Raw genomic sequence first — 114706 nt, 5'->3', positions numbered from 1 at the left:
GGCAACCTGCTGCTGAACGTCGGCCCCACCGGCCGGGGAGACCTCGACCCGCGCGACACCGCCGCACTCGCCGAGATCGGGCGCTGGACCGACCTGCACGAACGGTCCGTACGCGGCTGCGGCCCCTCCCCGTACACCCCGCCCGCCGACTGCCGGTACACCCAGCGCGGCGACCGGCTCTACGTCCACCTCTTCTCCTGGCCGCTGCGCCATCTGCACCTGCCCGGTCTCGCGGGCCGGGTGCGGTACGCCCAGCTCCTGAACGACGCCTCGGAGATCGTCCAGGAGCCGCTCGACCCCGACCGCCCGGCGATGAACACCCAGATGGGCGGCCAGCCGGCCGGCACCCTCACGCTCCGGCTCCCGGTGCGGCGGCCCGACACACCCGTGCCCGTCATCGAGCTGCACCTGACGGACCCGTCCGGGCCCGGCGCCTCGATGTGACGGGCCGTACGCGTACCACCCATCCGACTCATCCGACCGATCACGGAGGCACCATGCAACGACGCACGTTCCTCACCGGCACCGCGGTAGGGGCGGCAGCCGCCGTCCTGCCCCTCTCCGCCTCCGCGCACGCGGACGCCGCCCGGCGCAAGCCCGCGCGCCCCCTGGGTCCCACCGTCGACGTCGGCTCCCTGGACGACCTCCAGGACGCGATCGACGCGGCGGGACCGGGCACCCGCATCGTCGTCGCGAACGGCACCTACACCGTCCCCGCCGCCAAGCCCCTCACCATCACCGGCAAGCACGGTTCTCGCACCGCGCCGATCACCGTCGTCGCCGCGTCACGGGGCGGCGTCGTGCTGCGCGGCGAGCGGAGCTTCGTCCTCGACGCGTCCAGCAACGTGACCGTGAGCGGTTTCTCCTTCCGCCAGAGCACCACTCTGGAGATCCCGCCGACCTGCACGTACATCCGGCTCACCCGCAACGACTTCCAGCTCGCGGACATCGAGGGCCTGCACTGGGTCATGGTGCGCGGCGACGAGGCCGTGATCGACCGCAACCACTTCCACGGCAAGACCACGCTCGGCATCTTCCTCGGCGTCGAGGGCGCGGGCAGCGAGGCCATGGCCCAGGGTGTGCACATCCACCGCAATCACTTCTCCGACCACAGCTTCACCGGCGCCAACGGCGGCGAACCGATCCGGCTCGGCGTCAGCCCCCGTGCCCTGTCCAGCGCGCACGCCCTCGTCGAGTACAACCTGTTCGAGCGGGCCGACGGCGACCCCGAGGCCATCTCCGTCAAGAGCTCCGACAACGTCATCCGCTACAACACGATCCGCGACAGCCTCGGTGGCATCGTCCTGCGCCACGGCAACGGCACCCGCGTCGACAGCAACTACCTCATCGGCGGCGAGGAGGGCATACGGATCTACGGCAACGACCACGTCATCGTCAACAACTACCTGGCCGGCCTCGGCGGGCGGGCGATGGTCATCGGCAGCGGGACGGAACGCGACCACGTCCCCGGCGAATCGCCCGAGGCCCGCCGGGGCAACGACGCACCCGACCGCGTCCTCATCGCCCACAACACCCTCCTCGACAACGCGGGCGGCGCGCTCTCGGGCGAGAGCCACCGCCCGCACGAACCCCGCGACGTCACCATCGCCGACAACCTCCTTGTCGGCCAGACCGGCAGCCTGGTGGAGATGGCGACCACGGTCCGCTTCACCTGGCAGAGCAACATCCTGTTCGGCGCGGCGGCCGACGGGAACATCCCCGCCGGCGGATTCGTGCGGGCCGATCCCCGCCTGGTACGGGGCTCCGACGGGGTGTACCGCCTGTCGAGCACGAGCCGGGCGATCGGCGCGGCCACGCTCTCCCCGGCGCCCGTCACCCACGACATCGACGGCGACGCGCGGGGCGGTGTGCGCGACGTCGGCGCCGACGAGTACGCGACGGCGGCGCCGATCCGCCGGCCGCTGACCCCGGCGGACGTGGGCCCCCACGCCCGCTGACGGAGAAGGGGGAGCGGAGGAGGGGAGGAGGACCCTGCAGTAGGGTGGCGCCCAGCAGACACATCCGATGTATTTGGCCTTGCACAGGAGGACGCCTTGGCAGTGACGGACGAGGCGATCGGCAAGATCAAGGAGATGATCGTCTCCGGCGCCCTGCGCCCGGGGGACCGGCTGCCCAAGGAGGCCGACCTCGCCGCCGAACTGGGTCTGTCGCGCAACTCCCTGCGCGAGGCCGTGAAGGCGTTGTCCCTGCTGAACATCCTCGACGTACGGCAGGGCGACGGGACGTACGTCTCCAGCCTCGAACCGCCGCTGCTGCTCGAAGCGGTGTCGTTCGTCCTGGACTTCCACCAGGACGACCAGGCGCTCCAGGCCCTGAAGGTACGGGGCATCCTGGAGCCGGCGGCGACCGCGCTGGCGGCGGAGCGCATCCCCGAGGCCGAGATCAGGGAGCTCGGGGAGCTCCTCGACCGGCTCGGCGACGCGCCGAGCCTGGACGAACTCGTCGCCAGCGACCTGGAGTTCCACCGGCGCATCGCGGCGGCCTCCGGGATTCCCCTGCTCTGCTCGCTCCTCGACAGCATCTCCGGGGCCACCGTACGGGCGCGGCTGTGGCGCGGCATCACCGAGGAGACGGCCGTGGCGCGGACCCTGTCGGAGCACCGGGCGATCCTGGACGCGCTCGCGGCACGGGACGCGCGGACGGCGGAGGCCTGGGCGACGATCCACATCTCCAATGTCGTCCGCTGGCTCGACAGCGTGCTCTGACCTGCTGTTACGCCTCCTTCCTCCGCCTCCACCGCCAGTGATGCACGACGAGGGCGGGCGCTCCCCGGGAGCGCCCGCCCTCGTCGTCGTGCCGTGCGCGTCGCCGTTCTCCAGGGCCGAGAAACATCCGATGTCTACTTGCCTCACCTCTCGCGAGCGCCGTATCGTTCTCGCTCAATAGGCCAATCACCCGATCTGTGCTGATGGTTGGGGCTGCTCCGTGTCGGTCGGGCAGACGAAGCCGAACACCGAGCAAGCAGCCCAGGTGTGAAAGGAACCCCGTTGTCCACTGACATCACGCGGGTCATCGCGATGGACACCTACGACATCCGTTTCCCGACCTCCCGCCAACTCGACGGGTCCGACGCGATGAACCCGGACCCCGACTACTCCGCGGCCTACCTCGTCCTGCGCACGAACGAGCCCGACGGCCCCACGGGACACGGCTTCACCTTCACCATCGGGCGTGGCAACGATGTCCAGGTCGCGGCGATCGAAGCGCTGCGCCCCCACGTCATCGGCCGGTCCGTGGAGGACCTCTGCGCCGACCCCGGCCTCGTCAGCCGGGCACTGATCGGCGACAGCCAGCTCCGCTGGCTCGGCCCCGAGAAGGGCGTCATGCACATGGCCGTCGGGGCCGTGGTCAACGCCGTATGGGACCTGGCCGCGAAGCGGCAGCGGAAGCCGCTGTGGAAACTGCTCGCCGACGCCGACCCCGAGTGGCTCGTCTCGCAGGTCGACTTCCGTTACATCACCGACGCCCTCACGCCCGAGGAGGCCCTCGACCTCCTCCGGCACGGCAAGGACGGGCGCGCCGAGCGCGAGAGCGTCCTGCGGACCCGGGGCTACCCCGCGTACACGACATCGCCCGGCTGGCTCGGCTACTCCGACGAGAAGCTGACCCGACTCGCCGAGGAAGCGGTGGCGGCGGGCTTCACCCAGATCAAGCTGAAGGTCGGCGCCGACCTCGCGGACGACGTCCGCCGCTGCCGGGCCGCCCGCGCGGCCGTCGGCACGGACGTCCGCCTGGCCGTCGACGCCAACCAGCGGTGGAACGTCGCCGAGGCCATCGAATGGACCCGGGCGCTCGCCGAGTTCGACCCCTACTGGATCGAGGAGCCGACCAGCCCGGACGACATCCTCGGGCACGCGCGCGTGCGGGCCGCCGTCGCCCCCGTCAAGGTGGCGACGGGCGAGCACGTACAGAACCGCATCGTGTTCAAGCAGCTCCTCCAGGCGAACGCCGTCGACATCGTCCAGCTCGACGCGGCCCGGGTCGGCGGCGTGAACGAGAACCTCGCCATACTGCTCCTCGCCGCCAAGTTCGGGGTACCCGTCTGCCCGCACGCCGGCGGGGTCGGACTGTGCGAACTGGTCCAGCACCTGGCGATGTTCGACTTCGTGGCGCTCAGCGGAACCACCGAGGACCGGGTGATCGAGTTCGTCGACCATCTGCACGAGCACTTCGCCCACCCGGCCGTCATACGCGACGGCGCCTACACGGCGCCCCTCGCCCCCGGATTCTCGGCCGACATGCACCAGGCCTCCCTCGCCACGTTCGTCTACCCCCACGGCACGTTCTGGGCCGCCGACCTGGCGGGACCGCTCGTCGTCGACGTCACCGCGGAGGTGACCGCATGACCGCGTTCCCGCTCGCCGGCCTCCGGGCCGTCGTCACCGGCGGCGCCTCCGGCATCGGACGCGCCGTCGCCCGCCTCCTCGACGCGCAGGGCGCCGCCGTCGCCGTCCTCGACCTCGACCCGGCGGCCGCGCCCGGCACCATCACCGCCCTCCGCGCGGATGTCGCCGACGACACCTCGGTACGCGAGGCCGTCGCGGCGGCCGCCGCGACGCTCGGCGGAATCGACATCCTCGTCAACAACGCGGGCATCGGCGCCGCCGGCACCGTCGAGGACAACCCCGACGACCAGTGGCACGGCGTCCTCGACGTCAATCTCCTCGGTGTCGTCCGCACCACCCGCGCCGCCCTGCCCCACCTGCGCCGCTCGGAACACGCCGCCGTCGTCAACATCTGCTCCATCGCCGCCACCGCGGGCCTCCCGCAGCGAGCCCTGTACTCGGCGAGCAAGGGGGCGGTCCTCTCCCTGACCCTCGCCATGGCCGCCGACCACGTCCGGGAGGGCATCCGGGTCAACTGCGTCAACCCGGGGACCGTGGACACCCCGTGGGTCGCCCGCCTGCTCGACGCGGCGCCGGACCCGGAGGCCGAGCGCGCGGCACTCAGCGCCCGCCAGCCCACCGGCCGACTCGTCGGGGCCGACGAGGTCGCGGCGGCCGTCGTCTACCTCGCGTCCCCGGCGGCGGCCTCGGTGACGGGTACGGCCCTCGCCGTCGACGGCGGCATGGCGGGACTCCGCCTCCGGCCGGCGGCCACATGAGCGCGGAGGAAGTGGCTGCGGGCGAACAGGCTGCGGGCGGACGGGCCACGGGCGAACAGGCCACGGACGAACGGGCCACGGGCGAACAGGCCACGGACGGACGCGCCGCCGACCCCGCAGGCCTCCCCCGTGCCCCGCTCGCCCCTGCCCCCCTCACCCGCGTCCCCCTCGGCCGGACCACCGCCTGGACGACGCGACTCGCCTTCGGCGCCGCCGGCATCGGCAACCTCTACAGCACCGTCACCGACGAGGACGCGAACCGAACCCTCGCGACCGCCTGGGACCGCGGCATCCGCTCCTTCGACACCGCACCCCACTACGGCCTCGGCCTGTCCGAGCGTCGGCTCGGCGCGTTCCTCCGGGACCGGCCCCGTGACACGTACACCGTCTCGACGAAGGTCGGCCGCCTCCTCGTCCCCGACCCCGGCGCGCCCGGCGACGACCTCGCCCACGGCTTCGCGGTACCCGCCGCGTACCGCAGGGTCTGGGACTTCGGGGCGGACGGCGTCCGGCGCGGCCTGGAGGCGAGCCTGGAGCGGCTCGGGCTCGACCGCGTCGACATCGTGTACCTGCACGACCCCGACGACCACGCCGACCAGGCACTGCGCGAGGCCTACCCCGCCCTGGAACGGCTGCGGGCCGAGGGAGTGGTCCGGGCCATCGGTGTGGGCATGAACCAGACCGCGATCCCCACCCGCTTCGTCACCGAGACCGACCTCGACGTCGTCCTGCTCGCCGGCCGCTACACCCTGCTCGACCGGAGCGGCCTCGCCGAACTGCTGCCGGCCGCGCAGCGCCGCGGCGTGTCGATCGTCGCCGGAGGGGTGTTCAACTCCGGTCTCCTCGCGGATCCGCGGCCGGGCGCCACGTACGACTACGCGGCGGCCCCGCCGGAGACCTTGGCGAGGGCCCTCCGGCTGCGGGAGATCTGCGAGCGCCACGGAGTGCCCCTGAGGGCCGCGGCGGCCCGATTCCCGCTCGGGCATCCCGCCGTGGCGGGCGTCCTCCTCGGCCTGCGCAGCGCGGGGGAGGCGGCGGACGCCGCCGACATGCTGGCCCGTGAGATACCCGAGGCCCTCTGGGAAGAGCTGCGCCGCGAACACGACATCCACGGGTCCGGTCCCGCCCCGGTCGGAGGGTGAGACGCCGATGAGGATCGGACCGTTCATCGCCTGCCCCGACGACACCCTCCCCGGCACCGGCCGGGCGGTCGTGACCGTACTCCTGGTCGTCACCGACACCCCTGGAGCGAACCCACGAGAATCGCCCTGCACACCCGGGTCCGCGCGGACCGCGTCGCCGCGTACGAGGAGGCGCACCGCGACGTCCCCGCCGAGCTGACCGACGCGATCCGGGCCGCCGGCTGCACGTCCTGGACGATCTGGCGCAGCGGCACCGACCTCTTCCATCTGCTCGACTGCGAGGACTACGCCCGTCTCCTGGCCGAGCTGGAGACACTGCCGGTCAACGTGGCGTGGCAGGCCCGGATGGCCGACCTCCTCGACGTCGTCCACGACTACTCCGGCGACGGCGCGGACGCGGGGCTGCCCGTGGTGTGGCACCTGTGAGCACTCCCCGCGGCCCCCTCGTCGTCGACGCGCACCACCACCTCTGGGACCTGTCCGTGCGCGACCAGGACTGGATCACCGGACCCGCCCTCGCGCCCCTGCGCCGCACCTTCACGGAACGTGACCTGCGGGCCGAGACCGCCGCCGCGGGGGTGACGGCCACCGTCCTCGTCCAGACGGTCACCGTCGCCGCCGAGACACCCGAGATGCTGGCCACCGCCCGCGACAGCGACCTGATCGCCGGCGTCGTCGGCTGGACGGACCTGACGGCGCCCGGCGTCGCCGACACCCTGGCGGCGCTGCGCGCCCTGCCGGGCGGTGAACACCTCGTGGGCATCCGCCACCAGGTCCAGTCGGAACCGGACCCCGCCTGGCTGCTCCGCGCCGACGTCCGCCGCGGCCTCACCGCGCTGGCCGAGGCCGGGCTCGTGTACGACCTGGTGATCCTCCCGCACCAGCTGCCGGCCGCGACGAGGGCCGCGAGAGAGCTGCCGGAGCTGACCTTCGTCCTCGACCACGCGGCGAAGCCGCCCGTCGCGAGCGGAGAGCTCGACCCCTGGGCGGCCGACCTGCGCGCCTTCGCGGCCCTGCCCCATACCGCCGGCAAGCTCTCCGGCCTGCACACCGAGGCCGACTGGCGGACCTGGACCGTGCGGGACCTGCGACCGTACGCCGACACCCTGCTCGACGCGTTCGGCCCGGGCCGCCTCATGTTCGGTTCCGACTGGCCGGTGTGCACGCTGGCGGCGTCGTACGGGCTGACGCTCGCGACCGCGGGGGAGCTCATGGAGGCGCTGAGCCCCGGCGAGCGGGCGGCGGTCTTCGGCGGCACGGCGGTGGAGACGTACCGACTGGGGGCGCACGTCGCTCACCGGGCGAGCCGACCGCCGGTCACGTAGGGTCGTGATGCCGCTACGACAGTCGCGGTGCTACGGCGAGGGTGAACGCCTCGTCGCCGCAGGCGTGGGCGGGGGCGCCGTTCGACCGATCTGGGGTGCCCCGTGTCAGGACAGTTCGAAGCGACGTTCGAGGTCGACCGGCCGGTGGAGGAGGTGTTCGCCTTTCTCGCCGACGGGCGCAACGACCCGGAGTTCAGCCCCCGCGTCCTGAGGATCGAGCGGGTCCCGGACGCCCCGACCGCCGTGGGCACCGTCTTCCGGAGCACCGTCAAGGACGCCGGGATGAAGACCGCCAGGGAGTTCCGCATCACCGCCCTCGAAGCGCCCGTGAAGATCCGCTGGGCCGAGGTGTCGAAGAACCTCATCACGGCGAGTGAGGGTGGCTACGACCTGGAACCGCTCACCGACGGCCGGACCCAGGTCCGGATCTACAACGTCCTCGAAGGCCACGGCGTGGGCAGGCTCCTCGCCGGCCTGGCGCTCTCGGCCGCCCGCAAGGACGCCCCCGGTTTCGGCGCCCGGATCAAGGCGGCCGCGGAGGCGGGGATCGCCCCGCGCTGAGACCGCGACCGGGTCACCCGACCCCGTGCCTCGGGCGCGGGACCGATACGACCCGCGGCTCCCGCGGCGGGGCGCTGAAGCGGACCGGCACGCCCGGCGAGTAGAGCACGCTCACGGGCGGACCCGGCGGCCGCTCCAGACCGGCCGCGGTGAGCAGCGTCTCGTCGCAGTCCAGCAGCCGGGCCCGGTGCAGCGGCCAGCGCGGGTGGGTGTTCGGGAGATAGAGCGGCCGCCCGCGGAACGAGCTGTGCATGCCCCAGCGGGCGGTCAGGAAGTGTTCGAGCGCGGTGGGCTCCGCCACCGGCTCGCCGACCTCCACGCTGATCGCGCTGCGCGCCCCGCGCGGGCCGGGCCAGCGCCGGCTGCTGGTGTACGTCACGGTGGTGCCGTCGTTCCGGACGCTCATCCTGGACCAGACGTACGGGATGCGGAACGCCCATCGTCCGACGGTCACCGGGATCAGCCGGGACGCGTCGAGGGAGCGGAAGACGACACCCCGGCGCCCGTGGGCGTCCACGGAGTAGAGCCGGACGTTGGTCTCGGGGAAGGTCCCGAGATACGGGATTCCGGGGAGCCGCAGCCAGCCGACCCGGTGCATCCGGAACGCGACCAGGCCCACGTAGGTGATGCCCTCGTGAGTGTCGGGCACGGTGCCGGCGGGCAGGAGCGGGGCCACGTCGGCGGGGTCCACGGCCCAGTGCAGGAACGCCAGATCGAGCCAGGACTGGGTGAGCAGAGTGAGGTCCGGGCGGTGCGGCGGGTCGGCCGATATCGGCTCGGGGAGCGTGGCGCGCGGCGTCTGCGGCATCTCAGCAGTATCGGGCACAGAACGGACGGAGGTGGCCCTCCACGGGTGTGTGGAGGGCCACCTGATCACAGCTCGTCGGGGGCGGGCCCGGCCCCGACGGGTCGTGCACGTGCTGTTACGGCGTCACCTTGAGGAGCTTGTTCGCGGTGCCGGAGGACGGGTTCTTGATGGCGTCCGCGGTGGCCGACCCGGTCAGCGCGGTGGCCGTGTCGGCCGGCGTCGCCGAGGGGTTGGCCGCCAGGTAGAGGGCAGCGGCGCCCGCCACGTGCGGGGTGGCCATCGACGTTCCGGAGATCGTCTTGACGCCGGTGTCGCTGTCGTTCCAGGCCGAGGTGATCTCCGAGCCGGGCGCGTACAGGTCCACCACGGAGCCGAAGTTCGAGAACTCCGACTGCTCGTCGTCCTTGGTGCTGGACGCCACGGTGAGCGCCTCCGGCACCCGGGAGGGCGAGCCCTGTCCGGCGTCGGAGGACTCGTTGCCGGCCGCCACCGCGAAGGTCACACCGGAGGCGATGGCCCGCTGGACCGCCGCGTCCAGGGCCTCGTCGGCGCCGCCGCCGAGGCTCATGTTCGCGACCGAGGGACCCGAGTGGTTCTGGGTCACCCAGTCGATGCCGGCCACGACCTGCTCGGTGGTGCCGGAGCCGCTGTCGTCGAGGACGCGGACGGCCACGACCTTGGCCTTCTTGGCGACTCCGTGGGCGGTGCCGGCGATGGTGCCCGCCACGTGGGTGCCGTGGCCATTGCCGTCGTCGGCGCTGTCGTCGTTGTCCACGGCGTCGAAGCCGTGGGCCGCCCGGCCGCCGAAGTCCTTGTGCGAGATCCGGACGCCGGTGTCGATGACGTACGCGGTCACGCCCTCCCCGCCGTTGTCGGGGTACGTGTACTTCTGGTCCCCGGCCGTGTCGGCCTGGTCGATCCGGTCCAGGCCCCAGGACGGGGGCTGTTCCTGCGTCTCCTTGATGCTGAACCGCTTGTTCTGCACGACGGTCCCGACCGCGGGGTCGGCGGCGAGGCGCTTGGCCTCGTCGACGGTCAGACCGGACGCCGAGAAGCCGTTGACCTCGGAGCCGTAGGAGCGGACGAGCTTGCCGCCGTACTTCTTTGCGAGGTCCCCCTTGTTCGCGGATGCGTCGAGGATGACGATGAAGCTGCCGTCGACGGCACCCGGGGCGCCGAGTCCGTGGACGGTGCCCTCGGCCGGGGTGGCTGCCCCGGCGAGGTTGCCCGCGAACAGCGCTGCGGCGGCCGCCGCAGCGGTACCTGTGGCTATGGCCGCGTTGCGAAGTCCGTGGGATCGCTTGTGAGTTGCCATGAAAGTGGATCTCTCCTCGTGTTGACGTGTGGGGCGTCAAACGTTCGAGAGAACCCTGTTCGGATTGGCAGGAGCAAATCAAGAGCGAACCAGGGGTAAAGGCTTATTCAACAAGGTTTCTTAAACAGCTCTCCGCACCGCCTCCATGTCGGACACAGGCCCTGGCCAACTCCTCCGCCGAATGGTCACGTTCGACCTCCTGCCCGTGGGGGCCCGGCCGGCGTACGGACCCCGGTTGACGTCGACCGTGTGCAGCGGCGACGGTGACCGGCATGGGGAGAGAACACCGACTGCTCGTTCTGCTGGTCTGCCTGGTCCTGGGGGGTGCCCTGACCGCCGCCGTCCTGGGAGCGTCCGAAGGGAAAGGGCCGAACGACCCGGTGACCGGAGCGATGGCCGGCGCCGGGCACGGAGCGCCCACGCCCGGCGACTTCGTCGACATCCGTGACGTACCGCCGACCCGCGAACAGGCGTCGCCCCCAGGCCCCGACGCCTCGACGGGCTCCTTCGCCGTCGACTGCGGCCGCAACGAGGAGGGTCACTACAACCAGGACAACCTGGTGATCTCACCCGGACTCCGCCACGGCGCCCACCACACCCACGCCTACGTCGGCAACCGCTCCACCGACGCGTTCTCCACCGACGAGAGCCTCGCCGCCGCCCCCACCACGTGCCGCGGCGGCGACCGCTCCACCTACTACTGGCCCGTCCTCCGCCGCCCCGACCTCCCCGCGACACGGCCGTACGAGAAGGCGGCCGCCCACGGCAACACGGGACGGATCCTCACGCCCGCCGACGTGCGCCTGACGTTCCACGGCAACCGGGCCGGCCGGGTCGTCCCGATGCCGCGCTTCCTGCGCGCCTTCACCGGCGACGCCGTCGCGTTCACCGCCCGCGGTGACGAGGGCGTGAAGGCCCGCTGGGGCTGCGCGAGCCTGCCCGACCGCTCCACCACCCGCTACCCGCGCTGCCCGGCGGGCGACCGCCTCACCCGCACCCTGGTCTTCCCCAGCTGCTGGAACGGCCTCGACACCGCCAACCCCGAACGCACCCACCTGCTCTTCCCCGCCGCCAACGGCGTCTGCCCCCAGGACACCTTCGCCGTCCCCGAACTGCGCATCACCCTGGCCTACGACGCACCGCCGGCGGACGCGCCGATCGCCCTGGACTCCTTCCCCGAGCAACGCCACAGCCCGAAGACCGACCACGCGATGTTCGTCAACGTGATGACCGACGACCGGATGGCGGAGCTCGTCGCCTGCGTCAACACGGGCCGGCACTGCCGAGGCAGCACACCGGAGTGACCCACCTCACATGAACCAAGGGTGCCGGCGCCACGTGTTGGGCACGGCGCGGACGGCGCCGACAACGCTGGCACCGCAGACGGAGTGGATGGGATGGCCGGACCACGATGGCCCCGCAGCAGGCGGGGATCGACCGACGAAGCACTGATCAGGGCGGTGTACGAGGAACACGGCAACGCCCTCCTCGCGTACGCCACCCGCCTGACCGGCGACCGGGCCACCGCGGAGGACGTCGTACAGGAGACCCTCATCCGCGCCTGGCGCCACTCCGAGGCCCTCGTCAACGGAAAGGGATCGGTACGCGGGTGGCTCCTCACGGTCGCCCGGAACATCATCACCGACCGCTACCGGGCCAAGGCCGCCCGCCCCGCAGAGGTGGCCGAATCCCCCGCGACACCCCCCGTCGAGGAGGACCACGCCGACGCGGTCGTCGACACCATGACCGTCCTGGGCGCCCTCGACCGCCTGTCACCCGAGCACCGCGACGTGCTCACCGAGCTGTACTACCGCGAACGGAGCGTCGCGGAGGCGGCCGACACCCTGGGCATCCCGCCCGGCACAGTGAAATCCCGCTCGCACTACGCGCTGAAGGCGTTGCGTGAGACGTTCAGAGAAGGAAACCGGCCGAGCGCGCCGCAGCAGCCCGCCGGACTCAGGGAGGTGGTCGCATGAACCGGCAGCAGCACGAAGAGGAGGAACTCCTCGGCCCGTACGTGCTCGGCGTACTCGACGAAGCCGACACTCGGCGCCTGGAAGCGCACGTGAACGACTGCGCGGCATGCCGGCAGGAGGTGTCCGCATTGCGTGAGATGGAAGCGGCGCTCGGCGAAGTGCCGCCGGAGGCCTTCCTCGACGGCCCGCCCCAGGGTGGCGACCTGCTCCTCCAGCGCACCCTGCGGCAGATGCGCGGCGAGAGCGCGACCGCGCGGACCCGCCGCGGCGGACTGATCGGCCTCGCGGCGGCGGCGGCACTCGCCGGCGTCTTCTGGGCCGGTACGGCGACCTCGGGCGCCGGCGATCCGGTCGCCCTGCCACCGACCCCGCCGCCGACGTCCACGACAGCCCCCGCCACCCCGCCGCCGGGCACCCGCGTCGCCTCGGCCACCGACGCCACCAGCGGCGCCCGGATGACCGTACGGGTGACACCGGCGGCCGCCTGGGTCCGCGTCCACGCGGCGGTGACCGGACTGCCCCCGGGGGAGCGCTGCAAGCTCGTGGTGGTCGGCCGCGACGGCACCAGGACGACGGCCGGCAGCTGGGTCGTGGGCGAGGCCCCGGGCGGCGGCGAGGGCAAGGGAGCCTCGCTCGACGGCTCGGCGGCGGTCGACCCGGCCGACGTGCGAGCGGTCGTGGTCGAGAACGAGGCGGGAAAGACCTTCGTGACCGTGCCGGTGTAGCGGGCGAAGGCGGAACCGGAACCAGAGCGCCGGTCGGGGGACTGCCCCGGCCGGCGCTCTCGTGCGAGGCCCCGAAAAGAATTTCCGGATTCGTTGAACCGGCCCCCTACGGCCCGCGTGTTTCCGGTGCCGACAGAGACCAACGAAGTACCGGATAAGAGGAGTTCTCATGATGAACCTGCGCAAGCTCACCATCGCCGCAGCCGGGACCGCACTCGCGCTCGGGGCGACGGCCTGCGGAACGCAGGGCACCACGAACGGCTCCCCGCAGCAGCCCCCGGCGCAGACGGCCGCCCCCGCCGCCGACGGGAACAGCGGCGCCGACGCGTACGGCAGCGGCAGCGGCGCGGACTCCGGCACCGAAGGCGCCGCCGCGACCGCGTCCGGCCCGCTGGCGGTCCGCGACGACGCCAAGCTGGGCCCGCTCGTGGCCGACGCGGCCGGCTTCACCCTGTACCGCTTCGACAAGGACACCGCCAACCCCTCCTCGTCCGCCTGCGCCGGTGACTGCGCCAAGGCCTGGCCCCCGGTCCCCGCCTCCGCCACCAAGCCCGGTGGGGTCGACGCCGCCAGGATCGGCTCGGTCGAGCGGGCCGACGGCACCGAGCAGCTGACCATCGCCGGCTGGCCGGTGTACCGCTTCGCCAAGGACACCGCGCCCGGCCAGACGAACGGCCAGGGCGTGGGCGGCACCTGGTTCGCCGTCACCCCGGACGGCAGGAAGGCGGGCGTGAAGGAGGCGGCCGAGCCGCTCCCGGCCCTCTCGCTCGCCGACGACGCGAAGCTCGGCAAGATCATCCGCGACGGCAAGGGCCGCACCCTCTACCGCTTCACCAAGGACACCGCCTGGCCCATGAAGTCCAACTGCGAGGGCGCCTGCCTGGAGAAGTGGCGGCCCGCGAAGCTGGTCGACCTCAACGACGTCGAGGGCATCGACCCGAAGAAGCTCATCACCTTCACCCGCTCGGACGGCACGAAGCAGCTCACGATCGACTGCTGGCCCCTCTACTGGTTCACCGGCGACAAGACCCCCGGCGACACCAACGGCCAGGGAGTCGGCGGCACATGGTTCGCCGTCACGGCGAACGGCAAGCTCGCCAAGTAGGTCCTTCGATTCCCCGCACCGCATGGCTCACCCGCCTTCGACACCACGGAGGCGGGTGAGCCATGCGGTGTGACCACGGACGAGCGCGGGGAGCACGGAGAGAAGGAGAGGAGGGAGCGTGCGACGAGGCAACGACGCCGGTGCCCGACGGGGGAACGCCGTCAGTGCCCGGAGCTAACGTCGACCGCATGGGATTCATCAGCGCGTGGGCGATCTCCGCCCACACCGACGAAGACATCGCGGACCTCGCCCCGCGACTGCTTCCCGCGATGCGCGCGGACCGCGACAGCCCGGATGCTCCCCGCCGCTGGCAGGACTGGCAGCGGGCCCCGCTCCCCGACCACCGGACGTGGTACGAGAACCACGGCCCGGAGATCGAGTCGTTCCACGAACTCACCGCCCCCGGCGCGCACGTCGACGACATGTGCGGAGGCAGAACGGACCCGTCGTTCTACGTCGTGGACGACGTGTGGGACGGGCGGAGCGAGGACCTCATGTTCCTCTCCGTCCACAGCAAGGAGTACGCCGTCTCGTCGCTCCTCCACGCGCTCGGACCCAGCCGGGCGGCGCTCCTGCCCGGCTGGTGCGGCACGTTCCTGCTCACCCCGGCGCAGGTCGCCGCGAGCCTCCCGCACGTCGAGCGCGCGTTCACCTTCACCCCGGACGAACGCGCCGCGGCCGAGGCCCAGGACTGGCTGTCCTACGCGCCCGGCGAGGAGAGCGTCCTCGACGGCCCCCCGCGCCTCTGGCGCACCGCCGCCCGCACCGGCATGGGCCTGTGCGGCCTGTCCGTACACCTCACGTGAGAGCCTCGCCGTGGGGAGGTCAGTCGGAGTGCGTCGCCGCCCTCCAGGCCTCGAAGACGGCGAACGGGACGCGCCCCCGGCCGGGCAGGTCGTAGCCGTTGGCCCCGGCCCAGGCCCGGACGGTGCTCGTGCTGACCGAGGACCTGGTGCTGGGGGGCGGTCACCGGCCCAGTACACCGGGAACCCGCCGCCCCCGGACACCGAGCCGGCCGCAACACCCCCTAGCGGGCTCCGGACGGTCGGGGTGGGAAGCCGTCGAGAGCGTCGTCCTCGGTGGCGACGGTGTGGCCCAGGAGGTGCAGCGGGCCCGCTGCGATGCCCGCCGTTTCCATGCCCCGCCAGTACGCCAGCGCCAGCCGCGCGTCCACCAGGCCGTGGACCAGGGGGAGTTCCGGGTCGGCGGCGTGCAGCAGTGACTCCAGGCGGCAGGAGGCGATCGTGTCAGGGAGCCACGAGCGCGCGGCGTATCCCGCCGCCGCGGCGGGCGGCAGCCCCGGAGCCGTACGCCGCCTCACGGCTCCGCCCGTCCCGGCGGACCCACCCGGTCCGCCCGTACCGAGGGAGAGCAGACCGCCGCCGACGATGAGGACGTCGCGCCGCTCCCGCATCCGGGCCAGTGCCTTCGTCGTGTCGAAGCAGTGGGGGAAGGAGTCGTCGACGACGACCGTGCCCGGTCGGATGCGTGACACGTCGAGCAGCGCGCCGCCCCCGCTGACCGCCGTGACGAGGAGATCGGCCTCGTAGACGGCGGCCGGGAGGACGTACCGGCCGGACTCGTGGATCTCCACGTTCCGGGCAAGACCGCGGGCGATCAAGCCGTCGGCCAGCGTACGCAGCCGTGACGCACTGCCGGCGACATCGCACAGAAGCAGCCGGGCGGGCGGCTCGGGTGCCAGCGTCAGGAGAAGTTCCAGCGACGAACCGCCGATGGACCCCAGGCCGACCACGGCGACGGAGAGGTCACCCAGACCGATGAGCCCGCGGCCCGTCCGGACCAGCGCGGCGTGCACGGTCTTGACCACCGACACCGCCGTCGCCGCGTGCCCGGTCGTCAGCGCCGTCGGCACCTCGGTCTCCCGCAGAACGCCGAAGCCGTACGCCGTCAGGGACGGGATCATCCCCGCGAGCGAGACGGAACGGGCGCCCGACGCCGCCGCGAGCTCAACGGCCCGGGCCGTCCGAGCGGCGAGGTCGGACGTCGACGCGAGCTCGTCCGCGAACAGCGGAAGGCAGACGAATCCCGAGCGACCCAGGGGAGTGTCGATCTCCTCCACGAGTCTCGGGCGCCCGCCCGGGAAGAGCCACTCCCGGAGCTGCTCACGCGATACCGCCGCCTCGGCCGCCGGCGCACCGACCCTGCCTGTGCCGCTGTGACCGCCGTACCCGCCGGCCGCCGCCAGCGCGGCAAGCTGACCCGGCGGCGGGAGGTACCCGACGAGCGCGGAGTCCAGGACGCCGGGCGACGCAGCCTCGACCGAGCGACGTGGTCGCCTCCCCGCCGCCCCGACCGCGGCATCGGTCAGCCCGCTCCGCAAGGCCCCGGTGAACGAAGCGAACGCCGCCTCCTCGGGGAACGCCGTGGTCGCCGCGCGCAGCGTCACCCGCAGCTCTCCGTCCCCGACCGGCCGTACCGCCAGGAACGTGTCCGTGCCCACCGGTGGAGGCGCGAGTTCGGCGTCGGCGTCGTCCCATCGCACGCTCAGCGTCGCGCCGCTCATCGGCCCGAGGGCGGAGAAGTCCAGGAAGGTGAAGAAGAACTGGGCCGCCGGCGGAAGCCCGCCGTCGCTCGTGGGGGGCCGGACCCCGTGGGTACGGGCCGCCTCGACCTCCTCGACGATGGCCCGAAGGTCGTCCGCGAACGTGCGGCCTGCCGCCCTTCGAGCAGCGGACCGGTGGCCCGGTCGGAGCGGCACGGCGGCGGCGTACGGACCGAATACCAGATGGGCGTCCGGATGCGCGTCGTCACGGCCGGACACGGCGAGACCGAGGATCAGATCCTCCTGCCCGGTCGTGGCCGCCAGCGTCCGGTAGTACGCGGTCAGGACCGGGGCGAACAGCGTCGTACCCGCGTCGGTGGCAATCCGGCGGAGCGCGGCGACCTCGTCCGCGGCCAGGGTGAATCCGGTGGAGCGGTACGGAGGTGCCTCGGGGTACCGGGCGGACGTCCGCTCGCCTGCACCGCCTCCGATGACCGGGCGTCGGTACGGCTTGTCGAGTCGGGAGGCCCGATGGGCGTGGGTGCCGGTGCCGGTGTTCGTCTCGGTCCCGTACTCGCCGGACGTGGCCGTACGTTCCTGAAGAACGACGTGATCGCGGAACGTGCCCCGCAGCAGCGGTAGTTCGGCGAACTCACCCCGTACGACACGGTCGTAGACGGCGAGCAACTCCCGGCCGAGCAGCGCCACGCTGTAACCGTCGCCTATCAGGTGGTGGGCATGGACGACGAGCGCGTGCTCGTCGGGCCCGAGGGTCAGCACCCGTAGGCGCAGCAGCGGCCAGGCCCAGGACTCGAAGCGCCGTTCGCGTTCCTCGGCGATCCGCGACGCGAGCAGGTCCGGCTCGGCGAGGGTCTCGAAGTCGACCGGGAGCCGGAGCGTGGGCGGGAGCTCCTGCTGGATCGGCGGCCGTACTCCGGCGGGGAACACGGTCCGCAGCATCGGATGGCGTGCGACGCAGGCGTCGACGGCCTGCTGGAACGCATCGGGTCGTAGGGGCCCGTCGACCCGCAGACACGCGAGCCACGCCGTGGGCGAGCCGGGCGCCATGGCCTCCGCGAGCAGGAACCCGCGCTGGGAGGGGGAGAGCGGGAAGGCGGAGGGGAAGCCGGACGGGGAGGAGGCGGGTGTCGGGATCGGAGAGGGCGAACCTGCCTGCGTGCGCTCGGCGACGCAGGAGTTCACCTGATCGGTCGCCGTCGGCTCGCCCGTCGGGCCGCGGTCGATCGCGGCGGCGAGCGCGGCCAGCGTGCGGTGGGTGTACACCACAGTGGGCCGGGGCAGGGCCGGGATCGTCTCCCGCAGCCGGGCGAACACCTGGAGGATGAGCAGGGAGTCGCCACCGAGGGCGAAGAAGTCGTCCTCGCGCCGGATCGCGTCCGCGTCCGCGTCGAGGAGTTCGGACCAGACGCGGGACAGCAGGATCTCGGTGGGAGTGGTGGGGAACGGCCCTGTCGACCCTCCCTCGGGATTCGCCGGCTCGGTCGCGGGGGGCTTCAGACCGGCGCGGTCGATCTTGCCGGTTCCCGTCATGGGGAGTTCGCCGACGACATGGATACGGGACGGGAGCATGTACTCCGGAAGCGTCCGCGCCAGATGGGTGCGCAGCGCCGTGGAATCCGGAGCCGTAACGCCCGGCAGGCACTGCACGAAGGCGCTCAGCCGTTCCTCACGGTGGACCACCGCGGCGCGGGCGACCGCCGGATGGGTGAGGAGTGCCGACTCGATCTCGCCGAGTTCCACCCGGTGACCGCGGATCTTCACCTGGTCGTCGAGCCGTCCGAGGAACTCGAGGACGCCGTCCTTGTCGCGCCGGACCCGGTCGCCGCTTCGGTACCAGCGACGGCCGTCGCGCTCGGTGAACGCGGCGGCGGTCAGTTCCGGGGCGTGCAGATAGCCGGGGGTGAGTCCCACGCCCGTGATGAGCAGCTCGCCTGGCTCGCCGGGTGCGCAGCGCCGCCCTCCGTCGGCGACGACGTCGACCTCCGTGCCGGAGAGGGGGGTTCCGATCGGGATCGTCCGCACGTCGTCGGCGGGGCGGGTCTCGATGATGTGGAACGTGGCGTTGATGGTGGCTTCGGTGGGCCCGTAGAGGTTGGCGATCCGGTGCCCGGGCCCGAACAGGTCGTACCAGCGGCGTACATGGGCGGGCGGGAGGGCCTCGCCGCCGACGTGGATCCAGCGGAGGGCCGACAGGTCGGGTGCCGGCCCGCCCTCCCGTACGCGCGTCTCCGCGGCTTCGAGCAGCCGGGACCACAAGCTCGGGACCGAACTCCACACCGATATCCGGGCCTGCTCGACCCGGTCGAGCAGCGCCTCGGGGTCCCGCAGGAGCTGCCGGGGCAGGGTGACGACCGTGGCCCCGACGAGGAGGGGTGCGAGGAGCTGGCGTACGGACGCGTCGAAGCACAGCGACGCCGTCTGGGCGAGCCGGTCGCCCTCGCCGTAACCGAAGGTGGCGAGTGCCCAGTCGAGGTAGTTGGTCATCGAACGGCGGGTGATGGGCACTGCTTTGGGGCGCCCGGTGGAGCCGGAGGTGAAGATGACGTAGGCGAGGGAGTCGGGATCGGGGGCGGGGGACGGGGACTCGTCCTCCGGAGCGTGGGAGAGCGGCGCGGGGGAGGGGCCGTCGGCGGTCGTGACCAGCGTGATGTTCGCCGATGAGGCCAGCTCCGTCGCCGAGTCCCGCGTCGCCGCATGGCAGACGAGCGCGCCCGCGCGGGACCGCTCCAGCTGATCGGCCAGGCGTACGGGGGGATGGGCGGCGTCCAGCGGCACCCAGCCCGCACCGGCGCGCAGGATGCCGACCACACCGGTGACGGCGTCGGCGCCGGGCTCGGTCAGAAGGCCCACGAGGTCACCGGGGGCCACGCCGCGGGCGCGCAGGCGGGCGGCGAGCGCGTCGGACGCCCGGTCGAGTTCGGCGTAGGTGAGGGTGGCGCCGTCCGTGTCGACGGCGACCGCGTCGGGCGTCGTCCGGAACTGGGCGCGCAGGCGGGCGACGATGTCGCCGGCCGGGGGAGGGGCGGGGAGGGCCGTCGACGGGCCGGCGGGAGCGGGTGCGGGGGCGGATACGGGGGCGGCGGCCGGGGGTTCGCCCTCGGCGGCCGCCTCGTTCTCGGTGAGCCCGGCCGTCTCGGTGAGTTCGGCCAGGTGCTCGGCGGCAAGGCGCGCGATCGTGGACCGGTCGAAGAGGCGCGCCGGGAAGTTCCACGAGAAGGCCAGCTCCCCGTCGGACTCCCAGCACAGCAGGCTGAGCCGGGTGGCGGCGGAGGCCGTACCGGCCGAGGTCGGACGTACCTCCACAGGGCATTCGGAGTCGAGGGAGACCGGGAAACGAGCGAAGCTGAAGGACGCGGGTGCGGCGGTACGAGGCCCCGCCCCGTCCGCCGGCAGGAGCCGGGCGAGGTCCAGGCTCGTGAGCCGGCCGTGCCGTTCGCTCTCGGGCCACGCGTCGCGGAGCCGTACCGCGAGCGCGTGCACCGAATCGTCCGGTCCGACGTGGACGGGAATCGGGAGGGTGTCGGCCAGCGGTCCCACCAGCCGGTCGATGCCGGGCAGCCGCGTCTCGCGACGAGCCCTGGCGACGTTCACGGACACGTCCTCCCGCCCGCCGCTCCACCGGGACAGGCAGCGCGCGTATGCCGCGAGGAGCAGGTGGAAGAGGGATACGCCGTGGGCGGCGGCCGTCTCCCGGAGCGCGGCCGTCAGGTCGGGGCCGGGGGTCACCTGGTGGGCGAGGAGCGGGGGTTCGGGGAGTCCCAGCGGATCACCGTCGTACGGGAGCGTGAGCGGCTCGCCCTGCCGGCGGAGCACCTCACGCCAGTACGCCCGGTCCTCGGCGAGGGCGGAGCCCGCCCGCTCGGACCGCTCGTGTGCGACGTAGGCGGCGAAGTCGGTGGTGAGCGGGGGGAGTTCCGGTTCGCGCCCCAGCGACAGAGCGGTGTAGAGAGCCCAGAGTTCCTCGCCGAGGACGTTGAGGCTGAAGCCGTCGGCGGCGGCGTGATGTACGACGAGCACGAGACGGGCGAAGCACCCGGAGGCCCCGCCGTCGGCACGGGCGAGCACGGCGCGGATCGGAGCCTCGGCGGTGAGGTCGAACGGCCGGTTGCACAGGGCCTCTTCGAGCTCGCCGAACTCCTCCTCGGCGGTACGGGTACCGGGCAGCTCGCGAATCTCGTACCAGTGGGGCACCGCCGCGCTGTCGTGCGACGCGGACGGTACGGCGGACTGGGCGGGCGCCGATTCCCCCGGGAGGATCCGGATGCGAAGCATCGCGTGACGGGCGGCGAGCAGGCCGAGCGCCTTGCCGAGCAACTCGGGGTCGAGGGGTCCGCGGACCTCCTGGGTCACGTACCCGTAGGCGGGGACGTCCGGGTACAGCCCGCCCTGGGCGTGGAAGGCGAGCTGGACCGGCGTCAGGGAGAAGGGGACGCCGTCGTCGGTCGACGGCGCTGCCGCTGACTCGCCGGGTTCGCGACCGGGGTCGTGTGCGAGTTCGCGGGCGAGTTCGCCCAGCGTCCGGTGCTCGAAGAACAGGGTGATGGGCAGGGAACGGTCCAGTTCCTGCTCCAGCCGCTTGACGAGATCGACGGCCATGAGCGAGTCGAGTCCGAGGCCGAGGAGCGGTACGTCGTCACCGAGGGCGTCGGGGGAGACGTGGAGCGCGTCGCAGAGCAGCTGCCGCAGGACATCCGGCACGCCGTCAGGTCGGGAGGTCGTGGCCTGCGCGGTGGGTGGGGGAGCCGATGGAGGAGTGGAGGGGATCGGGGGTACGCCGAAGCCGGTCGAGCCACGAGGCGCGCCGGCCCTCCGGCCAAGGTCGGCGATCAGGAGCTGGGCGGCGTCGATGCCGCAGGCCGTACGCAGGGCGTCCAGCGCCTCGCCGGTCGCCAGCGGCGCGGGCCCGCGCGCGGCCCCGCCGGCGGCACGGGAGCCGGCGGGGGTACCAGCACCGGCACCGGAACCGGCACTGCGGGCGAACACGCTGGTACCGGCGGCGAGTCCCGTATCGGCGAACGCGGCGAAGTTGACCGCCAGCCACGGCCGACCTGCCGCGCGTTCGGCGGCGGCGAAGGCGTCGAGGTAGGCGTTGGCGGCGGCGTAGTCGCCGATCGCGCCCGCCAGGCCCGGCAGAACCGAGGCGACCGAGGAGAACGCCACGCACAGGGAGGGGCGCAGGTCGTGCTTGACGAGTCCACGGGCGAGCAGGTCGGTGCCCCGCGTCTTGGCGGCCAGGACTTCGGCCATCTCGTCGGGTGTCTTGGCTCGCAGAGTGCCGGGACGCACGACCCCGGCGGCGTGCATCAGCACGTCGAGTCGCGGAAGACCGGCGAGCAGCGCGTCGATGTCGGCCTCGTGGGAGACATCGGCGGCGAAGTAGTCCACGGTGGCGCCGAGCGCCCGGAGTTCGGCGAGCAGCCCGGCGGGCGGCTCGGCCGAGCGACCGGTCAGCAGCAGGCTCGGCCGGCCCCGCCCCGCGAGATCGCGGGCCAACGCCGCGCCGACACCGCCGGTTCCACCGGTGACCAGATACGTGCCGTGCGGCGGCAACGCCGCGACCTCGGCGTGAGGCCCTGTGCCGGGTCCGGCGTGAGGCCCCGTGCCAGGTCCTGTGTCCGGTCCCGTGCCGGGCCCCATGGCGACCGGCTCGGTCGTCCGGCCGAGGCGTCGCCCCGCCCGCCAGGCGACGGCGTGCGCCGAGCGAAGGCGCGTACCGTCGTCCGGTGCGGTGGGCCGAGCGGCGAGCTCGTGGTCGAGCGCGTCGAGCCGCGCGCCCGTCTCGTCGAGGGACGAGAGGTCGACGCTGTGGGCGACCACACCGGGAAACTCCTCCGGCAGCGCCAGGGTCAGCCCGGTCAGGACCGCCTGCGCGGGGCGCGGACGCTCGGGTCCGGCACCGGTGACGTGGACGTCCTCGGTGACGACGAGCACGCGCGGGCGGTGCGGCGCGAGCTCCGGCAGGAGGTTCTGGAGCCCGGTCGCCATGGCGCGGTGGGCGGCGTCGAGGGCGTCCGCGGAGTCCGGCGCCACGGCGGGACCGGCGAGCAGCACGACGACCTCGGGAGCCGGCTCGTCCTCGGTCACCGGCCCACAGCCGACAAGCGCGTCCCCGGCCGCCCGTCGGACCGCGACACCTCGCCCCTTGAGCCGGTCCGCGAACGCACGGGAGAGCGGCGAATCCGGCCCCGCCAGAAGGACGGTACGTGGCCCGGATCCGACGGTCAGCGGGGCGTCGTCCCACCCGAACCGGTGCAGCAACGACGGCGACGGAGGCAGGGGGAGGGGTGTCCGGGGCGGCAGGTGCCGAGGCGCGGCCGCCGGCCAGTAGCGGCGCCGCTGGAAGGGATACGTGGGTGCGTCGAACATCCGGGCCCGGCCGGCGTCCAGCCCGGCACGGTCCAGCGGCACACCCCGCTCCCAGAGCCGGCCGACGGTCTCAAGGAGCCCTCGCGCACCGCCCCGGTGCCCGGCAGCAAGGGCGACCGCCCCGCCTCCGCGCGGGTGGGCGGCCGCGGCCGCACGCACGGAGCCGCCGAGGGCGTCGGCGCCGAGCTCGACGAACGTGTCGTACCCCTCACCGAGCAGCCGCTCCACCGCGGCGCCGAAACGCACCGGCTGCCGGGCCTGGCCCCGCAGATAGGTCGGGTCCAGGACAGGCTGCCAACCGGCCGTGACCGTACTGATCAGCGGTATCGGCAGCGTCGTCGTCGACCTCACCGAGGGCCGGAGCACGAGAGTCCGCGCGGCTTCGGTCAGCGCGTCCAGGGCCGGATCCATCAGGGACGAGTGGAAGGCCCGGGACACGCCGAGCCGACGCGCGGCGAGACCCCGAGCGGACAGGGTGGCGATCGCGTGCTCGACAGCGGCCTCGGTCCCGGCGAGGACGACCTGGTCGGGACCGTTGACGGCGGCGACGCTCAGCGCGCCCCGCGCCCGGGCCACCACGTCGGCGACCGTCTCCTCCCCGCAGCGCACGGCAGCCATGGCGCCGGGGGCGCACGATTCAGCCATCAGGCTGCCACGTTCGGCGGCGAACCGTACGGCGTCGGCGAGCGAGAGAGTCCCCGCGACGCACGCGGCGGCGATCTCGCCGACGCTGTGCCCGGCGACAGCGTCCGGGGTGATGCCCCAGGCCCGTACCTGACGGGCGAGCGCGACTCCGTACGCGACGAGGAGCGGCTGGGCGATCTCGGTACGGGCGAGCGCGTCGGGCCACGACACGTCGTCGTCGAGGCACCAGGCGGCGAGACTGCGCCCGCCGATCACCCCGACGTGGCCGGAGGCCTCGTCGAGCGCCTCACGGAAGGCAGGCGCGTCGGCGTGAAGGGAGCGGGCCTGACCGCGCGGCGGCCGTACGCCCTGCCCGGGAAGGAGAAGGACGAGGCGAGCCCGTGACCGTACGGGGTGACTGGCCGGCGTCACCCCGTCGTGTACGGCGGCTTCCAGCCGCGCGGCGAGATCGCCGTCGGAGACGAGGGAGAGACGATCGGGCCCCTCGTCGCGTGCGGTGGCGACGGCGGCGCAGACGTCCCCCTCGTCGAGACGGGGGTGGGCACGAAGATGGGCGGCGAGCCCGGCGGCGGCGTCACGCAGCCCGTCCTCCCCATGGGCAGACAGGGTGAGCAGCCGGGGCCCGCGCGACGGGGCCCGCTCCGGCCGATGCGGGGCAGGCGGCTCCTCCAGTACGGCATGGGCGTTGGTGCCACCGAAGCCGAAGGCGTTGATCCCCGCCACGAGCGGGCCGGGCGCCTCCCATTCGCGTGCGGCATCCACCAGAGCGAACCCGGAACCGGCCAGGTGGGGCGAAGCAGAAGCCGCAGCAGCAGCCGAGGCCGAGGCAGAAGCCGCGTTCCGGAGCGGCGACGGCGGCAGGCGCCGCTCACCGAGAGCGAGGACCACCTTCACCAGGCTCGGCATTCCGGCGGCGTTGAGCAGATGGCCGATGTTCGTCTTGACCGAGCCGAGCAGCCTGAGCCTTCCATCGGGAAGCGGCGGAAAGGCATGGGCGAGCGAACGCACCTCGACGGGGTCGCCGATGGGCGTGCCGGTGCCGTGCGCCTCCACGTACGACACGCTCTCCGGGGCGACGCCCGCGTCTCGGTAGGCCTGAGTGATGACCTCACGCTGGGTCAGGGGATTGGGTGCCATCAGGCTGAGCGAACGGCCGTCGTTGTTCACGGCGGTGCCGCGGAGCACGGCGAGGACGGGATCCCCGGCCCGCTGCGCCTCGTCGAGCCGGGTCAGAACGAGGGCCGCGCCGCCCTCCCCGGGGACGAACCCGTCGGCCGCCGCGCCGAACGCGTGGCAACGCCCGGTCGGGGACAGCGCCCCCGCCTTCTTCAGGAGCGCGTACCCGGCCGACGTGAGATTGAGATGTACGCCCCCGACCACGGCGATGTCGCACTCACCTGCCTGAAGGCTGCGGCGCGCCAGGTGGAGCGCGACGAGGGCCGAGGAGCAGGCGGTGTCGACCGCGAGCGCCGGACCGGTCAGGTCGAGGCAGTGCGCGACGCGCGCGGCGAGCATGCCGGGAAGGTTCCCGGTGAGGGCGGCGGCGGGCAACTCGCCATCGCCGTACGCCTGTTCAACAACGCCCCGATAGCCGCTGTCGCCGGCGGCGACGAACACCCCCACCCGGCGCCCGCGCCGTCGCGGCCCGGCGTAGCCGGCCCGCTCCAGGGCCTCGTGGGCGAGCTCCAGCAGAATCCGCGCCTGAGGGTCGGTCGCCCGCGCCTCCTCCTCTCCGACCCCGAAGAACCCCGCGTCGAAACCGCCGGGTTCGTCGAGGAACGCACCCCACCGCGTGTGTCCGTCCGCCGGATCGGCCCACCGCCCCTCGGGTACGGGGGTGGCGGCGTCGTAGCCGTCGAGGAGCCGGTCCCAGAAGGCCTCGGGCGTATCGGCCCCGGGGAAACGACAGGCGAGCGCGGAGACGGCGATCACCGGCTCGACGGCCTGTGCCGACTCTTGCGGAGTGGCCTGTGCCGACTCCTGCGAAGTGGGGTGCGCCGAGGCGCCACCCGCACCCGTCGCGCTCGACGTCTCATCCCACCCTTGTCCTTCAGAACCGCCGCCGGCGAGAATCAGCCCGGCGAGGGCAGCCACCGTGGTGTAGTCGCGTACGTCGGACGGGCGCAGCGTCACCCCGAACTCGTCCTCGAGCCCGGCCAGGACTTCCATGGCCTTGAGCGAGGAGCCTCCGAGGGCCCGGAAGTCGTCGTCCAGCCCGATGGCGCTGCCCGGCAGCCCGAGCGCCCGCGCCCAGACACCGCGCACGACGGCCTCGACGTCAGGCCGGGACCGGGGCGCCGACGCCGACGGAAGGACTCCGGAGGGACCGTCGCCGGCACGGGAGGCGTCCGCTCCGCCGGCGGAGCCCACAGCGCGATCGTCGGAAGCGCCGGACGCGTCGGCCGGGCAGGACGCATCGGATGCGCCGGACGGGTAGGACGCATCGGATGCGTCGGCCGGGTAGGACGCATCGGATGCGGTGCCTTGTACACCTGGCCGGTCTTCGACCAGCGCCTGCGACATGCCCCCAGCCCGCTGCTTCGGCAGAGATCCGGACGGCCGGCGTGCGTCGGACTCGGACAGGGTTCCCGTCCCCGCCACCCCCGCGGCCGCCCGCCCCGCGATCTCCGGATACTCCCCGCCCTCGAAGCGCTCGCGGAGCACCCCGCGACGAACCTTCCCGCTGGTCGTGCGCGGGAACCCGCGTACCGGCAGCGCCAACACCCGTACGTCGTCGTGCCCCACGGCCTCGCGGACCCGTCCGCGGACCGCGTGCAGGAGCTCGGCTGTCACGGCGGACAGAGGTGGCGCGGGCGCGAGGAAGACGACCACTCGCTCGCCGCCGTCCCCAGGATCGGTCGATCCCACGACCGCGACGGGGCACAGACCGAGCCCCGGCGTGTTCGCCGCGACCTCCTCCAGGTCCGACGCGTGCAGCGTGCGCCCGTCGACGAAGACGACGTCCTTGGACCGGCCCGTCACACAAAGCCGCCCCTGGCGCAGGAATCCCAGGTCACCCGTGCGCAGCCAGGCGCCACGAAACGCTTCCGCCGTCGCCTCCGGGGCGCCGTGGTAGCCGCGGGCCACCTGGGGGCCACTGACCTCGATGTGGCCGACCCGCCGTTCCCCGACGGGGTGACCCGTGTCGTCGGTGATCCGTACGGCGCACCCGTGCACGGGGCTGCCCACGTCCATCAGCTCCACCGCGTCCGGTCCGGGCGCGGTGTCCACGGCGCGGCCACCCGCGAGCGCGGCCCTGTCCAGGGCCAGCGGCCGGGCGACTTCCCCCGGTGGCGGGAAGGTGACGGCGAGGGTGGACTCCGCGAGGCCGTACACCGGCGTGGGCGCGCTCGCCGGGAGCCCCGTGGTCCGCATCCGCCCGACGAAGGCCCGCCAGACGGCCGGCGAGATCGGCTCGGCGCCGACCGACATCATGCGTACACACGTCAGGTCAAGACGGGCGAGCGCGTCGGCGGGCACGCGCCGTTCGACGAGCGCCAGGGCGAAGTTGGCGGCCGAGAGCAGCGTCGCCCGGTGCCGTGAGGCCGCCTCCAGCCATCGGAGGGGCCGCTTGGCGAACGTCAGCGGTTCGAGCCGTACTTGCTTGATCCCTGCCGACAACGGTACGAGGTGGGTGCCGATCAGCCCCATGTCGTGGAAGTACGGCATCCAGGTGGCCAGCACATCAGCGGAGTCGATACCGGCCGCGGCACGGATCTGCGCCAGATTGGCCAGAACGGCCGCGTGCGTCAGCTCGACCCCCTTCGGCGTCCCCGTGCTGCCGGAGGAGAACTGCAGGAACGCCACGTCGTCGGGCTCCCGCTGCGGCAGCGTCAGAGCAGCGGGGTACTCGCGGAGACCGTCGAGCGTCAGAGAACGGACGGTGCTGGGCAGGGCGTCGAGCAGCGGCACGGTGGACGCGCCGACGGCCACCGGCGGCTCGCCGAGAAATTGCCATACGGGCAGCACTCGCCGTACGTCCGGGGCGAGCGGCACCGGTACGAGCCCGGCGGCGACGGCGCCCCAGAAGAGCGGCAGGAAGTCCTCGCTGCGCTCGGCGGGCAGCACCAGATGGCTTCCCGGCGCGAGCCCGGCGTCGAGGAACCCTCCGGCAACGCGCAGGGCATCGGCGAACAGCGCGCCATGGCTGACGCTCCGCTCCTCGCCGTCCCCGTCGACATGGACGATGCCCTCGCCGGGCGCGGCCTCTGCCGCACCGGCCAGCACGTCCAGCAGCACTGTCTCGCCGTATCCCCGCATCAACGCCCCCGTGCATCTGGCCGAGATGGGCCCCTCCCGCGGTCCGCGCGAGAAGGACCGCCTCCGGTCTGCCCTGTTCTGATCCGCGACTGGTCTGGTCTGGTCCGTTTCAGTCTCCGGTCATCATGACTGATCAAAGATCCGGCACAGCGCCGGCCGAGTACCCACGGTCCTTGGAGATCGGGGCCTGATGCCCGGTGCGCCGGCGTGGCGGAAGGGCCGGTGGGCCATCGGGGTTGATCAGGGTCCGTGAGGCGGCTCCGGCAGCCGCCGCGGCGTGACCTCTCCGGGCGCACCGGGGTTGGGGCGGAGGAAGTGCTTCCGTACACCGCCCCGCCCAGCACCCCGCCGACCGTGACCCTCCTGGAGTCGTCCATGCCGCGTTTGACAGGCCTTGCGTTCGCCCTGGCCCTGGCCGCCCTCTCCACCTGTTCCACTGCCTCGGTCTCGTCCGCCGCCGCAGTAGCGCGAGCCCCCCTCGACCACCTCACCCTGACGGTGGCCGACAGCGGCGACCCGGCCGCCGACGGCACGTATGAGCTCGTCTGCCACCCGGCGGGCGGCACTCATCCCTCACCGCAGGCGGCCTGTGAGAGGCTCGACGAGCTGACCACGTGGGGCACCGACCCCTTCGCGCCCGTGCCGCCGGACTCCATGTGCACGATGCAGTACGGAGGACCGGCCACGGCCCACGTCACGGGCACCTGGGCGGGCCGGCCGGTGGACGCGAGCTTCAACCGGGCCGACGGCTGCGAGGTCGCCCGCTGGGACGACTTCGTGCCTGTACTGCCCACGACGAACGGGGCCTGACAGCGCTCGCGTCGAGCCCTCCAAGCCCCAGCGGTCCCTCATCGTCACCGCAGGTCAGAGGGTTCGGCCGCAGCCAGTTCAAGCCGCTTGAGGTGGACAGGGGCCGAGCGGCTCACCCGCGTGCGCCGCCGGGCGCGTCCACCTCCCACCGGACGCTCAGCTGACTGCCCAGCTCCCGGAACCCGAGCGCCCGCGCGACCCGTCGAGAGGCCGGCGGCCGGGCCCGCCACTGGGGGAGCAGGCCCGCCGCCAGCGCGTGCGCCACGGCGGCGGAGCCCGCGTGGCGGGCGAGTCGGCGCCCCCGCCACCGCGGATGCGTCAGCACACAGACGTGCGCGGTCTCGGCGGGCCAGGCGCGGTATCCCGCCGAGGCCACCACCTCCGTCCCTTCGCGCACGACGAACGCGGGAGAGGTGATCTCCTCCATACCGCTCTCCGCCACGTCCGCCGGCTCGGCCGAGCGCAACAGCCCCTGAACGTCGGGATGGCCGGAGGCCAGGTGCTCGACAGCGCCGTGCGGGTGAGCGGGAGCGGGACGGAAGTCGGCGCCGGAGAGGTACGCCAAACTCGCCGGACCAAGCACATCCGACACCGGCAGCACGGACCGAACCGTCTCCGGCCGGGTGAGAGAGCCGACCGGCACCGAAGCGAGCGCGCGGCGCAGCACCAGGGCGGCGCTCTCCGTGGGCGCGGTGGCGATCGCCGCGTCGCCCAGGACCACGATCCCGGCCCAGGAGGGCGGGCACAGTGCCGAGGTCGGTGAAACGACCACGGCGGGAACAACGGGACCAGCGGGGCCGGCGGGTCCACCCAGCCCACCCGGTCCACCGGACGACGCAAACGACACCGGCGCGCCGGCCAGCGTCTCCCACAGCCCACGGGCGCGGATCAGCAACGGATCGTCAGTCATGTCATCGGACAGGTAGGCAGCCATGCCGTGATCCTTTCACCGGCGGGGGAGGAGTTGGCCCGGTTGGGGCGGCGGGCCCCGGATCGCACCGGCCGGGCCCCGCAACCGCCGACCTCGTCAGACAACTCGCCTACTCCAGCGGGATCTTCGCCTCGGGCACGGCCTCGGCAGCAGCCACCGCCGTCCCGACAACCTCGCCCGCATCTGCACCTCGGACGACTTCTCCGGTACGAACGTGGGGCGGCGTGCGGCACGGGCACTCCTCCGTAGCGGACTTCTGTCATGCGGAAACCGACTTCTGCTGTGCGCGCCACTACGGAGAGCCCCGATGAACCCGACCCCGAAGCCGAAGCCGATGGCTGTGCCGACCACGACCCCGACCCCGCCCCTGATGTCGACGTCGACGCTGGGGCCGACGCCACTCCCCCTGCGACGAGCGCGGCCACGGAGCCCCGCCCCCGCTTCCTCGACCTCCTCGCCTCCGAGTGGATCAAACTCCGGTCGCTCCGCTCGACCTGGATCGCCCACGGCGCTGCGGCACTTGCCGTGATCGCCTTCAACGTGGGTACCGCGTACGACACGTACAAGTACTGGACCGAGGAGAACGCGGGGGACCGGGCCGACTTCATCCGGGACGGCATTCCCCTGCAGATCGCGTTCACCGGGAACGCGGCCATGGTGATGGTGATCGCGCTCGGGGCCGTCGGCGCTGTCGCGATGGTGGGGGAGTACAGCACGGGCGCCACCCGTACGACCTTCGCGGCCGTTCCCGCCCGCGGCTCGGTGATGGCGGCCAAGGCCCTCGTCGGCACGGCCGTCGCGACCCTCTTCGGCGCGCTGGTCGCGGGAGCCTCGTTCGTCCTCACCCAGGCGATCCTCGACGGCCGGGGCTTGGGAGTGTCGTTCGGCGACTCGGGTGCCCAGCGCGTGGTGCTCGCCTCGGCGCTGCTCGCGCCGGTGTGCGCGCTGGCGGGGCCGGCGATCGGAACCGTCATCCGGCACACGGCGGTGACCATGATCACGACGGTCGCGGTCGTCCTCGTCCTGCCCAACGTCCTCACCGACGGCCGCTATTGGTCGGCGCTCACGAGCCACGCCCTGCCCTTCCGTGCATGGATCCGACTCACGGACGTCGGAGCGCCCCCCGTCCGACTTCCCGTGGAGCACGGGGCCTGGACGGTCTACGCGGCGTGGGCGCTGGGCGCGGTGGCGCTGGCAGTGGCGGGCGTGCGGCGGCGCGACCTCTGAGAAGCCGTCGAGACGCTGACCACCGGCATGAACGCGAACCCCGTCGAGCGCCCTCGGATCACGGACTGCCGATGAGCTCGCCGAGCCGCATCGCGAGCCACGGCTTGCGGCCGCCGGCCCGCATCCGACCGTACGTGATCGCCTTCCAGACGGGCATGCGGCGGAAGGAGACCAGCAGGAACGCCACCGGTTCCGCCGTGATCCGGCAGTCGTACGCGCGGGGCGGGGCGTCTCGGGTCACGGTCGCCGCCCTGTTCTCGACGACGACCGCGAGCCGGGGCCCGCCCTTGATCACCAGGTCGAACGCGAGGCTGACGCCCCGCGCCTTCTCCGCGTCCAGGCCCAGCGGCATCATCGTCGGCATCGACTGGCCGAGCACGAGGCTCGCCTCGTCGGGGCCGATGGGCCAGGGGAGTCCGGCGCCGCGGGCGATGTCCAGGCCGTGTACGAGACTCTCGCTGAGCATCAGACCGGTCGCGGCCGCCAGCGTGAGGGACGGCTTCAACCCGAGCCAGGGGGCATCGACGGGGGTGTCGGGCGGGAGCCCCTCGGTGACGCGCAGGAACATCTCGCTCCGCTCGGCGATGAACTCGCCGATACGGGTGCGCTCCTCGCCTCCGAAGAGGCCTATGGACGTGGCGTTCACGGCCGCGATCCGCTCGCCGAACGAGCCGCCGCCCGCCGGGAGGAGGGCGTCCCACTCCACGGCCTCGTCGGTGAAGCCGGCGGAGTAGGCGAAGTGCACACCCGCGAGGTGTGCGCCGACGTCCCCCACGGTCCACACGGGCACCCCGGAGGCGGCTTCCAGATCCGGAACGTCCCGCAGGAGCTGAACCAGGCGCAGGATGACGGCCCTCAGCGCGGCACGGGTCCTCTCATGCTCGGCGACGGCGTCGAACCTCGTGACGGTGCCCATACAACTCCCCCAAGTCGCCTGCCGGTGAGGAAGGTTACCGGAGGGTAGAGGGTTTTGCCGCAGCGCGGCGGCGCCAGCGGCTGTGACGTCCCTCGGGCCGATTGCCGAAGACAGGGGCTCTCCCGCGGCAGGATCCAGAATAAGCGACCCCTGCCGGAAGCGCTGGGAGTCACGGACGAACGCGGAGACCTCACGGGCCTCGCCGGCGTTCCACGCGGCGACGTCAGCCTCGGCGCGATGTCGAACGCCTCCCGGGACCTGCTCGACGAGACGACTCGGATGCCGGAGCAGATCCGTGAAGAACTGCGTCCCGGCCGCCGGTCCGGCCGCCGGTTGTGCCTTTCGCGCCGCCATTGCCCCCTGTATCGCGGTCGTATCCAGGGTGGCGGGACCGTTCCCCGCCCGCCCCGGGCATCTCCCGTCACCGCAGGGATGCCCCGGGGCGGGGCGGCTCATGGTGTGAGCGTGGCCGCCGGTGGGGTCCAGCGGCGGGTGCGGGGCGGTGCGTCGGGGACGCCGTACTCCTTTCTGAGGTGTTCGGGGATGGCGTAGTGCATGACGCGCCCCCGCGTGAGCGAGGACAGCTCGAAGACCGTCGTGAGGTGCCCGAGCCGGTCGAGGGCCCAGGCGCCGAGCGGTGAGCGGTCCTCGATCGTCTCCAGTACGCCCAGCAGGTGGGGCACGGCCTTGACCACCGTGTCCCACGGCGTGCTGGGGACCTCTAGCCAGTCCGCGCTCGTGTCGCCGATGAGGTACCGGACCAGAGCCGCCACGACCGGGTCGAGCAGCGTTCCGGGCACGATGTCCTCGTAGAGCTGGATGAGCTGCCGGGTCAGGTGGGCGCCCTCCGGGGACGGCCCCATGTACCGGATCATGTACTGGTCGAGGAACCGGCGCGCCTCGTCGAGGGACTTGGGGACGGCGTCCTGGTCGACGCCGAGCATCCCGCCGACGACACGCCAGGCGTAGTAGTACGCCTCCGCGCCCTCCTGCGACATGTGGATTCCGAGGCGGTGCAGGCTGTCGAGGACGAGCATGGAGAAGAACATCTGCCCGCCGATCATGTCCTCCTGGCAGATCGGCACCCCCAGCGTCCCGGCGTCCCAGCGGTCCTCGCGCGTGAGGTGATGCCGGATGGAGGCGTGGAGCAGACGGACCTTCTGCGCGGCGGGGATGAAACGGCTGCCCGCCTCGAAGGCATCGGGCTGCATCAGATGGACGGTGAACTGGCCGGTCGCCGCCATCCGCGTCGAGGGGTAGTCGAGACCGTGGGTCGTCGACAGCAGCTTCGCCACGTGGGGGACGAGGTAGCAGGCGGGCATGGAGGCGAAGGACAGCGCCGTGGCGATGTGCACGTTGTTGTCGATGAAGAACAGCCGGGCCCGCTCCATCTCGTCCCAGTCCACCCAGGCCGGCGGCGCGCTCGTGGCCGCCAGATACTCCCTGGCGACATCGGGCAACCCGTCTGGAACGGGCGCGCCGGCTGTGGAGAAGAAGCGCATCAAGGTGTTGAAGGTGCCCATCTCGCCGCGCTCGAAGAGAGCGGCGACCGTGGCGTCGGCGAGCTCGTCGCCACTCCGCCGGAGGGCGTTCATCGATGTCTCGTTGTGGAGCATGGGGGACTCCCTTGTGTCTGTGTCCGGAGAGGTGAGGGGAAGTCGGTCCGGGGTGGTCCCGGGCGGTTCGGGCCTGCACGGCTCCGACCCGCGTCAGGGCACGCGGGCCCAGGTCAGGACATGCGGACCGCAGCCGAATGCGCCAAGCCGGTCAAGGCATGGGCCGCAGGCGCCGGTACGTCCAGGTCATCCAGCGCGCCGAGCGCCTCCTCGACCCTGGCGGCGATCATGCTCTCGACCCGGTCAGGCGCCTTGAGCCGCCGCATCACCCCGCGTACGGCCTCCAGACCGTCCCCGTCGAGGTCCTGTCGCCCCAGCAGGGCGCGCAGCCGCTCGCGCTCGTCCGCACCGGCGATGCGCCACGTCTCCGCGAGGAGCGCGGTGGGCCGATGGCCGCGTACGTCGTCGGCGTTGGCCTTGCCGGTGCGCCGCGTGTCGCCGAACAGGCCGAGCAGGTCGTCCCTGAGCTGGAAGGCCTCGCCCAGCGGCAGCCCGTACGCGCTGTACCCCTCGCGCAGCCGGTCGCCCGCCCCGGCCAGTGCGCCGCCGATCAAGAGGGGCTGCTCCACCGTGTACTTGGCGGTCTTGTAGCGGATCACCTTCAGCGACGCCGCCGTGTCCGGGGTGACGCCGGTGTGGAGGATCTCCAGACACTCACCGGCGATGAGATCGCGGGCCAGCGCCGCCCAGAGCGGACGGGCCCGGCCGAGGTAGGCGGCGGGCAGGCCGCTGGTGGCGAACAGCTGCCCGGCGAGCGACATGAGCAGATCCCCGACGAGCATCGCGAGGGACCGGGCGGCATCCGTGGCCCGCGGGTGGTGCCGTACGAGACCCCCGAGGGCCACGTGGGCGGTGGGACGCCCGTGCCGCAGTGGACTGTCGTCGATGAGGTCGTCGTGCACGACGGCGGCCGCGTGCACCAGCTCCATGGAGGCCGCCGCCCGCACCAACGCGTCGCTGTCCGGCTGCCGGGCCGCCCGCCAGCCCCAGTAACAGAACGCCGCCCGTAACCTCTTCCCGACCGCGACCGACGTCTCAAGCTGCTCGGCCACCGGACCGAGTGCCGGGTCGACCGCCGCCAGCAGGTCGGCCTCGTCGGCGACGAAGTCGTGCAGGACCTCGTCGACACGCGCCTTGAACGCCGCCGAATCCCACCCCTCAGCCACGCTCGCCCGCCCGCCGGGCCAGGGCGTGCCGGGCGAGAATCTCCAGATGCGCCGGGGGCGCGGACGCGTAGCGGTCCAGTACGAGGCGCCCACGCGCGGTCAGATCCCGCTCGGCCTCCGAGACCAGCTCCGCCGCGTCCGAGCGCCGAGCCAGCCCCCGTACGACTCCGACTGCGGAGCCCAGCGTGCCCACGGCCACATCGGCCAGCCCGGCGACCAGCAGCACCGCCTGCTCACCGGGACTTCCGCGGCGCCTCGCTTCCCGCGTCATGACGTCTTCCCTCCACAGCGCACCGATACGGCGGCGCAGGTCACGCGCCGCGAATGCCAGCGTCGCGGGGTGGTGGGCACGAGCGACCGGAAACTCACGAACGAGTGATCGTTCCGATGGAGCGTACGGATCACGGACGACAGGCTCACCGTCCCGGGGCGGAGGCCTCGGCGTCACCCCCGGGCGCACCCTCGGCCCGAAGTAGCCGCAGCAGCTGGATCATCCGCGCGATGACCGGTTCGGGCAGCCCCGGGTTCTGGGCAGCCGCGTACGCGGTGTCGCTGTTGCGCAGCAAAGGGATCAGGGTCCGCGCCGGCAGCCGCGGGTGCTTGGCCGCCGCACGCCGCACCCGCTCGTACGGGTCGTCGAGCAGCCGCACCGCAGACGCCGGCGTCAGCCGGGCGTCGGTCGCGGCCCGCAAGCGGACCTCCTCGTGGCTGTCCCGGCTGAAGCGCTCGACGAGCTCGACGGTCGACTCCGGGTCGTCCAGGGCGAGTTGCCGCATCCGAGGGTCGGGGTCATCGGCGTGACGGACCAAGTCGCGGCGGGGGAAGTTCGGATGGCCGTGGGGACGGTCCGGTGTGCTGAGACTGCCGTTCCACCACTGCCACACCCGCAGCAGCATCTCGGCGGGTGCGTCGTCGCACGACTCGGCGAGGAAGAGCTGCACGACACGGTCCTCGTCGCGCGCGAGCGACTCGACGACGTCCGGCGGCAGGCGCCTGGCCCGCGCGACGCTTCTGCGTACGAGGGGGTGCGAGGAGGCGCCCAGGCGCCGCATGGCCTCGGGGTCCTCGTGGAGCGCCGTGACCCAGTCGAGCGCGCGGGTGCGGATGTGCGGATCGAAGTCGATGACGATTCCCGCCCGTTGCTCCTCGGTGAGATCGGGACGCGTGGAGACCGCGTACCGGACGCTGTCGTCGGGGTCCCGGGCGAGTAGGGCGACCAGGTCACTGTCCAGCCACGGGTTGGCCGCGAGGGCGTGGCGCCGGTCGGGATCGCCGTGGTGGGCCACATGCACGGCGAGGTCGCGCTCGAGCCGACAGGTCCTCACCGCGTCGCTCGTCTCCAGTCCCTCGGAGTCGTGGACGGACCGGGACAGCGGCTGTTCCTGGTGGTGGCGGAGGCGCGCCGCGACGCGGACCTTGCCGTCGGGGTCGTCGAGAAGCGCGCGCCGGAGCGGGCTGTCCAGCTGCGGCCAGGCCGTCCCACGGCACGCCGAGGCGCGCACGGCGGGATCGACGTCGCGGGCCAGCACCGCCAGCAGGTGAGCGGGCAGGCCGGTCAGCCGGGCTGCCTCTTCTCGTGTCCTCGCGGACGGGTCCGCGGTGAGCTGTGCGTACGCGGTGTCGCCGAGTTCGGCGCGCCGGTCCACCGCGAGCTGCGTCAGGAGCCACCGCCGCCGGGCATCCTGCTCGCCGAGGATCAGGCGCGTCCACTGCTCGGCCGTGATGTTCGGCTGGACCTCGGCCAGCAGGCCGCGCACCTGCCACTCGGGGTGGACCACCGCGGCCGCGACGACCGACGCCGGGAGTGGACGCCACAGCAGGTGGTGGGTCAGGCCCAGCAGGCCCGCGCGAAGGTCATCGGAGGTGGCGGGGTTGTGCGCCAGCCCGTGCGCCCACTCGTCACGCACGCGTATCGAAGGCCCTGGCCTGCGGAACAACCACTCCCATGCGGCCGTCCGTTGCTCAGCGGTCTCCTCGGCATCGGCGCGCGCCTCCGCTTCCCGCCGCTCCCTGAAGCGGTCCACGGCGACGAGCCAGACGTCGTACTCCTCGGTGGTCGCCCCGAGCAGAGCGTCGCCATCCGTGGAGAGCGTGACGAACTCGGGCCGGCCGGGCCGCTCACCGAGGACTCCGGCGAGGTCCCACCGGTCGGTGAGCCGCACTCGCGTCCAGCGCGTGCGCGCGGCGCCCGACCCGCTGCCGGCGACGTGGATGAGGAACGCGCCGTCCGCGCCGATGATCCCGTGTTCGATCGCCAGCCGGTGCCACTGCCTGTTGAGCTCGGCGACCAGCTCCGGCGTGTCCGTCCGTACGGCCACGGTCGGCGTGGTGTTGCCCGAGATGACCGGGCGCCATGCCGCCCACGGCCTCATGACCTCCTCGACCCGATCTCCCTCCACGACGTCCAGCCCGGCCCGCCGCAGCCGCTCCACGAGCTTCTCCCGCTCACCTGTCATGGTCACTCATCCTGCCCGAGCCGATTCCTCGTCCACCGAGCGGCTTCCGACCCGCCGCCGGGCTCCCACCAATGATCGAGCACCACGGCTGGATCACGATCCACGAGAGCCCCGGAGACGACGACGAGGACCCACGGTACGAGCGGGTGCTGAGGGCCGGCCCGCGGAAGCGTGACGGAGCACACCGAGGCGCCGCTGTCTCCGTGCCTCCCGGCAGTCGAGGACGAAGCCGGCCGAGCTTCCGCGCCGGAGCGGAACGAAAGGCGGACACCGACCCGGGAAGGGAATCGGTGTCCGCCTGCTTCACATCGGAGGACGTCGGATCACGTCATGTCACATCGCGTCCCGCACGGTCCCCACGAACTCGGGCCCCGGGACGGGCTCCCAGGCGTCGTCGTAGGTGGTCAGCTGAGCCCGCAGCGACTCCTCCGGCTCGCTCACGTCGTCCTTCACCGTGGGCACGCTCACCTCGGCGGTCGTCGCCCCGGCCGGGACGGAGACGGGCAGGTCCAGGCCGCCGAACGCGATCTGGGAGAGGGGCGTGGCCGTGGCCGGCACCTCCCCGAGCAGTTCCTTCAGCCAGGCCTGGTCGACGTCCGCCGTGGTCAGCTCCGTACCGCCGGCCGGCGGCAGGAAGGAGACGTGGCCGCTGATCTCGGCGTCGGCCGGCTCGGACAGCGTCACCCGCCAGGTCAGCGCGGAGCCCTCGGTCACCGCGTCGGCGACGGGCGTCACGGTCACCTCGGGCATGGGGTCGTCGTTCCGCACGGTCACTCCGCCGCGGTGGGCGCCGATCGCCGTGCCGCGGACCGCCTTGACGAAGGCGTCGTGCGTGAGGTCGTAGCCGAAGCGGTCGTTGCCCCGTACCTCGACCGGTACGTCGATGTCATGACGTCCCGGCCGTACCGTCACCGTGCGGGAGGTGAGCTCGCCCGTGGCCGGATCGGGGACGAACAGCCGGACCTGGCCGCTGCCCTGACCGGACACCCGTACCGGCACCCGGTAGGTCCGGACGCCGGAATCGCCTTCCGCGACCGTCAGGCGTCCGACGTCGACACGCGCCAGCGCGGCCGGACGCACGGCCGGGGTGCCGGGGCGCCAGCCCCACGCGTCCATCAGCCACGCACGACCGGCTGGGGTGCGCGGGGTCAGCTCAAGAGCCGTGATCCGCTTCAGATCGAGGCCGGACCGGGCGGCGGCGGACAGCGGTACGCGGACCTCGCGCGCCCAGTAGGAGGCGGTCCGCTCGCTGCCCGGGAGGCCGTCGACGCGGGTACGGCCCAGGTGCGCGCGGCGCCCCGAGGCGTCGGTCACGGCGACGTCCAGCTCGGTGCCCGTGCTGTTGGGCGGGACGATCACCCGAAGGGCGAGAGCGCCGGAGCCGATCAGCGAGACCGGCCGTGCCGAGCGCACCGCGACCGGGGTTCCGGGACGCGACCATTCCATGGCGACGGCGTCCCGGCCCGGTTCGGGCGAGGCCTCCCAGTACGCGAAGTGCGGTGACGTACCGCCCGCGTCGGGGGACAGGCACGCGCGGCCGGCGTCGGGGTCGATCTGGGCGCAGAGCCTGCCACCGCCGGACACGGTGAGCGCGGAGGAGCCCGGCACGAAGGCCGGCGTACGGTTCGCGCCGACGGCGTGGCTCAGGGCGCGGACCGGGTCGGCCGAGGGTGCGCGGCGGCCGGTGCCGTCGAGGAGCGGACGGACCCGGTCGTCACCGGAGACGAACAGCCGGGCGGCCGCGGCGATGTAGGTGGCGCCGGCGGCCTGCTGCCGCTCGGCGGTGAGACGGGCCCTCGTACCGGGGGAGCAGACCGGGTCGGGCTGCTCGTCGGACCAGAAGTCGTCGAAGGCCGGTGCCTGCGCCTGGCCCGGGGTCCACTCGCTGTTGAAGAAGTTGTGGTTGGCGCCGACCATGTAGACCGCGCTGTGCAGAGCGGCGCCACGGCTGACACCGCGCGTTCCGTCGACGAAGTTCTGGCCCTGGAGGTCGGACACGTCGCCGTCGCAGCCCGGCAGGATGGTCATGGAGGGCACGTCGGGCACGGGGTTGTTGCCGAAGATGGTGGGTCCGATCGGCACGGTGCCGAGGATCTTCCACCGTACGGGGCCCCGGTAGCCGTCCTGGTCGGCGGGCGGCGGGGTGAGGGTGTCGAGCGCGGCCCGGTTGACGCCCTCGCCGCCCCGGGAGTGGCCGACGAGCAGGACCCGTGACAGGTCCGCGGCGGAGGACCGGCGTACGGCTGCCGGGGCGGATGCCCGGTCGGCGGACCAGTCGGCCCAGCGTGCCAGGTGCTGCCGTATGAGCGACGAGCGGGCCTGGGCGCCGCCGTCCTCCGCACGGAAGTCCTGGCCGTTGATGCCGTTGGCGGATATGGACAGGGTCACGTATCCCTGGGAGGCCAGGAGCCGCTGGGCCCGCAGATAGCCCTGGTGGCTCGGTATCGGCTTCGAACCGGCGGCGCAGGGCCAGTCGCCGGTCACGTCCTCGGCCCCGGGGGTGTAGCAGGTGCCGTGGCGGCCGTGCAGGAAGAGGGCCACGGGCCGCTTCCCCGGTGCACCGGCCGGTCCGACGACCGTGGCACGCATCTCGACGGGCTCGGGTAACCCGGGCAGCCGCACGGACTTCAGGTCGTACTCGCCGCTGACGGTGCGGTAGCGACCCGGCACTCCGGGGTCCACCCCGTTCGCGGGAAGAGGGGCGCCCGGCGGCGCGGTCGGGGCGGAAGGATCGGAGGGGGCGAGGCGCGTGGAGCGGGCGGGACCGGCCGCGTCGAGCCGCCGCCCACCGGCCGTGGCCCGCAATCGGGTCCCCTCGGTGAGCTGCGCGTCCTGGAGGGGCAGCCGGAAGGACCGGCCGTCCCGCGCGGCCACCGGGTGACCGAGAAGCCGGTCGCCGGCGTGGAACGCGACGCGGGAGTCGCCCATGGGGACGGGTTCGGGCGACGTCCAGACCAGCTGCCGATGTGCCCCGGCGCCGGAAACCTGCCAGCCCTCGGGCAGGTCGAGATTGCCGAGCCGGCTGCTGGGGGCGGTGGCCGAGGGTGCCCCGGGAGAGGGTGACGACTGTGCGAACGCCGCCCCGGGTGACACCGAGGCCAGCGCGAGTAACGCTGCGGCGGTGGCCGCGCCGCGTGTAGCACGTATCAAGACGGACTTCCTCACGATCGGTCCTGTGGGGTACGGGGGAGGCGTGTGAAGCGCGCCGGGACTCGGATCTCGTGGATGTCCCCGGACGCACGGCCCTCCCCGGCCCCCTCTCTCGCCTTCGGAGGATGACAACGACGGCGTGTGGGTTGCCTGGTGGCGTGAACGGGGCGCCAGGAGGCGCGTCCTCGCCTCGGGGAGAGGCTTGTGCCAAGGCTGTCCCGTAGGAATGCGTTCGCATGACAGACATCCTGGGGTCGGACAACAGGCCGGTCAGGTTGCGTATGCATAACGGGTCTGGTTCGAAGAGCGGTGCCCGGGGCGCGAATACGCGAGTACGGGCGGACGGGCGCGTCGGAAGGCGCTCTCGCCGGTGGCCACCGCCTGTCCGAGAGGAACTCTCCGTGGATCGCAGGTCTCTGCTCACCGTCGCGACAGGGGCGGTGGGCGCGCTCGCCGCCTCCCGGATACCGGCGAGCGCGGCCGGCCCGGCGCACTCCGGTCCGGCGGCACGGTCCGGTCCGGCGCACGCGGGCTCGGGGCGCCCGGTCGCCACCTTCAACGTCATCAGCGACATCCAGGGTGACCTCCGGGACCTCGGTGTCGCCCTGGAGGACATGAACCGGACCAACCCCGGGAGTTCGGGCCTCGCCGTGGCCGGCGACATCACCCCGCGCGGGTACGACGCCGAGTACGCGGCGGTCAGTTCCGAGGTCGCCCGCCACACCCACGCGGGTACGGTCGCCTGGGCCATCGGCAACCACGAGTTCTACGTCCCCAAGTGGCGCGACCCGTCGACCCTCGCGCAGGACACCTGGCCCAACGGCACGACCGAGGACTCGCTGTTCCGGAGCTTCTTCACCTTCGCGGGCCGCAACACGGTGTACGCGGAGCACTCGTTCGGCGGCGTTCCGGTGCTGAGCCTCGGCACCGAGAAGTACATGCACTACCACGACCCGAAGCTGTGGGACGAGGTGTGGCTGAGCGAGGGGCAGCTCACCTGGCTGGAGGAGCGCCTCGCGCACTGGGCGCGGCGCCGCAAGCCGGTCATGGTCATCACCCACCACCCGCTCCCGAACACGGTCTCAGGCAGCCACAACCGCCTCTACTCGCGCGACTACCTCCAGGCCGACCGTCTCCTCGGCCTCCTCGGCCGCCACAAGGACGTCTTCCTGTTCTGCGGGCACACGCACTGGGACCTCGCGCTGTCGGACTGGTACGTCCGCAGGGTCGTCCCCGGCACGGCCAACCTGGACGGCTTCTCGGTGATCAACACGGGCGCGGTGCAGACGGGCTACACGGACGACGGGAAGGGCGGAGAGGTCACGGTCCCCGGCACGTTCAACCAGGGCCTCCAGGTCGAGGTGTTCCGCGACCGCGTGGTGGTGAGGGCCCGCGACTTCGCGGCCGGCACCTGGCTCAAGCAGATCACGGTCCCCCTCTCGACCCGAATGTGACGACTGGGGAAAGGGGTTGGTCGCTGAGCGGCACCCGCGGCAGCCCGCAGTCGGCGTACGCCCCGGTCTGCGGCTACGGTCTCGGGATGACCGAACTCAAGACCTTGGGCGCGACCCGCGACGCCTATGACGCCATCGCGACCGTGTACGCGCAGCAGTTCCAGGATTCCCTGCGGGACCGGCCCCTGGAGCGCGCCATATTGGGCGCCTTCGCGGAACTGGTGCGGACGAACGGTGACGGCCACGCCGAGGTCGCGGACCTCGGCTGCGGGCCGGGCTACGTCACCGCCCACCTGCACGGATTGGGCCTGAAGGCGTTCGGTGTCGACGCCTCGCCGGTGATGGTGGAGCTCGCGCGCGAATCCCACCCCGGGCTGCGGTTCGAGGTCGGCTCGATGGCCCAGCTGGACATCGGGGACGGCGCGTTGGGCGGCGTGCTCTCGCGGTGGTCCGTCATCCACACCCCACCGCAGGACGTCCCCGTCATCGTGGCCGAGATCGCCCGGGTTCTGGCACCTGGCGGGTACCTCTTGATCGACTTCCCCGCCACAGACGGCCCGCACCTCGAGACGCAGAGCTACGACCACGCCGTGGTGACGGCCTACCGCTGGCACCCCGACCGCCTCGCCGCACTCCTGCGCGACCACGGATTGACGGAGGTGGGCCGCACGACGATCGAGCCACTGCCCACGGACCGACGGCAGTTCCAGGAGGTCGAGCTGCTCGCCCGCAAGGCGTGACCCGGCGGTGATCCGGCGGTTCCCCCTCAGGCGAGCGGCCCCAGGGTGTCCTGCGACTTGATGAGCCCCTGCTCGCTCGGGGCCCGGCCGTCGCCGGGCACCCGTGCGCTCTGCCGGGCCCGCAGATCGAGATGCGCTTCGGCGGGCTCGGCGAAGCCGTGGCGGGCGCGGGCCTCGGCGGGGGTCGGTACTTCTCCGCGGCGGGGCGGAATCCCGAGCTTCATCGGGGCGACGACCGCGACCGTGGACGGGGACTGCCGTTCCAGCGGGAGCAGCTCGATTCTGGGGCTGAGGTGCGCGAGCGCGAACGAGGCCTTCAGGACGGGCACGATGAGCACGCCGAGGGGGGCGCGACTGCCGGATGCCGGCCAGCCCGCGCATCCAGCGCGGCATGGTGGCGATCCGTAGCGCCGGCGCCACGACCAGACTCGCCGGCCTCGTCCAGCGGGGCGTAGGAGGCAGCACGAGGTCGGCGCGCAGCAGGTGGGTCATGGCCTGCCCGGCGATCGGACTGGCGGACAGCCGCGGACGCATCCGCTCGAAGTAGGCCCGCACGCCCTCACGGTCGCGCGGGACGTCGTCGGTCCTCGCCGGCCGTGGCCGCTCCGAGCTCGACCCTCAGCTGCTCGCCCACGCCTTCGTCGCCTGCGCCGAACAATTCGGCCGCACCGCGCTCACCGAACCGCGGAGGTCCACCCCGGAGCACGTGGCCCGGCAGGTGGAGATGCTGTTCCAGGCGCTCTGGCCCGCCGGATGATCCGCAGCAGCCGCTCTGGAGCGCCGCGAGATCGAGAAGGTCGCAGGTGTGGTCAGGCCAGATGCGCGAGCAACAACTCCACGAGCCGTTCGGGAGTGCGGAGCGGCAGGTAGTGGTCGGCCTCCGGGACGGTCACGCCGTGGGCGTCGGGTAGGTCGGCGACGAGACGTTCGGCGATGGCCGCGATCTCCGGGTGGTCCCGGTCGCCGTGGACGACCAGGGTCGGGACGGCGATCTCGCCCAGGCGTGATTCTGCGTCACGGTCGGGGAAGTGGGCGAAGAACGCCTCCCCGGCGATGCGGCGTTCGGCGTTGTCCGCCACCATCGTCTCGATGAGTGCTCCGCCGCTGGCCGTACGGCCCAGCGGAGCCCAGATCGAAAGCTCCAGCGCGGCCAGGGCTGCCGCGTCCCGCTCCCGGCGGGCGGTGGCATAGGCCGAGGACTGCGGGTCCTGCGGCCAGTCGTGTCCGCTGACCGACGCACCGACGAGGGCCAGCGCGCCGACCCGCCCGGGATGGGCGAGCGTGAAGTCCAGCGCCGTCTCCCCGCCCATGCTCAGCCCGACCAGCGCGGCACGGTCCAGACCGAAGTGGTCGAGGACGGCGAGCAGGTCCTCGACATCGTCGAACGGACGGCCCGGAAGGCTGGAACGCCCCAGACCGCGGGCGTCATAGCGGACGACGTCATGGTGCCGGGCCAGCTCCGGAACCACCGCGTCCCACAGGCGGGCGTCCATCCCCGCGCCGTGCAGCAGGATGACGGGGCTGCCGCTGCCGCTGCGTTCGGCCCACAGACGACCACCACCCGGCGCGGGAACGTCGACGGCGAGCGCGTCGAGCGCGTCGAGTGGGTCCGGCCTGCCCGTGTTCGATCTCATGATGTGATCATCGCAGAGCACTCAAACGAGATCCCGCACGCATGAATCGGTGTTCGTCACGCGCGAGTTCGACCGGAGGGTGCGGGAGTCGGCGACCCGCCGGCGCTCCTGGCCGGCGGGTGCTGGGCGTCGTCGATCGGTCCGTGGTGCCGCCGTGGACCCGCTATCGGGAAACACCGGATCCCGGTGTGATGGGCGGTCCACCGTACGGGTATTCCGCGCTGCCTGCCGCGGTCGCACGAGGAGGAGTCCTGTGACATCACCCTGCGACCCTCGGTACGCTCCCGCCGGCGACGTGGGGGCGGCGCTCCTGATGATCGACTCTCGACTCACGGCCATCTACGACGGCAGGACCGGGACCGACCCTGAACAGCAGCAGCTGATCGCCCGCCCTGTCCAGGACGGACCAGGACTGACGCGACGAGCGCGCGGGCACCTACTCCGGGGGCCACACGCACCCGTAAGGGGGAGTCGCCGGGCAGCCGTTGCCCCCTTGCACACCCGTCCGGGTGAATGGAGAGCGTCCCCCGCCGAGCCTCGCCCCGGCTTTCCCCGAGCCCAACGACGTACTCACCCCGGCCCCGTGGATCACGCCGAGCCGGGCCGCGGAGGCCCTGCGCCTGTGTGGGATGGCCCTGGACGACGCGATCACGCCACTACGATCGGCGCCGCTGAGGCCGATGCGTTGACGCTGCCGTCATGCAGAGTCCTGACCTGCTGATATGCCGCCATGCGCGCGGCGATGCAGGGCGGTACGGAGGCCCGGCTGTTCTGTACGACGATCGGGCGAGGGACGTGCACATGCCGCAGGAGCGGGGCGGTCAGGACCAGTCACAGGGCGCGGCGGCGCGGCTGGCGCTGCTGTTGCGTGGCTGGTGGGAGGAGAGCGGGGACTCGGCCGGTGGCACCCGGCCGACGCAGCAGGCCTTGGCGGCCAGGCTGGGCATCGACCAGACGACGCTCTCTCGTTACCTGAATCCCAGGCACCCGTCCATCGCTTCACCGAGGGTCGTCGAGGCTCTGCACGCCCAGTTACGTGCCCCGGCCGAGGAACTCGAACAGGCAAAGGCACTGTGCCGCGTCGCGCTCCGCGACAACGGCCGCCGGCCGGCCGGCGACAACGCAGGTGAGCCCCCGGCACCACTCGGTGCCGCGGACGGATCCCACGAGGCCGCCGTACCCGAAGCCGTGCCCGAAGCCGTGCCCGCAATCGGCCGCCGTCGTGCCAAGGGGCTGCGGCCGGCGCTGATCGCGGCGGCCGTCGTCGCGGCCTTCGCCGCCGGAATGGTCGTACAGGAACGGCTGACCGCCCCGGACCACGGGGCCACGACGGGAGCCGGCGCCGGTGCGGCGGGCGCGGTTGCCGCGAGCGAGGCACCATACGCCTGGCCGTTGCTGCGGATGGGCGAGGAGGACCAGTTCGCCCGTGCCCGCGCCCTGCAGTACCTGCTGAACTCGTACGGCTACGACGTGCGGGCCGACGGCTTCTTCCGGCAGGACACCCGGGACGCGGTCATGGACTTCCAGCGCCGACACGACCTGTCCGCCGACGGCAAGGTGGGCAACCAGACCTGGCCCGAGCTCGTGGTGAAGGAGGTCGGGCCAGGCTCCGGCGCCTTCGAGGTACGGGCCGTGCAGGAGCTCCTGAACAACGTGGACCAGGGCGGCACGGCGGTGTCGGGGAGGTTCACGGCGGCGACCACCGCGGACGTGAGGTACTTCCAGCGCACCCACGGCCTGCGGGCGACCGGCCGGGTGAACGTGGACACATGGCTGGCTCTGCTCGTGAAACAGCTCCCTCCCGTCAAGGCACCGGCCTACCAGCGGGCCACGGGGCCGCAGCCCACGCCTTCCGTGTGACAGACGGTGGCAACCGTGCCGCGGGGGCGCCCGCGCGTCCGTAGCTGACGAACGGTGGCCCCCGCCCAGGGACCCCCGTCCGACTCACCTGGACCGGGCGCATGCATCAGCGCATGGCCACAGGTCAAGGCCGTGCGGTACGAGGCGCATCGATGCGCCTCGGCAAGCAGCCGGGATCGGCTTCCCCTCCCGTGGCGTCCCGGCGGATGCTGCTGTCGCGGCCGGCACTCGTGGTCACCCCGCCCCTCGGCGGGGCCACAGGTCCACGTCATCGCCCCGGTCCGCTTCCTGTCAGCACGCCACCCGAAGGGGACAACCATGTTCGCAGCCCGCAAGACCCTCACGTCCGTACTCTCGGCCGCCGTCCTTGCCGGAGGCCTGGCCCTCGGCATCGCCGGCCCGGCCGACGCGGCGGCCTGTCCGTCCTCCGCATCCCCTGTGACGGACGGGGCGTCGGCCGGCTGGACCTTGCGCTGCACGGGCAACAACGTGACCGTGTCCGGCTGGGTCCAGGACACCCGGGCCGACGGCAAGTGCGCGCTGGTCCGCGTCAACGCCGGCAACGGCGAGTACCGCACCAAGTCCGTCTGCGGCTCCGGTGTTCGGGAGCAGTTCTCCTTCACCTTCAAGGACACGAAGGAGGCGCAGGTGCGTCTCGCCATCGCCTGACCGTGCGCCGAGGGGCGGGCCGCGCTCCCGACACGAGCGGCCCGCCCCGGCACCACCGGACGCCGACACCCCGCACACCGCCACACACAGGTACGGCCGAGGGCACCCCGAGCCGTACGGAGAGAACGAGGGACGACGCACATGAGCAGCAACGGACGTCATCTGCGCGGCACGCTGATCGCCGGAATCGCGGCGACCACCCTGGTCCTGGCCCCCGCCGCCTTCGCCCAGGGCACCACGTCCGCCCGGGGCACCACATACGCCCAGGCGTCGCCGGCGGGCAAGGACGTGCCGACCACCCTGGTCTTCGACAAGAACCCGGACGACCCCACCGACTCCCGTCTCTCCGTCTTCAAGGGGGAGAAGCTCTGGGCCACCTACCGGGCCGGATCGGGCCTCGGCGTCAAGGACGACTGCGCGCGTTCCCAGGGCTGGATCCCGAACGGCAACTGGAAGATCAAGCTCAAGTCCCGGACCTACGACGGCAATCTCATCAAGGGCTACGCCGTCCACCTGCAGGACATGAAGTGCTCCAAGGGCACCGTGACGCGTACGGAGATGTTCATCCACTCCGAGATGAACCGTGACGGCAGCGAGGGCGGCACGGAGCCCCGCCGCTGGGACGGCGTCAGCGACCACAAGTCGAGCGGCTGCGTGAAGCTGAACCCGACGGACATCAAGAAGATGTTCCGCCTCCTGGACCGCAAGGAGATCGGCTGGCCGACCCACCTGCGCGTGGTGTCCTGACGCGGCGGGGGACGGGCGGAGTCCCTCCCCCGCCAGGAGGGCCCGGTGAGGTCCGGGGACCTCTCCGGGGCCCCGGACGAGGCGTCAGCGCATCAGCAGCAGCCGGGTGTTCGGCACGAGCTTCCGGTTCACGCTGGTGCTCTGCACGAAGATCGTGAAGTCGTCGTTGTGGTCGGGCTTGACGCGTACCTCGACGTCCGGCAGGCCCAGCAGCGATCGGGCCTCGGGTCCCGCGTACACCCGGTCCGTCTTCTTCTCCAGTACCGCGATCTGCTTCCGCGCCTGGATCTTCTCCGACTTGCTCAGCTGGTAGAACGCGCCACCCGTTCGGTACGCGTGCCCGCTCTCGACGACCCAGTCCCTGATCGCCGCGTCGCGCGCCACCGCGATCAGCTCGTACTCCGACGGATCCACAGGGGCCAGGCCCGCCGCCTCGACCGTGTCCTTGTTCACGGCCTCGGCCCCCACGGAGAACACGGCCCGCGATCCCCGGATGCCCTTGCTGCGCCCCACCATGAACTTCTCCGTGGCCTCCTGGATGACCTGCCCGGCCTCCTCCAGGCCCTGCGTGCTCGTGGCGTCCCAGATGGCGACGTTGTCCTTCGGGAAGCCGCCCTGCATGGCCTCGTGCTTCCCCGTCTGGTCCGGCACGAGCACGGCCAGCGTCCAGTTGTCCTCCTGCGTCCGGATCATCTCCGCGACGGCGTCCACCAGTTCACGCCGGTCCTTGGACGGAGCATCGGGGCAGCGGTGGCTCGCGTTCTCCTGACCGTCGGTGAGCACGAACGTCAGGAAGCTGTGGTCGCCGTACAGCTGCGCCGTCTGTGCCAGCTCCCGCTGAGACTTCAGCGCGGCCGCCAGCAGAGCCGTCATGCCACCCACCCGGTACAGCTGCTTCAGCGACGGCATCCGCAGCACGTCCTTGTCGTAGATGACGCACTCCACCTTGTCGGCGAAGACGTACACCGTGACGCGGGTCTCCTGGTCCAGGTCCTTCGACCGGCGGGCGAGGTACGCGATCTGCTGGTCGGCGACCTCGATGACCTTGCGGCTCAGGTGCGACATGGACGAACTGGCGTCCAGCACCAGAGCGACGTGGTTGATGTAGTTCTGGCTTCGGGTCATGACAGCTCCCCCTCGTTCCGACTCGATGCGTCTACCGTCTCACCCACCACTGACAATCGAACGTGGCTTCGAGGTGGGAGGCTGTCGAGGGCTGAACGCTCCTTGTGGCACCGGTCGGTTCACGGCGACGATGTAGCGTTGACCCGCGTCGCCTCACACCGTCGAAGGCATCACGACAAGACGTTCGACACGACCAGGACGGAAGCATGTCGGGAGCGAACTCACCCATCGGGGAGCCGTCCGAAGCCGCGATGTCGCCCGCGCTGCGGGCCTCTCACGCGGACCGGGACCGGACGGTGGACGTGCTGCGCATCGCGGCGGGGGACGGGCGGCTGACCTCCGCCGAGCTGGACGAGCGGGTGGAGGCGGCCCTGACGGCACGGACGTTCGGCGAACTGACCGTGCTGACCGCCGACCTGCCGCCCGTGTCGGTGATGACCGGGGGCGCGGCGGTGGAGGTCAAGGACGTCGTCCGGCTCGACCAGGTGCACAGCCGGGTCGAACGCGGCGGGCGCTGGCTGGTGCCGCGGAGGCTTGAGGTCGCCGTGCACTGGTCCGCGGTGACCCTCGACTTCACCGAGGCCGTGATCGCGCAGGACACCCTGCGGATCGACGTGGCCATGGAGGGCAAGACCCTGACTCTGATCACGAGGCCGGGCATCGTGGTCGACGCGGACGGACTGCGCCTGGTGCACAGCAGGCTGAAGTACAGCCCGGCCCCGACGGATCCCGGCCGGCCGCCGCTTCTGCGCGTGGAACTGGTCGGGCAGAAGGTGTACGGCAGGGTGGTGGTGCGACCCTCGCGCCGGATGTTCGGAATGCGGCGGTAGGAAAGGCTCGCGTACCTCTCGTCGGGGGTTCGACGGGGTGACGCGTTCACGGTGCCGCCGCCCTTTCCCGGGCAGCGGCACCGTGGCGTCCGTCTTCGTCGATCTGAGTCTCAGTACGCGTGCCCCACGTGCGCGATGGCCTGCTTCAGCAGCGCCCCGCGGCCGTCCGGCATCTCGTTCTGTACGGCGGGGGAGGCCGCTTCCTGCGGGCTGAACCAGACGAGGTCCAGCGCGTCCTGCCGTGGGCGGCAGTCGCCGCTCACCGGCACGATGTACGCCAGCGAGACCGCGTGCTGGCGTGGGTCGTGGTACGGCGTGACGCCGGCCGTGGGGAAGTACTCGGCGACGGTGAAGGGCTGCAGTGAGGGAGGGACGCGTGGCAGGGCCACGGGGCCGAGGTCTTTCTCCAGGTGGCGTAGGAGTGCGTCACGGACTCGTTCGTGGTGCATGACCCGGCCGGAGACCAGGGTGCGGCTGATGGTTCCGTCCGCGCCGATCCGCAGGAGCAGGCCGATGCTGGTGACTTCGCCGCTGTCGTCCACACGCACGGGTACGGCCTCGACGTACAGGATCGGCATCTGGGCCCGAGCCGTGTTCAGCTCGTCCGTGCTCAGCCAGCCGGGCGTGGTCTCTGTCATGTCGGACATCGCTTGATCATACTTTCCCGACTGTGGCTCAGCCTAGGTCGCGTGTCTGCCAGGCGGGTGGGAGTTCACGCGGACCCGTGAGACGGGGGGTTACGGGGTGGCGTGTGTCGGCCACGGTTCGTCGGCGATCAGTGCCAACAACCGGCCGAGCGTCTCGCGCTGCTCCGGGTCGAGCGCTCCGAGCGGGTCGGCGGCGAACGGCATGGCCGTACGCAGTTCGGCGATGGCCCGATGGCCCGCTTCGGTGGCGGCGACGAGTTTGACCCGGCGATCCGTGGCTCCCGACCGCCGTTCGACCAGGCCGCGTTCCTCCAGCCGGTCGACCAGCGCCGTGAGGTTCGACGGCTCGGCGTGCAGCCGCTCGGCGAGCGCCCGCATCGGCAGCGGATCGGCGCTGTACAGCAGGGCTTTGGCCTGGAGCGGGGTCAGGTCCTGCGCGGTGGCGGCGGCCTCGGCCTCGCGCGCGTACCTGCGGTTGACGACGGCGAACAGGCCGACCACCCGCGCGTCGAGCTCGTCTGCGGGGTAGGTCATGCCGTCCACTGTAGCCAGGTGCTTGACAGTAGCAAATATCGGAGCTCATAGTTATGGAGCATTGTGATGATGATTCATAAGTAATCGCCTCCATGAGTGCCGACGAGCCTCGTCCGGCCTCACCCGGCGCCACCCGGCGCCATCCGGCACCCCCGCAGAGAGGGTTCTCCATGTCCGACAAGGTCGTCCTGATCACCGGTACCTCCTCCGGCATCGGCCTCGCCGCCGCCGTCTCCGCCGCCCGCTCGGGCTTCACCACGGTCGCCACGCTGCGCGACCCCGCCCGAGCCGCCGGGTTGCGCAAGGCGGCCGAGGCTGCCGGTGTCGAGCTCGACATCCGCCGCCTGGACGTCACCGACGCCGCCTCGGTCGAGGAATGCGTGGCCGGAGTGATCGCCGACCACGGCCGGCTGGACGCCGTGGTCAACAACGCGGGCGCGGGCCACGTCGGCACCATCGAGAACGAGTCGGTGGACGAGGTGCGCGAGGTGATGGAGGTCAACTTCTTCGGTGTCGTCACCGTCACCAAGGCCGTCATGCCGCACCTGCGCGCCACCGGCGGGCGGCTGCTCACCGTCACCAGCGTCGGCGGCGTGATCGGCCAGCCGTTCAACGAGGCGTACTGCGCAGCCAAGTTCGCGGCCGAGGGCTTCATGGAGAGCCTGGCCCCGGTCGCCGCCACGGCCGGTGTCACGGTCGCGGTGATCGAACCCGGCGCGGTGGCCAGTGAGTTCGTCGCGAACGTGGGCATCGAGGAGGGCGCGGCGGCCGAGGCCGGCGTCTACGGGCCGGCGCTGGCGAACTACCTCAGCCGCACCCGGGGTGCTTTCGCCGCCGCCCAGACGCCGGAGGCGGTGGGAGAGGCGATCACCGAGGCGCTCACCACCGATCGACCGGACTTCCGGATCCAGACGTCGGACGCGGCCCGCGCCTTCGTCGGCGCGAAGCTGGCGGACCTGGACGGCTCGCTGGTCCAAGCGGCCACCTCGGCCTGGGTGGGTTGAGCCACGCTCCGGGCACAGCTGGAGGGCGAGGACCAGCCGCGCCGCCGAGTGGTTCCCCACGGCCGTGACCGGCTCCCATGTGGGTGGTGAGGGGGGCATGGGGCGGGTACCGGGGCGCCGGTGAGGTCCTCGGCCCGGCGGGCCGACAGCGGGGCGAGGTGTAGATGGACGCCATCGCTTCCGTCATGGAGTCGTCCGTCGTTCCGCTCCGTGGCGGGCCACCGTGTGTACGAGGCGGCCGAGTTGTCGGTACGGGTCCCGTGTCGAGGCGGCCCACTCCGTCTGGAGCGCCTGCGCGTACTCCTCGGGGTCCGGGGTCCAGTCCACGTGGTGGTCGTGGAAGATCCGCACCCCCTGCCAAGGGAGCGGAGAGAGCCCGTGTCCGGCCGCGAGCTCGTCGAGTGCCTCGGCCGTGTCCCCACGCGTCTGGAGGCCGAGGTTTCCCCTGCTCGCCGCGGCGCCTTGCTCGATGAGGCCACGCGCCGCCCGGTACTCGCCGCGCAGGGCCTCGCGGAAGCCGATCGCGGCCCGGTTCTCCGTCAGGATGCTCAGCACCCCGCCACGGGCGACCAGCCCCGCAAGGCGGCCGATCGCGTCGGCCGCGTCCAGGTGCATCAGCACCCCGTGACAGCACACGGCGTCGAACCGCTCCCGTTCGAAGGGACGGCCGTCGATGCCTGCTTCGAGGAGCCGGATCCGCGGGGCGAGGTCGGGCCGGGCGCTCAGACGGCGGGCCGCCGCCCGGAGTATCTCCGCTGACGGATCGACGCCCGTCACATGGTGCCCGGCCGCGGCGAGCCGAAGCGTCATCTCGCCGTCCCCGCAGCCGACGTCCAGGACCCGCGCGGGCCGCGCGGGCAGTTCGGCGAGGAGCCGGCGCGCGACGAGGTCGTGACGGAGGCGGCCCCGGGCACTGAGGGAGTGGGCGGAGTACGCGGCGCCCACGCTGGCGAAGCCGGTCAACGCGTCCACCCCCATTCCGTATACGGCCGCCCGGCCCGGATCCCTTCGATCGCCGCGCGGGTGTACGGGACGATCGGCTCGGGCAGGTCCGTGGGATTCCACCACTGCCACGCAAGGCACTTGTCCGGCTCCCGCAGCTCGGGGGTGCCCTCCCAGCGACCGGCCCGGAAGAAGAGCTGGATTCTCGGCGGTCGGTCCGCGGATCGCTCGCCGGGTCCCTCCCCGGATCGCTCCCCGGGCCCGTCGACCAGGTGCACGGTGTGGACCAGTTCGAGGCCTTCGCGGTCGATCACGAGGCCGGCCTCTTCGTACGCCTCCCGGACCAGGCACGCGGTCGCCGGCTCCGCCTCGCAATGACCGGCGAGCACATGCCACGATCCGCCCGCGTACGCCGAGTCCGGGTGGCGACGGCCCAGCAGGATCCGGCCGTCGCGCTCCAGGTAGAGGTGGACGCCGACGATGTGCGGCACGGTGCCGGACGGCGCCGCCGCCGGCGCGCCCCCCTCGGCGCTCGCAGTGTGACCGGCATCGGGGCGCGTCATGACGTGGCCTCCCCGCCGCCCGCGAGGGCGCCCGGAGCGCTCGGCGCCTCCGTGGACCGTACGGGCTGCGACGGGACGGCCGGCTGCACGAACTGGCGGGCCTGCAGCTCGTACGCCTCTCGGAACGCCCCGGTGCCGGTGGCCGGGTCCATGAGCTCGGCGAAGGTGCCCTGCTCGGCGACCCGGCCCTCGTCGAGTACATAGATCACGTCGGCGTGGCGGGCACTGGCCAGGCGGTGGGTGATCAGCACGGTGGTCTGCCCCTTGTCGGCCAGCTGGTGGATCTGGTCGAACACCCGCTGCTCGGCGGCCGCGTCCAGCGCGCTGGTGGGCTCGTCGACGATCAGCACGGCGCCGTCGCGGTGCCGCGCCCGGGCGAGGCCGAACTTCTGCCACTGGCCGCCGGAGATCTCCTGCCCGCCCTTGTAGCCGCGGGTGAGGAGGGAGTCCCAGCGACGAGGCAGCCCCGTGACGACCTTGTCGGCCCCCGAGTACGCGGCGGCCCGTTCGACGGCCGCGTCGTCCATCGCACCGGACGTGCGCCCGATGCCGATGTTGACGCGGGCGGTGAACGGCCACCGGAAGAAGTCCTGGGCGACCATCGCCACGCGCGCGAAGACCTGCGCCCGGTCGGCCTCCGCGGTGCTCACCCCGCCCCACAGCACTCTTCCGCTGTCGGGGAGCCGGGCACCGCTGAGCAGGCTGATCAGCGTCGACTTCCCGGCGCCGTTGCTCCCGACGAGGGCGACGGTCTTGCCGCGCGGGATGACCAGGTCGACCTCGGACAGGGACGGCCTGTCCTTGCCGGGGTAGGTGAAGGTGACCCGCTCGAAGCGAACCTCGTCCACCTCCTCGGGCAGGTCACGCCCGCCGGCGGGGATGGCGCGCCGGACGGCCTCCGTGCACAGGGTCTCCAGATCGGCGACGAACAGCGCCTCCTCCTGCACGTCCGTGACACGGAGGACGAGGTCGGTGATGCTGGCCGAGCCGGTGCGGATCGCCAGGACCGCCGTGCCCGCCACCGCGAGGTCCATGCGTCCGTTCCACAGCAGCAGTCCGAGGACTCCGTAGGTGGCGACGGTCGCGAGCCCGCGGGCCGAGTCCGCGAGGACGTGGGTGCGCGCGCCGGTCCAGGCGAGCCGGGTCTGCTCACGCTCGCTCGTCCGCGCCATCTCCCGGAAGTGCGTGAGGAGGAAGGGAGCCACGTCGTGGACCCGGATCTCGGCCGCCGCCTGCGGGTTGATCAGGAGCTGGCTGATCAGTTTGGCGGCCCGGACGTGCTGGACGAAGCGGTGCCAGCTGACGTACCGATGCCTGGCCATGGTGAGCGAGCCCCACGCGCTGGGGAGCGCCATGAACGCAAGCAGTGGCAGGAGTGTCCAGTGCAGCACCGCGAGTACGCCGGCGGCGGCGATCAGGGAGATCGCGGAGGTGACCACGGCGGTGCAGTAGCCGACCATCCGCCGGGCCGCGTCGGCGCCCCACTGCGCGGAGTCCATCAGTTTGTGGAAGGCGTCGTCCTCGATCGCCTCCAGCTCCACCCTTGCCACGAGCCCGAGATAGCGCTCGGTCGCCACCCGCTGGGCCTTCGGCTCCAGGATCCCGGTCGCGGCGGCCGAGGCCGACTTGCACGCCGAGCCGACCACCGCGAGGACGGCGACCAGGGCGAGCGACGGCAGCGCGGCGCGGAGCCTTCCGGTGATGTCGCCGGACGCGAGCAGTTCGACGAGGAGGGAGTTGACCGCGATCAGGGAGACAGCCTGCGCGATCCCGCGGGCGATCTCGCAGACGGCGACCGTGACGAACGCCCGCTGGTCGGCCTCGCGCGCCAGCCGGATCGCGACCGCGACCTGCCGTGGCAGCGCGCCGCCCATCTGTCGGAGTCCGAGTTTCAGCCAGGCCCCGTCGTGGCTGCCCCAGCCGTAGTCGTAGGTGAGCTCGCCGCCGAAGAGCAGCTGCTCGGAGGGCGAAGGCCCGTCCACCGAGGACGGGGCGGTGACGTCGCTGTCGGTCATCCCCGCCACCTCGTGTCCGGTCGTGCGTGGCAGGAGTCGCCGGTGGTACGTGAGGGTCGTACGGCCGCGGTCGAGAGCCGGACCAGCGCAGGCTCAGGGGCGGGAGGAAGGGTGGTCCGGGGATTCGGCAGGGGGTACATGTCAGCCTCCGGGGAGGGGTGCGGTGAGGGGTCGCCAGGCTCAACGACGACCCCCGCCGTCTCGAACACATGACTTTTGGACGTGCTGTGAACCCCGACTCCAGGCGAAAGTTCGTTCGTTCCGGCTACACCGACCCTTGCCGGGCCTGGCCCGGCCGTCGAGGCGTCGGTGGCCGAATCGCCGACGCCGCACTCGGAGCACCTCGTGCAGCGCGCTCGACCGGAGCGAACGGCGGGCGCCGAGACGCGTGACGCGGTGCGTTGTCAGTGGTCCCGTTCAGGATGGGCATGTCGTTCCTTCTTCATCCCTTCTTCAGGACGGAGGCGTCATGCCCATCACGAACCGGCAGATGGCCGGGCACGTGTTTCTCCGGCAGCTGTACGCGGACGCGTACTTCCCCGACCACGTCGTCGACGAGGGCAGGGCGATCCTGCTGCGGCTGTGCGAGCGGATCGAGGCCGAGCGGCCGGACGGCCTGGCAGCCCTGTACGAACTGACTCAGGCCGCGACGGACGAGTTCAATCTCCTGGAGGCGGAGTTCGAGGCTGCGGGGAGCGAGATCGAGACGGTCGCGCGGGAGGCGATCGCCGAGGACTTCTGGTGCGTCGCGTCGGCCTACGGGTTCGCGGACGCGGACGTGGAGGAACTGATCGCCACGCGGGACTGGTGATCCGAAACGCCGACGGACCCGGAGAGGGACCCGGTCGTGGACGGCGGCGGCCGCATGGGCTCAACGCCCCTGCTCGGGAGCCCGGTTCGCGGCGGACGGCGCCTCGTCCTCACGCTCGCGATTCGATTCACGGGCCGGCGCGAACGGCGGGAGCCCAGGGGGTCGGCTACGGACGCGATGTCACGAGTCGGCGCGGCCGATGCCGCGTGCCCACAGGATCAGGGGGATCTGCAGGGGGAGCCGGCCGTAGGCGATCGCCCGCGCCTTCGGCGAGCGGTCTCGCCAGTCGTACGCCATTTTGACGTTGGCCGGGAAGACCCCGGCGAAGAACAGGGCTGTGGCGCGGGCGCTCGCCTTGCGGGTCGCCGGAATGACGAGGCCGGCGGCGAGGGCGAGTTCCGCGACCCCGCTGGCCTTGGTCCAGGTCCGGGGGCTGCCCGGAAGGGACTCCGGCACCGTGGCGTCGAACTGCTTCGGGGAGGCGAAATGGGCGACGCCCGCGGAGGCGAGCAGGCCGGCGAGCAGGAAGGCGGAGCGTGCGGACCGGGACATCGGATTCCTTCGGACGGAGGGGCGGAGCGGCGGTGATGAGGGATGCCGGAGCCATACCTTACCGGCCGGTAAGTATGTGCGGGGTTCGAACTCCGTGTCTCGCTCGGGGCGGACGATCCGGCGGGCGACTACCGGCCGCACCACGACCGCGCCCAGTGACCTGGGGTACCTTGGCCGACACCATGAGGGGGAGGGAGTCGGTGTGGGGATCGCCGGTGCCGACGTCTTTTCCTGCGCCGTGTGCCGGGCCCGGCTGTCCGTTCCGGTGCGCGAGGTGCACCCCCCGGCGGAGGGTGAGGTCTGGACACCGCTCGACTCTCCCGTGGATCCCTGCCCGCCCAGGATGGCGGCCGGCACCTTCGCCTACGACCCGGAGCCGGGACGTATCACCTGGGGCCCGCCGCCCAAGGGCTTCGGGAAGTCCCGGGCGGGACACGGGCCAGGAGTGGACCCGCTGCTGAGCCCAGGTGACCTGATCGGCACCACGAAGATCCTCAGCCGCTGGGGCGGCTGCTGCGGGCCGGACGGACTGGCGGGGCCGAACCTGGCCTGCGCGGGGTGCGGGGCGCAGGTCGGCCTGTGGATCGGAGACTGCTCCACCTGGCTGGAGGTCGTCCTCAACGGGCGCCTGGTCAGGCGTTCGTCAGCCACCCCCGCGTCAGCAGGCGGAACCGCGGCCGTGTGACGTGCGGTACGGCGCTTGAGCGCCGTATCACGTGGCCGTCCGCTCACTCCGGCCGCCCGCGCGTGGGCTACGCGTCGAACGGGTCGTCGGGGTCCAGCATCCGTCCGACGGCCTCGGTCCCGGCGTACGCGCACAGGGTCTGCTGGGTGTCGGGCAGGCCCAGTTCCCGCAGGGCGGCCTCGAACCACTCGCCGTAGTGACGCCAGGGCCCGCTCTCGGCGAAGGCCCGCAGGATGCGCTGCTGCCCCGAACCTAGTGAGCGGAACGGGACGCGCGTGTGGTCGACGGCACGGGGGAAGGCGGCGGGCAGAGCTTTGCGCACGAGCGCTCCGATCTGGCGGTCGGGCATGCCTCCGAAGGCGTCGACGATCGCGGCAAGCACCCTGTCCGGATCACGATCGGCAAGGGGCACGAGGGTACGGGCGGTGTATCCGTGCAGGTTGCCCTCGTTGAAGTCGGGCCTCGGCGAAGGCGCCGGTGCTGCCGCGGCCCGTACCAGTTCGTCGACGACCCGCTCCACGAGCCCGTCGTCGCCGCCACCAGCGGGGCTCCTCCCTGCCGTTGTGACACGGGCGAGCGCGAGGGTGGCGGCCCAGCGCAGGAGCGGGTCCGTATGATCCAGCCAGGGACGCAGGGCGGGCACGAGTGCTCGGTCGCCCACGAGCCCCGCCGCGACGAGCTCGGTCGCGGCCGTACGGCCATCCGGCTCCTGCCGCAGGCGAGCAAGCAGAAGCGGCACAGTCCAGGCCCCCTCCTCGGGAAACCACGCCAGCAGATAGGCGGTCCGGGTACGGACCTCGGGGTCGGGATCGTCGAGGAGGCAGGACAGCCGCTCGAGCTCGGCGCGGACCGCGTCGTACGAGACGAGGGCGCTCACGCGGGAGTCGAACGTCCCACCCGCAACGCAGTACGCGCGTGCCTCCTCCAACTCGCGGCGCTTCGTGGGGTCCTGTTCGGCGGCCAGGCACTCGTCGTACCAGGCGACACACCTCTCCGGCGTGAACTCGGCCGCCGCCCGCCACGCCACGGTGTCGATGCCCGCAGGCAGGTCGTACTCGTCGTGCCAATCGACAGCCAGACACTTCAGCAGCCACAAGGTGTCGACACGCACAGGCCGCGGACCGGCGACCGCGATCCGAGCCAGGAACGGCACCGCGTGAGGGGAGGCCGAATAGCGGGTCCCCTGATGGAAGATGTTCGAGAACAGGCTCGCCAGGGCCGAATCACGGGACGCCTCGTTGTCGCCGCACACCCGCCGCAACAGGCCCGGAACGTCCTCGGCGCTCCCATAGGCGTGGTGCATGCCCGTCCAGTCCACCCCGTCCAAGCCGGCCAGAAGGTCGTCGTCCTGTTCTTCGATCATGTCGGGACTTTCGCACGGACCGCTGACAGCACCCCGGGGAGGTCTGGCTGAGAACGCGAGGCGGGGCGCACCGCGGTGAGGACGGCGGTGAGGACGGCCAGCGGCCATCGAGCAGGGATCTCGTACGGGTTCGGCGCCACGCGGATCGCGGTGTGGCGGGCTGCCCGTCGTCGAACCCCGCACCCTGCCGGGCAGAGTTCGGCGTGCCGCCGCGTCGCAGATCGAAGATGGCCGATGATCACCAGCCGGGTCGGGCGTGTCGCGGGCCACGGCCGACCGGAGCCCGTCGGAGCCTGAGGACATGACCGACCCGACTCAGGACCCCCGCTTCCTCCAGGACCCCTATCCGGCCTACGCGGCCATGCGCTCCATATCCCCGGTGACGCCCCTCCCCGGTTCCGGCGGGCGCCCCGGCCACCTGGTCACGGGCTACGCGGAAGCCAGAGAAGCCCTCGGAGACGCTCGCCTGTCGAAGGACACGGCCGTGTTCTTCGCCGGCCAGGAGTCACGGCGCCGTCTGCACCCCGCAGTCGCCCACACGATGCTGGCCAGCGACCCGCCCCAGCACACCCGGCTGCGCAAACTGGTGACCAAGGCGTTCACCACCGGGGCTGTCGCGCGGCTGCGCCCCTTCATCGCCCGCGTCACCGACGAGCTGTTGGATCAGTGGCCCGCCGGCGGGACGTTCGACTTCGTGTCCGGCCTGGCGGTGCCGCTGCCGGTCATCGTGATCTGCGAGCTGCTCGGAGTCCCGGAGGCGGACCGGCCCGAAATCCAGCGCTGGTCGGCGCGGCTCTTCGCGGCAGGGGAGCCCGGTGTCATCGACGCCGCCTCGCACGCGATGGCCGACTACATGACGGGTCTCATCGCCACCAAGGGCCGCAATCCCGGCGGATCGCTTCTTGACCGGCTCATCGCGGCTCGCGACGGAGACGATCAACTGAGCGAGGCGGAGCTGGTGTCGCTTGCCGTGCTCCTGCTCGTGGCCGGCCACGAGACCACCACGAACGCCCTCGGCAACGCCCTTCTGGCGCTGCTCCAGCACCCGGCCGCGCTGGATCGCCTTCGGGCGGAGCCCGACGACGTTCCTGCCGCGCTGGATGAACTGCTGCGCTTCGACTCGGCGGTGAGTACGGCCACCTTCCGTTTCACCAAGGAAGCCGTCACGCTCGGCGGCACCGGAATCCCTGCCGGAGTCCCGGTAGTGGTCGCGCTGGGGGCGGCCAACCGAGACCCGGCGCGGTTCCCGGCGCCGGACCAGCTGGACCTGGACCGGAACGCTGCTGCCCACCTCGCCTTCGGCCACGGCGTTCACCGCTGCGTCGGCGCGCCCCTGGCGAAGGCGGAGATGGAGATCGCCCTGCGAGCGTTGCTGACGCGATACGCCGGCATCCGCCTCGCCATCCCGGCAGACCGGTTGGAATGGCGGCACACCCGACTCGTCCGTGGGCCGGCATCACTGCCCGTCCTCGCCCAGCGAACGGCGGAGGCCGCGTGACTCGCTGAAGGAGATGGTCTCGATCCTCGGAGGCAGGACGAGGCACCGCACGCAGCGCGGCGAGCCCCGGCCACGGCCGTCTCTTCCGGTTCCTGCATGCTGACGGGCGTGAACACGGAAACATGTGACCCTGCCGAACTGGCCGCCCTTCGCGAGATCTTCGCTCCCCGCCCTGAGGCGGCGCCGCCGGCCGGTTGGGAGGCTGTGCGGTCCTTCGAGGCGGAGCACGGCATCGTGCTTCCGGAGCCGTACCGCACGTTCGTGGCGGAGATCTGCGACGGGCTGCGCGCCGGACCGCCCCACTACGGTCTGCTGCCCCTCGCGCAGACACCTCAGGACTGGGGCGCGGGCCGCCCTGAACGCCTGCTCGCCCAGCCGTTTCCGCTTACGGCGGCGTGGCTGTGGGAGGCGGAGGAGGACGAGGAGGCGCTGTCGGTGGAGGAGTTCGAGGCCCGCACGGACCCCGTGTTCGACCACGGCTCACTGCTGCTTGGCACCGACGGCTGTGGCATGTACTGGCACCTGATCGTCACCGGCCCGCAGCGAGGTCACGTCTGGCAGATCGCCGGAGAGGGCGCGATGCCCTTCGGCACCCAGTCGCCCGACGCGTTGATGCCCGGCACTCCTGGCTTCACGGGTTGGGCGACCAAATGGGCCCAGGGCCGCGACTGGTTCCAGGACGCCTGAGGCCCTGTTGGGGCGTCGTCGGCAACGCGGCGAGGTGCCGTGCCAGGCGTCGCGGCCCCGGCCATGATCCGCCGGACAGGCCCTAGCGATACGGTGCTTCCATGTCGCGATCAGTCGAAACCGGACCAGTGTTGTCTTCCGTGACCGCGGACGACGTCGACCTAGCCGTGCGGCTCGCCGTGGGTGCCCTTCGGGACGCACCCGCGGACGGGTGGGCCGGTAAGGCCGGTTCGCTGGAGTGGGACTGCTGGGAGACCGTCGAGCACCTCGCCAACGACCTGTTCTACTACGCCGTGCAGCTGGGGCCGCAGAGTCCACCGCTGGACACCCACGTACCCATCGCGCTGAGCCGGAAGAGGCCGGACGGACCCACGGTCTTCCTCCACGCGGACCGTGACGCGGGTCCGGCCGGCCTGTTGCAGGTGCTGGAGGCGTGCGGCGCGCTGCTGGTCGCCATGACGCGTACCACGCCGCCCCAGGTCCGCGCCCACCACGCCGCCGGGGTGTCGGACCCCGAAGGCTTCGCGGCGCTGGGGGTGGTGGAGACGTTGGTACACATGCACGATGTGACGGAAGGGTTCGGGCTCGCCTGGACCCCGCCCTCCGCTCTCTGCTCGCGGGCGCTCGTCCGTCTGTTTCCCGGGGCTCCGGGCGGCACGGATCCCTGGCTCACCCTGTTGTGGGCCACCGGCCGCGCCGAACTGCCGGGACACCCTCGTCTCACCACGTGGCGCTGGGACAGCACACCGCGGTCATAGGAGCGGATCGGCTCTCAGCCGCCGCCAGGCTGATGATCGTGCCCTCACCGAGGCCGGAGCACCGGGCCCGGTGAGCCTTTCACCAGGGCACTGTTCCACCGTCGTCGAAGAATCCGCCGGTCGGTCCGTCGTCGGGCAGGGTCGCGAGGCGAATCGCGATCGCCGCGCCCTGGCGGGGAGTGCGGACGCCCTGGAAGCCGTTGAGGTCGGTGGCGGTGAAGCCGGGACAGCCGGAGTTGACCAGGATGCGGGTGTCGCTCAGCTCCTTGGCGTAGTGGACGGTGACGGCGTTGAGGAAGGTCTTGGACGCCAAGTAGGCGGCGGGAACCGGGCCCATGTCGATGCCGGGCGTGGTCTGCAGGGCGAGCGAGCCGACGCTGCTGGACATGTTCACGATCCGCGGCGATGCCGAGCCGCGCAGCATGGGCAGCATCGCGTTGGTGACGCGGATGACCCCGAGCACGTTGGTCTCCACGACGACTCGTACGGTCGCGGGATCGACCGTGGTGGGCGTCCGCGGCATACCGCCGGTGATCGCGGCGTTGTTGACCAGGACGTCGAGCCCTCCGGCGCGGTCGGCGATCAACTCGGCCGCGGCGGCCACACTCGCGTCGTCTGCCACGTCGAGCGGAACGCCGAACGCGTCGGCCCCGGCCGCGCGCAGCCTCTCCACCGCGGTGTCGCGGCGCTGTCGATCCCGCGCGCCCACGCCGATTCGCCAGCCGAGGGAGCCCAGGCCCGCCGCGATCTCGTATCCGATTCCTTTGTTCGCACCGGTCACCAGCGCGATCGTCTGTTCACTCATGTCATCGAGCGTGGTGCCGACTCGGGTGGGACGTCCAAGACCGACTGGGTGGGCGGCGATACCGCACGGATATTGGTCGTGGTGAGCGCCGGATACGATGACGCGGTGGAGACGCGAGAGCTACGGTATTTCGTCGCCGTCGCGGAGGAGTTGCACTTCGGGCGGGCGGCGCAGCGGCTCGCCATGGCGCAGCCACCGCTGTCGCGGGCGATCCAGCAGCTCGAGAGGCGGCTCGGAGTGGTTCTGCTGCACCGCACCGCTCGCGCAGTCGCCCTGACCGAGGCCGGGTCGGTGCTTCTGCGGGAGGCCCGGGCCGCACTCGACGCGGTCGAGTCCGCCGAGCGCCGCACCCGCCGCGCAGCTGCCGAAGAGCCCCGCGTGCTGCTGGCCACGAAAGCCGGAGCGTCCAGCGAACTGCTGTCGAAGCTGCTGGACGCCTACGCAGGCGAGCCCGGCGCGGTCGCCGTCGAGGTGATGCTGTGCGGGCCCGGCGAGCAGGAGAGGCTGCTGCGCGACGGGCGTGCCGACGTCGCTCTGCTCCAGCGGCCCTTCGACACGACGGCCGGACTCGACACCGAGGACCTGCACACCGAACAGCAGGTCGTGGTCCTGCCCGCGGGGCACCCCTTGGCCGACCGACCCCATATGTCGATGGCCGAGGTCACCACCCTGACGGACCTGCCCCTGCCACGCTGGCCTCGACGGGACGGGGGCTATCGGGACGGACCTGGCCCGCAGGTGCGCGACCACACCCAGCTGTTCCAGCTGATCGCGCTCGGACGGGCCTGCGCGGTCGTGCCCGAGTCCCTCCGAGCCCATCTGCGCGACGATCATGCGACGGTGCCGGTGCCGGACGCACCGGCGGTCACGACCGTCATCGCCTGGCCACCGCACTGCGGATCCAAAGCCGTCGCCGACCTCGTCCGCACCGCGACACGCCTCTAGCGCCTCGTCCTCGTCGTCCTCCCGTCGGACCATCCGAGTCCTCGCACCGAAGGCGTGTTCCAGCCGTCGATCTGTCACCTGAACGGACCAGTACGTCCTAGAGTGTGCGCGTGACCGAGCAGAATCCCGAACTCATCGCAGGCCGCTACCAGCTGGTCGAACGCATCGGCCAGGGCGGCATGGGCCGGGTGTGGCGTGGCCTTGACCAGCAGCTCTTCGGGCGCGAGGTCGCCGTCAAGGAGATCCTGTTCCCGCCGGGCATGGACGACGACGACCGAGCCGTGCTGCTCCGGCGGTTCACCGGCGAGGCCCGCGCAGCGGTCACTCTCAGCCACCCGGGAGTCATCACCGTCCATGACGTCGTGGAGCACCACGGAGCCCCCGTCATCATCATGGAGTTGATCCGTGGGCAGTCCCTGGCCGCCGCCATCCGAAGCCACGGCAGGCTGCCCGTACGGCGGGTGGCCGAGATCGGCGCCGTCGTGCTCGACGCGTTGGCCGAGGCGCACCGCGCGCGCATCGTCCATCGCGACATCAAGCCGGACAACGTGCTGCTGGCCAAGGACCGTGTCGTCCTGACCGACTTCGGCATCGCCCACCTCGCCGACGCCACGACCAAGCTCAGTCACAGCGGAATCGTGATCGGCACCCCGCAGTACATGCCGCCGGAGCAGCTGGAGGGCAAGCGCCCGACTCCGGCCAACGACCTGTGGGCCCTCGGCGCGACCCTGTACCACGCCGTCGAGGGGTGCCCGCCGTTCGAGGCGGAGGGGCTGCACGCCCTCGCCGTCGCGGTGTTCACCAGCCCGCACCGGTCGCCGGTCCATGCCGGCCCGCTGACTCCCGTGCTGGACGCGCTCCTCACCAAGGACCCGGCTCAGCGTGTGGGTGCCTCGGAGGCGGCCGAGATGCTCGCGTCGGTGCTGCGGTCCACCGCCGGCCCCGACGTATCCGCCGAGCACGGGGCCGCGCGCGAACACGCCCCCGCGCCCACCCCCGCGCCCGATCCGCGGGCGACCCCTGCGCCTGCGCCCGTACCGGCTCCTGCGCCCGCACCGGCGCCTGCTCCTGCACCCGTGCCAGTGCCGGCGCCGGCGCCCGTACCCGCACCGGACCCCGTAGCGGAGAACGCGTCCGTTCCGACCATGCCGCGGCACGCACCCTCCCCACCGACTCCACCACCACCGACCCCCACGGTCCCGGACTCCGGGTCCGCCGCCGGTACTCCGCGCGGCCCCGTGCCGGACCGTCCGACCACCCCGCCCGTGCCCGTACCCCAGGGCGAGAACCCGGTCACGCCCGATGTGACGGCCGAGTCGGAGCACCGAGGGCCGGCGTCGGCCCAGCGGCGTGGCCTCACGCGGCGCTCCGCGGTCCTGGGCACGGCGCTGGCGGTGCTGGCCTCGGGCTCCCTCCTGACCTGGGCCCTCACCCGTGACGACGACGCCGCCCATGGAGGGGCGGCCGGCAGCGGAGCCGGGAAGCCCTCCGTCACGGTGGTGATCGGTGTGGACGCGCCACTGAGCGGGGGGCTGTCCGCCATGGGCGTCGGCATCAAGAACTCCGCCGACCTGGCGGCCAGGACCGCCAACGAGTCCCGCCACGTCCCCGGCGTGACATTCGAGATCAAGGCCCTCGACGATGGGGCCGACCCCGCCAAGGGCGCCTCCAACGCCACCCGGTTCGCGGCCGACAAGAAGGTTCTGGGGGTCGTCGGCCCTCTCAACTCCTCTGTCGCCCGAACGTTCGTGCCGACGCTCGCGCGGGCGGACGTGGTCAACGTGTCACCGGGCAACACCGACCCCACCCTCACCCTGGGGCCCGACTGGTCCGCGGGCCAGAGGTCCCGTCCCCACTCCACCTACTTCCGCACCATCGGCACGGACGTCGACCAGGGGCCGTCCGGCGCCCGATACCTGTACGAGGCGAAGAAGACCAAGCTCTACGTGATCGACGACACGAGCGCCCACGGCGCCGCACTCGCCGCCGGCGTCACGGCCGAGTTCACGAAACTCGGCGGGACCGTCGTCGGCACCGAGCAGGTCGACCCCGCGGAACGCGCCTTCGCGGGCCTCGCCGTCAGAGTACGGTCCTCAGGCGCCGACGCCGTCTACTTCGGCGGCTACTACGACACCGCGGCGCCCCTGTCCCAGCAGCTCAAGCAGGCGGGCGTGAACGTCCCCCTGATGGGCGGCGACGGCATCTTCGACCAGCAGTACCTCACGGAGAACCCGCGGGCCGAGGGCGATCTGGCGACCCAGATCGGCGTACCGGCAGAGGCATCGGAGGCAGGGCGGGAGTTCCTCGCCCGGTACCGGAAGGCGAACTACCCCGAGCCGCCGGGCTGGTACGGCCCCTACGCCTACGACGCGACCTGGGCCTTCATCGAAGCGGTGAAGACCCTCGTGACGGCCAACGGCGGCACGCTCCCGGACAACGCGCGGGCGAAGCTCTCACAGACGGTCGCCGGGTCGGCCTTCGACGGTGTCACCGGCCGGGTCGCCTTCGACAGGGACGGCGACACGGTCAACCGCCGGCTGACGGTGTACGTGGTGAACGACGGGAGCTGGAAGGTCGCCCCGAACGGCTCCACCACCCCCTGACGCGCGCCGGAGCGAGGCGGCCGTGAGACGGCCGTGGCGTGGTACAGCTCCGCCCCGCAGCCAGTCCTGCCGACGTGCGGCTAGGCTCCGTGAAATGGAGCGAGCTGAGGTTCTGAAGCGAGTGATCGGCATCCTGACGGAGGCTCAGGAGATCCGCCGGGCCGTGGAGGAGGAGACTGAGGGAGAAGAGGCCTTCGAGGCGGCGTCCGAGATCGAGCCGCGGGTGGTCACGCAGATGCTCAACGAGATGCTGCCCCACATCAGCGTGCCGGCCGACGCCGCTCCGCAGGACGTCGCCCACCTCCTCGCCACGGCGCTCGGTCCCGCGCTGTACACGATGGTCTCCGGGTTCACCCTGGCCTTCACCAGTCTCGCCGTGGTGCATGACGAGGGGCGGTCCGACGTCTCCTCCGCCGAGGTGCTGCAGTCGCTCGCCCTCCAGGTGGAGGCGGGCCGTTTCGACGAGGGCGCCTGACCGGCCCATCCGTACCGCACGATCCACCCCTGGCCGGTCCCTGGGCGGGTGTGCCGGCCCAGGGCGTGCGGGGGCTCATGTCCTCGGCGCCGGTGGAGCTCCGGTGCCGAGCTCGGGGAGCCCGGCGCCGAGCTCAGGGAGCCCGGCGCCGTGCTCGGGGCGTCACCTGGATGACCGGAAGCCCAGGTCCATCGGGTCCATCGGGTTCCACGGGGCCATCAGCTTCAGCGCAGCGCGAGCGCGACGATCTGCGTGACCGCGTCGCCGGCGAAGTTGTCGTCGCTGACAAGGATCAGCGACCGCTCGCCGGACGGCAGGGTGGGGCCCCAGGTCATGCCTTCGGTGTTGTCGACGGTGGACAGGCCGAGCGTGTGGAAGTCGGCGACGAGCCTCTTCCGCATGGCCACGACGGGCTGTCCGGCCAGGGAGTCCATGGCCCGTACGTCGGTGGCGCCCCGCGTGGAGGTGTCGTACAGACGGATCTTGTAGCCGGAGCCGGCGACCCAGGTGCGTTCGAGTACGAGGTAGCGCTCGGGGTCGTTCGGGAAGGCCAGGAGGGACGGTACGCCGGTGTCGGGGCCCCACGGGCTGGTCGGGTCGGACGCGGCGAAGATCTTCTCGATGGGGTACGCGAACTGTCCGAGCACCCGGCCGCCGCGGGTCTGCCGCGTGACGCGGACGAGCGCGCCGTGTGTCAGGTCCGGCACCGGGCCGTCCTGGAGCAGCGGGCCCTCGATCGCGCTGGTCACGACGGTGCCGCGGGCGCCGAAGGTGAGCGCCTCGACGGCCTGGTTCCGGCGCGGCCCGCGCTCGGCGGTGATCAGGTAGTTCTCCGGCAGCCGCAGGCGGCCGTGGTGGGTGCCGTCGGGGTCGGAGATCTCGATGGACGGCTGGATCACCGGCAGGCCGGCGACGGCGGGCCGATCGCCCTCCTGCCCCCACCAATAGCGGCAGTCGCGCGGGTCGACGCGGATCTCCTCCGGGTCGATCGCCTTGCCGTCGCCGAGGGCGGGGGACGGGTAGACCGAGCCGTCCGGCTGGAGGAGGGGGTGGGTCGAGGTGAAGTCGACGGCGTGTACGCCCGCGGCGTCGATGTCGAGCTTCGCGGTGTAGAAGCGTGCGGGCTGGAGGAAGGAGCGGTCGTCACTGATGAAGACGTACTCGCCGGTGCACCGGTCGCGGTCGATGCCGGAGAGGCCGCCGACCGTGGTCCCCTGGAAGTCGAGCTTGTGCGGGACGGTCTTCTCGCCGAGCAGGCGGGCCTGCACCGCACGCTTCGACTCCGGTCCGGGCGCGCCGGGTTGGGGTGCGGCGGCCACGGCGGGGGCGAGGGTGGACGTGACGAGGAGTGCCGCGGCACAGGCGCGGCGGATCAGAGAGGCAGTCATGACGATGATCATGTCCCGCCCCGCACCCGCCCCACAGTCACCCAGGCGAGTGTTCCTTCCGTCGAACGGACCGATCGTCGGATGATCGGCGTGGCTTGGGGATCCTTCGATTCCCCACCGGCAGCACAGCGCACGAAGCGCGCCGGTCAGGTCGACCAGCGGACCACGAGTTCGTTCGGGACGGCGGCCGGATCCACAAGGGGGCCGTCCTCACCCGCGGACGCAGCTGCCGTCGGGGGAGGGGAGCGCGCGGCGAACCCCTCACCCCGACGGCAGCTGCGACGGCGTCGGCAGGCTGCCCCTGGACAGTCGCCCTACGTCAGAGGAGTTCCTCCCGCTTCACCGCGCACAGGGCCCAGATGATGAAGCCCGACATGGCGACCATCAGGATCGACCAGGCCGGGTAGTAGGGCAGGGAAAGGAAGTTGGCGATGATGACGAGCGCGGCGATGCCCACGCCGGCCACGCGTGCCCACGTGGACGTCCGGTACAGCCCGAAGCTCACGAGGACCGCGATGATGCCGATGATGAGGTGTATCCATCCCCATGACGTCAGGTCGAACTTGAAGACGTAGTTGGGCGTGTTGACGAAGACCTCGTCCTCGGCGATCGCCATGATGCCGCGGAAGACGCTGACGAGGCCGGTGATCCCGAGCATGACGGCGGCGAAGACGGTCAGTCCGCCGGCCCAGGCCTGTCTCGTCGTGTCAGCCGAGCGTGTGGTGTGAGTGGAGGCCATGGAGATCCCTCGCTTCTCGGTCGAATCGTCGGTGCCGGGCGCGGTCAGCGTCCGGGGGTGGGAGGTTCGCCGGGCGCGGGGCTCGCGGCCGGCCTGTCGTCGGTGAGGACCAGTGCCTTGGCCCGGTTGAACTCCTCGTCCGTGATGTCTCCGCGGGAGCGGAGTTCGGAGAGCCTGGTCAGTTCCTCGGCGCTGCTGGGACGCGCGGCGCCGGACGCGGTCTCGCGGATGTAGGCGTCGAACTCCCGCTGCTGGTCACGGGCCTGGGCGATCTCGCGGCGGCCCATGTTCTTGCCGCGGGCGATCACGTACACGAGGACACCGACGAAGGGCAGCAGGATGACGAGGGCGAGCCACCCCGCCTTGCCCCATCCGTGCATGTCCTTGTCGCGGAAGATGTCGGTGATGATCCGGAAGAGCAGGATGAACCACATGATCCAGAGGAAGAACCAGAACATGGTCCAGAAGACGTTGAGCAGCGGGTAGTCGTAGGCGAGGTTCACGGTTCCTCCGTTTCCGCGGACGCCGGGCATGCCGTGGCGTACCTGGGGTCGTGCGCGTGGCGGGGTAGGGGGAGCCTCACTCCGAAGGCCGGGCGCGAGGCTGCGTCGGCGACGCGGCTGTCAGATGGCCGGGCCCGGCGAGTCATGGCCCGTGACGCCCGCCCTGCGCAGCGCCGACCGCCACGCCAGCGCGACGGCCGTCTCGGCCAGGCCGAGGAGGACGAGCCAGAGGCCGAGCAGCCTGGTCAGGGCCCGGGCCGACTCGGCCGGCAGCGCCAGCACCACGATTCCCGCGACGATGCCGAGGGCCGCGACGGCCATGACGACGCCGCGGTGCGGCATGTTCTTGGTGGCGATGGCCGTGTAGAGGGTGACGATGCCGGACACCAGCCAGACGGCGCCGACGATCAGCGAGAGCGCGGCGATCGTCTGCAGCGGGTTCCGTAGGCACAGCACGCCGCCCAGGACACACAGGACGGCCACGATCAGACCGGGAACGCGGTCGCTGCCGCGCCCGAACACCGCCACGAACTGGAAGGCGCCGGTCAGCAACAAGTACACCCCGATGAGCACGGCCAGGACGTGCAGGGTGACATCCGGCCATACCAGCGCCAGGATGCCCGGGATGAGCGTGGCCATCGCGGCGCCGAGGAGCCAGACCCACGATCGGCCGAGACGCGCCAGTTGGTCCGCCGCGTCGACCGCGGGAGCGGGTGATGCCCCGCCGGCCCCGTCCTCCGGTCCGGCACGGGGTGTGGAGCCCTGTGACGTTGCCATGTGTCCTCCTCCCGCCGTCCGGGTGGATCGTCCCGGAACTTCGCAGCGTTCCAGGGGGCGCCTCGTCCCACGACGCTCAGATCGAGCGCCGGGAGCGGGGCGGCGGTCCGTACGGACGAGCCTTGCCGATGACAGGGCCGAACAGGAGGGTCGGTCCGGCCATCGTCACGCGATGGGCCAGGGGTGACGCCGTGGCCGGCGTTCCCGATACGTGTTCCTCGGAGGTCTCGTAGTGCATGAGGTGTCTCTCGGAGGGGCCAGAAACGGGAGCGTGGGGGGCTCCAGGACCAGTGTGCACCCATCACCTGCCCGACGCCTCACCACGTGAGGAACAGCCAGGGCGGCGGCCCTGGACGCTCCTGGACGGGGCGGGCCTGGACGCTCCCTGACGGAGCGGCTCAGGATGCTCCCGGACGCCATCGGAAGTGGCAGTCACGAGTCGTCACCGCCGTCGGCGTGCCCGGACCGGTCGACGGCTGTCGGCAGCGGGGGAGGACCGGTCGACGGTGTGTCCGATGAGCGAGCGGACGAAGCCGTAGGCGGTGGGGAGCCACACGGCGACGGCGATCCACAGGAGCCCCCTGCCCAGCGTCTCCAGCCACGCGACCCCGGTGGCGGCCGCGACGGACAGGGACGCCACCGCCGTCATCCCGAGCGGGAAGACCGTCGCCCACCGCCGGACGTCGTAGCCGAGGCGCGGCCGGGCGCACTCGCCGCACAACAGGACCGCGTACCAGACCAGATCGAGCGCCGTCAGGACGAGCGTGGCCGTCCGCAGGGTCGTGGCCGCCCCGCCCGACCAGATGCCCGAGGCGAGGAGCTTCGAGCCGGCGAGCGCCGAGATCGCCAAGGCTCCGCCCGCGATCCAGTGGTCGCCCGCGCCCGTCACCACCTGGCGGACATCGAAGCGGGCCAGGGCATCGACGTACAACAGGAGGCCCAGCAGGAACAAGGCGAGGGCCACCCGAGCAAGCCAGTCACCGGCCTCCGGCACGAGGACGGCACACAGGATCGCGAGCCCCTGGGTGGCCACACAGATCAGGAACACGGCGCCCGGTGCCCGCCGGGTCAGGTGCCGGAGGACGGCGACCAGCATCACGGGCCACACCAGCGCGGCGATCACCAGGAGTGACACGGCCACCGGAGTGAGACCGAGGAGCTCGAAGCGGACGCCGAGCACCGTCGTGGCGGCGACCGCGGTGAGCGCCGGCGGGGTGTCGGCGGTCACCTCCCAGCGGCGCGGGTCCCTCAGGAGCAGGGCCGAAAAACCGAGTGCCAGCAGCAGCCACAGCGCCGTGGCCAGCCACAACGCCACGACAGAGACCACCTCGAACCCGGTCAGACTCAGACCCACCGACAGGATCCCGGTAGCCATGACCGCAGCACCCGCCACCGGAGGCCACGCCGCCCAATGCCCGGCGTAGCGGTTCATGGCGTGCTCACGCTCACGCATGTCCGCGTCATGTACGGACAGGGGGGAGCGGGCGCTGGTTCCAGCCCGCCACCACCGGCAGTCCGTGCTCCGTGGACAACCTGCCGACCGTCGCCGTCGTCAGGAGGAACAGCCGCCCCTCGGACGCCGGCAGGCCGAGGTAGCGGGCGGTGAGGACGCGCAGCAGATGCGCGTGCGCCACCACCACGCCGTCCTCCTGCGAGCCGGCGAGGAGCGGCGCGAGGCGTGCCAGCACCCGGTCGGCCCGTCGCCCCACGTCCTCGGCGGACTCGCCCGGCCGCCCGTCGGCATGCGGCGGCACGCCGTCGCTCCACAGCGACCAGTCGGGCCGGGTCTCGTGGATCCGCGCCGTGGTCAGCCCCTCGTACCCGCCGTAGTCCCACTCGCGCAGGTCCTCGTCCGTCACCGCATCCCGAAGCCCGGCGAGTTCCGCCGTGTGCCGGGCCCGCCGCAAGGGACTGGTGAGTACGAAGCAAAGGGAGCGGCCCTCGAAGAACGGGGCGAGCGTGCGTGCCTCCGCCTCACCGTCCGGGGTGAGCGGCAGATCGGTACGGCCGGTGTGGCGCCCCGAGGCGCTCCACTCCGTCTCGCCGTGACGGATCAGGATGAGGTCACTCATGGCGGCGGTGCTCCTTGTGACGACACGACGGCGTGGCTATTGACGGCGTGAGGCGGCCGGGGGGCAGGTCACGCCTTCCAGCGTGCGGCCTTGGTCTCCTTCACGCACGTGAGGTTCAGGAGGACGGAGGCACGGGCGAGCACCGCGTGGACCGTGAACACCGCACAGCTCGCCGACGTCGCGCGGATCACGCGGATCACGCGGATCACGCGGATCGCGTACCGCGCGTACATCGCCTACATCGCGTAGTTCGACGAGAACGAGCGGATCGCTCGGCCCGGCCCGCGGACAGACCCCGGCCCGAGCGCGTCGGGAAGGCGCTCGTCCCGTCAGGGCTCCAGGACGTCGACGTGGTCGCCGACCGCGACCACGAGGACCCGCGACCCCGGTTCGACGGTGCGCCAGCGGTGCCGGACGCCGCCCGACACCAGGAGCGTGTCCCCGCGTCCCAGCCGGTGGATCCGTCCCTCGGCCTCGACCTCCACCGAGCCGTCCGCCACGTACATCAGCTCGTCGTTGCGGTGCCGGAACTCGCGATCCGCCTCGTGCTCGCCGACGAACTCGAGCGCGTGCAGCTGATGGCGGCCCCGTACCACCGGCCGGACGCCGGCCTCCCGGTCGAGCCCGCTGTCGTCACCGGCGCGCACCACGTCGATCGTCCGCGTCCTGTCCGACGTCGCGAGCAGTTGCACCGCCGTGGTGTCGAGGGCGTCCGCGATCCGCTGCAGCGACCGCATGCTCGGGCGCGCCCGGTCGTTCTCGATCTGGCTGAGGAACGGGGAGGAGAGTCCGCTGAGCCGCGCCACGTCGGCGAGCGTCAGGTCGAGTGCCCGGCGTCGGCGGCGTACGGCAGCCCCCACCCGAGGGGTGTTCGTGCTCTCGGCCTCCATGGATGTTCCGTCCTTCCCCGCCCCGAGGCGCCGTTCTCCCTGGTCGACGGCGCCTGACGGCACCTTACGCGGCGCGGGGCGGGAACTCGGAGACGGTTTCGTACTCCCGACACACGCCCGTCACACAACGGCCCTAACGTCAAAGTCGATTGTTGTCATCAAAGAAAGTTTGACGCAAGGAGTCCCGACGTGCCCTCTGTCGACCAGAACTCACGCCGTCGTCGTCCCACCGGCCTCATCGCCCTCGACGAGGCGGCGGTGTCCGACGGCTACACCCTCTACGCACCCCTCACCGGCACCGGGGAGGTCTACCTCATCGATCTCCACGGCGATACCGTCCACAGCTGGAACCTTCCGTACCGCCCCGGCCGCCACGCCCGACTGCTCGCCGACGGCACCCTTGCCTACAACGGCGTACTTCCGGGGGAGCGTGCCCTGTTCCCGATGTGGCACAAGTACCGGGGCGGCGTCATGCTCCGTGCGGCACCGGACGGCACCGTCCTGCGGGAACACCGCGATCCCCTCCAGCACCACGATGCCCACCACCTCGACGACGGGCGCGTTCTCTACACCGCCCTGGAACCCCTGACCGGGGCCGAAGCCGCGACCGTACGGGGTGGCGTGCCCGGCTCCGAGGCCGAGGGCGGCGTCGTCTGGGCCGACACCGTCAAGGAGGTGGGCCCGAACGGCGAACTCCTCTGGTCCTGGCGGGCCTCGGAGCACCTCGACCGCGCGTCCTTCCCCCTGCACGAGGCCTACGCGCGTGAACACTGGCCCCTGATCAACAGCGTCACGCCCCTGCGGGACGGCAACATCCTGGCCAGCCTGCGCAGCGTCTCGGCCGTCGTCGTCATCAGCCGCGAGACCGGCGAGATCCTCTGGCGCAGCCGCCCCGGCACGGTCAGCCAGCAGCACGCCCCCACCGAACTGGACGACGGCCGGCTGCTCGTCTTCGACAACGGCGTCTTCCGGCCCGGACACGACGTCCCGTACTCCCGCGTCATCGAGATCGACCGGACCACCGGCGACGTCGGGTGGGAGTACCACGACCCGGCGCGCGAGTTCTTCTTCGCGCCCTTCATGGGCTCGGCGCAGCGCCTGCCGAACGGCAACACGCTCGTCACCGACTCGCCGTCGGGGCGGCTGTTCGAAGTGACCAAGGACGGCTACCTGTGCTGGGAGTACGTCGTCCCGCACTTCGCAGGCTACGGCGAGAGCGAGGTCCGGGGCCTCTTCCCGTCCGAGCCCAACGCCGTTTTCCGGGCCTACCGCTACTCCGCGGCCGACATCCCGTGGCTGGAGACGACGGCATGACGACCCCGGCGTCCAAGCCCACCCCGGCGTCCAAGCCCACCCCGGCGTCCAAGTCCACCCCGGCGTCCACGCCCGATTCCACGTCCACCCCGGCATCCAAGTCCACCCCGGCGTCCACGCCCGACTCCACGTCCGCGTCGCCGTCCTCTCCCGCATCCGTCGAAGCCGTCGACGCGACCGTTCCGTGGCGGAGACTGGTACCACTCTCCGCCCAGCACGTCCTGGCGATGATCGCCGCCCCCGTCTCCACCGTCTTCCTCGTCGCCGGCACCCTGAAGATGCCACCCGGCGCGACGGCCTCACTGCTCAGCGCCGTCCTGCTGCTCTGCGGAGCGGGCGCCCTGCTCCAGTCCCTCGGCGTGTGGCGGATCGGCGGGCGCCTCCCGTTCGTCATGCTGCCCGGCGGCGCCGCGACAGCGCTCTTCCTCCAGATCGCCCAGGAACACGGGGCGCCGACCGCCGCCGGCGCAGTTCTCCTGGCGGCGGCCCTGCTCCTGGCCGTGCTGCCCCTGTACGCCCGTGTCGTACGGCTGTTCCCGCCCCTGGTCATGGGGGTGACCGTGCTGCTCATCGGGATCGCGATGATCCGGGTCGCGGCCCGACTCGTCACCGGCCCGGACGGCACGGGGGAGCCCCGTGCGGTGCTGCTCGCCGGGCTCACGGTCGCGGCGACCGTCGCCGCGTACGTGTTCCTGCGCGGCGTATGGCGCCAGACGTCCGTCCTCATCGGGATGGCGGCGGGCACCGCCGCGGCGGTGGCGACCGGCCTGGGAGCCTTCACCCCCGCGGCCGGCAGCGGCTTCGCGCTGCCCGCGTTCCTGCCCTTCGGGACACCGAGGTTCGACCTGCTCGCCGCTCTTCCGCTGCTCGTGTTCAGCCTCACCACCCTGGCCGAGATCACCGGGCAGACCGTGCTCAACAGCGAGACCGTCGGCCGGACCCCGACACCCGAACGGGACGTCCCCCGCGTCGCCCGCGCCGACGCCGTCGTCTCCCTGGCGGGCGGGCTGTTCGGTACGTCCCTCATGGTCACCAGCGCCGAGAACATCGGCATCGGCCGGCTCACCGGGGTCCGCAGCCGGTTCGTGACCGCCGGCGCCGGAGCACTCCTCGTCGCCCTCGGCCTGGCCACGCCCGTGTCCCGGGCGCTGGCGGGCATACCCGAGGCCGTCGTCGGAGGCTCCGCCCTCGTCGTCTACGCCGTGATCGCCGTCATGGGCGTCGAGATGCTCCGCCGCGCCGACCTGTCCGGCACCGGTACGGGCTCGCTGACCGCCGCGCTCGCGCTCACCGTGGGACTCCTGCCGCTGCTCACCCCGGACCTGTACGCGGGGTTCCCCGGCTGGGCCCGGACGATCCTGGGCAGCGGCGTCGTCGCAGGCACCCTGACGGCGGTCGTCCTCACCGCGCTGCTCGGCCGGTTCGGGCCCAGGAGCGGTCACCCCGCCCCGCCGGACCCGCACGGACGGGAGTGACCGCGCCGGAAGCGGCGGGCGTCAGCTGGGCGATGCCGCCCCGCGCCGGTTGAAGGGGAGCCGGCCCAGGACCACCGCCATGCCGCAGGTATCGGTGAGCGCCGAGAACACCAGGCCCCCGGCGATCCCGGCCGAGAGCACCTGGAACGCAGGGTGGACGAGCAGCCCGAGAACCAGGCCGAGCAGCACCAGCACCCCCGCGGTGAAGCGCACCTGACGCTCCATCCCCCAGACCTTCCGCACGGGTCCCGCCGGGTACTCGAGCGGATGGCCGGCCGAGGCCCATCCCCGGGTGCCGCCGGTGAGACTCGCCGCGGCGACCCCGTGGGAGGCGAGGGTCGCGACGGCCTTCTCGGAGCGTGCACCGGAGGCGCACACCAGCAGCAGCGGCCTGCTCGTGGTGGCGTTCCGCAGGTCGGTCACCTGGTCCTCGATGCGATCCAGGGGGACGTTGACGGCGCCGGGCAGACGGCCGGACGCGAACTCGCCCGGGGTGCGGACATCGACCACGTTCAGCTCGGGCAGCCGAGCCTCCGCTTCGCCGACGGTGAGGGTGCGGGATGTACTCATGAGGAACCTGCCCTTGGCAGTGACCGGTTACGGCCCCGCACCGGCAGCGGCGGGGCCGTTCCCCGGGATGCTAGACGCGCGCCGCCGCTCGGACGTCGCGACGGGCGATGCTGCCACGAGCCCGCCATGACTCCGCCATACTGCGGCAACATGCCGAGCCGCCGCCCGTTCGGGTTCGGGGTTCGGGGTGGGTCAGCCAGCGCAGCACGACCTGGGAACGCCACGAGGCCACCGGTCGCAAGCCCGCCCACAAGACGTTCCACCACCAGGTCGGGACGATCACCCCGACCACGACGCCCTGCTCCTGCTCGACATGACGGCACCGCGTGCGGCGGCGGACTCCGAGTCCGTACCGCACAGGGCCACCGACCGGGAGCCGTGAGCCACCACGGCACGCCGCTCCTCCCGCTGGGCGCGACCTTCACGTGCCAGTTGCCAGCGGCGTTCGTCGGGTCTTCTCACTTGTGACGAGATGGCGTAGGGGGCATCCGGGTGGGTTTCTCGCCGGACTGCAACGGGCCGCGGTACCGGCGGCGTCGTTCCCTGCACGAACGTCGCACGACGACTGAGGAGACGCTCATGACCGAGTTTCAGGCGCTCACCACGGCTCCGCGCGTACTGCTGGATCTCGACCCGTACCGCTTCCCTGCCGTGCACGACCTCGACGATTTGCACGGGGAGACGTCGGCCACCTGCGGGATCATGGAGTTCGACGACTGCTCCATGCCGGAGCCCGCGCCTTCGGGCAGGCCGTCCCACGGCCTGGAGCCGGCCGACCGTCGCCGACTGGAGCTGCACGCCGCTCTCACCGCGGCGGGCGTCGCGCCCCTGCCGGGCGATCGCGACGCCATCGACGTGCTCTGCACCCTGGACGACAGCACCCACAGGGCGCTTCGTCGATGGCTCAGCTGGTCCGGCACCCACCGCGTCTGACGCCCGACGACCGGCCCGATCCGGTTCCTTGATCCGGGCCCGTGCCCCGCGGAGACCGCCGTCGTCCCACCTCCAGCGACGGGCGTACGACGGTCCCCGCGGCGCTCCTCAGAGCTGGGTGATCGGGCGCATCGCCAGGCCCTCGGTGCCGGCCCAGCCGTTCAGCCGCGCCGCGTCGTCGACGGAGACCGTGTCGAGGCCGTCGGGCAGGTCGAAGACGAGCGTGCCCCTCAGCTCGGTGCCCTCGCCGGCGACCAGGGTCGCGGTGAAGCGGTCGGACTGGTCGTACTGCGCCTCGCCCCCCTCGTCGTTCCCGAAGACGTACAGGCCGGCGTAGGCCTTGCCGCCCCCCTCGACGACGACGGGCTCGGTGTCCGGCTCCCCGAGCGTCTGGACGATCGGGGCGTCGTTGCCCGCCTTGAGTCGTACCTGCGGCGCGTCGTTGAGGACGCACGGAGTCTTCGCGGTGTTGGTGACGGTCAGCAGGAAGTGGCGGGGGGTCTCCCCGCGCTCGTCCTGGAGCTCGACCGCGGTGGTGAGCCCGTCCGCCTTGCAGTCCTCGTACTTCGTGCCGTTGCCGCCGCCGGTCTCGCCGCTGTCTCCGGTCTCGGTGGTCGCGGGGCCACTGCTGCCGGTCCCGGAGTCGACCGTGGGCGTGGTGGTCTTCGGAGCGCTCCCGCCGGCCGACGCGGAGCCCGAGGGGGCGGCGCTCGACGAGGCGGAGGCGGGCGGTGACCCGGCGGCCTCGCCGTCGCCCTGGCAGGCGGTGGTCGTCAGCAGAGCCGCGACGACGGCCGCGCCCAGGGCGGCTCCGCGAAGGGCCCGACGAGGTGAACCATCCCTGACTGTCCTGGAGTTCATGCCGTTCTCTCTTCCCCCGTGACCGACCGGAGCCGGTCCGTGTGCAAGCTTCGTGTGCAAGCGATATCGCCATTGTTGCCATGTGGCGATGCCGGTTCACCTGCATCCCGAGTCTGTTACAGCCCTCGTACGAACCAGCAGTCTTGGCGTGACCCGCTGGGGGCCGGGCCACGGTCCGTCCGGCCGCCGACGGCCCGGCCCGTGCGGGCACGGGTCCTCGTCGCCGAGCACGGCGACGGCACCGCACCCGCGCCACCCTCCCCGGCCGTCGCTTGCCCGATCGGCTCCTGGTTCTGCACGACCGCACACCGCGGCGACCGTCCTGTCGTGAAGAGCCGCCGGCGGGGCCTTCCTTACCTAACAGGTAAGTAGATTGCTCGCGGTATCGGCACGGGCACGCGGTGGGCGGCCCGGGTGGACCGTGGAGGGGGAACCATGATGGCCGTGTCCGCGGGCCCTTCTCGCATCGAGGTGGTGTCTCTCGACGGGGACGAAGGATGGGTGGCGACGCTCCGCCGTGCCTGTCGCCTCCCCACCCGCCGGGGCCGCAACCGGCGACTCGGACCGCACCTCGCGGAGCGCGGCGTCGAGTGCGGGAGAACGGGGAGATGGGGAGCCGACACCATCACCGTCCACGCCTCTAGAGCGTCTCGCTCGCCGAGTCGATGAGACGGCGACGCGCGGTCTTCACGGCGGGCGCCAGCGCCGCCACGGCGCCGACCGCGGTCGCCGTGGCGACCAGGGTCACCAGGACCAGCGGTGAGGGCACGTGCGCGATGCCCGCGCCGATGCCGCTGGAGCGGCCCTCCTCGTCGACGAGCCAGCGACCGAGCGCCGCTCCGGCCCCGGTGCCCAGGAGGGCGGAGACCAGGGTGGTGAGGGCCGCCGCCGTGACGGTCACCGATCCGATCTGGCGAGGGGTGAGACCGATGGCCCTCATGGCAAGGAGGTCCCGCACCCGGGCGCGTACGCCGGTACTGATCAGGGTGAGCAGTTCGACGAGGGCGATGAAGGCGAGGACGGCGATGAGCGCCGCGATGACTCCGCGCGGGGTGTCGAGCCGGTCCGCGGGGGTGGGGGTCTCACGCACCTCCAGGGCTCTGGTGGTCGACCCGGAGACGGCGGCCGCCACCTCCCTGGGGTCGGCCCCCGGCCGGAGGACGAGCGCGTGGAAGCGCGCGCTCATCGCCGGGGCGTCGTCCCTGAGGCTGTCGAGCGAGGTGGAGATCACCCGGCCGCCCTGGTCGGGTTCGACGCTGCGGCCCACGATGTGCAGGATCTGCGGGCGGCCCTCGACCGTCATCCGGACCCACTCCCCGACCCGTACGCCCAGGAGGTCGAGGAGTCCCTGCCCGGCGACCGCCTCGTCCGGGCCGGCCGGTGCCCGTCCTTCGACGACGGTGTGGGGGTACGGCCGTGCCCGGCTGCCCAGTCCCCGCAGGGTTATCGTCCCGGTCTGGCCGGGGACCAGCGCGACGAACTCCGCACCGGGGAAGGAGCTTTCGACGCCCGGGACCGAGGTCAGGAGGCGTTCGAGCGCCGGATCGTCCCCCGGACCGGGGTCTTCCGCGCGTACGGTCAGGGCGGCGGCGCGGCCCATCCGGGCGGGGTCGCCGCTGAACTGTTCGAGTGTCGACCAGGCGACGAGGGCCACGGTCATCAGGGCGATGGGCAGAGCGAGCCTGGTGATCGACCACAGGTCGCGGCCGCGACCGGAGAACGCCGAGCGCCAGCCGAGAACCAGCGCGGGCGACAGGCGCAGGGCGATGGCACGGCGGCCGAGGAGGGTGATCGGGGCGGCGGTGAGGAGCGCCGACCTGGCGGTCGGGACGGGCGGTACCCGGCCGGCCCGCCAGGCGGCGAGCCCGGTCGCGGTGCCGATGAGAAGGACCGCGGCGCCGGGCAGTCCGGCCACGACGGCCCGGTGTCCGGGCATCTCCGGCCACAGGACCACGGCCTCTCCGATCCGGCCCGGTATCCAGCGCCCGAGCGTCAGGGTCGCCGCCGTGGCGAGCCCGGCGCCGAGGACCGCGAAGCCCAGGTGCTGGACGAGGAACCCCCGCATCACCTGGCCGGGGGTGAAGCCGATGGCCTTCAGCACCGCGATGTCCTTGAGCTGGCCCCGTACGCGCGCCCTGACCGCTCCGGAGACGGCGACCGCGGCCGCGAAGAGGGCGGCCAGACCGAAGGCGGCGAACATCTGCCCGAGCAGCCGGTCGTCGCCTCCCCGGTCGGCCTCGGCCTCCTGCCAGTTCGTCACCCGGTCGACCCGGTGGGCGCCGAGCAGCGTCACGGCCCGCTGGACGACGTAGTCGGTGTCGTCCGGGTCCTTGAGCCGCAGCCCGACGCTCTGTCCCGCACCGGTCGACGCCACCTGGTCCAGCACCCCGGGCGGCACCCAGGCGACGCCCGCCCCCTCGCCGGCCCGGTAGAGGGGCTCGGCGCTCTCCGCGATGCCCACGATCCGCAGAGACAGCGGTGCCCCGTCCTCGCCGGCGACCGTCACGGTCTCGCCGGGATCGGCCCACAGCGCCCGCGCCAGAGTGCTCTCCAGGACGATCTCGCCCGGCCGGCCGCCGACGGTCCCCGACGTCAGCCAGCGTCCCTCGGTGACGAGGGGGCGGGCCACCGCGGACGGCTGGGGGCTCGTGCCCCGCAGGACGACAGGCGCTCGCGCGCCGGCCACCTCGACGGTGGCGTCGGCCGTCCGGAACGGACCCGACAGCGCCGCGACCTCGTCCAGCGAGGCCAGCGAGGCGAGCGAGGACGCGTCGGGATCACCGCGGGTGTGAAGCCAGATGTGCGCGCCCTGGGACTGGTTGAACACCCGCTGCCAGGGGTTGACGGCATAGCTGAGCAGTGCCGCGGACAGCAGCAGCGAGGCGATCACTCCGGCACTGGCCAGCACCGCGAACAACGCCTCGCCCCGATGGGCGCGCAGGTCGGAGTGAGCCCACCGAAGAATGGCCCGCACGACGTACCGCCTCAGTCTCGCAGTTCGAGCACGCCGGACACTCCCGGCCGTGCCGTGCCGCCGTCGCCGAGGGCAGCGTCGTCGGCTGTCCGTCCGTCGAAGAAGCTGATGACCCGGTCCGCGGCACTGGCCATCCGGGCGTCGTGGGTGACCATGAGGATGCTCTGGCCCCGCCGGTGGAAGCGCGAGAGCAGCCGTGCGACATCGCGGGTCCCCTTGCTGTCGAGGCTTCCCGCGGGTTCGTCGGCGAGCAGCAGCGCCGGGTTGTTGACCAGGGCGCGGGCGAGCGCGACCCGCTGCTGCTCGCCCCCGGAGAGCTCTCCCGGCATCGAGCGGTCCCTGCCCTCGAGCCCCAGTTCCTGGAGGAGTTCCGCCCTGCTCCGCCGCGCCGACCGGGGCGACACCCCGGCGAGGAGCGCCGGCAGTTCGATGTTGTCGGCGACGGTGAGGTTGGAGACCAGATTGAAGAACTGGAAGACGATGCCGATGTGGCGGCGGCGCAGCATCGCCCAGCGGGCCTCCGAGTATCCGTCGACCTTCTCCCCGGCCAGCCACAGGTGCCCGCTGTCCGGTCGTTCGAGACCGCCCACGAGGTGCAGCAAGGTCGACTTGCCCGCTCCGGAGGGGCCGGTGATCGCGATGAACTCACCCGGCCGCACGGTCAGGTCCACACCTCGTACCGCCTGGACAGGGGCGCTGTCGCCGTGATGGGTCTTCGTCAGACCCTCGGCACGCACGATCGTGTCCTGTGGGGGCGCCGCGGTGGGACCCTCTGTCATTCCAGCTCCTCCTGACAACGCTCCAGCCAGTCGAGGTCGGCCTGCAGGTGCAGCATGGCACCTTCGATCAGGAGCTGGGCGATCTTGTTGCCGCGGTCCTCCGAGGCGGCGAGCCTGGAGAGGGTGCGCATGGTGTTCAGGTGCTGGCGCCGCTGCTTGTTGATCAGGGTGATCGGGTCGGCGAGTCCGGACAACGGGGCCAGCGCGAGCTTCATGAAGAACTCGTCGCGGACCCTCGGCTCGTCGGCGGTCTCCTCGAACCACGCGGAGACGGCGTCCCGCCCCGCTTCCGTCAACCGGTACGTCCGCTTGTTGGGGCGACCGGACTGTTCGACATCCTCACCCTCGATGAGACCGCTCTTCTCCAGCCGCCCGAGCGTCACGTAGACCTGGCCGACGTTCGGCTGAGGGTATGCGGAGCCGAGGAGTTGTTCAAGGCCCTGCTTGAGCTCGTAACCGTGGGCAGGGCCCCGGGTGAGGAGTGCCAGCAGCTGCTGCCGCACACGCTCCCCCTTCTGTGTCGTTCCGGAACCCGATGCCGGACCTGAGACCGTATGACCAGGTGACGGCGCTGTCATCTGGCGGTCCAGTATCACCGATTCCCCGGGCTCGCCATATGCCACGATGGTCCCCGTCGCGTCCGGGACCACGTCCAGGAGGAACCTATGCGGTGGATACGGGCCGTGAGGAGGGGAATTCTCGCAGCGGCGATCGTCCTGGCCGGGTACTCCGGCGTCGGGCACCGTGCCGCGGAGCCCTCGGCCGAGGGCCGGGGGCCGCTGACGTTCGTCACGGCGGGAGATCTCACGCGCTATCTGGCACCGCTGGTCGACGACTGGAACAGCGGGCATCCGGACGAGCGGGTCACCCTCGTCGAGCTGCCGGACTCGGCCGACGAGACCCGGGCGCAGATGCTCAGCGAACTCCGCTCCGGCAGCAGCCGGTTCGATGTGCTCAACCTCGACGTGGCCTGGACCTCGGAGTTCGCCGCGGCAGGGCTGATCAGGCCCCTGGACCGCGGCCGGTTCGAACTCGACGCCTTCCTGAGCCCCGTGGTCGACACGGCCACCTTCGACGGCAGGCTGTACGCCGTCCCGTACGTGACCAACGCGGGGCTGCTCTACTACCGCAAGGACGTCCTCGACGCGGCCGGCGAGAAGCCGCCGAGGACCTGGGCCGAGCTGGCCCGGCAGGCGCGCACCCTCGCTCCCCGGCACGGCCTCGAGGGGTACGCGGGCCAGTTCCTCCCCTACGAGGGGCTGACCGTGAACGTCACCGAGGCGATCCAGTCCGCGGGTGGGACCGTCCTGCGTGACGACGGCACGACGGTCGCCGTCGACTCGGACCCGGCACGGGCGGGGCTCGCGTTCCTCGCGGACGGACTGCGCGAGGGCTGGATACCCACCGAGGCCCTGCGGTACAAGGAGGAGGAGTCCCGGGCCGCCTTCGAGGAAGGGCGTCTCCTCTTCCTGCGGAACTGGCCGTACGTCTACACGGACGCCAATTCCCCGGGATCGAAGGTCGCGGGACGCTTCGGCGCCGTGCCGCTGCCCGGTCTCGACGGGCCGGGCACGAGCGTCCTCGGCGGATCGAACCTCGCCGTGTCCGCCCGCTCGAAGAACGCCGCCACCGCCGCCGACTTCATCGCGTACCTGACGAGCGAGCGGGTGCAGCGCCAGGTCCTGACGCGGGGCGCTCTGCCGCCGGTGAGAGCCTCGCTCTACGACGACCCGTCCCTCGTCGCCGCCCACCCCTATCTCCCGATCCTCCGGGAGAGCGTGCTCGCGGCCGTGCCCCGCCCCAAGAGCGCGCGGTACGACCAGGTGAGCCTGGTCGTCCAGGCGGTCGGCCAGGACGTGCTGGCGCTCCGCGACACGCCCGAGGAAGCCGTGCGGCGACTGACGCGCGAACTGGGCGCCATCTCCGGTTCCTGAGGTCCTTGAGCTCCCTGAGCTCCCTGATTTTCTTGAGCTCTTTGAGGTCCCTCGTGCCCCCCGGATCGCCACTACCTGCCTGTTGGCCAGTGGCCTTCCCCTTCGCTCGCACTGACTGCCCAATGAGGCATCTCCACAAGCAAGTTGTGCAGCCTCGTTGACATCGTGCCGTCATGGCTACTTAACATGAATGCATAGCAGAGGCTCCCGTTCGGGTGCTCTCGCATTCACTGCAGACAGGTCGACGCGAGATGCTCAGCACTCTTGCGGCCCATGCCGGCCGCCCTACCAGCGCCCACTCCACCGCCCCGTGGTGGCGGGACGCGGTGATCTACCAGGTCTACGTCCGCAGCTTCCTCGACAGCACCGGGGACGGCGTCGGAGACCTCGCCGGCGTCCGCGCCGGCCTTCCCTACCTGAGGAAGCTCGGCGTCGACGGCATCTGGCTGAGCCCTTTCTATCCCTCGCCCCAGCATGATCACGGCTACGACGTCGCGGACCACCAGAACGTCGACCCCGTGTACGGCGACCTCGCCGAGTTCGAGCGCGTGGTGACCCAGGCCCATCGGCTCGGGCTCAAGCTGTTGATCGACATCGTCCCCAACCACTGCTCGACCGAGCACCGTTGGTTCCGGAAGGCCCTGGCCGCCGGGTCGGGGAGCCGCGCCCGGTCACGGTTCCACTTCGCCCCGGGCCGCGGTCCGAACGGCGACGAGCCCCCGAACAACTGGCACGCCATGTTCGGTGGTCCCGCCTGGACCCGCGTCACGGAACCCGACGGCACGCCCGGCGAGTGGTACCTCCACCTCTTCACACCGGAACAGCCGGACCTCAACTGGCGCGACCCGCGCGTGGGCGAGCACTTCGAGCAGGTGCTGCGCTTCTGGCTGGACCGTGGCGTGGACGGCTTCCGCATCGACGTCGCCGCCGGCCTCTACAAGCATCCCGCTCTCCCCGACTCGGACGACCCGACGGCGGACGAGCGCACCCGCGACTCGGTCAACCCCCTGGCCTGGAACCAGCCCGAGGTCCACGACGTGTGGCGCCGCTGGCGTGCCGTGTGCGAGGAGTACACGGCGCGCGACGGCGTCGAGCGGCTGCTCGTCGGCGAGGTGTCGGTGCCGAGCGCGCGTGAACACGCCCTGTACGTCAGACCGGACGAGCTGCACCAGGCGTTCTTCTTCGACCTGCTCAGCGCCCCCTGGGACGCCACCGCCTTCCGGGCCGTCATCGACGAGGCCCTCCGCGACATCGCCGGAACGGGCTCGACGGTCACCTGGGTCCTCAACAACCACGACCAGGTCCGCACGGTCACCCGGTACGCGGGCGGCCCCGGCGCCGAGCACGTCGGCGCCGCACGGGCCCGCGCGGCGGCGCTCCTCATGCTGGCGCTCCCGGGCGCCGCCTACGTCTACCAGGGTGAGGAGCTCGGACTGCCCGAGGTCCTCGACCTGCCCGACGACGTGCTGACGGACCCCATCTTCCGCCGTACGGGAAGCCGCGCCAGGATCCGGGACGGCTGCCGCGTCCCCCTTCCCTGGTCGGGCCAGGCGTCCCCCTTCGGGTTCAGCGACGGCGCGGCCGGTGTGCGCACCTGGCTGCCGCAGCCGGAGTGGTTCGCCGAGTACGCCACCGACCGCGCCCTCGCCGACACCCGGTCGTTCTGGCACCTCTATCGCGACGGGCTCCAACTGCGGCGCGGCCTGCCTCAGTTGGGAGAGGGAACCCTGCGCTGGCTGGAGGCGCCACCCCAGGTCCTCGCCATGGCCCGCGGCGACGGCCTGGTCTGCGCCGTGAACTTCGGCTCCGAGACCGTCCCCGCCCCGGTGCCCGGTGCGCCGCTGCTGTCCAGCGGACCCTGCCCGGCCGGTGAACTCCCCGGGGCGACCGCCGCCTGGTGGTCCACCGACACCCCCGCCTCCTGACCTGCCCCGCTCCGCACCGTCCAGTCCCGATCTGTCCAGTTCCATTCCGTTCCCGAAGGAAGGATGGACCGTCATGAGACGATCCGCCGCGACAACCCTCCGTACCACCGGCACCGTCTCCACCGTGCTGGCCCTGGCGCTCACCGTCACCGCCTGCGGTGGAGACGCCGAACCCGCCGCCGACGGCGAGCTCAGCGGGAAGACCGTCACCGTCGCCGGTGTCTGGACCGGCAGCGAGCAGAAGAACTTCAAGAAGGTGCTCGACGCCTTCAGCGAGAAGACCGGCGCCAAGACCGTCTTCGTGCCCTCGGGGGACAACGTATCCACCTTCGTCGGCAGCAAGATCGAGGGCGGCAACGCCCCCGACGTGGTGCTCGTCCCGCAGGTCGGCGTGCTCCAGCAGTTCGCCAAGGCGGGCTGGCTCCAGCCGCTGTCGGGGAAGACCACGGAGACCGCCACCGCGGGCCTGGCACCCGTCTGGAAGAACTACGGAACGGTCGACGGGAAGTACTACGGGCTCTACTTCAAGGCGGCCCACAAATCCACCATCTGGTACGCCCCCGAGGCGCTGTCCCAGGCCGGGGTGAACGAGCCCAAGAGCTGGGACGAGCTCCTCGCGGCGGGACGGACCCTCGCGGACTCCGGGCGGCCCGCCTTCGCGGTCGCCGGTGAGGACGGCTGGACGCTGACCGACTGGTTCGAGAACGTGTACCTCTCCCAGGCCGGACCGGAGAAGTACGATCAGCTCGCCCAGCACAAGATCAAGTGGACGGACGACAGCGTCGTCACGGCCCTCACGACGCTCGCCGCGGTCTTCAAGGACAAGCAACTCGTGGCCGGCGGAGCGCAGGGGGCCCTGCAGACCGACTTCCCCGGCTCCGTGGAGAAGGTTTTCGGTCCCGAGCCCGAGGCAGGCATGGTCTACGAAGGCGACTTCGTCGGCGGCGTCGCCAAGGACGAGTTCGGCAAGAAGCCCGGCGAGGACGCCAAGTTCTTCCCGTTCCCGGCGGTCGGCGCGGGCGCCCCGCCCGTGGTCAGCGGCGGGGACGCCGCGGTGGTCCTCAAGGACGCCAAGAACGCCGAGGCCGGCATGAAACTCCTGGAGTTCCTCGCTACGCCGGAAGCGGCCGAGGTGTGGGCCGGGGCCGGTGGCTTCCTCTCCCCGAACAAGAACGTCAAGCCCGAGGCCTACGGCGACGCCACCACGCGCGCGACCGCCGCGTCGCTCGTCGCCGCCGGAGACTCGGTGCGCTTCGACATGTCCGACCAGGCACCCGCGGCCTTCGGCGGCACCAAGGGCGCCGGCGAGTGGAAGATCCTCCAGGACTTCCTGCGCGACCCCTCGAACCCGAAGGCGACCGCGACGGCTCTGGAGGCCGCTGCGGCCAAGGCGTACGGGAACTGAGGCCGCCCGGTCATGGCCGACACCCCGAAGGCACGCGCCGCGGCGAACCCGCGGCGCCGTGCCCTGCGCAGAAGGCGCCTCCTCGGCGCGCTCTTCGTCCTCCCGGCCCTGCTGCTCCTGGGGGCACTGGTCGTCTACCCGGTCGTGTACTCCGTCGGGCGCAGTCTCTTCGACGCGAGCGGCGACCGCTTCGTGGGCGCAGCGAACTACCTGGAGATGTTCCAGGACCCGGCCACGCGGAAGGCCCTCCGCAACAGCGTGATCTGGGTCGTCGTCGCGCCCGTGCTCCTCACCGGGCTCGGACTCGTCCTCGCCGTCCTCACCGAGAAGGTGCGGTGGGCCACCGCGTTCAAACTCGTCCTGTTCCTCCCCATGGCCGTGTCCTTCCTCGCCGCGGGCATCATCTTCCGCCTCGCCTACGACCAGAACCCCGACCGGGGCGTCCTCAACGCGGCGATCGTCGGCGTCCACGACACGCTCGTCGAACCGTCCCCCTACCCGACGGCGCGGGCTCGTGAGGGCAAGAACCTGAACGGCAGTCCAGGCGAGGGCTACACCACCGTCGAGGTCCGCCCCGGGGGAGACATCGCCCTGCCCTTCGTCGGTGTCGCGCCCGAGGCCGTGCCCCCGAGGGCGGCGCCCGCACGGACTCCGGAGCCGGCGGCGGGGAGCCTGTCGGGTGCCGTGTACCTGGACTTCACGCCCGGAGCGGGCGGCCGGCAGGGCCAGATCGACACGAAGGAGAAGGGCCTTCCCGGCGTGACGGTCGAGGTGCTGAGCGGAACCACGGTCGTCGCGTCCGCGGAGACGGGCGACGACGGCTCGTTCCGCTTCGCCGACCTCGGCGACGACGCCTACACGCTGCGGATTCCCGCGTCCAACTTCGCCGCCGGCTACAACGGCGTCGACTGGCTGGGACCGAGCCTGGTCACCGCGGCCATCATCGGCGCCTACCTGTGGGTCTGGACCGGCTTCTCGATGGTCCTGATCGGGGCGGGGCTCGCGGCCATCCCGCGCGACGCCCTGGAGGCGGCCCGCGTGGACGGCGCGACCGAGGGCCAGATCTTCCGCAGGATCACGGTTCCGCTGCTCGCCCCCGTCCTCACCGTCGTCTTCGTGACGCTCGTCATCAACGTCATGAAGGTCTTCGACCTCGTCTACATCATCGCCCCGGGACCCGTACAGGAGGACGCCAACGTACTGGCCACGCGCATGTGGCTGGTCTCCTTCGGCGGGGGCAACGACCAGGGTCTCGGCAGCGCGCTCAGCGTGCTGCTCCTCGCCCTCGTCGTACCGGCGATGATCTTCAACATCCGGCGCTTCCGGAAGGGCGGATCATGAGCGGCCACACCGGAACGAGAAGCCGTACCGGCTGGAGAGGCCGCGCCGGAACGAGAAGCCGTACCGGGCCGACCCGATGGCTGGGCAGCACAGTGGTCCAGACGGTCCTGGTCCTCGTCGCCCTCGTCTGGATCACCCCGCTCGCGGGGCTCTTCCTCTCCTCGCTGCGCTCGGAGCAGGACAACGCCTCGAACGGCTGGTGGACGTCGCTCGTCGACCCCGCCCAGCTCTCCGTCGACAACTACCGCGCCCTCTTCGAGGACTCCGGTCTCGTCTCGGCGTTCTGGAACACGGTCCTCATCTCGGTGCCGACCACGGTGCTCGTCGTCGGCATCGCGGCCCTCGCGGGGTACGCCTTCGCCTGGCTGAGCTTCCCCGGCCGGGACGCCGTGTTCCTCGTGGTCGTCGGCCTGCTCGTGGTGCCGGTCCAGATCGGCCTGCTGCCCGTGGCCAAACTCTTCGGCGCGGTCGGCCTCTTCGGCACCGTCGCTGGCGTGATCCTCTTCCACGTGGCGTACGGCCTGCCCTTCGCCGTCTTCCTGCTGCGGAACTACTTCGCGGAGATCCCGAAGGAGATGCTGGAGGCGGCACGCCTGGACGGCGGCAGCGAGTGGCGCATCTTCCTGCGGCTGATCCTGCCGCTCGGCCGCCCCGCCGTCGCCAGCCTGGCGATCTTCCAGTTCCTCTGGGTGTGGAACGACATGCTCGTGGCCCTGCTGTTCGCCGACAGCGAGTCGCAGCCGCTGACCGTGGCACTCCAGTCCCAGATGAGGCAGTTCGGCAGCAACATCGGCGTCCTGGCGCCGGGTGCCTTCCTGTCGCTCGTCGTCCCGCTCGTCGTGTTCTTCGCCTTCCAGAAGCACTTCGTCCAGGGCGTGATGGCCGGCTCGGTGAAGTAGCCGGCGAGGACTGATGCGCGGCGGCGGCGTAGCGCCCTCCATCGCGACGGAGGGCGCTACGCCGCTGCGGCATCCCACCGGACCGGTCGTGCGAAGGCCCCGGTGGGCAGAATCCTCACGATGGCCGACGGCGGCAGTCCCGCCTTCGCCCGCATGAAGACCTGGAGGGAGACGGCTCCCCCCTCGCGGTCTCGGAGGAGAGTCAGGCGAGGCAGAACTCGTTGCCCTCGATGTCCTGCATCGTGATGCACGATTCGTCGACGCCATCGGCGCGCTGCGTCAGCACGTGCTTCGCGCCGAGCGCCATCAGCCGTGCGCATTCGGCCTCCAGTGTGGCCAGGCGCTCGTCACCCACGAGCCCTGTGCCGACCCGTACGTCAAGATGCACCCGGTTCTTGACGACCTTGCCTTCGGGAACTCGCTGGAAGAGCACGCGCGGGCCCACACCCGAGGGATCAGCGCACGCGAAGTACACCTCGTCCTCAGGCGGCAGCGTGTGGTGGTACTCCTCCCACGTGGCGAAGCCCTCCGGGACTGTCGGTACGACGTACCCCAGCACCTCGCACCAGAAGGCGGCGAGACGCGCAGGTTCCGCGCAGTCGAAGGTCACTTGGAACTGCTTGATCGTTGACATCGGCGCACGATAACAGGGGGTCTGCTCATCTCCCCGGGCGGGTGGATCCACACGTACCTGGATGTACGCGCCGCCTTCAACGCGGTCGGTCAGCCGCTGGAGGAGCAGGTGCTGCCTGCTCCTCAGGTCGGCGGGCACGGGCTGTGGAACCGGTCTACGGATCAGGGGTCCAGGCTTCGTCGAGGACCGCCAGGGAAGGCGGGTGCACCAGGGCGCCGGGCAGCCGGGGGTGGGGGCTGAGGACGCCCTTCGCCCTCAGCCGGGCGAGGACCGGCTCCGGGGCGTACGGGACGCGGTCGCGCAGCAGGCCGGCGGAGACGGCGGGCGAGGAGCGCAGGTGGGTGAGGACGGCCGCGGCGGCGGGGTCGTCGGTGAGGCGTCCGGAGGCTTCGGTGAGGAGGGTGCTGTAGCGGGTGATGGTGGTGGTGCGGTGCCGGGCGGTCTCGGTGACGGCACGGGCGAAGAGGGAGCCCCACTCCGTCCACCGTCCTTCGCCGGCGGCGACGAGGGCTTCGTCGTGTGCGCGGCGGTGGGTGTGGACCCAGCCGTCCAGGTCCAGCAGCAGCCCGGGCAGCAGTCCGGCCGCCAGCAGGTCGCACTGGGCGAGGAGGCGCGCGGTCCGGCCGTTGCCGTCGGCGAAGGGATGGACGGTCAGCAGCCGGGCCATGGAGAGGGCCGCCGCGTCCAGGCTGGGGGCGGTGGTGCGTACGGCCCAGCGGTACCAGCGTTCCACGTGGCCTCGGAGTTCCCTGCCGGGTGCCACCGTGACGGCGAAGACCTGGCCGTCGGCCCAGGTGATCCTGGCCGTGGACCGGCGCAGGCCGCCGGGGCCGGGGATGCTGGGGTCGCCGGCGACGATCAGCGTGTGCAGTTCGCTCAGGGCGTCCGGGGTGAAGCAGGGCCTGCGGCCCGGCCGTTCCGCGATCTCGGCGCGGGTGGAGGCGGCGGCCAGCAGCCCCGCCTCGGCCCGTCGTTCGGCGGCCGCGGCGATCCGGCCGGTGACGAGCCGGTCGGGGGTGCGGGCCAGATGACGGCTGTGCACGGCCGTGCGGAACCGGGGCCGGTGGAAGAGGTCGGGGTCGCCCAGGTGCCGGGCCGCGGTGTCGGCGAGCACGGCGAGCGCGTCGGTCGCGACGGCCCGTTCCGCCGGAGGGATCGCCTCGGCGTCCAGCGGCGGTACGACGGGGGCGACCCGTCGTACCGCCGTGCCCGAGGGGCGTGGGGAGTTCAGCACCACCGGCTGGTGACCTTGCCCGTCGGCCGCACCACGTTGACGTACTCGGTGGTGACGTAGCCGAGGATGTTCGACGAGGTGACGGAGTACGTGAACGTCTGGTACTCGACGAACAGCGTCCAGGACTGCCCCGGCTGGAGGGTGACGTCGACGGAGTACGACTCCTCGAACATCGTGTTGACCTGGGCACCCAGCGCGGCGGACAGGACCTGTGCCGCGTTGGCGGAGAGGTTGGCACTGGTCTCGTAGGACCACTGGTACTTCACGGTCCTGTTGATCCGTACGGGCATGGAGTCGGCGTTGCGGTGGCAGTCGGTCGTCCTCTCGAACTTGTCACCGGCCTGGATCGGGCCCGCGCCGCTGGCCGGGGCGCCGCTGCCCCAGCCCCACGACATGGGCGGCATCGCCGGGTCGATCGGGGTGGGCGGCCTGGTGGCGGTGCCGTCGACCACGACCCGGGGCAGCGTGCCGTCCACCGGCTGGCCGACGACGCCGTTGAACATGTCGATCTCGCCCCACGAGCCGCCGGTGCCGCCGCCGTCCCCTCCGCCGCCCCAGCCCCCGTCACCGGGGTCACCGCCGGGGAAACCACCCGGGTCCTCGTCCGGCCAGGGGTTCTCCTCCTCTTCGTGGTCGCAGCTGGTCTGGTGGTCCTCGCAGGCGTAGGCGGTGTACGGGGCCGTCACCGCCGGCACGGCGGTGAGCACGGTCGCGCCGAGGGTGGCGGCGACCATCATCTGACGGAGCTTCACGGTTTCTCCGGTCTGGAGCGGCTCGGGTGGGCGGCCCACATTCTGTCCGGCCGGCGGATCCGGCTACATCCGTGGAAACACGCAAGTCGGTACGCAAACCGCGGGCGGTGACGGCCAGGCGGGCCCGATGCCGCCGCATCGGCGGGACGCTGGTGCCCCCACCGGAGCAGGGTCGTCGTTCTTTTTGAAGGCCTCGGGATCGGGCCGGGATGTCACCCCCGTGCGAACCCTGACGTCGCGGCAAGGCCGAGCCGGGCTCACGCCGACGTGAACAGTGGGTGCAATGCGCCTGCGGGGCAAGGGAGTTGCTGGAGCACCGCGATAGGTTGAGGGCGTGACCGACATCGAATCGCGCATCGACACCTCCCGGCCGCACACCGCCCGGATATGGAACTACTGGACCGGTGGCAAGGACAACTACCCGGTCGACCGGGAGGCCGGCGACCGGATCCGGGAGCTGCATCCCGGGATCGGGGAGTACGCGAAGGCGGACCGGCTGTTCCTGGGGCGGGCAGTGCGGCACCTGGCCGAGCACGAGGGCATCCGGCAGTTCCTGGACATCGGGACGGGGCTGCCGAGTGCCGACAACACGCACGAGGTCGCCCAGCGCGTCGCCCCCGACGCGCGTGTCGTGTACGTGGACAACGACCCGCTGGTGCTCGCGCACGCCCGTGCCCTGCTGGTCGGAACGCCCGAGGGCCGAACCGACTACCTGGACGCCGACCTCAGGGACGTCGACACCGTCCTGGCCGCCGCGTCGAAGACGCTCGACCTCTCGCAGCCGGTGGCTCTGATGCTGCTCGGGGTGGTCATCTTCGTCGAGGACGACGAGGAGTCGTACGCGATCGTCCGCCGGCTCATGGACGCGCTCGCGCCCGGCAGCCACCTCGTCCTGTCCCACACGGTCAAGCACCCCGACATGACGGACGTCGACGCGGCGGTGGCGTTCTGGAACGAGCACGGCACGCCGAAGCTCACCCAGCGGACTCCCGCAGCGGTCGCGCGCTACTTCGGCGGCCTGGAGCTGCTGGACCCCGGGGTGGTGTCCTGCTCGGCGTGGCGGCCGGAGACCGTGACGCCGGACGTCGCGATGTACGCGGGCGTCGGACGCAAGTGAGGGCGGGAGCGGGCGGTCCGAGGCGGCCACGGCCACGCGCTCGCCTCTTGATAGAACTGCCTCATGAGTTCGGACGATGACCGGATCGCGCAGGTCGAGCACCACTTCGGGGTCGGGTTTCCCCAGGACTACCGGGACTTCCTCGGCACGACGGGGAGTCTGAGCCGGTTCGTTCCTCCCGCTGACGACTTCCTGGTGATCGACGCGTTGGACGAGCTCATCGGCAACAACGAGGCCGGTGAATTCCAGAAGCGCTTCCCCGGCGCCGTAGTCATCGGTGGGGACGGAAGCCGGGAGCTGCTCGTCTACGACTTCCGCAAGGACACCCCGCCTCTGGTGACACTCGACGTCTCCGCGGAGGACTGGTCGTCCGCCATCCACCAGGCGCCGTCCCTCACCGCCTTCCTGGAAGGCTTCGCCCGCACCGGATGGAACTGGGACGACACCGAGCCCCCGCCGGCCTGACCGCTGCCGCTCCCGGGGCCGTGTGCCGGCGGGGTGGTCAGTCGGTGATGTACCACTCGTTCCTGAGGTACTCCAGGGTGTAGCTGCCGAGGTCGCTCTCGGAGAAGGTGGCGGAGGACCTGACCGCCCCGACCGGCATCTCGATCTTTCCGGGCGTGCGCACGGCGACGCGCCGCGGGTCGACCGTCGCGGTTCGCAGGGCCTTCTTCCGCGCGGGCGACATCATCTGGAAGACGGCGGTGTACGTCGATGTGCACGGGCCGAATCCCTGGTCCTCCGCCTGCTTCGCGGCGGGCCCGGCCACCTCGCAGACCGTGTCGATGTCCTCGTGGCCGAGGGCGTGGAGGTACCGCTCGTAGCGTCGGATCGCGCCCTCCTTCGTCCTGGGCGAGGGCTGCTCGCCGGTCGAGGCGGTCGACGGCCTCTCGGTCCGCGCGGACGCGGACGGTGTGGCCGACGGCTCCGCCGCCCGCGTGGACTCGGGGGCGGACGTGGACGTGGCCGGCGGTGAGGCCTTCGCGCCCGCGTCCTCCTTCGCCGGCTCCGGACCGCAGGCACACGCCACCAGAGCCACGCAGGCCATCGCCGCCGCGTTCACCGTCGTCCGAGCACGCATCCGGTTCTCTCCGCTTCCCTCGCCGCCAGCCGACACCACGCCAAGAGGTCACGCAGGATACGGGGGGAACGGTTCCTGGGCCGGCCCGGGCCGAGGGCGACCTCGGGTAACTCGTGGCCGCACAGGGGTTGTCAGTGCAATTTCACATTACTATGTTACACCGCACACGGTTCGATGAACCTCCGTCAAACACCGTGCGCACCACAACAGTTCTCGTCACCTCCCCAGTGACGTTCCCCCACCACTCATGGAGTTCTGTTGTCCATCCACAGACGTGTGCGTTCGTCCCTGCTCACCTCCGCCATCGCGGTGACCCTCCTGGCGTCCTCGGGCCAGACCGGGGCCTCAGCGGCCGACACGGACGCCCGCGCCATCGCTGTCCCCGCCGCGGCGACCGGCGCCCCGGGCCCGGGGGCCGAGCACGGAGCCAACCCGTTCGACGAGGTGGAGCGCCTCGCCACCGCTCCCCGCAAGACCTTCGGGCCCGCGCCCGCCCCCGGCAGCCTCGCCGCCGGGCGGGTCCCCGGCCGGGCCCCGGTCGCCCCCACCGCCGCGCGGACCCTCTCGGCCGACACCATGACCACCGCCGCCGGTGTGCCCTGCACCCTCGACGGGATCACCGGGCTCGGCCCCGAGCAGTTCGCCGATTTCCTCGCCGACCCCGCGGTCCTCGCCGACGGCTGTCTGCGCGGACTCATCTGGACCTGGGACGCCCGGCTCACGCCCGTCATGTCCGACGCCCACGTGCAGGCCGTCGCCCGCCGAATATCCGGCCTGGCCGCCGCCCACGACGGCCGCAACTCCTCCCACCTGGAGGAGATGTTCACCTACCTGCACGCCGTCGCGTACCACGACTACTCCCGCGACGAGATCGACACCACCGACGCGCCCACCGTGAACGCCGTCCGCCAGGCCGTCGCCGACTTCGGCAACGCGGCCCGCACCTTCGACGTCACGAAGAGCAACGCCCTCACCCTGCGCGAGGCCCTCTACGCGGCCAGCGCCCCCGGACTCCGGCAGCACCAGCTCGGTCTCATCAAGCGGGTCCTCGCCACCATGGACCCCTCGCACACCGCGACGCACCTCGACCCGTCCTGGGCGGGGGCCGCGCTCGCCGCGCTCTCCGTCAACTACCTCGGCGTCTACCCGGGCAACCGGGACGCCGCCTTCCAGTCCGCGGCCGCCGCCGACCCGGCGTACCGCGCCGTCTTCAAGGCCTTCGCCGGATACGGCCACCTGAAGGGCACCGCCAACGACTGGGTCGCCCGCGACGCCCTCGGCGAGTACGGCCGCTTCGGCGAGATCCCCAGCCTGAAGTCGGGAATCACCGCCGAACTCGGCGGCCTGCTCGGCCAGGTGACCACCACCTTCGGCCGCGGCAGCCAGCAGTGGGCGAAGATCGTCTCCTGGCTCAACTACTTCGACGCGTGCAAGCCGTACGGCGTCTGCAAGGCCGACATCGAAGCGCAGATCTTCCCGTACACGTACACCTACGACAACGGGGCGATCAAGGTCCGCACCGGGCTCGACCGGGCCACCGTCGACCAGCTCTACTACGCGAGCAAGCAGGTCAAGGCACAGTTCCACCGCGTGGTCGGCACCGAGCAGCCGCTCGCGGGCGACCCCAACACCACCCTGAACATCGTCCTGTACGGCTCGCGGGCCGACTACGAGAACTACCACCCCATCCTCACCGGGATGGACACCAACAACGGCGGCATCTACATCGAGCGCGGCGCCACCTTCTACACCTACCAGCGCCGCGTCCCGCAGGACTCGTCACTGACGCTCGAAGAGCTCTTCCGCCACGAGTACACCCACTACCTCAACGGCCGCTACGCCGTCCCCGGCTTCTTCGGCGAAGGCCCCTGGTACCAGGGCGACCGCACCACCTTCATGGACGAGGGCACCGCCGAGTTCTTCGACGGCGCCACCCGCAGCGACGGCATCAAGGTCCGCAAGTCCCTGGTCCGCGGCGTCATCAACGACACGGCGGGCGGCGGCCCCCGGATGAACCTCCGGCAGATCCTCAACGCCACCTACGCCGGCGACGGCTTCCGCTTCTACAACTACGCGGGAACCTTCTTCGAGTTCCTCTGGAACGAGAAGCCCTCCCTGATCCGCGAGATGTACACCCACCTGCGGAACAACGACGTCGCCGCGTACGACGCCTGGCGCGTCCGTCTCGGCTCCGACGCGGGCCTCCAGAGCGACTACAACCGCTTCCTCGACACCCAGATCGCCCAGGTCGACACGCTGTACGTCCCCAACACCACGTTCACCCCCAACGCCCAGCTGCGCGACGCCGCCCTGGCCACGGTGAGGTCCACCTTCGCCACCGCCACCTACAACACCCCCGACTGCGTCGAGAACGGCGAGCCGGGCAAGCGCCGTTTCCTCTGCACCGGCCGCATCACCGCCAACCTCTCCAACTCGGGCAGCGCCGACCAGAACTTCAAGGACATGTCCGAGACGGTCGACTACTTCATCCTCGACCGCGCGGGCGCCGCCTCCAACAACCTGGCCGACATGAACTGTTCCTTCGGGCCGATCGACATCTGGTCCACCAGGGTCGCCGGCACGGCCGGCTTCAGCTGCGAGGGCCCCCTCCGCAGCTGACCCACCCCGCACCGACCCGTCCTGCCCGGGCCGGTCCCTCCACGGGAGGGACCGGCCCGGCGCACCTCCCGACATCCCTTCCCGGAGGTCGTACTTCGTGAGCACCACCCCGCACACGGTCCGCACCACCGACTACCACACCGCCGGCGAACCCTTCCGGATCGTCGACGAGGACCTGCCCCCGATCCCCGGCGACACCGTCGCCGAGCGCCGGGCCACCGCCCTCACGACCGGCGGATCAGGCACGGACCCGCGCCCCGGCCCCCTCGACGACCTGCGCCGCCTCCTGTCCCGTGAGCCGCGCGGACACGCGGGCATGTACGGCGGTTTCATCGTGCCGCCCGACGACGACGGCGCCCACTTCGGCGTGCTGTTCTGGCACAAGGACGGCTACTCCACCGCCTGCGGCCACGGCACGATGGCCCTCGGCGCCTGGGCCGTCGACACGGGGCGCGTCCCGGCCCCCGACGACGGCGACGTATCCGTACGGATCGACGTGCCCTCCGGCCGTGTCACCGCCGCCGTGCACCGTGCGGCCGGCCGCACCACCGGCGTCACCTTCCGCAACGTGCCGACCCGCGTCGTCGCCCGCGACCTGAAGGTGAGCACCGCGCTCGGCACCGTCGACGCCGACCTCGCGCACTCCGGCGCCCTCTACGTCTCCGTCGCCGCCCGTGACCTCGGCCTCGACGTCTCCGTACCCGCCCTGCCCGAACTCGTCCGCGCCGGACGGGAGATCCGTGCCGCGCTCCCCGCGCACGACGTCTACGGCGTCATCCTGTACGAGGAACTCCCCGACACCCCCGAAGGACTCCACCAGCGCAACGTCACCGTCTTCGCCGACGGGCAGATCGACCGCTCACCCTGCGGCTCGGGCACCTCCGCGCGCCTCGCCCTGCTCGGCGACGACGGACGTCTCGCCGTCGGGGACACCCTGCGGCACGAGTCCGTCGTCGGCACCGTCTTCACCGGACGCCTCCTGTCGGCGGGGATCACCGAGGTCAGCGGGACCACCCACCGCACCGGCACCCACGCCTTCGTCCTCGACCCGGACGACGACCTGGGAACGGGGTTCCTCCTGTGAGCGCGCCCCTCTTCCTCGACGCCGCGACGATGGCCCGTCTCATGGGTCCCGCGGCGGTGACCGACGTCCTCGCCGACGTCCTCCGGGCCGGACTCGACCCCGACGCCGGACCTCCCCGCACGGCCGTGCCCGTCCCCGCCGGTGAACTCCTCCTGATGCCCGCGGCCTTCGGCTCGTACGCCGGCGTCAAGGTCGCCGGAGTCGCCCCCGGCAACCCGGCGCGTGGGCTGCCCCGCATCACCGGCTCCTACCTCCTGCTCGACGGCGCCGGCCTCCGGCCGCTCGCCCTCCTCGACGGAGCCGCGCTCACCGAGCTGCGTACGCCCGCCGTCTCCGCCCTCGCCGTCCGCCACCTCACACCGGCCGACCGGCCCCTGCGCCTCGTCCTCTTCGGGGCCGGCCCCCAGGCGTACGGCCATCTGGAGGCCGTCCTCGCCGTCCGCGAGGTCGCCGAGGCCGTCGTCGTCGCCCGCGAGCCGGTCGGCGGGCGCGCCCTCGCCGGATACGCGCGGACCCTGGGCGTCCTCGCCCGCACCGGCACGCCCGACGAGGTGGCTCGGGCCGACCTCGTCGTCTGCTGCACCACCGCCCGGGAACCGCTCTTCGACGGAACCCTGGTGGCACCCGGAGCCACCGTCGTCGCCGTCGGCTCGCACGAGCCGACCGCCCGCGAGACCGACACCGCGCTGGTGGTCCGGTCCGAGGTCTACGTCGAGGCGCGGACCGCCGCGCTGCGGGAGGCGGGCGACCTGCTCGTCCCGATCGCCGAAGGGGCGATCGGGGCCGACCACATCGCGGGCGACCTCGCCGACCTGGTGACGGGCCGCGGAGCACCGGCGGCCGGGCGTCCGCGCCTCTTCAAGAGCGTGGGCATGGCCTGGGAGGACCTCGCCGTCGCCACCGCCCTGTACGAGGCGGCCCGTTCGTCCTGAACACACCGGCGCCCCGGTCCCGCGCACACGCGGGACCGGGGCGTTCGTGTGCTCAACCGGGGCGTTCGCGTGCTCAGACGCCCTCGGGGAAGTGACAGGCGACCTCACGCGCCTCGCCCGGCACGAGGGTCCGCAGCGAGGGTGCCTCGGTCCGGCAGATCTCCCGCGCCTTGGGGCAGCGCGGGTGGAAGGTGCAGCCCGGCGGGGGAGCGGCCGGACTCGGTGGGTCGCCGAGCAGGGTGATCCGCTCCCGGCTCCGCTCGGCCGCCGGGTCCGGCAGCGGTACGGCGGAGAGCAGCGCCCGGGTATAGGGGTGGGCGGGGGCGGCGTAGACCCGTTCCTTGGCGCCGATCTCCACGATCCGGCCCAGGTACATGACGGCCACCCGGTCGCAGACCCGCTTCACCACGGAGAGGTCGTGGGCGATGAAGAGGTAGGCGAGCCCGAGTTCGCGCTGGAGCCGTTCCATCAGGTTGACGATCTGCGCCTGGACGGACACGTCGAGGGCGGAGACCGGTTCGTCGGCGACGACGAGCCGGGGGTTGGTGGCCAGGGCGCGGGCGATGCCGATGCGCTGGGCTTGTCCGCCGGAGAACTCATGGGGGTGGCGGTCGATGTGCTCCGGGATGAGGCCGACCAGTTCCATCAGCTCCACGGCGCGCTTGCGCGCGTCGGCCGCGGTGCCGCCCTGGACGAGCAGCGGGTCGGCGATGATCCGGGCCACGGTCTGCCGGGGGTTGAGGGAGGAGTGCGGGTCCTGGAAGACCATCTGGAGGTCGCGGCGCAGCGGCTTGAGCGCCCGCTGCGAGAGGTGGCTGATGTCCCTTCCCTCGTACGAGACGGAGCCGCCGGTGGGTTCGAGGAGCCGCACGATGGTGCGGCCCGTGGTCGACTTGCCGCAGCCGGACTCGCCGACGAGACCCAGGGTCTCGCCCGCCGCCACGTCGAAGCCGATGCCGTCGACGGCCCGGATCGGGCCCGCGCCCCTGCGGCGGCCGGGGAAGGTGACCGTCAGGTCCCGTACGCGGAGGAGGGGCGGTGCGGTCGTGGTCATGGGGCGACGCCTTCGTACGCGGGGAAGTGGCAGGCGGCCGGGTGTCCGTCCGGACCGCCGAGGGACGGGCGTTCGGTCGCGCAGCGGACCCGTTCCTCCTCGGAGCCGACGGCGGCGCGGGGACAGCGGGGTGCGAACGCGCAGCCCGGAGCCGGTTCGAGCAGCGAGGGCGGGCTGCCCGGGATGGCCCGCAGCGGGGCGTCGTCGGGGTCGTCGAGGCGCGGCAGCGAGTCGAGCAGGCCGCGGGTGTACGGATGGGCGGGGGCGGCGAACAGGGTGTCCACGGGGGCGTGTTCGGTGGCCCGGCCGCCGTACATGACGAGCACGTCGTGGGCGACCCGGGCGACCACCCCGAGGTCGTGCGTGATCATGACGACGGAGAGGCCGCGCTCCTGCTGGAGGCGGGCGATCAGCTCCAGGATCTGCGCCTGGACGGTGACGTCGAGCGCGGTGGTGGGCTCGTCGGCGATGAGGAGGTCGGGTTCGCAGACGAGGGCCATCGCGATCATCACCCGCTGGCGCATGCCGCCGGAGAACTGATGGGGGTACTCGCCGGCCCGGCGCCGGGGTTCGGGGATGCCGACCTCGGCGAGGGCTTCGACGGCCCGCTCGCGGGCGGTGGCCCGGCGCGAGCCGAAGTGGACCCGGTGATGCTCGGCGACCTGCTCGCCGACGGTGTAGTAGGGGTGGAGGCTGGACAGCGGGTCCTGGAAGACCATGGCCATCCGCCGGCCGCGGAGCCCGTTCAGCTCGCGGTCGGACAGGCCGATCAGCTCCTGTCCGGCGAGGGTGACGGAGCCGGTGACCTCGGCGCCCGTGTGCAGGCCCATGACGGCGAGGGAGGTGACCGACTTGCCGGAGCCGGACTCGCCCACGATGCCGAGCGTCCGGCCGGGCGGCACGTCGAAGGAGAGGGAGTCGACGGCCCGGACGGGGCCGCGCTTCGTCGGGAACGTGACCGTGAGGTCCCGTACCGACAGGAGGGGTGCGGAGTCGCCCATCAGTACCTCACTCGCGGGTCGACGACGGCGTACAGGAGGTCGACGGCCAGGTTGGCGACGACGATGAAGGTGGCGGCGAGCAGCGTCACCCCGAGGATGACCGGCTGGTCCCCGGTCGACAGGGCACCGTAGAAGAGCCGCCCGATGCCGGGCAGCCCGAAGATGGACTCGGTGATGACGGCGCCCGCGAGCAGGCCGCCGAGGTCCATTCCGAAGATCGTCAGGATCGGCGTCATCCCGGCGCGCAGACCGTGCTTGACGACCACGGTGCGGCGCGGCAGACCCTTGGCGCGCGCGGTGCGGATGTACGGCTCCGCCATGGACTCGATCATCGCGTTCCGGCTCTGCCGCGCGTACATGGCGGCGTAGAGGAGGGCGAGCGCCAGCCACGGGAGCAGCAGGTTGGAGGCCCAGGAGAGGGGGTCGGTGCCGAAGGGCACGTACTGCGGGTAGGGGAGCAGGCCGGTGACCCGGATCAGCCCGTAGATCAGCATCACCGAGGTGAAGTACACGGGGAGCGAGGCGGCGGCGACCGCGCCGACCATCAGGACGCGGTCGGTGAGGGTGTCCTTGCGGAGTGCGGCCGTGACGCCCGCCGAGAGGCCGAGGAGCAGCCAGATCGCGGCGGCGCCGACGGCCAGCGAGGCGGAGACCGGCAGCCGGTCGACGAGGAGGTCCCACACGCCCTGGCTGTTCTCGTAGGAGTAGCCGAGGCAGGGGAAGTCGCAGCGCAGGGCGTACTGGCCGGTGCCCAGGGTGCGGCCGGTGAAGATGCCGGTGACGAAGTCGGCGAACTGCCGCCACAGCGGGGCGTCCAGGCCCAGGTTGGCGCGGATGGCCTCCAGGCGTTCGGTGCTGCACGACTTGCCGCAGGCCGCGGCGGCGGGGTCGGAGGGCAGGACGTAGAAGACGGCGAAGGTGACGGCGGCGATGGCGATGAGCACGCCGAGCACGCCGAGGAGGCGCCGGCCGAGGTAGAGGATCACGCGCCGCCTCCTCGCGGGTCGAGGACGTCGCGCAGCGCGTCGCCGAGCAGGGTGAAGGCGAGGACGGTGAGGAAGAGACAGAGGCTCGGGACGGCGAAGTACATGGGGTCCGTCTCGTAGTAGGCGACGCTCTCGGCGATCATCTGGCCCCAGGAGGGCGTCGGCGGGCGGACGCCGACGCCGAGGTAGCTGAGGGCGGCCTCGGTGGCGATCATCCCGGGGACGATCAGGGTCGTGTACGCGATGACGGGCCCGGCGACGCCCGGGAGGATGTCGCGGACAAGGATGCGCAGGGGGCCGGAGCCGCCGACGCGGGCGGCGTCGACGTACTCGCGGTGCTTGAGCGACAGGGTCTGGCCGCGGACGATCCGGGCGATGCCCGGCCAGCCGAAGAGACCGATGACGGCGGTCATGAGGACGATCCGGTTGACGTCCCGGGCCACCGACATCATCGCGATCATGAAGATGAGGGAGGGGAAGGACATCGTGAGGTCCATCAGCCGGGAGAGCGCGGTGTCGGTGCGGCCGCCGAAGTAGCCGGCGGCGATGCCGGCCGCCGTCCCCGCGACGACGACGATCGCCGTCGCGGAGAAGGCGATGAGCAGCGAGACCTGCGCGCCGTGCACGACCCGGGCGAACAGGTCGCGCCCGGTGACGGGTTCGACCCCGAGCCAGTGCTCGGCCGAGACGCCGCCGAGCGGCCCGATGGGGAGGCCGCCCAGGTACGGGTCGACGGCGCTCTTGTCGAACTCGTCAGGGCCCCAGCCGCCGAGCGCGGCGATCAGCGGGGCGGCCGCGGCGAGGAGCGCGAAGAACGAGACCACGCCGAGGGAGAGACGGGCGGCGGGGCGGCGCCGCAGTTCGGCACGGACGAGCTGCCAGGGCCCGTGGGCCGTGCGGGCGACGGGTGGTGGGGCGGTGGTCGCGGAGGCCGGCCCGGTGGTGGTCACGGGGGAAGGCGGGGTGGTGGTCACGGCCGGCCTCAGTTCCCGCTCTTCGAGGGGTCCTTGAGGCCGACGGTGGCGTAGTCGAGCTGGCCGCCGAAGGAGGTGTGACCGAAGGCGCCGGCGATGTTGGTGCCGATGAGGAGAGGCTTGCGCTCGACGACGACGGGCGCCGTGGGCGCCTTGGCGAGGATCTCTCCGTCGAGTTCCCGCCAGGCCTTGGCCGCCTGGGCTGCGTCGGCCATCGCCGCGATCTCGTCCATGCGCTTCATCGTGGCCTCGTCGCGGAAGAGCGAGTGGTTGCCGGAGTTGCCCTTCTCCTTGATGAAACGGCCGTCGAAGACGAACGGGAGGAACGTCGAGCCGGAGGGGTAGTCGGGGCACCAGCCGGTGTAGACGAGGTCCGTGCGGTTCTTGGTGTCGCCGATCGTGTCGTAGAAGGCGGAGGGGTCGACGGTCTCGATGGTGACCTTGATCCCGGCCCGGCCGAGAGACTGCTGGACGGCCTCGCCGACGGCCTTGTCGCCGTTGGAGACGGTGAGGCGGGTGGTGAAGCCGTCCGCCTTGCCCGCCTGCTTGAGCAGCTCCTTCGCCTTGGGCACGTCGCCGGTGAGCGGGATGCCGAGGGTGTCGGGCTGCTTGCCGCCGAACAGGAAGCCGGGCATGAGCGCGGTGGCGGGGTCGTTGACGGCGGGGCCGCCGGAGGCGGTGAGGACGGCCTCGCGGTCCAGGGCGTACTGCACGGCCTGCCGGACCTTGACGTCGTCGAAGGGCGCGCGCCCGGTGTGCATCTGCACCATCTCGGTACAGCTGGTCGACTCGGCGAGGAGTCGGGCCTTGATGTCCGGCTTGGTGAGCACCTTGGGGGTGGACTCGGGACGGAGCTTGTCCCACGGGACGGCGGAGGCGTCCGGCCCGGTGGCGGCGATGAGCCGGTCGTCGATCTGGTTGGCCTTGAGGCCCATGGTGACGACGACCCTGTCCGGGTATGCCTTGCGCACCTGGTCGGTCTTCGGGTCCCAGTGGGTGTTGCGGACGAGGACCAGCTGCTTGTCGCGGGCGTAGGAGTCGATCTTGTACGGGCCCGAGGAGAAGGGCCGGTTGTCGTACTGGGGCCCCTTGTCCTGGGACGGGGGCACGGGCGCGAAGGTGGGCAGCGTGGCCGCGAAGGGGAACTCGGCGAAGGGAGTGCGGAGTTCGAAGACGATCGTGCGGCTGTCGGGGGTCTTCACGGAGGCGAGGTGCTTGCCGCCCGCCGGGCCCCGGTAGCCCTCGGCGCCGGCGAGGTAGCGGGCCGCGTAGTCGGGGCCGCCGGGCAGCTCGGGGGAGAAGGACCGCTCCACGTTGTACTTGATGTCCTGGGAGGTGATCGGCGTGCCGTCCTCGTACTTCAGTCCCGGCTTGAGCGTGAAGGTCCAGGTCTTGGCGCCGTTGGAGGAGACGCCCAGGCTCTCCGCGAGGTCGGGGACCAGCTCGCCGCCCCGGGCTCCGGGCTCCGCTTTGTACGTGACGAGAGTCCGGTAGAGCAGGCGGGTGCCGAAGTCCATGTCGCCCATCACCCAGTTGCGGGCCGGGTCGAGGTGGGTGAAGTCCTGGTTGGACAGGACGGTGAGGGTGCCGCCCTTCTGCGGTGTGCCGCCGAGGACGGCCCCGGTGTTGGCGGTCGCGGGGTTCCCGCCGTTCCGGGCGCCCCCGGAGGTGCCTCCGCCGGAGCAGCCGGTCGCGGCGAGGGTCAGGGTCGTCACCAGGGCCGTGGCCAGGGTGCGCGTGCGCTTGTTCATAACGGGTCACTCCGGGGAGCAGTCGGACAGCCGGGGCGGCTGGAATGTGACCGGTAACATAGTAATGTGAAATTGTACTGACAAGGTGTCGGGGCGGCCGTTACCCATCCGTGTCCGGAAGGTGTCGACGCGGGTGGGGCGGCGCCCGGTGGATGTCTTGGTCAGGGTCTTGGCAGGGCGAGTGCAATGTGAAATATTACTGCTGTGCCCACGAGAGAAACCTCGGACGTCATCGTCATCGGCGCCGGCGTGGTCGGCGCGGCCTGCGCCCACTACGCGGCCCTCGCCGGCCTCTCCGTCACCGTCGTCGACCGAGGTTACGTCGCCGGCGGCACGACCGGAGCGGGCGAGGGCAACCTCCTGGTCTCCGACAAGGAACCCGGCCCCGAACTCGAACTCGCCCTCCTCTCCACCGCGCTGTGGACCGAACTCGCCGACAGGCTCCCGCCGGCCGTCGAGTACGAGGCCAAGGGCGGCCTGGTCGTCGCCTCCGGCGAGACGGGACTGAACGCCCTGCGGGAGTTCGCGGCCCGCCAGGAGAAGGCGGGTGTCGTCACGCACGAAGTGCCCGGTGACCGGCTCCACGACCTGGAGCCCCACCTCGCACCGGGCCTCACCGGCGGCTTCCACTACCCCCAGGACGCCCAGGTGATGCCCGCCCACGCCGCCGCGCAGCTCCTCCGAGCCGCCGGCGACCGGGTCCGCCTCGCGCTGGGCGAGGAGGTCACCGGCCTCCTCACCGGCGCGGGCGGAGCGGTCCGCGGAGTGCGGACCGCCACCCGCGAACTCCATGCCCCGTACGTCGTGAACGCCGCGGGCACCTGGGGCGGCGACCTCGCCGACCTCGCCGGCGTCCATCTGCCCGTCCTGCCCCGCCGCGGCTTCGTCCTCGTCACCGAGCCCCTGCCGCGCGTCGTCCGCCACAAGGTGTACGCCGCCGACTACGTGGCCGACGTGGCCAGCGGCTCCGCCGCGCTCCAGACCTCGGCCGTCGTCGAGGGCACCCCCGCCGGGCCCGTCCTCATCGGCGCCAGCCGCGAGCGGGTCGGCTTCGACCGGACCCTGTCCACCGAGGTCCTGCGCCGCCTCGCCGCCGGGGCCACGGCCCTGTTCCCCGTCCTCGGCACCGTACGGGCGATCCGCACGTACCCCGGCTTCCGCCCCTACCTGCCCGACCATCTGCCCGCCATCGGGCCCGACCCGCGCGTCCCCGGACTGCTGCACGCCTGCGGCCACGAGGGCGCCGGAATCGGCCTCGCACCGGTGACGGGACAGATCGTCGCCGCCTGCATGACCGGCGCCGAACCTCCCCTCGACCTCCACCCGTTCCGCCCCGAGCGCTTCGACGCCACCGCACCCTGAGGCGCGCACCCACCGTCACGAGAGGAGGGCCCGTGGCCCGCACCCCCATCGACCTCGTCGGGGCACAGCCCGATCCGCCGTTCGAGATCACTTTCGACGGCAGGTCCGTCCCCGCCCTGCCGGGCCAGACCCTCGCCGCCGCCCTGTGGGGCGCGGGCATCCTCGCCTGGCGCACCACGCGGGACGGAGGCCGCCCGCGCGGCGCGTTCTGTGGCATCGGCCAGTGCTACGACTGCCTCGCCACCGTCAACGGCGAGCCCAACCGCCGCGCCTGCCTGGTCCCGGCGCGCCCCGGCGACGCGATCACCACCCAGGAGGGGCACGGCCATGACCACCTCGGCGTCTGAACCCGAAGACGTGGCTGGAACGGGCCGACGCTCGGACGCGTCGTACGACCTGGTCGTCGTCGGCGCGGGCTCCGCAGGGCTCGCCGGAGCCGTCTCCGCCGCCGAACTCGGCCTCTCCGTCGCCCTGCTGGACTCCTCGACCCAGCCCGGCGGACAGTTCTACCGGCACCCGGCGCCCGCCCTGGGGGCGAAACGGCCCGAGGCCCTCCACCACGACTGGTCCGCCTTCGCCGACCTGCGCCGCCGCCTGCACGCGAGCCGCGTCGACCACCTGACCGGACATCATGTGTGGTCCGTCGTGAAGGAGACCGACGGGACGTGGACGGCGCACGCCCTCACCGGCGCAGACGGAAGCGCGGACGCGCCCGTCCGGATCCGGGCCCGTGCCCTGCTCCTCGCCACCGGCGCCTACGAGCGCCAACTGCCCTTTCCCGGCTGGACCCTCCCCGGAGTCGTGGGCGCCGGGGGAGCGCAGGCGATGCTCAAGTCCGGGCTCGTGCTGCCCGGCCGGAACATCGTCGTGGCCGGCAGCGGCCCGCTGCTCCTCGCCGTCGCCTCGTCCCTCGCCTCGGCGGGTGCGCGGGTGCCGGCGGTGGTCGAGGCGGCGGGGTACCTGCGCTACGGTCGCACGCCCCGGGCGCTCGTCACCAACCCCCGCAAGGCCGTCGAGGCCCTCGTCCACACGGCCGCGCTGGTCCGTCACCGGGTGCCCGTACGGCTCCGCAGCGCGGTGACCGAGGTGCACGGCACCGACCGGGTGGAGGCCGTCACGGTGAGCCGCCTGGACCGCGAGTGGCGGCCCGTACGGGGGACGGGCCGCCGGATCGCCTGCGACGCCCTCGCCGTCGGTCACGGCCTCGTGCCCCAGATCGAGCTGGCCGTGGCGGTCGGCTGCGCCACCCGGGCGCTGCCCGACGGCACTCTGGGCCTGGCCCTGGACGCGCTCCAGGAGAGCTCGGTGCCCGGACTGTGGGCCGCGGGCGAGACCGGGGGCGTCGGCGGTGCCGAACTCGCCAGGACCGAGGGGGAGCTGGCGGGCCGGGCGATCGCCGCGCGGCTCCTCGGCCGCCCCGGTGGAGTCGGCGCGACCGCCGGGCTCCGGCGGCGCCGGGACCGCATGCGGGCCTTCGCCGATGTCATGTCCGCCGCGCACGCCCCCGGCCCCGGCTGGACCGGGTGGCTGAGCGACGACACGGACGTGTGCCGCTGCGAGGAGGTCCCCGCGGGCAGGGTCCGCGAGGCGGTCGCCGAGTGCGGCGCGCGCGACGCCCGGACCGTCAAACTCCTCACCCGGGCCGGCATGGGGTGGTGCCAGGGCCGGATGTGCGGGACCGCCGTGGCGTGCCTCGCGGCCGCCGGAGCCACCCCTGAACCGCCCGCCGAACGCCGCCCGTTCGCCGTCCCCGTCCCGCTGTCGACGTTGGCCGCGCTCGACGGGCCGCCGTCGGACCCGACTCCCGCGTCCGACGGCCCGACAGGCCCAGTCCCTACCTAAGCCAGCACATCCGTCACATCCGTTGCACCCGCCACACCTCACCGAAAGGTCGTCGAGATGAACACCACCGCCTGGACCACCGACCGCCCCTGGCGCGGCATCATGGTCGCCACCACCCTCCCGTTCAAGGAAGACCTCTCCGTCGACTACGACGCCTACGCCGAGCACGTGGCCTGGCTGATCGCCAACGGCTGCGACGGCGTCGTCCCGAACGGCTCCCTCGGCGAGTACCAGACCCTCACCGCCGACGAGCGCGCCCGGGTCGTCCGTACCGCCGTCGAGGCCGCGGGCGACGGAGCCAGGGTCATGCCCGGCGTCGCCGCCTACGGCAGCGCCGAGTCCCGCCGCTGGGCCGAACAGGCCGCCGAGGCCGGCTGCGGTTCCGTCCTGCTGCTGCCGCCCAACGCGTACCGCGCCGACGAGCGCTCCGTCATCGCCCACTACGCGGACGTGGCCGGGGTCGGCATCCCGGTCGTCGCGTACAACAACCCCATCGACACCAAGGTCGACCTCGTCCCGAGCCTGCTGGCGAAGCTGCACGCCGACGGCAGCATCGTCGCCGTGAAGGAGTTCAGCGGAGACGTCCGCAGGGGATACGAGATCGCCGAACTCGCCCCGGAACTCGACCTGCTGATCGGCGCCGACGACGTCCTCCTGGAGCTCGCTCTGGCCGGTGCGGTCGGCTGGATCGCCGGCTACCCCAACGCCCTCCCCGCCAGCAGCGTCGAGCTGTACCGGGCCGCCGTGGCGGGCGACCTGGCGACCGCCCGGCCGCTCTACTCCTCGCTGCACTCCCTGCTGCGCTGGGACTCCAAGGTCGAGTTCGTCCAGTGCATCAAGCTGTCCATGGACATCGTCGGCCGCCGCGGCGGCCCCACCCGCCCCCCGCGCCTCCCGCTCACCGGTGCGACCGAGGCCGCCGTACGTACCGCCACCGAGAAGGCCGTCGCCGACGGTCACCGCTGACCGGACCTGCCGACCGGACCCGCAGACCGGATCCACCGACCGGACCGAAAGGAACTCCGCGTGCGTACGCGTCATGTCTTCCACGCAGTCGACTCCCACACCGAGGGAATGCCCACCCGGGTCATCACCGGAGGCGTCGGTGTGATCCCCGGGGCCACCATGGCCGAGCGCAGGCTCCACTTCATCGAGCACCTCGACCACCTCAGGACGCTCCTCATGTTCGAGCCGCGCGGGCACGCGGCCATGAGCGGCGCCATCCTCCAGCCGCCCACCCGCCCCGACGCCGACTACGGCGTCCTCTACATCGAGGTGTCGGGCCTCCTGCCGATGTGCGGCCACGGCACCATCGGCGTCGCCACCGTCCTCGTCGAGACCGGCATGGTGCCGGTCGTCGAACCGGTCACCACGGTCCGCCTGGACACCCCGGCGGGACTCGTCTCCGTCGACGTCCAGGTGCAGGACGGCGCGGCGAAGTCCGCCACCTTCACCAACGTGCCCGCCTTCTGCGTGGGCCTGGACCGCGCGGTGGACGTCCCCGGATTCGGCAAGGTCACCTACGACCTCGCCTTCGGCGGCAACTTCTACGCCTTCGTGCCCCTCGACGACCTCGGGCTGCCCTTCGACCGCCACCGCAAGGACGACCTCCTCGCCGCCGGACTGGCGATCATGGACGCGATCAACGCCTCCCCTGACCGCCCCGTGCACCCCACCCGGCCCGAGATCGCCGGACTCAAGCACGTCTACCTCACGGCGCCCGGCTCCGACGCCACGCACTCGCGCCACGCGATGGCCATCCACCCCGGCTGGTTCGACCGTTCCCCGTGCGGCACCGGAACCAGCGCGCGCATGGCCCAGCTCCACGCACGGGGCGAACTCCCGCTCGACCGCGACTTCGTCAACGAGTCCTTCATCGGCACCCGGTTCACCGGCCGGCTCACCGCCGGGACGGAGGTCGGCGGCCTGCCCGCCGTCGTCCCCACCGTCACCGGCCGCGCCTGGATCACCGGCACCGCCCAGTACTTCCTCGACCCGGACGACCCCTTCCCCGGAGGCTTCCTCCTGTGATCACCGACGTGTCCACCCTCGTCTCGCACAACCCGGCCGACCCGACCGACGTGCTCGTGAGCCTCCCGGCACCCGGCGCCTTCGCGGCCGCCGACGCCGTCGAGCGGGCCCGCGCCGCCCAGCCCGGCTGGCTGCGCGCCGGAGCCGCCGCCCGCTCGGCCGCGCTCGGCGCCGTCGCCACGGCCCTGGAGGCCGCGGCCGACGAACTCGCGGACCTCGCCGTACGCGAGGTCGGTAAGCCCCTCACCGAGGCAAGGGCCGAGATCGCGCGCACCGTCGCGATCTGGCGCTACTACGCCCAGGCGCCCTTCGAGCCCACCGGCACCGTCCACGAGACCGCGGCGGGTCCCGGGCTGCTCCTGACCCGGCGCCGCCCCCACGGCGTGGCCGGGCTCGTCACGCCGTGGAACTTCCCCTTCGCCATCCCCAGCTGGAAGGCCGCCCCGGCACTCGCGGTCGGCAACACCGTCGTCCTCAAACCCGCTCCCGAAGCCACCGCGTGCGCCCAGCGACTCGCCGAGATCGTCCGGCAGGCCCTGCCGGACCACGTGTTCACCGTCCTGCCGGGCGGCCCCACCGAGGGCAACGCCCTCGTCTCCGCGGCCGACGTCGTCTCGTTCACCGGCTCCACCCCCGTGGGCCGGGCCGTCGTCCGCGCGGCGACGGCCCGGGGCATCCCCGCACAGGCCGAGATGGGCGGGCTCAACGCGGCGATCGTCCTGCCCGACGCGGACATCGGGCAGGCGGCGGCCCACATCGCCGCCGCAGTCGCCGGATTCGCGGGCCAGAAGTGCACCGCCACCAGCCGGATCGTCGCGGTCGGCGCCGCCCTCGACCCCCTGCGCGAAGCCCTCTCCGAGGCCTTCGAGGCCGTCCGGGTCGGCGACCCCGCCGACCCGGGGACCGTGTGCGGGCCACTCGTCCACGAGAGCGCGCGCGAGCGGGTCGTCGAGGCCTGGCAGGGGCTCCCCGTCCTCGCCGGCGCCACCGTCCCGACCACACCCGGCTGGTACGCGGCCCCGACCCTGGTCGAGAAGGTCCCGCCGGGGCACCGACTGCTCAACGAGGAGGTCTTCGGACCCGTCGCCGCGCTGCTCCCCGCCGACGACCTCGCCCACGCGGTACGGATCACCAACTCCGTGCCGTACGGCCTCGTCACCTCGGTCCACACGGCCGACCTCGACGCGGCCCTGTACGGACTCGACCTCGTCGACACCGGCATGATCCGGATCAACGCCCCGTCCACCGGTGTCGACTTCCACCTGCCGTTCGGCGGGGCCAAACAGTCCGGTCACGGCCCGCGCGAGCAGGGCAGGGCGGCCCTCGAGTTCTACACGTCCTCCCGGACGTACACCCTGGCACCCGCGGGCGCCGCGACGTGACATCGTACGGTGGTGACGCAGAACGAACCGAAGGGATCACCACCTCCATGGGGCACCTGACCCAGCGCGACCTGAACGCTTCCCGGGAGCGGCTGCGCGACCAGGTCGCCCACGCCCTGCGCGCCGCCCTGATCTCCGGTGAGCTGCGGCCGGGTGTGGTGTACTCGGCCCCCACCCTGGCCGAGGACTTCGGGATCTCCGCCACTCCCGTGCGTGAGGCGATGCTCGACCTGGCCCGCGAGGGACTGGTCGAGCCCGTCCGTAACAAGGGGTTCCGGGTCACCGAGGTCGACGAACGCGACCTCGACCAGTACACCGAGATCCGCGCGCTCATCGAGATCCCGACGGTCGGCCGCGTCACCCGGTCCGCCACGCGTGAGGACCTGGAGGCGCTGCGGCCGGTGGCCGCGGAGATCGTGCGCGCCGCCCGTGAGCACGACCTCATCGGCTACCTGGAGGCCGACCGGCTCTTCCACCTCACCCTGCTCGGCCTCGCGGGCAACGAGCGACTCGTCGAGACCGTCGGCGACCTGCGCAAGCGGTCGCGCCTGTACGGGCTCACCGCCCTCGACGAGAGCGGCGACCTCATCCCGTCGGCCGAGGAGCATCTGGAACTGCTCGACCTGATGCTCGCCGGGGACGCCGAGGGCGCGGAGGCGTGCATGACCCGGCACCTGGGCCACGTCCGATCCCTCTGGGCCAAGCGCGAGGGACCGGCCGAAGCCTAGAACGCACCCGTCCGTTCGTATCAGGGACGGGTGCGCGGCTGTCGCGCCGGTGTGCTGCCCCGTACGACCGGCTCCGCCGGAAGCAGCAGTCCATTCGTGGGGGCGGCGGCGGGGTCCTCGACGGCGGTGATCAGCCGGGTGACGAGGGCGTGGGCGATGGCGGACAGAGGCAGGCGCACGCTGGTGAGGGCCGGCTGGATCAGGGTGCAGTGCGGCAAGTCGTTGAAGCCGGCGACGGCGACGTCGACCCCGACGGTGAGGCCGGCCGCCCGGACCGCGTGGTAGGCGGCGAGGGCGAGCCAGTCGTTCGCGCACACCAGGGCGGTCGGGCGGTCGGGCCCGACGAGCAGGCGCTGCAGGGCCTGGGAGAGCGCGGCCGGATCGTCGTCCGGTACGCCGACCTCGAAGGCGCCGTCGGGTGCCGCGGCCGCGGCCTGCTGGAGGCCGGCCCGCCGGTCCGCGAGCCAGGGCAGCGAGGCCGCGGAGTTCACGTAACAGAGTCGGCGGTGGCCCTGCTCGATGAGGAGGCCGACCAGGGCGGCCGTGGCGGCCGCGGAGTCGATGTCCACCCAGTTCTGCGGGCGGCCGGGGGCCGTGCGGCCGAAGGCGGCGAACGGGAAGCCGGCCTCGGCGAGCACGTCGACGCGGGGGTCGTCGTGCACCACGTCCGAGAGGACGAACCCGTCGACCTGCCGGGCCGCGATCAGCCCGTTGAAGGACTTGGCGACCGCCGTGACGCCCCGCTGGGGGTCGCAGCGGAACAGCAGGATGCGGTGGCCGACGGCGTCGGCGGCGCTCACCAGCGCCTGGAGGAAGCCGCCCATCAGGGGGTTGGGGTCGGCGGGGTTGTCGGCCGGGGCGGGATAGCCGATGACCTTGCGGGTGCCGGTGCGCAGACTGCGGGCGGACTGATCGGGCTGGTAGCCGAGTTCGTCGATGGCGGCGGTGACCCGGGCGAGGGTGGAGTCGCGCAGCCGGTGGGGGGCGTTGAGGGCGTTCGAGACGGTCTGGCGGGAGACTCCCGCCGCGCGTGCGACGTCCTCGATGGTCACCTGTCGAGCGGTCATCGTTCCTCTGGGGGCGGTGGTCGGAGGGGCTGGGAACGGCGGACGGCCGTCCCCGGCCCCTTCGTCGTTCAGTGCTCTCGGGTCAGGGTGAGCAGGCCGCCGGTCGGCACCGTCACCGGGTTCACCCCGGGGACGAGGTCGAGCACGGTCTCGGACAGGATCTCACCACCGCAGTCCTGAACGAGGGCGAGGGCCCGTTCCCGCCGGGTGGCCACGAGCAGCACCACGGGGTCGCGGTCCGCGTTGGCGACGAGCAGGGTCCGCGGGCCGTCCGTGCCGTCCCGGTCCGGGAGGGCGACGGGCAGCGGCGCGTACCGCGCGACCACGGTGGTGCGGTCGTCGTGGGCGCTCACCAGGGGGTAGCCGAGGTCCGGGCGGGCGGGCTCCAGGCCGCCGAGCTGGAGTACGTCGGCGTGGCGGCGGAAGACGCCGAGCCAGAAGCGCAGGGCGGCGAGTTGGCCGGGGGACTGCGCGGCGAGGTCGACGGAGATCTGCGGCACCGAGAACAGCGCGTTGATCAGGTGGACGGCCACGGACTCGGGCGTCTCGGCGGAATTCCACATGATCATGTCGGCGTGGACGGCGAGCGGTCCCGCGGTGAGCCGGCAGTCGACGGTGCGCTGGCGGTTCTCGGCGGGGCTGAGCGGGCAGTCGGTGGCGCGGACCATGGTGGCGTACGGCCAGAGGCTCGGGCTCACGTACGGCTGGCGGTGTTCGACGATGACGTCCGGCCGGGTGCGGCGCAGACGGGCGTCGAGCTCGGCGAGGAGCCGGCGCAGGCCTTCGTGGACGGTGACGTCGTCGGCGCCGGCCGGCGCGGGCGGCGGGTCGGCGACGGCGAAACGTTCGATGAAGTCGAGCTTCACCCCGTCCATGCCCCACTCCTCGACGGCGCGGCAGACCTTGTCGATCAGATAGGCGCGGACCTCGGGGTGGCGGGGGTCGAGGACGGCCGCCCCCAGGTGGGGCTCCTCGCGCAGGACCTTGTCCTTGAAGCGGTCCCAGGCGTCGTTGTGCCGGCCGATGAACGGCAGCGCGTACCAGAGGAGGTAGGCGAGGCCGCGCCGGTGGACCTCGGTGACGTGGGCCTTGAGATCGGGGAAGGCCGTCGGGTTGGGCTCCCAGTCGCCGCAGTGGGCGTAGCCGCGGGTGCGGTCGGCGGTCTGCCAGCCGTCGTCGACGATGATGCTCTCGCAGCCGAGGCCGGCGGCCAGGGCGGCCTGCTGCTCGACGGCTGCGGCGTCGACGTTCTGGTGGAGGCTGTACCAGGTGGAGTAGGCGGGCATCCGGGCGGCGGGGGCGACGCCGGGGTGGTCCACGCCCTCGGCCCACCAGTCGGTGACGGCCCGCAGGGTGGTCGCGAAATGGCGGCCGCTGAGGTCGATCCGCAGCCGCAACGGCGGCGCGTCCGGGGCGAGGTCCTGCTCGACGGTGAACGCGAACTCCCCGCTCTCCTCCACGACACCGGCGCCGACGCGTACGGGCGCGGCGGTCTCCCCGGCGGCGGCCGTGCACAGGGCGCGGTCGTGGGCGCCGACCAGGCTGGCGACGGGCGCGCCGAGGGCCAGCGAGACCGTCCGGGGGGTGATCCAGGACGGCGGCAGCCAGCGGGAGGCGTCGGTGTCCGGGGTCCAGTAGGCGGTGGCCCCGACGCAGGGGACGCGCCATTCGGCGCGGAGGGTGACGGCCTGCGCCGCCGAGACCTCGATCAGGGCCACGCCGTCCTCGACCCGGGCGACGGTGGCCTCCCACCGGTCACCGCCGAGCCCGGTGAGGTGGAGCACGAGCGGGTCCCCGGTGGAGTGCAACAGGCCCGTGGCGAGGGGGCGGTGGACGGCGGCGAGGTTCTCCGCGGCCGACGCGTCAGGACGCCAGGCCGGGACGGGCTGTCGGGGGTCGGGCTGCGGGGGGTCGACCTGTCGGGAGTCGGGCTGCCGGGAGTCGGGCTGTTGGGGGTCGGCGTCATGACGAGGGGCGGCGTCTCGGGGAGAAGTGCCCTGAGGGGAGGGGAACGTCGGATCGGTGGTCACGGTGGTCACTCCTTCGTGGCCCCGGCGAGCAGGCCGGAGATGAACTGGCGTTGCAGGACGAGGAAGAGGGCCATCACAGGGATGGCGGCGAGGGCACCGGCGAGCAGGACCTGTGCGTAGTTGGTGGTCGAGAGGCCCTGCAGGGTGGCGGTGGCGACGGGCAGCGTGTAC

Annotated in this window: 96 protein-coding genes and 1 pseudogene (2 of these 97 cut by a window edge); 51 read left to right on the top strand and 46 right to left on the bottom strand. The window is 72.3% G+C overall.

What is annotated here, in order from left to right; all coding sequences use genetic code 11:
- The 9 genes from ACIP8Z_RS01305 to ACIP8Z_RS01265 all read left to right on the top strand — a co-directional run.
- Positions 1-444, top strand: partial view of an alpha-L-fucosidase gene (locus ACIP8Z_RS01305; protein ID WP_402077217.1) — the 3' portion only. It extends 888 nt beyond the left edge of the window; only the last 444 of its 1332 coding nucleotides appear in the window; the start codon falls outside the window, past its left edge; it ends in the stop codon at positions 442-444.
- A 53-nt stretch (positions 445-497) separates the two neighbouring features.
- A complete protein-coding gene (locus ACIP8Z_RS01300) occupies positions 498-1958 on the top strand; it encodes a polysaccharide lyase 6 family protein (protein ID WP_402077215.1) in 1461 nt (486 codons plus the stop codon).
- A 96-nt stretch (positions 1959-2054) separates the two neighbouring features.
- Positions 2055-2726, top strand: coding sequence for a FadR/GntR family transcriptional regulator (locus ACIP8Z_RS01295; protein ID WP_319312604.1), 672 nt, complete (start codon positions 2055-2057; stop codon positions 2724-2726).
- A gap of 312 nt (positions 2727-3038) precedes the next feature.
- Positions 3039-4367, top strand: a complete 1329-nt coding sequence (locus ACIP8Z_RS01290) for an enolase C-terminal domain-like protein (protein ID WP_402078853.1) — start codon at positions 3039-3041, stop codon at positions 4365-4367.
- On the top strand, positions 4364-5125 hold the full coding sequence (locus tag ACIP8Z_RS01285; protein WP_402077213.1) for an SDR family NAD(P)-dependent oxidoreductase: 762 nt from the start codon (positions 4364-4366) through the stop codon (positions 5123-5125). The genes ACIP8Z_RS01290 and ACIP8Z_RS01285 overlap by 4 nt, the downstream gene beginning before the upstream one ends.
- Positions 5122-6267, top strand: a complete 1146-nt coding sequence (locus tag ACIP8Z_RS01280; RefSeq protein WP_402077211.1) for an aldo/keto reductase — start codon at positions 5122-5124, stop codon at positions 6265-6267. Before ACIP8Z_RS01285 ends, ACIP8Z_RS01280 begins: the two co-directional genes overlap by 4 nt.
- A gap of 120 nt (positions 6268-6387) precedes the next feature.
- Positions 6388-6693: an L-rhamnose mutarotase gene (locus tag ACIP8Z_RS01275; protein ID WP_402078850.1), complete on the top strand. Its 306-nt coding sequence runs from the start codon at positions 6388-6390 to the stop codon at positions 6691-6693.
- Positions 6681-7592 (top strand): amidohydrolase family protein, encoded by a 912-nt coding sequence (locus ACIP8Z_RS01270; RefSeq protein ID WP_402077208.1) that lies wholly within the window; start codon positions 6681-6683, stop codon positions 7590-7592. The genes ACIP8Z_RS01275 and ACIP8Z_RS01270 overlap by 13 nt, the downstream gene beginning before the upstream one ends.
- A 102-nt stretch (positions 7593-7694) precedes the next feature.
- Positions 7695-8153, top strand: a complete 459-nt coding sequence (locus ACIP8Z_RS01265; protein WP_402077205.1) for an SRPBCC family protein — start codon at positions 7695-7697, stop codon at positions 8151-8153.
- Positions 8154-8166: 13 nt separating this feature from the next.
- On the opposite strand, the gene ACIP8Z_RS01260 is transcribed toward ACIP8Z_RS01265, so the two are convergent.
- Together ACIP8Z_RS01260 and ACIP8Z_RS01255 are read right to left on the bottom strand one after the other, a co-directional pair.
- The gene (locus ACIP8Z_RS01260) at positions 8167-8961 is read right to left on the bottom strand and encodes a YqjF family protein (protein ID WP_402077203.1); all 795 of its coding nucleotides are present in this window, start codon (positions 8959-8961) and stop codon (positions 8167-8169) included.
- A 115-nt stretch (positions 8962-9076) separates the two neighbouring features.
- Positions 9077-10276 (bottom strand): S8 family serine peptidase, encoded by a 1200-nt coding sequence (locus tag ACIP8Z_RS01255; protein ID WP_402077201.1) that lies wholly within the window; start codon positions 10274-10276, stop codon positions 9077-9079.
- A 272-nt stretch (positions 10277-10548) separates the two neighbouring features.
- Between ACIP8Z_RS01255 and ACIP8Z_RS01250 the strand changes: the two genes are divergently transcribed.
- From ACIP8Z_RS01250 to ACIP8Z_RS01230, 5 genes are all read left to right on the top strand, one after another.
- Complete coding sequence (locus tag ACIP8Z_RS01250; RefSeq protein ID WP_402077199.1) at positions 10549-11580, top strand: DUF1996 domain-containing protein; 1032 nt, start codon at positions 10549-10551, stop codon at positions 11578-11580.
- Between the two features lie 93 nt (positions 11581-11673).
- Entirely contained in the window at positions 11674-12252 is a 579-nt protein-coding gene (locus tag ACIP8Z_RS01245; protein ID WP_402077197.1) for a sigma-70 family RNA polymerase sigma factor, read from the top strand.
- Positions 12249-12977 carry a zf-HC2 domain-containing protein gene (locus ACIP8Z_RS01240; RefSeq protein ID WP_402077195.1) on the top strand — a complete coding sequence of 243 codons (729 nt, stop codon included), beginning with the start codon at positions 12249-12251 and terminating at the stop codon, positions 12975-12977. Before ACIP8Z_RS01245 ends, ACIP8Z_RS01240 begins: the two co-directional genes overlap by 4 nt.
- A gap of 169 nt (positions 12978-13146) precedes the next feature.
- The gene (locus tag ACIP8Z_RS01235; RefSeq protein WP_402077193.1) at positions 13147-14082 is read left to right on the top strand and encodes an SCO0930 family lipoprotein; all 936 of its coding nucleotides are present in this window, start codon (positions 13147-13149) and stop codon (positions 14080-14082) included.
- A gap of 188 nt (positions 14083-14270) precedes the next feature.
- Entirely contained in the window at positions 14271-14888 is a 618-nt protein-coding gene (locus ACIP8Z_RS01230; protein WP_402077190.1) for a hypothetical protein, read from the top strand.
- A 19-nt stretch (positions 14889-14907) separates the two neighbouring features.
- Here the strand turns inward: ACIP8Z_RS01230 and ACIP8Z_RS01225 are convergent.
- Positions 14908-15024 (bottom strand): annotated as a pseudogene (locus tag ACIP8Z_RS01225) (hypothetical protein); the annotation flags it as partial.
- Between the two features lie 85 nt (positions 15025-15109).
- Entirely contained in the window at positions 15110-27877 is a 12768-nt protein-coding gene (locus ACIP8Z_RS01220) for an amino acid adenylation domain-containing protein (RefSeq protein ID WP_402077188.1), read from the bottom strand.
- Positions 27878-28252: 375 nt separating this feature from the next.
- Here ACIP8Z_RS01220 and ACIP8Z_RS01215 point away from each other — a divergent pair, with 375 nt between their 5' ends.
- A complete protein-coding gene (locus ACIP8Z_RS01215; protein WP_402077185.1) occupies positions 28253-28687 on the top strand; it encodes an SSI family serine proteinase inhibitor in 435 nt (144 codons plus the stop codon).
- A gap of 112 nt (positions 28688-28799) precedes the next feature.
- Here ACIP8Z_RS01215 and ACIP8Z_RS01210 read toward each other — a convergent pair whose 3' ends face one another.
- On the bottom strand, positions 28800-29597 hold the full coding sequence (locus ACIP8Z_RS01210; RefSeq protein ID WP_402078847.1) for a GNAT family N-acetyltransferase: 798 nt from the start codon (positions 29595-29597) through the stop codon (positions 28800-28802).
- A 303-nt stretch (positions 29598-29900) separates the two neighbouring features.
- Here ACIP8Z_RS01210 and ACIP8Z_RS01205 point away from each other — a divergent pair, with 303 nt between their 5' ends.
- Entirely contained in the window at positions 29901-30845 is a 945-nt protein-coding gene (locus ACIP8Z_RS01205) for an ABC transporter permease (RefSeq protein WP_402077182.1), read from the top strand.
- Between the two features lie 58 nt (positions 30846-30903).
- Here the strand turns inward: ACIP8Z_RS01205 and ACIP8Z_RS01200 are convergent, their stop codons facing one another.
- The 6 genes from ACIP8Z_RS01200 to ACIP8Z_RS01175 all read right to left on the bottom strand — a co-directional run bounded on the left by ACIP8Z_RS01200 (position 30904) and on the right by ACIP8Z_RS01175 (position 40149).
- Complete coding sequence (locus ACIP8Z_RS01200) at positions 30904-31761, bottom strand: maleylpyruvate isomerase N-terminal domain-containing protein (RefSeq protein ID WP_402077181.1); 858 nt, start codon at positions 31759-31761, stop codon at positions 30904-30906.
- 452 nt (positions 31762-32213) lie between these two features.
- Entirely contained in the window at positions 32214-33377 is a 1164-nt protein-coding gene (locus ACIP8Z_RS01195) for an oxygenase MpaB family protein (RefSeq protein ID WP_402077179.1), read from the bottom strand.
- Between the two features lie 113 nt (positions 33378-33490).
- A complete protein-coding gene (locus ACIP8Z_RS01190) occupies positions 33491-34543 on the bottom strand; it encodes a polyprenyl synthetase family protein (protein ID WP_402077177.1) in 1053 nt (350 codons plus the stop codon).
- Positions 34536-34814: a polyprenyl synthetase gene (locus tag ACIP8Z_RS01185; RefSeq protein WP_402077174.1), complete on the bottom strand. Its 279-nt coding sequence runs from the start codon at positions 34812-34814 to the stop codon at positions 34536-34538. Before ACIP8Z_RS01185 ends, ACIP8Z_RS01190 begins: the two co-directional genes overlap by 8 nt.
- A gap of 145 nt (positions 34815-34959) precedes the next feature.
- Positions 34960-36999 (bottom strand): PE-PGRS family protein, encoded by a 2040-nt coding sequence (locus ACIP8Z_RS01180; protein WP_402077171.1) that lies wholly within the window; start codon positions 36997-36999, stop codon positions 34960-34962.
- A 333-nt stretch (positions 37000-37332) separates the two neighbouring features.
- Positions 37333-40149 (bottom strand): hypothetical protein, encoded by a 2817-nt coding sequence (locus tag ACIP8Z_RS01175; protein WP_402077169.1) that lies wholly within the window; start codon positions 40147-40149, stop codon positions 37333-37335.
- A 401-nt stretch (positions 40150-40550) separates the two neighbouring features.
- Between ACIP8Z_RS01175 and ACIP8Z_RS01170 the strand changes: the two genes are divergently transcribed.
- Positions 40551-41603: a metallophosphoesterase family protein gene (locus tag ACIP8Z_RS01170; protein ID WP_402077166.1), complete on the top strand. Its 1053-nt coding sequence runs from the start codon at positions 40551-40553 to the stop codon at positions 41601-41603.
- 86 nt (positions 41604-41689) lie between these two features.
- Positions 41690-42343, top strand: coding sequence for a class I SAM-dependent DNA methyltransferase (locus ACIP8Z_RS01165; RefSeq protein WP_402077163.1), 654 nt, complete (start codon positions 41690-41692; stop codon positions 42341-42343).
- 26 nt (positions 42344-42369) lie between these two features.
- On the opposite strand, the gene ACIP8Z_RS01160 is transcribed toward ACIP8Z_RS01165, so the two are convergent.
- Together ACIP8Z_RS01160 and ACIP8Z_RS01155 are read right to left on the bottom strand one after the other, a co-directional pair.
- The gene (locus tag ACIP8Z_RS01160; RefSeq protein WP_402077161.1) at positions 42370-42672 is read right to left on the bottom strand and encodes a hypothetical protein; all 303 of its coding nucleotides are present in this window, start codon (positions 42670-42672) and stop codon (positions 42370-42372) included.
- 480 nt (positions 42673-43152) lie between these two features.
- Positions 43153-43977, bottom strand: coding sequence for an alpha/beta fold hydrolase (locus ACIP8Z_RS01155; protein ID WP_402077159.1), 825 nt, complete (start codon positions 43975-43977; stop codon positions 43153-43155).
- An 801-nt stretch (positions 43978-44778) separates the two neighbouring features.
- Between ACIP8Z_RS01155 and ACIP8Z_RS01150 the strand changes: the two genes are divergently transcribed.
- From ACIP8Z_RS01150 to ACIP8Z_RS01140, 3 genes are all read left to right on the top strand, one after another.
- Entirely contained in the window at positions 44779-45837 is a 1059-nt protein-coding gene (locus tag ACIP8Z_RS01150; RefSeq protein ID WP_402077157.1) for a peptidoglycan-binding protein, read from the top strand.
- 318 nt (positions 45838-46155) lie between these two features.
- Entirely contained in the window at positions 46156-46506 is a 351-nt protein-coding gene (locus ACIP8Z_RS01145) for a hypothetical protein (RefSeq protein WP_402077154.1), read from the top strand.
- A gap of 141 nt (positions 46507-46647) precedes the next feature.
- Entirely contained in the window at positions 46648-47253 is a 606-nt protein-coding gene (locus tag ACIP8Z_RS01140) for a L,D-transpeptidase family protein (protein ID WP_402077151.1), read from the top strand.
- An 84-nt stretch (positions 47254-47337) separates the two neighbouring features.
- On the opposite strand, the gene ACIP8Z_RS01135 is transcribed toward ACIP8Z_RS01140, so the two are convergent.
- The gene (locus ACIP8Z_RS01135) at positions 47338-48378 is read right to left on the bottom strand and encodes a vWA domain-containing protein (RefSeq protein ID WP_402077148.1); all 1041 of its coding nucleotides are present in this window, start codon (positions 48376-48378) and stop codon (positions 47338-47340) included.
- Between the two features lie 206 nt (positions 48379-48584).
- On the opposite strand from ACIP8Z_RS01135, the gene ACIP8Z_RS01130 reads away from it, so the two are divergent.
- Positions 48585-49208, top strand: a complete 624-nt coding sequence (locus ACIP8Z_RS01130; RefSeq protein ID WP_402077146.1) for a DUF1707 domain-containing protein — start codon at positions 48585-48587, stop codon at positions 49206-49208.
- Positions 49209-49318: 110 nt separating this feature from the next.
- On the opposite strand, the gene ACIP8Z_RS01125 is transcribed toward ACIP8Z_RS01130, so the two are convergent.
- Positions 49319-49846, bottom strand: a complete 528-nt coding sequence (locus ACIP8Z_RS01125) for an NUDIX hydrolase family protein (protein WP_319313166.1) — start codon at positions 49844-49846, stop codon at positions 49319-49321.
- Positions 49847-49945: 99 nt separating this feature from the next.
- Positions 49946-50389: a MarR family winged helix-turn-helix transcriptional regulator gene (locus tag ACIP8Z_RS01120; protein WP_402077143.1), complete on the bottom strand. Its 444-nt coding sequence runs from the start codon at positions 50387-50389 to the stop codon at positions 49946-49948.
- Positions 50390-50559: 170 nt separating this feature from the next.
- Here ACIP8Z_RS01120 and ACIP8Z_RS01115 point away from each other — a divergent pair, with 170 nt between their 5' ends.
- Positions 50560-51393: an SDR family oxidoreductase gene (locus ACIP8Z_RS01115; protein WP_402077142.1), complete on the top strand. Its 834-nt coding sequence runs from the start codon at positions 50560-50562 to the stop codon at positions 51391-51393.
- 183 nt (positions 51394-51576) lie between these two features.
- Here the strand turns inward: ACIP8Z_RS01115 and ACIP8Z_RS01110 are convergent, their stop codons facing one another.
- The 3 genes from ACIP8Z_RS01110 to ACIP8Z_RS01100 are packed head-to-tail and all read right to left on the bottom strand — an operon-like array spanning position 51577 to position 54913.
- Entirely contained in the window at positions 51577-52365 is a 789-nt protein-coding gene (locus ACIP8Z_RS01110) for a class I SAM-dependent methyltransferase (RefSeq protein WP_402077140.1), read from the bottom strand.
- Entirely contained in the window at positions 52353-52898 is a 546-nt protein-coding gene (locus ACIP8Z_RS01105; RefSeq protein ID WP_402077138.1) for an NUDIX domain-containing protein, read from the bottom strand. Before ACIP8Z_RS01105 ends, ACIP8Z_RS01110 begins: the two co-directional genes overlap by 13 nt.
- Entirely contained in the window at positions 52895-54913 is a 2019-nt protein-coding gene (locus ACIP8Z_RS01100) for an ABC transporter ATP-binding protein (RefSeq protein ID WP_402077136.1), read from the bottom strand. Before ACIP8Z_RS01100 ends, ACIP8Z_RS01105 begins: the two co-directional genes overlap by 4 nt.
- A 469-nt stretch (positions 54914-55382) precedes the next feature.
- On the opposite strand from ACIP8Z_RS01100, the gene ACIP8Z_RS01095 reads away from it, so the two are divergent.
- Positions 55383-55724, top strand: a complete 342-nt coding sequence (locus ACIP8Z_RS01095; protein WP_402077134.1) for a DUF5713 family protein — start codon at positions 55383-55385, stop codon at positions 55722-55724.
- Positions 55725-55904: 180 nt separating this feature from the next.
- On the opposite strand, the gene ACIP8Z_RS01090 is transcribed toward ACIP8Z_RS01095, so the two are convergent.
- Positions 55905-56276, bottom strand: coding sequence for a DoxX family protein (locus ACIP8Z_RS01090; RefSeq protein WP_402077132.1), 372 nt, complete (start codon positions 56274-56276; stop codon positions 55905-55907).
- A gap of 202 nt (positions 56277-56478) precedes the next feature.
- Between ACIP8Z_RS01090 and ACIP8Z_RS01085 the strand changes: the two genes are divergently transcribed.
- Positions 56479-56961, top strand: a complete 483-nt coding sequence (locus ACIP8Z_RS01085; RefSeq protein ID WP_402077130.1) for a hypothetical protein — start codon at positions 56479-56481, stop codon at positions 56959-56961.
- 67 nt (positions 56962-57028) lie between these two features.
- Here ACIP8Z_RS01085 and ACIP8Z_RS01080 read toward each other — a convergent pair whose 3' ends face one another.
- Entirely contained in the window at positions 57029-58324 is a 1296-nt protein-coding gene (locus ACIP8Z_RS01080) for a HEAT repeat domain-containing protein (RefSeq protein WP_402077128.1), read from the bottom strand.
- A 301-nt stretch (positions 58325-58625) separates the two neighbouring features.
- Here ACIP8Z_RS01080 and ACIP8Z_RS01075 point away from each other — a divergent pair, with 301 nt between their 5' ends.
- The 3 genes from ACIP8Z_RS01075 to ACIP8Z_RS01065 all read left to right on the top strand — a co-directional run bounded on the left by ACIP8Z_RS01075 (position 58626) and on the right by ACIP8Z_RS01065 (position 61267).
- The gene (locus ACIP8Z_RS01075; RefSeq protein WP_402077126.1) at positions 58626-59822 is read left to right on the top strand and encodes a cytochrome P450; all 1197 of its coding nucleotides are present in this window, start codon (positions 58626-58628) and stop codon (positions 59820-59822) included.
- Positions 59823-59918: 96 nt separating this feature from the next.
- Positions 59919-60509 (top strand): SMI1/KNR4 family protein, encoded by a 591-nt coding sequence (locus ACIP8Z_RS01070; RefSeq protein ID WP_402077123.1) that lies wholly within the window; start codon positions 59919-59921, stop codon positions 60507-60509.
- Between the two features lie 101 nt (positions 60510-60610).
- A complete protein-coding gene (locus tag ACIP8Z_RS01065) occupies positions 60611-61267 on the top strand; it encodes a hypothetical protein (protein ID WP_402077121.1) in 657 nt (218 codons plus the stop codon).
- Positions 61268-61346: 79 nt separating this feature from the next.
- Here ACIP8Z_RS01065 and ACIP8Z_RS01060 read toward each other — a convergent pair whose 3' ends face one another.
- Positions 61347-62072 carry an SDR family NAD(P)-dependent oxidoreductase gene (locus ACIP8Z_RS01060; RefSeq protein WP_402077118.1) on the bottom strand — a complete coding sequence of 242 codons (726 nt, stop codon included), beginning with the start codon at positions 62070-62072 and terminating at the stop codon, positions 61347-61349.
- A gap of 105 nt (positions 62073-62177) precedes the next feature.
- Between ACIP8Z_RS01060 and ACIP8Z_RS01055 the strand changes: the two genes are divergently transcribed.
- From ACIP8Z_RS01055 to ACIP8Z_RS01045, 3 genes are all read left to right on the top strand, one after another.
- Positions 62178-63017, top strand: coding sequence for a LysR family transcriptional regulator (locus tag ACIP8Z_RS01055; RefSeq protein WP_402077115.1), 840 nt, complete (start codon positions 62178-62180; stop codon positions 63015-63017).
- A gap of 110 nt (positions 63018-63127) precedes the next feature.
- A complete protein-coding gene (locus ACIP8Z_RS01050) occupies positions 63128-65620 on the top strand; it encodes a bifunctional serine/threonine-protein kinase/ABC transporter substrate-binding protein (RefSeq protein WP_402077113.1) in 2493 nt (830 codons plus the stop codon).
- Between the two features lie 94 nt (positions 65621-65714).
- The gene (locus ACIP8Z_RS01045; RefSeq protein ID WP_319312701.1) at positions 65715-66095 is read left to right on the top strand and encodes a hypothetical protein; all 381 of its coding nucleotides are present in this window, start codon (positions 65715-65717) and stop codon (positions 66093-66095) included.
- A 224-nt stretch (positions 66096-66319) separates the two neighbouring features.
- Here the strand turns inward: ACIP8Z_RS01045 and ACIP8Z_RS01040 are convergent, their stop codons facing one another.
- From ACIP8Z_RS01040 to ACIP8Z_RS01010, 7 genes are all read right to left on the bottom strand, one after another.
- Positions 66320-67483 (bottom strand): esterase-like activity of phytase family protein, encoded by a 1164-nt coding sequence (locus ACIP8Z_RS01040; protein WP_402077111.1) that lies wholly within the window; start codon positions 67481-67483, stop codon positions 66320-66322.
- A 319-nt stretch (positions 67484-67802) separates the two neighbouring features.
- A complete protein-coding gene (locus ACIP8Z_RS01035) occupies positions 67803-68222 on the bottom strand; it encodes a hypothetical protein (RefSeq protein ID WP_402077108.1) in 420 nt (139 codons plus the stop codon).
- A gap of 44 nt (positions 68223-68266) precedes the next feature.
- Complete coding sequence (locus ACIP8Z_RS01030; protein WP_402077106.1) at positions 68267-68755, bottom strand: SHOCT domain-containing protein; 489 nt, start codon at positions 68753-68755, stop codon at positions 68267-68269.
- Between the two features lie 90 nt (positions 68756-68845).
- The gene (locus ACIP8Z_RS01025; protein ID WP_402077103.1) at positions 68846-69502 is read right to left on the bottom strand and encodes an HdeD family acid-resistance protein; all 657 of its coding nucleotides are present in this window, start codon (positions 69500-69502) and stop codon (positions 68846-68848) included.
- Positions 69503-69944: 442 nt separating this feature from the next.
- Complete coding sequence (locus tag ACIP8Z_RS01020; RefSeq protein WP_402077101.1) at positions 69945-70877, bottom strand: tellurite resistance/C4-dicarboxylate transporter family protein; 933 nt, start codon at positions 70875-70877, stop codon at positions 69945-69947.
- An 85-nt stretch (positions 70878-70962) separates the two neighbouring features.
- Positions 70963-71574: a histidine phosphatase family protein gene (locus tag ACIP8Z_RS01015; protein ID WP_402077099.1), complete on the bottom strand. Its 612-nt coding sequence runs from the start codon at positions 71572-71574 to the stop codon at positions 70963-70965.
- 329 nt (positions 71575-71903) lie between these two features.
- Positions 71904-72464 (bottom strand): helix-turn-helix domain-containing protein, encoded by a 561-nt coding sequence (locus tag ACIP8Z_RS01010; protein ID WP_402077097.1) that lies wholly within the window; start codon positions 72462-72464, stop codon positions 71904-71906.
- Between the two features lie 189 nt (positions 72465-72653).
- On the opposite strand from ACIP8Z_RS01010, the gene ACIP8Z_RS01005 reads away from it, so the two are divergent.
- Entirely contained in the window at positions 72654-73778 is a 1125-nt protein-coding gene (locus ACIP8Z_RS01005) for an aryl-sulfate sulfotransferase (RefSeq protein WP_402077095.1), read from the top strand.
- 194 nt (positions 73779-73972) lie between these two features.
- Positions 73973-75253 carry a uracil-xanthine permease family protein gene (locus tag ACIP8Z_RS01000; protein WP_402078844.1) on the top strand — a complete coding sequence of 427 codons (1281 nt, stop codon included), beginning with the start codon at positions 73973-73975 and terminating at the stop codon, positions 75251-75253.
- Between the two features lie 21 nt (positions 75254-75274).
- On the opposite strand, the gene ACIP8Z_RS00995 is transcribed toward ACIP8Z_RS01000, so the two are convergent.
- Positions 75275-75823 carry a rhodanese-like domain-containing protein gene (locus ACIP8Z_RS00995; RefSeq protein WP_402077093.1) on the bottom strand — a complete coding sequence of 183 codons (549 nt, stop codon included), beginning with the start codon at positions 75821-75823 and terminating at the stop codon, positions 75275-75277.
- 579 nt (positions 75824-76402) lie between these two features.
- On the opposite strand from ACIP8Z_RS00995, the gene ACIP8Z_RS00990 reads away from it, so the two are divergent.
- Positions 76403-76756 carry a hypothetical protein gene (locus ACIP8Z_RS00990; protein WP_402077091.1) on the top strand — a complete coding sequence of 118 codons (354 nt, stop codon included), beginning with the start codon at positions 76403-76405 and terminating at the stop codon, positions 76754-76756.
- A gap of 108 nt (positions 76757-76864) precedes the next feature.
- Here ACIP8Z_RS00990 and ACIP8Z_RS00985 read toward each other — a convergent pair whose 3' ends face one another.
- From ACIP8Z_RS00985 to ACIP8Z_RS00970, 4 genes are all read right to left on the bottom strand, one after another.
- Complete coding sequence (locus ACIP8Z_RS00985) at positions 76865-77617, bottom strand: DUF4232 domain-containing protein (protein ID WP_402077090.1); 753 nt, start codon at positions 77615-77617, stop codon at positions 76865-76867.
- A gap of 640 nt (positions 77618-78257) precedes the next feature.
- Positions 78258-80591, bottom strand: a complete 2334-nt coding sequence (locus ACIP8Z_RS00980) for an FtsX-like permease family protein (protein ID WP_402077088.1) — start codon at positions 80589-80591, stop codon at positions 78258-78260.
- Between the two features lie 11 nt (positions 80592-80602).
- On the bottom strand, positions 80603-81370 hold the full coding sequence (locus tag ACIP8Z_RS00975; protein WP_402077085.1) for an ABC transporter ATP-binding protein: 768 nt from the start codon (positions 81368-81370) through the stop codon (positions 80603-80605).
- On the bottom strand, positions 81367-81873 hold the full coding sequence (locus tag ACIP8Z_RS00970) for a PadR family transcriptional regulator (protein ID WP_319312732.1): 507 nt from the start codon (positions 81871-81873) through the stop codon (positions 81367-81369). Before ACIP8Z_RS00970 ends, ACIP8Z_RS00975 begins: the two co-directional genes overlap by 4 nt.
- Before the next feature lie 162 nt (positions 81874-82035).
- Between ACIP8Z_RS00970 and ACIP8Z_RS00965 the strand changes: the two genes are divergently transcribed.
- The 5 genes from ACIP8Z_RS00965 (at position 82036) to ACIP8Z_RS00945 (ending at position 88874) form a co-directional block, all read left to right on the top strand.
- The gene (locus tag ACIP8Z_RS00965) at positions 82036-83304 is read left to right on the top strand and encodes an ABC transporter substrate-binding protein (protein WP_402077082.1); all 1269 of its coding nucleotides are present in this window, start codon (positions 82036-82038) and stop codon (positions 83302-83304) included.
- Between the two features lie 251 nt (positions 83305-83555).
- Positions 83556-85229: a glycoside hydrolase family 13 protein gene (locus tag ACIP8Z_RS00960; RefSeq protein WP_402077080.1), complete on the top strand. Its 1674-nt coding sequence runs from the start codon at positions 83556-83558 to the stop codon at positions 85227-85229.
- A 73-nt stretch (positions 85230-85302) separates the two neighbouring features.
- Positions 85303-86634, top strand: a complete 1332-nt coding sequence (locus ACIP8Z_RS00955; RefSeq protein ID WP_402077077.1) for an ABC transporter substrate-binding protein — start codon at positions 85303-85305, stop codon at positions 86632-86634.
- A gap of 12 nt (positions 86635-86646) precedes the next feature.
- On the top strand, positions 86647-87975 hold the full coding sequence (locus ACIP8Z_RS00950; protein WP_402077074.1) for an ABC transporter permease subunit: 1329 nt from the start codon (positions 86647-86649) through the stop codon (positions 87973-87975).
- Positions 87972-88874 (top strand): carbohydrate ABC transporter permease, encoded by a 903-nt coding sequence (locus ACIP8Z_RS00945; protein ID WP_402077072.1) that lies wholly within the window; start codon positions 87972-87974, stop codon positions 88872-88874. Before ACIP8Z_RS00950 ends, ACIP8Z_RS00945 begins: the two co-directional genes overlap by 4 nt.
- A 202-nt stretch (positions 88875-89076) precedes the next feature.
- Here ACIP8Z_RS00945 and ACIP8Z_RS00940 read toward each other — a convergent pair whose 3' ends face one another.
- The 3 genes from ACIP8Z_RS00940 to ACIP8Z_RS00930 all read right to left on the bottom strand — a co-directional run bounded on the left by ACIP8Z_RS00940 (position 89077) and on the right by ACIP8Z_RS00930 (position 91494).
- Positions 89077-89508, bottom strand: a complete 432-nt coding sequence (locus ACIP8Z_RS00940; protein WP_402077069.1) for a VOC family protein — start codon at positions 89506-89508, stop codon at positions 89077-89079.
- Positions 89509-89662: 154 nt separating this feature from the next.
- Positions 89663-90745 carry a Fic family protein gene (locus tag ACIP8Z_RS00935; protein ID WP_402077067.1) on the bottom strand — a complete coding sequence of 361 codons (1083 nt, stop codon included), beginning with the start codon at positions 90743-90745 and terminating at the stop codon, positions 89663-89665.
- Positions 90736-91494 (bottom strand): DUF6426 family protein, encoded by a 759-nt coding sequence (locus ACIP8Z_RS00930; protein WP_402077065.1) that lies wholly within the window; start codon positions 91492-91494, stop codon positions 90736-90738. Before ACIP8Z_RS00930 ends, ACIP8Z_RS00935 begins: the two co-directional genes overlap by 10 nt.
- A gap of 334 nt (positions 91495-91828) precedes the next feature.
- On the opposite strand from ACIP8Z_RS00930, the gene ACIP8Z_RS00925 reads away from it, so the two are divergent.
- On the top strand, positions 91829-92611 hold the full coding sequence (locus tag ACIP8Z_RS00925) for an SAM-dependent methyltransferase (RefSeq protein ID WP_402077062.1): 783 nt from the start codon (positions 91829-91831) through the stop codon (positions 92609-92611).
- A gap of 63 nt (positions 92612-92674) precedes the next feature.
- Positions 92675-93076 (top strand): SMI1/KNR4 family protein, encoded by a 402-nt coding sequence (locus ACIP8Z_RS00920; protein WP_402077060.1) that lies wholly within the window; start codon positions 92675-92677, stop codon positions 93074-93076.
- Between the two features lie 37 nt (positions 93077-93113).
- On the opposite strand, the gene ACIP8Z_RS00915 is transcribed toward ACIP8Z_RS00920, so the two are convergent.
- Positions 93114-93692: a hypothetical protein gene (locus tag ACIP8Z_RS00915; RefSeq protein ID WP_402077058.1), complete on the bottom strand. Its 579-nt coding sequence runs from the start codon at positions 93690-93692 to the stop codon at positions 93114-93116.
- Positions 93693-93968: 276 nt separating this feature from the next.
- On the opposite strand from ACIP8Z_RS00915, the gene ACIP8Z_RS00910 reads away from it, so the two are divergent.
- The 3 genes from ACIP8Z_RS00910 (at position 93969) to ACIP8Z_RS00900 (ending at position 98327) form a co-directional block, all read left to right on the top strand.
- Complete coding sequence (locus tag ACIP8Z_RS00910; RefSeq protein WP_402077055.1) at positions 93969-96311, top strand: collagenase; 2343 nt, start codon at positions 93969-93971, stop codon at positions 96309-96311.
- Between the two features lie 97 nt (positions 96312-96408).
- Positions 96409-97395, top strand: coding sequence for a proline racemase family protein (locus tag ACIP8Z_RS00905; protein WP_402077053.1), 987 nt, complete (start codon positions 96409-96411; stop codon positions 97393-97395).
- Entirely contained in the window at positions 97392-98327 is a 936-nt protein-coding gene (locus tag ACIP8Z_RS00900; protein WP_402077050.1) for an ornithine cyclodeaminase family protein, read from the top strand. The genes ACIP8Z_RS00905 and ACIP8Z_RS00900 overlap by 4 nt, the downstream gene beginning before the upstream one ends.
- 73 nt (positions 98328-98400) lie before the next feature.
- On the opposite strand, the gene ACIP8Z_RS00895 is transcribed toward ACIP8Z_RS00900, so the two are convergent.
- Genes ACIP8Z_RS00895 through ACIP8Z_RS00875 form a run of 5 tightly spaced genes read right to left on the bottom strand, consistent with a single transcriptional unit; the run spans position 98401 to position 104093 of the window.
- Positions 98401-99381, bottom strand: coding sequence for an ABC transporter ATP-binding protein (locus ACIP8Z_RS00895; protein ID WP_402077047.1), 981 nt, complete (start codon positions 99379-99381; stop codon positions 98401-98403).
- On the bottom strand, positions 99378-100382 hold the full coding sequence (locus ACIP8Z_RS00890) for an ABC transporter ATP-binding protein (RefSeq protein ID WP_402077045.1): 1005 nt from the start codon (positions 100380-100382) through the stop codon (positions 99378-99380). The genes ACIP8Z_RS00895 and ACIP8Z_RS00890 overlap by 4 nt, the downstream gene beginning before the upstream one ends.
- A complete protein-coding gene (locus ACIP8Z_RS00885; RefSeq protein ID WP_319312762.1) occupies positions 100382-101368 on the bottom strand; it encodes an ABC transporter permease in 987 nt (328 codons plus the stop codon). The genes ACIP8Z_RS00890 and ACIP8Z_RS00885 overlap by 1 nt, the downstream gene beginning before the upstream one ends.
- A complete protein-coding gene (locus tag ACIP8Z_RS00880; RefSeq protein ID WP_402078842.1) occupies positions 101365-102318 on the bottom strand; it encodes an ABC transporter permease in 954 nt (317 codons plus the stop codon). The genes ACIP8Z_RS00885 and ACIP8Z_RS00880 overlap by 4 nt, the downstream gene beginning before the upstream one ends.
- Before the next feature lie 32 nt (positions 102319-102350).
- On the bottom strand, positions 102351-104093 hold the full coding sequence (locus tag ACIP8Z_RS00875; protein WP_402077042.1) for an ABC transporter substrate-binding protein: 1743 nt from the start codon (positions 104091-104093) through the stop codon (positions 102351-102353).
- Positions 104094-104297: 204 nt separating this feature from the next.
- On the opposite strand from ACIP8Z_RS00875, the gene ACIP8Z_RS00870 reads away from it, so the two are divergent.
- From ACIP8Z_RS00870 to ACIP8Z_RS00840, 7 genes are read left to right on the top strand one after another with little or no spacing between them, the layout of a single operon-like run.
- Positions 104298-105455: an NAD(P)/FAD-dependent oxidoreductase gene (locus tag ACIP8Z_RS00870; RefSeq protein WP_402077040.1), complete on the top strand. Its 1158-nt coding sequence runs from the start codon at positions 104298-104300 to the stop codon at positions 105453-105455.
- Positions 105456-105487: 32 nt separating this feature from the next.
- Complete coding sequence (locus tag ACIP8Z_RS00865) at positions 105488-105802, top strand: (2Fe-2S)-binding protein (protein WP_402077038.1); 315 nt, start codon at positions 105488-105490, stop codon at positions 105800-105802.
- A complete protein-coding gene (locus ACIP8Z_RS00860; protein ID WP_402077035.1) occupies positions 105783-107297 on the top strand; it encodes an NAD(P)/FAD-dependent oxidoreductase in 1515 nt (504 codons plus the stop codon). The genes ACIP8Z_RS00865 and ACIP8Z_RS00860 overlap by 20 nt, the downstream gene beginning before the upstream one ends.
- A 57-nt stretch (positions 107298-107354) precedes the next feature.
- Positions 107355-108263, top strand: coding sequence for a dihydrodipicolinate synthase family protein (locus tag ACIP8Z_RS00855; RefSeq protein WP_402077033.1), 909 nt, complete (start codon positions 107355-107357; stop codon positions 108261-108263).
- A gap of 60 nt (positions 108264-108323) precedes the next feature.
- Positions 108324-109328: a proline racemase family protein gene (locus ACIP8Z_RS00850; RefSeq protein ID WP_402077030.1), complete on the top strand. Its 1005-nt coding sequence runs from the start codon at positions 108324-108326 to the stop codon at positions 109326-109328.
- Positions 109325-110710, top strand: coding sequence for an aldehyde dehydrogenase family protein (locus ACIP8Z_RS00845; protein WP_402077028.1), 1386 nt, complete (start codon positions 109325-109327; stop codon positions 110708-110710). The genes ACIP8Z_RS00850 and ACIP8Z_RS00845 overlap by 4 nt, the downstream gene beginning before the upstream one ends.
- 47 nt (positions 110711-110757) lie before the next feature.
- The gene (locus ACIP8Z_RS00840; protein WP_402077026.1) at positions 110758-111438 is read left to right on the top strand and encodes a GntR family transcriptional regulator; all 681 of its coding nucleotides are present in this window, start codon (positions 110758-110760) and stop codon (positions 111436-111438) included.
- A gap of 20 nt (positions 111439-111458) precedes the next feature.
- On the opposite strand, the gene ACIP8Z_RS00835 is transcribed toward ACIP8Z_RS00840, so the two are convergent.
- The 3 genes from ACIP8Z_RS00835 to ACIP8Z_RS00825 form a co-directional block, all read right to left on the bottom strand.
- Positions 111459-112505: a LacI family DNA-binding transcriptional regulator gene (locus tag ACIP8Z_RS00835; RefSeq protein WP_402077023.1), complete on the bottom strand. Its 1047-nt coding sequence runs from the start codon at positions 112503-112505 to the stop codon at positions 111459-111461.
- A 68-nt stretch (positions 112506-112573) separates the two neighbouring features.
- Positions 112574-114535 (bottom strand): glycoside hydrolase family 36 protein, encoded by a 1962-nt coding sequence (locus ACIP8Z_RS00830; protein ID WP_402077021.1) that lies wholly within the window; start codon positions 114533-114535, stop codon positions 112574-112576.
- Between the two features lie 5 nt (positions 114536-114540).
- Positions 114541-114706 carry the end of a carbohydrate ABC transporter permease gene (locus ACIP8Z_RS00825; protein WP_402077018.1) on the bottom strand. The gene runs 650 nt beyond the window's last position, so the window shows 166 of its 816 coding nt (coding positions 651-816); its start codon lies off the right edge, out of view — the gene reads right to left on this strand; its stop codon occupies positions 114541-114543.

Origin of the sequence: Streptomyces sp. NPDC088553, from assembly GCF_044752965.1 — a bacterium.
In the GTDB taxonomy this organism is placed as follows: domain Bacteria; phylum Actinomycetota; class Actinomycetes; order Streptomycetales; family Streptomycetaceae; genus Streptomyces.
The sequence above is the reverse complement of the archived record's forward strand: the minus strand, read 5'-3'. Positions and strand labels throughout refer to the sequence as shown.

Excerpts from the sequence above, each read along its gene's own strand:
- ACIP8Z_RS01300 (WP_402077215.1), top strand. The coding sequence starts at position 498 with ATGCAACGACGCACGTTCCTCACCGGCACCGCGGTAGGGGCGGCAGCC.
- ACIP8Z_RS01290 (WP_402078853.1), top strand. The coding sequence starts at position 3,039 with ATGGACACCTACGACATCCGTTTCCCGACCTCCCGCCAACTCGACGGG.
- ACIP8Z_RS01285 (WP_402077213.1), top strand. The coding sequence starts at position 4,364 with ATGACCGCGTTCCCGCTCGCCGGCCTCCGGGCCGTCGTCACCGGCGGC.
- ACIP8Z_RS01280 (WP_402077211.1), top strand. The coding sequence starts at position 5,122 with ATGAGCGCGGAGGAAGTGGCTGCGGGCGAACAGGCTGCGGGCGGACGG.
- ACIP8Z_RS01260 (WP_402077203.1), bottom strand. The coding sequence starts at position 8,961 with ATGCCGCAGACGCCGCGCGCCACGCTCCCCGAGCCGATATCGGCCGAC.
- ACIP8Z_RS01255 (WP_402077201.1), bottom strand. The coding sequence starts at position 10,276 with ATGGCAACTCACAAGCGATCCCACGGACTTCGCAACGCGGCCATAGCC.
- ACIP8Z_RS01250 (WP_402077199.1), top strand. The coding sequence starts at position 10,549 with ATGGGGAGAGAACACCGACTGCTCGTTCTGCTGGTCTGCCTGGTCCTG.
- ACIP8Z_RS01245 (WP_402077197.1), top strand. The coding sequence starts at position 11,674 with ATGGCCGGACCACGATGGCCCCGCAGCAGGCGGGGATCGACCGACGAA.
- ACIP8Z_RS01240 (WP_402077195.1), top strand. The coding sequence starts at position 12,249 with ATGAACCGGCAGCAGCACGAAGAGGAGGAACTCCTCGGCCCGTACGTG.
- ACIP8Z_RS01235 (WP_402077193.1), top strand. The coding sequence starts at position 13,147 with ATGATGAACCTGCGCAAGCTCACCATCGCCGCAGCCGGGACCGCACTC.
- ACIP8Z_RS01230 (WP_402077190.1), top strand. The coding sequence starts at position 14,271 with ATGGGATTCATCAGCGCGTGGGCGATCTCCGCCCACACCGACGAAGAC.
- ACIP8Z_RS01220 (WP_402077188.1), bottom strand. The coding sequence starts at position 27,877 with ATGCGGGGATACGGCGAGACAGTGCTGCTGGACGTGCTGGCCGGTGCG.
- ACIP8Z_RS01215 (WP_402077185.1), top strand. The coding sequence starts at position 28,253 with ATGCCGCGTTTGACAGGCCTTGCGTTCGCCCTGGCCCTGGCCGCCCTC.
- ACIP8Z_RS01210 (WP_402078847.1), bottom strand. The coding sequence starts at position 29,597 with ATGACTGACGATCCGTTGCTGATCCGCGCCCGTGGGCTGTGGGAGACG.
- ACIP8Z_RS01200 (WP_402077181.1), bottom strand. The coding sequence starts at position 31,761 with ATGGGCACCGTCACGAGGTTCGACGCCGTCGCCGAGCATGAGAGGACC.
- ACIP8Z_RS01195 (WP_402077179.1), bottom strand. The coding sequence starts at position 33,377 with ATGCTCCACAACGAGACATCGATGAACGCCCTCCGGCGGAGTGGCGAC.
- ACIP8Z_RS01185 (WP_402077174.1), bottom strand. The coding sequence starts at position 34,814 with ATGACGCGGGAAGCGAGGCGCCGCGGAAGTCCCGGTGAGCAGGCGGTG.
- ACIP8Z_RS01180 (WP_402077171.1), bottom strand. The coding sequence starts at position 36,999 with ATGACAGGTGAGCGGGAGAAGCTCGTGGAGCGGCTGCGGCGGGCCGGG.
- ACIP8Z_RS01165 (WP_402077163.1), top strand. The coding sequence starts at position 41,690 with ATGACCGAACTCAAGACCTTGGGCGCGACCCGCGACGCCTATGACGCC.
- ACIP8Z_RS01155 (WP_402077159.1), bottom strand. The coding sequence starts at position 43,977 with ATGAGATCGAACACGGGCAGGCCGGACCCACTCGACGCGCTCGACGCG.
- ACIP8Z_RS01150 (WP_402077157.1), top strand. The coding sequence starts at position 44,779 with ATGCCGCAGGAGCGGGGCGGTCAGGACCAGTCACAGGGCGCGGCGGCG.
- ACIP8Z_RS01145 (WP_402077154.1), top strand. The coding sequence starts at position 46,156 with ATGTTCGCAGCCCGCAAGACCCTCACGTCCGTACTCTCGGCCGCCGTC.
- ACIP8Z_RS01140 (WP_402077151.1), top strand. The coding sequence starts at position 46,648 with ATGAGCAGCAACGGACGTCATCTGCGCGGCACGCTGATCGCCGGAATC.
- ACIP8Z_RS01135 (WP_402077148.1), bottom strand. The coding sequence starts at position 48,378 with ATGACCCGAAGCCAGAACTACATCAACCACGTCGCTCTGGTGCTGGAC.
- ACIP8Z_RS01130 (WP_402077146.1), top strand. The coding sequence starts at position 48,585 with ATGTCGGGAGCGAACTCACCCATCGGGGAGCCGTCCGAAGCCGCGATG.
- ACIP8Z_RS01125 (WP_319313166.1), bottom strand. The coding sequence starts at position 49,846 with ATGACAGAGACCACGCCCGGCTGGCTGAGCACGGACGAGCTGAACACG.
- ACIP8Z_RS01120 (WP_402077143.1), bottom strand. The coding sequence starts at position 50,389 with ATGACCTACCCCGCAGACGAGCTCGACGCGCGGGTGGTCGGCCTGTTC.
- ACIP8Z_RS01115 (WP_402077142.1), top strand. The coding sequence starts at position 50,560 with ATGTCCGACAAGGTCGTCCTGATCACCGGTACCTCCTCCGGCATCGGC.
- ACIP8Z_RS01105 (WP_402077138.1), bottom strand. The coding sequence starts at position 52,898 with ATGACGCGCCCCGATGCCGGTCACACTGCGAGCGCCGAGGGGGGCGCG.
- ACIP8Z_RS01100 (WP_402077136.1), bottom strand. The coding sequence starts at position 54,913 with ATGACCGACAGCGACGTCACCGCCCCGTCCTCGGTGGACGGGCCTTCG.
- ACIP8Z_RS01095 (WP_402077134.1), top strand. The coding sequence starts at position 55,383 with ATGCCCATCACGAACCGGCAGATGGCCGGGCACGTGTTTCTCCGGCAG.
- ACIP8Z_RS01090 (WP_402077132.1), bottom strand. The coding sequence starts at position 56,276 with ATGTCCCGGTCCGCACGCTCCGCCTTCCTGCTCGCCGGCCTGCTCGCC.
- ACIP8Z_RS01080 (WP_402077128.1), bottom strand. The coding sequence starts at position 58,324 with ATGATCGAAGAACAGGACGACGACCTTCTGGCCGGCTTGGACGGGGTG.
- ACIP8Z_RS01075 (WP_402077126.1), top strand. The coding sequence starts at position 58,626 with ATGACCGACCCGACTCAGGACCCCCGCTTCCTCCAGGACCCCTATCCG.
- ACIP8Z_RS01070 (WP_402077123.1), top strand. The coding sequence starts at position 59,919 with ATGCTGACGGGCGTGAACACGGAAACATGTGACCCTGCCGAACTGGCC.
- ACIP8Z_RS01065 (WP_402077121.1), top strand. The coding sequence starts at position 60,611 with ATGTCGCGATCAGTCGAAACCGGACCAGTGTTGTCTTCCGTGACCGCG.
- ACIP8Z_RS01060 (WP_402077118.1), bottom strand. The coding sequence starts at position 62,072 with ATGAGTGAACAGACGATCGCGCTGGTGACCGGTGCGAACAAAGGAATC.
- ACIP8Z_RS01045 (WP_319312701.1), top strand. The coding sequence starts at position 65,715 with ATGGAGCGAGCTGAGGTTCTGAAGCGAGTGATCGGCATCCTGACGGAG.
- ACIP8Z_RS01040 (WP_402077111.1), bottom strand. The coding sequence starts at position 67,483 with ATGACTGCCTCTCTGATCCGCCGCGCCTGTGCCGCGGCACTCCTCGTC.
- ACIP8Z_RS01035 (WP_402077108.1), bottom strand. The coding sequence starts at position 68,222 with ATGGCCTCCACTCACACCACACGCTCGGCTGACACGACGAGACAGGCC.
- ACIP8Z_RS01030 (WP_402077106.1), bottom strand. The coding sequence starts at position 68,755 with ATGCCCGGCGTCCGCGGAAACGGAGGAACCGTGAACCTCGCCTACGAC.
- ACIP8Z_RS01025 (WP_402077103.1), bottom strand. The coding sequence starts at position 69,502 with ATGGCAACGTCACAGGGCTCCACACCCCGTGCCGGACCGGAGGACGGG.
- ACIP8Z_RS01020 (WP_402077101.1), bottom strand. The coding sequence starts at position 70,877 with ATGGCTACCGGGATCCTGTCGGTGGGTCTGAGTCTGACCGGGTTCGAG.
- ACIP8Z_RS01015 (WP_402077099.1), bottom strand. The coding sequence starts at position 71,574 with ATGAGTGACCTCATCCTGATCCGTCACGGCGAGACGGAGTGGAGCGCC.
- ACIP8Z_RS01010 (WP_402077097.1), bottom strand. The coding sequence starts at position 72,464 with ATGGAGGCCGAGAGCACGAACACCCCTCGGGTGGGGGCTGCCGTACGC.
- ACIP8Z_RS00995 (WP_402077093.1), bottom strand. The coding sequence starts at position 75,823 with ATGAGTACATCCCGCACCCTCACCGTCGGCGAAGCGGAGGCTCGGCTG.
- ACIP8Z_RS00990 (WP_402077091.1), top strand. The coding sequence starts at position 76,403 with ATGACCGAGTTTCAGGCGCTCACCACGGCTCCGCGCGTACTGCTGGAT.
- ACIP8Z_RS00985 (WP_402077090.1), bottom strand. The coding sequence starts at position 77,617 with ATGAACTCCAGGACAGTCAGGGATGGTTCACCTCGTCGGGCCCTTCGC.
- ACIP8Z_RS00975 (WP_402077085.1), bottom strand. The coding sequence starts at position 81,370 with ATGACAGAGGGTCCCACCGCGGCGCCCCCACAGGACACGATCGTGCGT.
- ACIP8Z_RS00965 (WP_402077082.1), top strand. The coding sequence starts at position 82,036 with ATGCGGTGGATACGGGCCGTGAGGAGGGGAATTCTCGCAGCGGCGATC.
- ACIP8Z_RS00960 (WP_402077080.1), top strand. The coding sequence starts at position 83,556 with ATGCTCAGCACTCTTGCGGCCCATGCCGGCCGCCCTACCAGCGCCCAC.
- ACIP8Z_RS00955 (WP_402077077.1), top strand. The coding sequence starts at position 85,303 with ATGAGACGATCCGCCGCGACAACCCTCCGTACCACCGGCACCGTCTCC.
- ACIP8Z_RS00950 (WP_402077074.1), top strand. The coding sequence starts at position 86,647 with ATGGCCGACACCCCGAAGGCACGCGCCGCGGCGAACCCGCGGCGCCGT.
- ACIP8Z_RS00945 (WP_402077072.1), top strand. The coding sequence starts at position 87,972 with ATGAGCGGCCACACCGGAACGAGAAGCCGTACCGGCTGGAGAGGCCGC.
- ACIP8Z_RS00940 (WP_402077069.1), bottom strand. The coding sequence starts at position 89,508 with ATGTCAACGATCAAGCAGTTCCAAGTGACCTTCGACTGCGCGGAACCT.
- ACIP8Z_RS00920 (WP_402077060.1), top strand. The coding sequence starts at position 92,675 with ATGAGTTCGGACGATGACCGGATCGCGCAGGTCGAGCACCACTTCGGG.
- ACIP8Z_RS00915 (WP_402077058.1), bottom strand. The coding sequence starts at position 93,692 with ATGCGTGCTCGGACGACGGTGAACGCGGCGGCGATGGCCTGCGTGGCT.
- ACIP8Z_RS00895 (WP_402077047.1), bottom strand. The coding sequence starts at position 99,381 with ATGACCACGACCGCACCGCCCCTCCTCCGCGTACGGGACCTGACGGTC.
- ACIP8Z_RS00890 (WP_402077045.1), bottom strand. The coding sequence starts at position 100,382 with ATGGGCGACTCCGCACCCCTCCTGTCGGTACGGGACCTCACGGTCACG.
- ACIP8Z_RS00875 (WP_402077042.1), bottom strand. The coding sequence starts at position 104,093 with ATGAACAAGCGCACGCGCACCCTGGCCACGGCCCTGGTGACGACCCTG.
- ACIP8Z_RS00860 (WP_402077035.1), top strand. The coding sequence starts at position 105,783 with ATGACCACCTCGGCGTCTGAACCCGAAGACGTGGCTGGAACGGGCCGA.
- ACIP8Z_RS00855 (WP_402077033.1), top strand. The coding sequence starts at position 107,355 with ATGAACACCACCGCCTGGACCACCGACCGCCCCTGGCGCGGCATCATG.
- ACIP8Z_RS00840 (WP_402077026.1), top strand. The coding sequence starts at position 110,758 with ATGGGGCACCTGACCCAGCGCGACCTGAACGCTTCCCGGGAGCGGCTG.
- ACIP8Z_RS00835 (WP_402077023.1), bottom strand. The coding sequence starts at position 112,505 with ATGACCGCTCGACAGGTGACCATCGAGGACGTCGCACGCGCGGCGGGA.